Origin of the sequence: Marinobacter sp., from assembly GCF_052094685.1 — a bacterium.
Lineage (GTDB): Bacteria > Pseudomonadota > Gammaproteobacteria > Pseudomonadales > Oleiphilaceae > Marinobacter.
The window spans coordinates 1-80,784 of record NZ_JBQDKB010000005.1 but is presented as its reverse complement, the minus strand read 5'-3'; the positions used below and the strand labels follow the sequence as shown (position 1 = coordinate 80,784).

Annotated in this window: 74 protein-coding genes and 1 pseudogene; 22 read left to right on the top strand and 53 right to left on the bottom strand. The window is 53.5% G+C overall.

Annotated features, from left to right (window positions below; all coding sequences use genetic code 11):
• Nucleotides 1-148: 148 nt before the first annotated feature.
• Entirely contained in the window at nucleotides 149-616 is a 468-nt protein-coding gene (locus tag ACTH3S_RS02270) for a hypothetical protein (RefSeq protein ID WP_441807398.1), read from the top strand.
• Between the two features lie 60 nt (nucleotides 617-676).
• Here the strand turns inward: ACTH3S_RS02270 and ACTH3S_RS02265 are convergent, their stop codons facing one another.
• The 4 genes and pseudogenes from ACTH3S_RS02265 to ACTH3S_RS02250 all read right to left on the bottom strand — a co-directional run bounded on the left by ACTH3S_RS02265 (nucleotide 677) and on the right by ACTH3S_RS02250 (nucleotide 4,972).
• Complete coding sequence (locus tag ACTH3S_RS02265) at nucleotides 677-1,228, bottom strand: hemerythrin domain-containing protein (RefSeq protein ID WP_441807397.1); 552 nt, start codon at nucleotides 1,226-1,228, stop codon at nucleotides 677-679.
• A gap of 259 nt (nucleotides 1,229-1,487) precedes the next feature.
• Nucleotides 1,488-1,631: pseudogene (locus tag ACTH3S_RS02260) on the bottom strand (hotdog domain-containing protein); the annotation flags it as partial.
• 53 nt (nucleotides 1,632-1,684) lie between these two features.
• Nucleotides 1,685-2,566 carry a DMT family transporter gene (locus ACTH3S_RS02255; RefSeq protein ID WP_441807396.1) on the bottom strand — a complete coding sequence of 294 codons (882 nt, stop codon included), beginning with the start codon at nucleotides 2,564-2,566 and terminating at the stop codon, nucleotides 1,685-1,687.
• A 513-nt stretch (nucleotides 2,567-3,079) separates the two neighbouring features.
• On the bottom strand, nucleotides 3,080-4,972 hold the full coding sequence (locus tag ACTH3S_RS02250) for a sigma-54-dependent Fis family transcriptional regulator (protein WP_441807395.1): 1,893 nt from the start codon (nucleotides 4,970-4,972) through the stop codon (nucleotides 3,080-3,082).
• 208 nt (nucleotides 4,973-5,180) lie between these two features.
• Here ACTH3S_RS02250 and ACTH3S_RS02245 point away from each other — a divergent pair, with 208 nt between their 5' ends.
• From ACTH3S_RS02245 to ACTH3S_RS02210, 8 genes are all read left to right on the top strand, one after another.
• Nucleotides 5,181-6,104, top strand: a complete 924-nt coding sequence (locus tag ACTH3S_RS02245; RefSeq protein ID WP_441807394.1) for a transporter — start codon at nucleotides 5,181-5,183, stop codon at nucleotides 6,102-6,104.
• Nucleotides 6,105-6,144: 40 nt separating this feature from the next.
• Complete coding sequence (locus ACTH3S_RS02240) at nucleotides 6,145-8,265, top strand: PQQ-dependent dehydrogenase, methanol/ethanol family (RefSeq protein ID WP_441807393.1); 2,121 nt, start codon at nucleotides 6,145-6,147, stop codon at nucleotides 8,263-8,265.
• A 15-nt stretch (nucleotides 8,266-8,280) separates the two neighbouring features.
• Nucleotides 8,281-9,795 (top strand): aldehyde dehydrogenase family protein, encoded by a 1,515-nt coding sequence (locus tag ACTH3S_RS02235; protein ID WP_441807392.1) that lies wholly within the window; start codon nucleotides 8,281-8,283, stop codon nucleotides 9,793-9,795.
• A 625-nt stretch (nucleotides 9,796-10,420) separates the two neighbouring features.
• Nucleotides 10,421-11,491, top strand: coding sequence for a tRNA dihydrouridine(20/20a) synthase DusA (gene dusA / locus ACTH3S_RS02230; protein ID WP_441807391.1), 1,071 nt, complete (start codon nucleotides 10,421-10,423; stop codon nucleotides 11,489-11,491).
• 151 nt (nucleotides 11,492-11,642) lie between these two features.
• Nucleotides 11,643-12,611, top strand: coding sequence for a transaldolase (tal, locus tag ACTH3S_RS02225; protein ID WP_441807390.1), 969 nt, complete (start codon nucleotides 11,643-11,645; stop codon nucleotides 12,609-12,611).
• Nucleotides 12,612-12,676: 65 nt separating this feature from the next.
• Nucleotides 12,677-13,126, top strand: coding sequence for a TerB family tellurite resistance protein (locus ACTH3S_RS02220; RefSeq protein ID WP_441807389.1), 450 nt, complete (start codon nucleotides 12,677-12,679; stop codon nucleotides 13,124-13,126).
• A 24-nt stretch (nucleotides 13,127-13,150) separates the two neighbouring features.
• Nucleotides 13,151-14,278, top strand: a complete 1,128-nt coding sequence (locus ACTH3S_RS02215) for a 3-deoxy-7-phosphoheptulonate synthase (protein WP_441807388.1) — start codon at nucleotides 13,151-13,153, stop codon at nucleotides 14,276-14,278.
• Nucleotides 14,275-15,069, top strand: a complete 795-nt coding sequence (locus tag ACTH3S_RS02210; protein ID WP_441807387.1) for a glycerophosphodiester phosphodiesterase — start codon at nucleotides 14,275-14,277, stop codon at nucleotides 15,067-15,069. Before ACTH3S_RS02215 ends, ACTH3S_RS02210 begins: the two co-directional genes overlap by 4 nt.
• Before the next feature lie 31 nt (nucleotides 15,070-15,100).
• Here the strand turns inward: ACTH3S_RS02210 and sthA are convergent, their stop codons facing one another.
• The 10 genes from sthA to ACTH3S_RS02160 all read right to left on the bottom strand — a co-directional run bounded on the left by sthA (nucleotide 15,101) and on the right by ACTH3S_RS02160 (nucleotide 25,559).
• Nucleotides 15,101-16,492, bottom strand: coding sequence for a Si-specific NAD(P)(+) transhydrogenase (sthA, locus tag ACTH3S_RS02205; RefSeq protein WP_441807386.1), 1,392 nt, complete (start codon nucleotides 16,490-16,492; stop codon nucleotides 15,101-15,103).
• Nucleotides 16,493-16,558: 66 nt separating this feature from the next.
• A complete protein-coding gene (nqrM, locus tag ACTH3S_RS02200; RefSeq protein ID WP_441807385.1) occupies nucleotides 16,559-16,810 on the bottom strand; it encodes a (Na+)-NQR maturation NqrM in 252 nt (83 codons plus the stop codon).
• A 12-nt stretch (nucleotides 16,811-16,822) separates the two neighbouring features.
• Nucleotides 16,823-17,875 carry an FAD:protein FMN transferase gene (locus ACTH3S_RS02195; RefSeq protein WP_441807384.1) on the bottom strand — a complete coding sequence of 351 codons (1,053 nt, stop codon included), beginning with the start codon at nucleotides 17,873-17,875 and terminating at the stop codon, nucleotides 16,823-16,825.
• Between the two features lie 9 nt (nucleotides 17,876-17,884).
• Complete coding sequence (gene nqrF / locus ACTH3S_RS02190) at nucleotides 17,885-19,111, bottom strand: NADH:ubiquinone reductase (Na(+)-transporting) subunit F (RefSeq protein WP_441807383.1); 1,227 nt, start codon at nucleotides 19,109-19,111, stop codon at nucleotides 17,885-17,887.
• A 37-nt stretch (nucleotides 19,112-19,148) separates the two neighbouring features.
• Nucleotides 19,149-19,757 carry an NADH:ubiquinone reductase (Na(+)-transporting) subunit E gene (gene nqrE / locus ACTH3S_RS02185; RefSeq protein ID WP_072796844.1) on the bottom strand — a complete coding sequence of 203 codons (609 nt, stop codon included), beginning with the start codon at nucleotides 19,755-19,757 and terminating at the stop codon, nucleotides 19,149-19,151.
• Nucleotides 19,757-20,422 carry an NADH:ubiquinone reductase (Na(+)-transporting) subunit D gene (locus tag ACTH3S_RS02180; protein ID WP_441807382.1) on the bottom strand — a complete coding sequence of 222 codons (666 nt, stop codon included), beginning with the start codon at nucleotides 20,420-20,422 and terminating at the stop codon, nucleotides 19,757-19,759. Before ACTH3S_RS02180 ends, nqrE begins: the two co-directional genes overlap by 1 nt.
• Nucleotides 20,423-20,424: 2 nt before the next feature.
• Complete coding sequence (locus ACTH3S_RS02175) at nucleotides 20,425-21,228, bottom strand: Na(+)-translocating NADH-quinone reductase subunit C (RefSeq protein ID WP_441807381.1); 804 nt, start codon at nucleotides 21,226-21,228, stop codon at nucleotides 20,425-20,427.
• Entirely contained in the window at nucleotides 21,221-22,429 is a 1,209-nt protein-coding gene (locus ACTH3S_RS02170; RefSeq protein ID WP_441807380.1) for an NADH:ubiquinone reductase (Na(+)-transporting) subunit B, read from the bottom strand. Before ACTH3S_RS02170 ends, ACTH3S_RS02175 begins: the two co-directional genes overlap by 8 nt.
• 4 nt (nucleotides 22,430-22,433) lie before the next feature.
• A complete protein-coding gene (locus ACTH3S_RS02165) occupies nucleotides 22,434-23,780 on the bottom strand; it encodes a Na(+)-translocating NADH-quinone reductase subunit A (RefSeq protein WP_441807379.1) in 1,347 nt (448 codons plus the stop codon).
• 264 nt (nucleotides 23,781-24,044) lie between these two features.
• On the bottom strand, nucleotides 24,045-25,559 hold the full coding sequence (locus ACTH3S_RS02160) for a glyceraldehyde-3-phosphate dehydrogenase (protein ID WP_441807378.1): 1,515 nt from the start codon (nucleotides 25,557-25,559) through the stop codon (nucleotides 24,045-24,047).
• A 141-nt stretch (nucleotides 25,560-25,700) separates the two neighbouring features.
• On the opposite strand from ACTH3S_RS02160, the gene mfd reads away from it, so the two are divergent.
• Both mfd and ACTH3S_RS02150 read left to right on the top strand, forming a co-directional pair.
• Nucleotides 25,701-29,231: a transcription-repair coupling factor gene (gene mfd / locus ACTH3S_RS02155; protein WP_441807377.1), complete on the top strand. Its 3,531-nt coding sequence runs from the start codon at nucleotides 25,701-25,703 to the stop codon at nucleotides 29,229-29,231.
• A gap of 45 nt (nucleotides 29,232-29,276) precedes the next feature.
• On the top strand, nucleotides 29,277-30,026 hold the full coding sequence (locus ACTH3S_RS02150; protein WP_441807376.1) for a CsiV family protein: 750 nt from the start codon (nucleotides 29,277-29,279) through the stop codon (nucleotides 30,024-30,026).
• Here the strand turns inward: ACTH3S_RS02150 and ACTH3S_RS02145 are convergent.
• From ACTH3S_RS02145 to ACTH3S_RS02125, 5 genes are all read right to left on the bottom strand, one after another.
• On the bottom strand, nucleotides 30,001-30,786 hold the full coding sequence (locus tag ACTH3S_RS02145) for an S-methyl-5'-thioinosine phosphorylase (RefSeq protein WP_441807375.1): 786 nt from the start codon (nucleotides 30,784-30,786) through the stop codon (nucleotides 30,001-30,003). The two genes, ACTH3S_RS02150 and ACTH3S_RS02145, sit on opposite strands and share 26 nt — an antisense overlap.
• The gene (locus ACTH3S_RS02140) at nucleotides 30,783-32,087 is read right to left on the bottom strand and encodes a mechanosensitive ion channel family protein (protein ID WP_441807374.1); all 1,305 of its coding nucleotides are present in this window, start codon (nucleotides 32,085-32,087) and stop codon (nucleotides 30,783-30,785) included. Before ACTH3S_RS02140 ends, ACTH3S_RS02145 begins: the two co-directional genes overlap by 4 nt.
• 33 nt (nucleotides 32,088-32,120) lie before the next feature.
• Nucleotides 32,121-32,621, bottom strand: coding sequence for a L,D-transpeptidase family protein (locus tag ACTH3S_RS02135; RefSeq protein WP_441807373.1), 501 nt, complete (start codon nucleotides 32,619-32,621; stop codon nucleotides 32,121-32,123).
• Between the two features lie 77 nt (nucleotides 32,622-32,698).
• On the bottom strand, nucleotides 32,699-33,355 hold the full coding sequence (locus ACTH3S_RS02130; protein ID WP_441807372.1) for a TetR/AcrR family transcriptional regulator: 657 nt from the start codon (nucleotides 33,353-33,355) through the stop codon (nucleotides 32,699-32,701).
• Nucleotides 33,356-33,415: 60 nt separating this feature from the next.
• Nucleotides 33,416-34,285, bottom strand: coding sequence for a hypothetical protein (locus ACTH3S_RS02125; protein WP_441807371.1), 870 nt, complete (start codon nucleotides 34,283-34,285; stop codon nucleotides 33,416-33,418).
• A gap of 189 nt (nucleotides 34,286-34,474) precedes the next feature.
• Between ACTH3S_RS02125 and ACTH3S_RS02120 the strand changes: the two genes are divergently transcribed.
• Nucleotides 34,475-35,104 (top strand): riboflavin synthase subunit alpha, encoded by a 630-nt coding sequence (locus ACTH3S_RS02120; protein WP_441807370.1) that lies wholly within the window; start codon nucleotides 34,475-34,477, stop codon nucleotides 35,102-35,104.
• Between the two features lie 13 nt (nucleotides 35,105-35,117).
• Here the strand turns inward: ACTH3S_RS02120 and ACTH3S_RS02115 are convergent, their stop codons facing one another.
• From ACTH3S_RS02115 to ACTH3S_RS02100, 4 genes are all read right to left on the bottom strand, one after another.
• Entirely contained in the window at nucleotides 35,118-36,260 is a 1,143-nt protein-coding gene (locus ACTH3S_RS02115; protein WP_441807369.1) for a class I SAM-dependent methyltransferase, read from the bottom strand.
• Nucleotides 36,261-36,400: 140 nt separating this feature from the next.
• Nucleotides 36,401-37,480 carry a methyltransferase gene (locus ACTH3S_RS02110; RefSeq protein WP_441807368.1) on the bottom strand — a complete coding sequence of 360 codons (1,080 nt, stop codon included), beginning with the start codon at nucleotides 37,478-37,480 and terminating at the stop codon, nucleotides 36,401-36,403.
• Nucleotides 37,481-37,512: 32 nt separating this feature from the next.
• A complete protein-coding gene (can, locus tag ACTH3S_RS02105) occupies nucleotides 37,513-38,193 on the bottom strand; it encodes a carbonate dehydratase (RefSeq protein ID WP_441807367.1) in 681 nt (226 codons plus the stop codon).
• Between the two features lie 83 nt (nucleotides 38,194-38,276).
• On the bottom strand, nucleotides 38,277-43,166 hold the full coding sequence (locus ACTH3S_RS02100; protein ID WP_441807366.1) for an NAD-glutamate dehydrogenase: 4,890 nt from the start codon (nucleotides 43,164-43,166) through the stop codon (nucleotides 38,277-38,279).
• A gap of 130 nt (nucleotides 43,167-43,296) precedes the next feature.
• On the opposite strand from ACTH3S_RS02100, the gene ACTH3S_RS02095 reads away from it, so the two are divergent.
• Genes ACTH3S_RS02095 through ACTH3S_RS02070 form a run of 6 tightly spaced genes read left to right on the top strand, consistent with a single transcriptional unit; the run spans nucleotide 43,297 to nucleotide 50,277 of the window.
• Nucleotides 43,297-44,259 (top strand): AAA family ATPase, encoded by a 963-nt coding sequence (locus ACTH3S_RS02095; protein WP_441807365.1) that lies wholly within the window; start codon nucleotides 43,297-43,299, stop codon nucleotides 44,257-44,259.
• Between the two features lie 8 nt (nucleotides 44,260-44,267).
• Nucleotides 44,268-45,200: a DUF58 domain-containing protein gene (locus ACTH3S_RS02090; protein WP_441807364.1), complete on the top strand. Its 933-nt coding sequence runs from the start codon at nucleotides 44,268-44,270 to the stop codon at nucleotides 45,198-45,200.
• Nucleotides 45,197-45,667 carry a DUF4381 domain-containing protein gene (locus ACTH3S_RS02085; protein ID WP_441807363.1) on the top strand — a complete coding sequence of 157 codons (471 nt, stop codon included), beginning with the start codon at nucleotides 45,197-45,199 and terminating at the stop codon, nucleotides 45,665-45,667. The genes ACTH3S_RS02090 and ACTH3S_RS02085 overlap by 4 nt, the downstream gene beginning before the upstream one ends.
• The gene (locus ACTH3S_RS02080; protein ID WP_441807362.1) at nucleotides 45,661-46,689 is read left to right on the top strand and encodes a vWA domain-containing protein; all 1,029 of its coding nucleotides are present in this window, start codon (nucleotides 45,661-45,663) and stop codon (nucleotides 46,687-46,689) included. The genes ACTH3S_RS02085 and ACTH3S_RS02080 overlap by 7 nt, the downstream gene beginning before the upstream one ends.
• Nucleotides 46,682-48,511 (top strand): VWA domain-containing protein, encoded by a 1,830-nt coding sequence (locus ACTH3S_RS02075; RefSeq protein WP_441807361.1) that lies wholly within the window; start codon nucleotides 46,682-46,684, stop codon nucleotides 48,509-48,511. The genes ACTH3S_RS02080 and ACTH3S_RS02075 overlap by 8 nt, the downstream gene beginning before the upstream one ends.
• Nucleotides 48,505-50,277: a BatD family protein gene (locus tag ACTH3S_RS02070; protein ID WP_441807360.1), complete on the top strand. Its 1,773-nt coding sequence runs from the start codon at nucleotides 48,505-48,507 to the stop codon at nucleotides 50,275-50,277. Before ACTH3S_RS02075 ends, ACTH3S_RS02070 begins: the two co-directional genes overlap by 7 nt.
• A gap of 21 nt (nucleotides 50,278-50,298) precedes the next feature.
• Here the strand turns inward: ACTH3S_RS02070 and ccmI are convergent, their stop codons facing one another.
• From ccmI to ccmA, 9 genes are all read right to left on the bottom strand, one after another.
• On the bottom strand, nucleotides 50,299-51,573 hold the full coding sequence (ccmI, locus tag ACTH3S_RS02065) for a c-type cytochrome biogenesis protein CcmI (RefSeq protein ID WP_441807359.1): 1,275 nt from the start codon (nucleotides 51,571-51,573) through the stop codon (nucleotides 50,299-50,301).
• Nucleotides 51,574-51,650: 77 nt separating this feature from the next.
• On the bottom strand, nucleotides 51,651-52,130 hold the full coding sequence (locus ACTH3S_RS02060; RefSeq protein WP_441807358.1) for a cytochrome c-type biogenesis protein: 480 nt from the start codon (nucleotides 52,128-52,130) through the stop codon (nucleotides 51,651-51,653).
• The gene (locus tag ACTH3S_RS02055) at nucleotides 52,130-52,666 is read right to left on the bottom strand and encodes a DsbE family thiol:disulfide interchange protein (protein ID WP_441807357.1); all 537 of its coding nucleotides are present in this window, start codon (nucleotides 52,664-52,666) and stop codon (nucleotides 52,130-52,132) included. The genes ACTH3S_RS02060 and ACTH3S_RS02055 overlap by 1 nt, the downstream gene beginning before the upstream one ends.
• Complete coding sequence (locus ACTH3S_RS02050; RefSeq protein ID WP_441807356.1) at nucleotides 52,663-54,675, bottom strand: heme lyase CcmF/NrfE family subunit; 2,013 nt, start codon at nucleotides 54,673-54,675, stop codon at nucleotides 52,663-52,665. The genes ACTH3S_RS02055 and ACTH3S_RS02050 overlap by 4 nt, the downstream gene beginning before the upstream one ends.
• Before the next feature lie 39 nt (nucleotides 54,676-54,714).
• On the bottom strand, nucleotides 54,715-55,188 hold the full coding sequence (gene ccmE, locus ACTH3S_RS02045; protein WP_441807355.1) for a cytochrome c maturation protein CcmE: 474 nt from the start codon (nucleotides 55,186-55,188) through the stop codon (nucleotides 54,715-54,717).
• A gap of 15 nt (nucleotides 55,189-55,203) precedes the next feature.
• Entirely contained in the window at nucleotides 55,204-55,443 is a 240-nt protein-coding gene (gene ccmD / locus ACTH3S_RS02040) for a heme exporter protein CcmD (RefSeq protein WP_441807354.1), read from the bottom strand.
• A gap of 3 nt (nucleotides 55,444-55,446) precedes the next feature.
• Nucleotides 55,447-56,190 carry a heme ABC transporter permease CcmC gene (ccmC, locus tag ACTH3S_RS02035; RefSeq protein WP_441807353.1) on the bottom strand — a complete coding sequence of 248 codons (744 nt, stop codon included), beginning with the start codon at nucleotides 56,188-56,190 and terminating at the stop codon, nucleotides 55,447-55,449.
• A 31-nt stretch (nucleotides 56,191-56,221) separates the two neighbouring features.
• Nucleotides 56,222-56,947, bottom strand: coding sequence for a heme exporter protein CcmB (gene ccmB / locus ACTH3S_RS02030; RefSeq protein ID WP_441807352.1), 726 nt, complete (start codon nucleotides 56,945-56,947; stop codon nucleotides 56,222-56,224).
• Nucleotides 56,937-57,578, bottom strand: a complete 642-nt coding sequence (gene ccmA / locus ACTH3S_RS02025; RefSeq protein ID WP_441807400.1) for a cytochrome c biogenesis heme-transporting ATPase CcmA — start codon at nucleotides 57,576-57,578, stop codon at nucleotides 56,937-56,939. The genes ccmB and ccmA overlap by 11 nt, the downstream gene beginning before the upstream one ends.
• Before the next feature lie 146 nt (nucleotides 57,579-57,724).
• Here ccmA and fliK point away from each other — a divergent pair, with 146 nt between their 5' ends.
• Together fliK and ACTH3S_RS02015 are read left to right on the top strand one after the other, a co-directional pair.
• Nucleotides 57,725-59,083 carry a flagellar hook-length control protein FliK gene (gene fliK, locus ACTH3S_RS02020; protein ID WP_441807351.1) on the top strand — a complete coding sequence of 453 codons (1,359 nt, stop codon included), beginning with the start codon at nucleotides 57,725-57,727 and terminating at the stop codon, nucleotides 59,081-59,083.
• Nucleotides 59,080-59,385: an EscU/YscU/HrcU family type III secretion system export apparatus switch protein gene (locus ACTH3S_RS02015; protein WP_441807350.1), complete on the top strand. Its 306-nt coding sequence runs from the start codon at nucleotides 59,080-59,082 to the stop codon at nucleotides 59,383-59,385. The genes fliK and ACTH3S_RS02015 overlap by 4 nt, the downstream gene beginning before the upstream one ends.
• Nucleotides 59,386-59,401: 16 nt before the next feature.
• On the opposite strand, the gene ACTH3S_RS02010 is transcribed toward ACTH3S_RS02015, so the two are convergent.
• From ACTH3S_RS02010 to flhA, 14 genes are all read right to left on the bottom strand, one after another.
• A complete protein-coding gene (locus ACTH3S_RS02010) occupies nucleotides 59,402-59,794 on the bottom strand; it encodes a DUF2802 domain-containing protein (protein WP_441807349.1) in 393 nt (130 codons plus the stop codon).
• A 67-nt stretch (nucleotides 59,795-59,861) separates the two neighbouring features.
• The gene (locus ACTH3S_RS02005) at nucleotides 59,862-60,350 is read right to left on the bottom strand and encodes a chemotaxis protein CheW (RefSeq protein WP_096275348.1); all 489 of its coding nucleotides are present in this window, start codon (nucleotides 60,348-60,350) and stop codon (nucleotides 59,862-59,864) included.
• A 134-nt stretch (nucleotides 60,351-60,484) separates the two neighbouring features.
• Nucleotides 60,485-61,171 carry a chemotaxis protein CheW gene (locus tag ACTH3S_RS02000; RefSeq protein WP_441807348.1) on the bottom strand — a complete coding sequence of 229 codons (687 nt, stop codon included), beginning with the start codon at nucleotides 61,169-61,171 and terminating at the stop codon, nucleotides 60,485-60,487.
• A complete protein-coding gene (locus tag ACTH3S_RS01995; protein WP_441807347.1) occupies nucleotides 61,164-61,961 on the bottom strand; it encodes a ParA family protein in 798 nt (265 codons plus the stop codon). The genes ACTH3S_RS02000 and ACTH3S_RS01995 overlap by 8 nt, the downstream gene beginning before the upstream one ends.
• Before the next feature lie 182 nt (nucleotides 61,962-62,143).
• Nucleotides 62,144-62,926, bottom strand: a complete 783-nt coding sequence (gene motD / locus ACTH3S_RS01990; protein ID WP_441807346.1) for a flagellar motor protein MotD — start codon at nucleotides 62,924-62,926, stop codon at nucleotides 62,144-62,146.
• An 18-nt stretch (nucleotides 62,927-62,944) separates the two neighbouring features.
• Complete coding sequence (locus ACTH3S_RS01985) at nucleotides 62,945-63,685, bottom strand: flagellar motor protein (RefSeq protein WP_441807345.1); 741 nt, start codon at nucleotides 63,683-63,685, stop codon at nucleotides 62,945-62,947.
• Nucleotides 63,685-64,821 carry a protein-glutamate methylesterase/protein-glutamine glutaminase gene (locus tag ACTH3S_RS01980; RefSeq protein ID WP_441807344.1) on the bottom strand — a complete coding sequence of 379 codons (1,137 nt, stop codon included), beginning with the start codon at nucleotides 64,819-64,821 and terminating at the stop codon, nucleotides 63,685-63,687. Before ACTH3S_RS01980 ends, ACTH3S_RS01985 begins: the two co-directional genes overlap by 1 nt.
• Nucleotides 64,822-64,900: 79 nt before the next feature.
• Nucleotides 64,901-67,015 (bottom strand): chemotaxis protein CheW, encoded by a 2,115-nt coding sequence (locus tag ACTH3S_RS01975; protein WP_441807343.1) that lies wholly within the window; start codon nucleotides 67,013-67,015, stop codon nucleotides 64,901-64,903.
• Nucleotides 67,016-67,032: 17 nt separating this feature from the next.
• Entirely contained in the window at nucleotides 67,033-67,818 is a 786-nt protein-coding gene (locus ACTH3S_RS01970) for a protein phosphatase CheZ (protein ID WP_441807342.1), read from the bottom strand.
• A gap of 20 nt (nucleotides 67,819-67,838) precedes the next feature.
• On the bottom strand, nucleotides 67,839-68,222 hold the full coding sequence (cheY, locus tag ACTH3S_RS01965) for a chemotaxis response regulator CheY (protein ID WP_441807341.1): 384 nt from the start codon (nucleotides 68,220-68,222) through the stop codon (nucleotides 67,839-67,841).
• A 160-nt stretch (nucleotides 68,223-68,382) separates the two neighbouring features.
• Nucleotides 68,383-69,126, bottom strand: a complete 744-nt coding sequence (locus ACTH3S_RS01960) for an RNA polymerase sigma factor FliA (RefSeq protein ID WP_441807340.1) — start codon at nucleotides 69,124-69,126, stop codon at nucleotides 68,383-68,385.
• A gap of 32 nt (nucleotides 69,127-69,158) precedes the next feature.
• Nucleotides 69,159-69,971, bottom strand: a complete 813-nt coding sequence (locus tag ACTH3S_RS01955) for a MinD/ParA family protein (protein ID WP_441807339.1) — start codon at nucleotides 69,969-69,971, stop codon at nucleotides 69,159-69,161.
• 72 nt (nucleotides 69,972-70,043) lie between these two features.
• Nucleotides 70,044-71,366 (bottom strand): flagellar biosynthesis protein FlhF, encoded by a 1,323-nt coding sequence (flhF, locus tag ACTH3S_RS01950; RefSeq protein WP_441807338.1) that lies wholly within the window; start codon nucleotides 71,364-71,366, stop codon nucleotides 70,044-70,046.
• 60 nt (nucleotides 71,367-71,426) lie between these two features.
• Nucleotides 71,427-73,607 (bottom strand): flagellar biosynthesis protein FlhA, encoded by a 2,181-nt coding sequence (flhA, locus tag ACTH3S_RS01945; protein WP_441807337.1) that lies wholly within the window; start codon nucleotides 73,605-73,607, stop codon nucleotides 71,427-71,429.
• 231 nt (nucleotides 73,608-73,838) lie between these two features.
• On the opposite strand from flhA, the gene upp reads away from it, so the two are divergent.
• Both upp and ACTH3S_RS01935 read left to right on the top strand, forming a co-directional pair.
• Nucleotides 73,839-74,477, top strand: a complete 639-nt coding sequence (gene upp / locus ACTH3S_RS01940) for a uracil phosphoribosyltransferase (protein ID WP_441807336.1) — start codon at nucleotides 73,839-73,841, stop codon at nucleotides 74,475-74,477.
• Nucleotides 74,478-74,479: 2 nt separating this feature from the next.
• Nucleotides 74,480-75,736, top strand: coding sequence for a uracil-xanthine permease family protein (locus ACTH3S_RS01935; protein WP_441807335.1), 1,257 nt, complete (start codon nucleotides 74,480-74,482; stop codon nucleotides 75,734-75,736).
• A 59-nt stretch (nucleotides 75,737-75,795) separates the two neighbouring features.
• Here ACTH3S_RS01935 and flhB read toward each other — a convergent pair whose 3' ends face one another.
• The 7 genes from flhB to fliM all read right to left on the bottom strand — a co-directional run.
• Nucleotides 75,796-76,929 carry a flagellar biosynthesis protein FlhB gene (gene flhB, locus ACTH3S_RS01930; protein ID WP_441807334.1) on the bottom strand — a complete coding sequence of 378 codons (1,134 nt, stop codon included), beginning with the start codon at nucleotides 76,927-76,929 and terminating at the stop codon, nucleotides 75,796-75,798.
• Nucleotides 76,930-76,956: 27 nt separating this feature from the next.
• Nucleotides 76,957-77,742 carry a flagellar biosynthetic protein FliR gene (gene fliR, locus ACTH3S_RS01925; RefSeq protein ID WP_441807333.1) on the bottom strand — a complete coding sequence of 262 codons (786 nt, stop codon included), beginning with the start codon at nucleotides 77,740-77,742 and terminating at the stop codon, nucleotides 76,957-76,959.
• A 3-nt stretch (nucleotides 77,743-77,745) separates the two neighbouring features.
• Nucleotides 77,746-78,015 (bottom strand): flagellar biosynthesis protein FliQ, encoded by a 270-nt coding sequence (gene fliQ, locus ACTH3S_RS01920; protein ID WP_071267679.1) that lies wholly within the window; start codon nucleotides 78,013-78,015, stop codon nucleotides 77,746-77,748.
• A 45-nt stretch (nucleotides 78,016-78,060) separates the two neighbouring features.
• Nucleotides 78,061-78,825: a flagellar type III secretion system pore protein FliP gene (gene fliP / locus ACTH3S_RS01915; protein WP_441807399.1), complete on the bottom strand. Its 765-nt coding sequence runs from the start codon at nucleotides 78,823-78,825 to the stop codon at nucleotides 78,061-78,063.
• An 8-nt stretch (nucleotides 78,826-78,833) separates the two neighbouring features.
• The gene (gene fliO, locus ACTH3S_RS01910; RefSeq protein WP_441807332.1) at nucleotides 78,834-79,289 is read right to left on the bottom strand and encodes a flagellar biosynthetic protein FliO; all 456 of its coding nucleotides are present in this window, start codon (nucleotides 79,287-79,289) and stop codon (nucleotides 78,834-78,836) included.
• Between the two features lies 1 nt (nucleotide 79,290).
• Nucleotides 79,291-79,794: a flagellar motor switch protein FliN gene (gene fliN / locus ACTH3S_RS01905; RefSeq protein WP_441807331.1), complete on the bottom strand. Its 504-nt coding sequence runs from the start codon at nucleotides 79,792-79,794 to the stop codon at nucleotides 79,291-79,293.
• The coding region (fliM, locus tag ACTH3S_RS01900; RefSeq protein ID WP_441807330.1) for a flagellar motor switch protein FliM at nucleotides 79,787-80,784 on the bottom strand (998 nt) is incomplete at its 5' end. The genes fliM and fliN, both read right to left, overlap by 8 nt.

Sequence of the window (80,784 nt, the reverse complement as noted above, 5' to 3'; positions counted from 1 at the left end):
TTTTCAACCGGCGATATTCCCGATAAGTGGGTCACTTTTAAACCGGCGTTGACAGCGGTGTCCAAGAACTGGACTGAACACCTTCCCTCCAACTCAACAATAGTGGCGACAGCTCCGCACTGTCGTCACCCTTCTCCAGAGATAAAGCATGACGCAAACCAACACCGTTCCCGCCATGTCCCATGGGAAAATCATCCAAGGTGCCGCTTTAAACGGCGCTATAAACGCAGGCATTAACGGCGTAATTCAGATCTTTATGCTTTGGGGCCTTGCACCCATCCCGCTCTCAGTGGACGGGATCACCAATGACAGTCATACAGTGCTTGGCTCTGCGGTTCCCCTGGCCGTCACGCTGGCAATGATCCTTACCGTTGTTGCCTACAAAACATTGAAGGCTCCCAAGCGCCCGTTTATGCCATCTGTATTGTGGCTCACGTTCAAGCACGGCATGTTTGCCTTTGGTGTTTGTGTCACAGGGGCAGTGATATGGCAGCGGGTTGTGGGGACGGTTCCCGTGTCGCTCACAACTGCCGTGCTTGTTCTGGCGGTCATCGCCGGCCTTGTGGCAGGCGTGGTGAACTACATGACGATTCGTGCAAGCGTGTTGCCTGACTAACTATAGGTTAGCCAGCTGCCTCTGGGGCCAGGCTTATCCTGGCCCTCCATCACGAGGAACTCAGGCAAATGGCGAAGGCGCCGCTTTAAACTCCGCATACAGCTCTGGATGGTCTTCGCGTAGCCGAGCCATGTTGGCTTGTGCGCCGTCTGGCAACATCTTGAGCAAAGCTTTCTGCTGTTCCTCAGTCAGATATTCACGAAGGAATGGAAACAGCTGTTCTCGCTCGGCCTGCAAGTATGCGAGATGAGCATCAAGATAGGTTTTGAGGTCTGCGACAAAGCGCTCCATGGGCACTACGGCGTCCAACAGGATCATGTCGAGAGTCTCAGAAAGAAGGTCTAAGCGTTCACGCAAGGCTTTGTAATCCACGGCCAACCGCTGGCTCAACGCTTCAGCCTCAGGCTCCCTAGCTAGCAGATGCTCGCTGTAAAGGCGCTCCAGGGGCATGATGAAGCCGTCCATGTACTCAAGAATGTAGTCCACTATCTCACGTATCAGATGAAAGTCTGGACGCTCGCCCTGCTCCAAAGTGCTGTGCCTGAGCGAAAGTATGTGAAGCAGCCGCGCCATGTTGGCGTGATCCCGACGCAATTGGTTAAGAGTAGCCATGATAAAGCCTCCTTTTTTAGTGGACCGTGTTGTGGCTATGCCACCATGGCCGGTTTCTATTGAGGGGTAATCCCTCCACGCTCCATATTGGATTGTTCGTTATTGTAATACCAGACCCCCAGAGGGTGGCGTAATTCTAGACTGCTTCGGTTTGAATCGAAATTGGTATAATTTGTGGGTTGAACATGAATTACCACAAGCTTCCTGTGTAGTTTACACTGGCCAGAAATGTCACCAACTCCCCCACGTGGACAGGCTATCGAAAAGTTACCTGGTCAACGGATAGGGTAACCACATAGTTGCCCGCATAACGGCTGGCACAGGCATAGGCCACTTCATCAAGATATTTAAGCAGGGTGCTACCGTGCACATTGCCAGAAAAATTGGCTTTATCCGGTGTCATTAAAACCGTCAGGGTTAGTATTGTAGATCCGAGTCGTCATACGACTCTCTTAGTTAAGAAACCTCTGAATACGCCCAGCGTATACGCCGTTGTGACAACACTGCCTGAGTCACGCCCGATACAATGATCAAAGCGCTTCCAGACAGCTGCAAGGTGTTCAAACTTTGACTGAACAGAACCCACCCAAGTGCGACAACGACAATAGGCTCTAGATAAGCCAAGGTGCCAAAGGTAGCTGCTGGGAGCGCTTTTAGCGCCACCACGGCAAGCATAATCGCCAGGAACCCCGGAACAACACCTGCTGCAACCAGCCACCCCCATTGCTGCGCATTGATGCTGTCGTCTTGTTGTAGCATAAAAGGCAACATACACAGGGCGCCCGCCATCATTTGAAAGCCACTGCGAGTCAACACATGAACGCGTTCGTGAATGAGTCGATTGGTAAGAATAAATGCTGCATAACACAACATTCCACACAGTGCGTAAATAAGACCAACCGCCTCTTCCTTTCGCCCTGAGAGATTAAAGTTGAACTCCATCATCATAGCAAAGCCAAACAGCGCCATGCCTATCAAGACTGTGCTGGCCCCCGACAACCGCTCACCCATAAAAAAGTGTGCCACCGTGGCCGCTGTAACGGGAGCCAAATACAGCAACATGACAGCGTTCGCCATGCTGGTATAACTCATAGCCATTACATAAAAAACCACAAAGCCTGCGAGAAATGCGCCTGTTACCAAAACTTTAATGCCTGGCCAGGCGAACACTTTATCTTTTTGGCCTGTCACTAAAAGGAAACACCCCATTAAAACGGCGCCAATAAACAATCGGTAAAACGTAACGGTTTCGGCGCTCACACCAGCATAAATAGAAATCGCGCCAATTGTGCCCATGAAAACGGCAGAAAAAACGGCTGCCAGTATGTATGAGTTCATTCGCTCAGGAACCTTTTACGGTTTTGGAAGGGATCGGAATGGTCGCTAGTCTGCCTGGTGCAGCCTAAAGAAGTAAGTGCCTGGGCGTCAAAACCAACCGTTGTCACTATGGCTCAGGCACATGAAACTATGCACCAAGAGCCACTGACACTCTGGGTTCAAGTATCCAATGACATCAACTCTTGCGGGCATCATCGAAAGCAAACTTGTTATCATGATTGCCTCCAGCGTTCTGTTTGTTGTGCTCAAGTCCGGTCGTGTGTTACGAGATCAGGGTGAGCAGACTTGCCGGCAATGCAAAGAGGGTCACTTGGATGGGCCCTCGCACAAGGACGTTGCCTTTACGCGCGCACCCGTTTTCGGGTTTTCCGTATACTTTCACCTTTGCAAAAGTGGAAAGCCAAGCTCCAACTGGGGGACCAAGAGAGGTTCGATTCTACACGCTCCCCCCAGAAGCATGGCAACTACCCACTGACCACGCCACTGGAACACCCGAATAAGCCTTGGCGTTGCCTATGGCCAAAGGCCAAACCGTTTTATTTTTCGGTATAGCGTTGCTCGCGTAATGCCCAATTCCCGGGATGCAGCACTTACATTGTTATCGTGCTTTTCGAGCACCGCACACACCGCCTTACGCTCAGCATCAGCCAACAGCATTCCCGGTATTGCGCTTGGCGCTGAGGCTGAAGGCCGATTTACTTTGATTTCATCAGGCAAATGATCTACCTCTATAATACCCAAGTCAGAGAGTGCTTGCCCAAGATTCAACGCCTGTTTCAGCTCTCTAATATTACCTTTCCAATCGTGGCTGTTTAACAGTTTTCGGGCTTCAGGCGTTAATGTCGAGGCAGCACCGGGAAGTGCAACCAAGGCCAGTAAATGATCGATCATAGCATCCAGATCTTCGCGCTCCCGAAGAGCTGGCAGAGCTACTCTAAGGCCATTGACTCTATAATAGAGATCGTCGCGAAAACCTCCTTTCTCCATCAGCACCTCCAGATCCCGGTGCGTCGCGCAAATCAAAGAGAACGAAATGGGGCGGGGCTTTTCTTCCCCTAGCCGGGTCACTGTGCGCTCCTGCAGTACACGCAACAAGCGCGCCTGAAACTCCGTCGGCATATCGCCTATTTCATCCAGAAAAAGCGTCCCCTCACACGCCTCTTCAAACTTTCCTTTAGCGCCCCCGCGACGAGCGCCGGTGAATGCTCCATCGGCGTAGCCAAACAGCTCTGACTCAATTAGCCCCGCCGGGATAGCCGAGCAGTTAACAGCAACAAAAGCGCCCTTTGGAGAAGGCCCCTCAGCATGCAACCAACGAGCTAGCACCTCCTTTCCTGTCCCGGTTTCACCGTTAATCAGAACAGGCACTCCATGCTTGAAGGCACGCCGCGCCTTCTCGAAAAGGGGCTTCATTGAAGCGTCCACAAAGAAGGCCGGAAGCGGTGACGGCTGTTTCGCTTCGGGTACTACATTAGCCGAAAAAGGTGCTCTACGCTGGGTCTCTGCCTGCAAATACAGTCTTGATCCGTTATGACACTCCACCTCAATGGGGCTATGTTTCGATCGCCATATTTCGTCAGGGTGACATGAAAACAAGTCTCTAAAACACACATTACCCTGGCTCTGTTCAAGAAAATCAAGATCCAGCATTTGACGGGCTGAAGGATTTGCACCCAGTACCTCGCCATCCTCACAGAAGTGTACCAAGCCACGCATGGGTGAAGCTGTAAACTCAGGACGATAGTGCAGCGCCAAAACCAATGCACCAGACAAGTCTCCAACCATTCGGTTTTCCACGGCCCGAGTTGTCAGCGCAACCGACTCGAGAATCCCAACCGGTCGGCCATCGTAGGGTTTAGAGGCGTTCAAAGCCCCAATCAGCTTCCCTGCCGGATCAAAAATGGGAACTGCAACGCAAGAAAGATCACGCAATTCATGCAAAAAATGTTCGTTGCCACACACAACTGAGGGCCGGTGTTCTACCAATGCACATCCGGGGCCGTTAGTGCCCGCGACTCCCTCTGACAGATCAACACCCGAGTTCAGCGCGGCGCTCAGGACTTTGTAAGAGGGACTGTCATCGCCAAAATACTTAATGCTACGGCCTTCCCTTTCCAGACACGCCAACACCCAACCAGCGGAACCCAATGAACGGAATAGCCGGCGCATTTCCGGCTCAGCGTAGCTCAGGAGCTGTTGATGGCGGTCGCGAATATGAGGGAGCTCTTTGCAGGGCATTGCGTTGAGCAGAACCTGTTCAACAGGAGAAAGACCGTGCTCTCTGGAGCGCAACCAGGACCGCATAACCTCATCCCGCACCCACTGTGATGGCACTTCACGCCCTTCATCAAAGAGCTCTCGCGCCTGCTGAACCCGGACATCTGGATCGGAACGATGTGTCTGCATCACCATCTCCATCAAACTGTATTGTTATTATCCATCTGGCCGATTCGTGTGTATTGAAACGATCCAGTTAATTTCTAAAACGGTGGACAGCTTTTATTTAAGATCACAAGCTGTTGTTTTTATTATGTATTTAAAATTACAAATTCTGGCATGCACACTGCTTATGCATTAAGTGCGGTACCAACAAAACCAATAAGGAATCTGCACTATGTCACTTGTATCAACCTTTGAAAAAACAATACTGCCACTCTCCAAACAGCGGTATGCAAGCATTGCTTCAGCTGCCTTTGCCATACTCTTGTTATCTTCAGGCTCTGCGCAGGCTATTGATATTGATGCGGGAGATTACACAGCTCTCCCTCCCGGCACTAATCTGGCTATGGGCTACTACCAGTTTGCTACACGAGACGCCCTCTATTCCCACGGTAATAAAGCCCCTATCAATGCAGGGCTTGATTCACACATAGGAATTCTTCGTGGAGTTCATTTTACTGAAATCGGCGGTTTTACCGTAGACCCCCAATTCCTTCTACCAATAGGTAAGCTCGAAGGCAAGGACGACACGTCTAGTCTCGGCGACACCGCTGGCATAGGCGACCTGACACTGGCTGCCACAGTGTGGCTTCTAAACGAGCCTGAAAGTAACACCTATTTTGGTATTACTCCTTTCATCTACGCCCCTACGGGAAGCTATGATCGAAAGGACGCGCTGAACCTGGGGGAGAATCGCTGGAGGTACGCGCTCCAGGCAGGTTATATCACAGGACTTACGCCCAAGATGTCGCTGGATCTGGCTGGGGACGTCACGTTTTACGGAGAAAACGACAAGTTCGGAGCCGCCAACGCAACATTGAAACAGGATCCCTCGTATCAGTTCCAGGGATTTCTTCGTTACCACATGAGCCCTCAATGGGATCTTCGAGCTGGCCTTTCACATACTCTTGGTGGTGAAACATCGATTAACGGTGTAGACCAGGACAACCGGATGTCGTACACAAAAATGACACTGGGAACCGCCTGGTTCGCAACTCCGAGTTTGCAGTTGCTGGCAAATTATGGAAGAGACCTCTCTGTAAAACACGGATTCAAAGAAAAACATCGAATCAACCTTCGTGTTCTCAAAGCTTTCTAATACGGCTCAAAACAGTAATAAAAACGAAAAGGACATTGAGATGACACTAATAAAGAGCTATCCCGGATTTCGGTTAAAGCACCAGGCATTCCAGGTAGCACTGATTTCATGCCTGGGGCTTGCGGGCGGTGATGCGATCGCGGCCAATCGCATTGATCAGGTAAATGAAAATTATATAAAAGAAAACGCCAAAACGGGTAAAGACTGGCCAGCCCACGGCTTTGACTACGCAGAAACCCGTTTCAGCCCTCTCTCGCAGATTACAGATTCCAACGTCAATAAGCTGGGATTAGCCTGGTCCTATGATCTGAAATCAAGCCGTGGGATTGAGGCTACGCCTCTGATTGTAGACGGGGTGATGTATGTAACCGCATCGTGGAGTGTCGTACATGCACTTGACGCGACAACCGGCGAGAACCTTTGGACTTTCGACCCTGAAGTACCTCGCGAAAAGGGCTATGAAGCCTGCTGCGATGTGGTTAACCGTGGCGTTGCCCTGTATGAAGGCAATGTCTACGTTGCCGCACTTGATGGGCGGTTGGTGGCCATTGATGCAAAAACCGGGCAAAAAATGTGGGAAAAGAACACGCTGATTGACAACGAAATCGGCTATACATTAACCGGTGCCCCTCGCGTATTTAAAGGTAACGTGATCATCGGAAACGGCGGCGCAGAGCGTGGTGTAAGGGGTTATATCACTGCCTATGATGCAAAAACCGGAGAACAGAAATGGCGCTGGTACACCGTACCAGGAGATCCTGGCAAACCATTCGAAAACGAGGCCATGGTCAAAGCTGCCGAGACCTGGGACCCCAGCGGTAAATACTGGGAAAGCGGTGGCGGTGGCACCGTGTGGAACTCCATGGTTTTTGATCCGGACTTGAATCTCATGTATATCGGCACGGGCAATGGAGCCCCATGGTCCCACAAAAAGCGCAGCCCAACGGGCGGAGACAACCTGTACGTGGCCTCTATTGTTGCACTTAACCCGGATACCGGAGAGTACGTTTGGCACTACCAGGAAACGCCTGGGGATAACTGGGACTACACCTCCGCCCAGGACATGATTCTCAAGGATCTTATGATCGATGGGGAGCTGCGTAAAATTATTATGCACGCTCCGAAAAACGGTTTCTTTTTTGTTATTGACCGCACCAACGGAGAATTTATTTCCGCCGACAATTTTGTCGATGTGAACTGGGCTGAGGGGTACGACAACAACGGGCGCCCAATCGAAGTGCCTGCGGCACGCACAGCAGACAAGCCATTCGATGCAATTCCAGGCCCCTTCGGCGGTCATAACTGGCACTCGATGTCCTTTAACTCCCAAACAGGGCTCGCGTACTTTCCATCTCAAAACATCCCCATAACGCTATCCGAAGACCCTACCTGGAAAAACATAGAAAGTAATGAGCCAGGGCAACCCATGAGCGGGATTGGCTGGAATACCGCAATGAGAATCAACGAAGCCCCGCCCTCCAGTAAACCATTCGGGCGACTAACGGCCTGGGACCCAATCAAGCAACAGGAAGCCTGGCGTTACGAGCATGCCTCACCCTGGAACGGCGGTACGCTTTCTACTGCAGGCAACCTTGTTTTCCAGGGAACTGCAGATGCGCGGTTAATGGCGTTTAATGCGCAAACAGGCAAGCCGTTATGGGAATCGCCCATGGGCACCGGCGTTATTGCAGCTCCAGTCACCTATGAGGTTGATGGCACTCAATATGTTTCGATTGCCGCTGGCTGGGGCGGGGTATACGGGCAGGCCCAAAGAGCCTCTGACCTGAAGACCCCTGGCACGGTTTATACCTTTGCCCTGAACAGTCAGGCCGAAATGCCTGAGTTCACGAAATATCAGTTGGGATCATTAATTTCCGGCGTTAAGTACAACCCGGAATTCGTTGAGGAAGGCACTGGCCTTTACGTTAGCAACTGCGTGTTTTGCCACGGAGTCCCTGGGGTAGACAAAGGCGGCAATATTCCGAACCTGGGTTACGTCAATAGTTCAGTTATCGAACACCTGAGCACCTTTGTATTTAACGGCCCTTTTGTTGGTAAAGGCATGCCTGACTTTACCGGCAAGTTGAGTGAGACCGATGTCGAAAAAATAAAGGCCTTTATCCAGGGTACAGCTGATGCAATTCGCCCCAAGAGCCAGTAAATCAAGGAAAAAACAATGAACAAAATGACAAACGAAGCAGCGAATATAGAACAGAAGACCCAAGCGTTTCTCGACCGTCAAAACCATCGCATGCTCATTGGCGGGCAATGGGTTGATGCAGCGGGAAACGAGCGTATGCAGGTCGTAAACCCAGCCGAAGAAACGGTCATTGGAACGATACCTTCTGCTCATTCAAGCGATGTTAACCAAGCCGTTGATTGCGCAAAAAACGCTCTGAAACAGGGTACCTGGGGTCGAATGAGGCCCTCCGCTCGTCAGAACTTGCTCTTAAAACTTGCTGACCTGATTGAGCGGGATGCCCGGATAATCGCGGAATTGGAGGCTATCGACAATGGTAAATCTGCCGCCATTGCTCAGGCAGTCGATATAGGTTTGGGCTTGGAATTTTTCCGCTATATGGCAGGGTGGGCCACCAAAATTGAAGGCTCCACTCTGGATGTATCCATGCCATTCGCCCCGCCCGAAGCTGACTTTTTTGCTTACACTCGGCGTGAGCCAGTTGGTGTCGTCGCTGCAATCATTCCGTGGAACTTTCCATTCCTGATGGCTTGCTGGAAGCTGGCACCGGCGCTGGCGGCCGGTTGTACAGTTGTCTTAAAGCCAGCGGAGCAAACATCTCTATCTGCACTTTATTTAGGTGAGCTGATTAAGGAGGCCAACTTTCCCGACGGTGTTGTAAATATCATCACGGGTGAAGGTCAGAGTACGGGGTCCGCCTTGATCAAACATTCCGACATAAACAAAATCACCTTCACAGGCTCAACACAGGTGGGCCAGCTCATCGGCCGCGCAGCAATGGACAACATGGCCCGCGTAACACTGGAGCTGGGCGGCAAGTCACCAATGATAGTCTTGGCAGATTGTGACCCGGAGAAAGCCGCACAGGGCGCGGCAGCAGCGATCTTTTTCAATCATGGGCAGACTTGTAGCGCGGGCTCACGCTTGTACGTGCACCGGAGCATCTTTGATACCGTTGTTAATCGACTTGCGGAGCTGTCTGAAGCCATTCCCATGGGGCCAGGCCTTGACCCAGCTGCGCAAATGGGGCCTCTTGTATCTCAGGTGCAGCTAGACAGAGTCTGCCAGTACATTGAGACAGGCCGCCAAGAAGGTGCTCGCGTGGTAACTGGGGGCGAGAGGGCCGATCGTAAGGGGTATTACGTTAAGCCAACGATATTCGCCAGCGAAGATGACAGCCTGGTTATTGCCAGAGAGGAGATTTTTGGCCCAGTATTGGTAGCCATCCCCTTTGATGATGTGGATGATGTTGTGCAACGTGCCAACGACAGTCGCTATGGCTTGGCTGCCAGTATCTGGTCAAATGATCTCTCTCAGGTGCAGCGTATAATCCCGAGATTGAAAGCGGGCACTGTTTGGGTCAATGGGCACAACATGCTTGACGCAAACGTACCATTTGGGGGCTATAAGCTCTCGGGTGTTGGTCGTGATATGGGTAGGCAATCCCTTGACTCATATCTGGAAACCAAGTCGGTTTTCATGGCCCTCTAAGAAAGTGTGCCAAGCCCCCGGAAACCAAAAACCGGGGGCTTGGAGTTAATAGCCAGACGTTTCAACTAACACCGGTTTTAAGGGCAAGATCCGCTCATCAACTTCTGGCTACCGATGGATGATCGGCCAAGCGTATCCTTGTAATCTTATCCTGCCGACGAGCCTCGGTGCGCTTGCCATACTTCAGCAGCTATTCCAGCTGTGTGAGCGTTGGCCACTGATCCGGCTTGCACCAGCCTTTCTCGCCGGCAAGTTGCAGCGGCGTCGTTCAAGGCATCCAGCGCCTCGGGAATTCCTCAGGCACTGCGAATCCAGATTAGGTTATTAGAAGCAGTTTGTGGCGTACCCGTCCTCAGCCAACCCATGACGTGAGCGACGAACTCCTGGCTAGGCGCCCAATCTTTCGCCAAAGCCTTACGGTCAAAGGTGCGACTTTCAAGATATACTATCTCCACTTTACGCTTTAAGCGGATGGCAGCGCGATAAGATTTAGTACCAACGGCACGAGATCTCACCGTAATAGTAGCCACAGTACTCCATGCTCCCACAATGCGGTGCTCCAGATCGATTTCTGGAGCATTTTTGGAGCACCAATACTGAAAATTTAGGTATATACAGGCAATAAATGGTGTTAAATAGTACAGATTACAAGGCAGGAAATTGGGCGGGAAGCAGCGCAAACACTGGGCCGGAGCCCTCCAGGCGGTTTTGCGTAGCGCCGATGATGGATTGGACTACCCCGCAATATCGCTACCTAGCCCGCCTGTTGAGCCAGCACACCCTACTCTACACCGAGATGGTCACCACCGGTGCGCTGATCCACGGCGATACTGAGCGGTTTCTGCACCACAACGCTGCCGAATACCCCCTGGCACTTCAGCTTGGGGGCAGTGATGCGAGCGATCTTGCGCATTGTGCAAGGCTGGCTGAGCAGTTTGGTTTCAGTGAAGTAAACCTGAACGTTGGCTGCCCCAGCGACCGAGTGCAGAACAATATGATTGGCGCCTGTCTGATGGCGCACCCGGATAAGGTGGCTGAGGGCGTTCGTGCGATGATTGAAACCACCCGCCTTCCAGTTACGGTTAAGCACCGCATAGGTATTAACGGTCGCGAGTCTTGGGAAGATTTGTGCGAGTTTGTGGATAAAGTCAGCGAGGCCGGCTGCCGGACGTTTATTGTGCATGCTCGCATTGCTGTTCTTGAAGGCCTTAGCCCAAAAGAAAACCGTGATGTTCCGCCGTTAAAATACGATTGGGTGTACCGCCTTAAGCAAAAGTACCCGTACCTTGAGATCATTATTAACGGCGGAATCAAAACCTTTGCAGAGTGTCATGAGCACTTAGCGCACACAGATGGTGTAATGCTGGGCCGCGAGGCTTATCACAACCCTTGGCTACTGGCGGGTGTAGACCAGGAATTCTTTGGTGGGGAGGCAGCTCTTGCCTCACGTCATGAGGCGCTGGAGGCCATGTATCCCTTTATTCAAAGCGAACTGGACCGTGGCGTATACCTCGCCCACATATCCCGACACTTGCTAGGGCTGTTCCACGGCATGCCTGGCGGCAGGCTTTTTCGCCGCTATATCAGTGAAAATGCTCACAAATCGGGGGCTGGTCTGGAAGTCATTCAAACCGCCCTTGAGAAGGTACGTGAGCAGAAGCAGTCTGTACAAGCTCGCGTTGCCGCCGACGTCTAATCACCGTCTATCCGTAAGGTTAACGCTCTATTGCCAAAACCTTACTTTTTGCTGTCTTGTTCCTGCCTTAACAGCCCGTTATTGTAGAAGCATAACCAGCACCCGGGATTCGGGTGTGCTGATAATAATATCAACCGGGACGACAGTACGAATGACCAACAAGCTTGACCAACTCAAAACCATGACCACGGTAGTGGCAGATACCGGCGATATCGATGCCATCGCCCAGTGGCTACCCCAGGATGCAACAACTAACCCGTCGCTATTGCTGAAAGCTGCGGCTTCTGAAGCCTATCGGCCAATGCTTGAGAAGGCCGTTGCCCTGGCCCACAGACAGGGCGGCTCAAACGCTGAACAGTTAACCATGGCAACGGATATGTTGGCCGTTTTGGCGGGCCAGGAAATACTCAACCTGATACCAGGTGTGGTATCCACGGAAGTGGACGCGCGATTGTCATTTGATACTGAAGCCACGCTCAAGCGGGCACGGCGCTTGATAGCACTCTACGATCAGCAAGGCGTGGATACTAGCCGGGTTCTGATCAAAATCGCTTCTACCTGGGAGGGCATCCGCGCTGCTGAGATCCTTGAACAAGAAGGCATCCGCTGCAACCTCACTCTTTTGTTTTCATTCGTGCAGGCTGCCGCTTGCGCCCAGGCTGGCGCATTTCTGATCTCGCCGTTCGTGGGGCGCATTCTCGACTGGCATCTTGCCAGCAGTGGTCGCGAGAGCTTTCCGGCGGCAGAAGATCCCGGCGTACTCTCGGTCGCCCGCATCTATAACTACTATAAGGCCCACAGTTTCAATACGGTGGTAATGGGCGCCAGTTTCCGCAATATTGGCGAGATCGAGATGCTGGCAGGTTGCGACCGGCTCACCATAAGCCCATCGTTACTGCAGGAACTGAAAGACGATAACGGAATCTTGGAGCAGCAGCTTTCGGCAACCGGCGCCACGTCATCCGATGGCTTCGGAGCTTTGGATGAAAAACTGTTCCGCTGGGAATCGAACGAAGACCCCATGGCCACCGAGAAACTGGCAGATGGCATCCGCCGTTTCACCACAGACCAGATTGAACTAGAAAACCAGGTTCGGCAGTTGGCCAATAAAGCGGCCTAATTTTCATCGCGCTTTTATTGCCCTTTCTCCGCACTCTCAACACACTCAAATGACCGTATCTGATTATGATCGAAAGCCTGAAAAAACTGTTTAGTGCACCAGAAACGGAGCATCATAAACCCAATGAGCGTAACATCGCGATCGCTGCGACCGCTTTGATGGTGCAGCTTTCTCAAGTCGATAACGATGAGGATGAACGAGAGCTGCAGGCCATCATTGATTGCGCGGTGAAAGTTCATCAGTTAACTCGGGAAGAAGCCAAAGAGATACTCGACCAAGCACTGGCCCAAGCCCAGGATGCCACGTCGCTGTATGAGTTTACCGGGCAGATCAACGAGGTTTTGGACCAAGACGGCAAGCAGGCATTGCTGGAAAGCATCTGGCGTGTTGCCCTCTCAGACGACCGAATCGACAAGTACGAAGAACACCTTATTCGCCGCATTGCAGATCTGATGCATCTTAATCACCGGGAATTTATTCTGGCGCGACACAGGGCCGAAAGCCCGAGCTCTTAGCCCGTAGATAGAGAGGGAGCCTCCATGCTAGCCATTCTTCACCCCAATACCCCGCTGGACAGCGAAGCTTATCGCCAAACCATGCACTACCTGGAAAACCTACCGGGCGTGACGGTGCGGGTACACGAAATTCAAGGTGCCAGCCAACGGCTGACCGAGATCTACTTGCTGGGCGACACCAAACCTCTCCACAAAGATGAAATCGAAGCCCTGCCCGCCGTCGAGCGTGCTATCCGGATATCTGACGATTATCGGGTTCTGGGGCGCCACAGAGATGACAACCGGCAAACGGGCTTCAGCTATAACGGTGTGGATTTCAATCAGTCCAACCTCAACATTTTTGCCGGGCTTTGCGCTGTCGATGTGCCTGAGCATGTTGAAATGATGCTGAAAGCTCTGGAGGAGAATGGCCAGGTTTGCACGCGCATGGGTGCTTACAAGCCGCGCACTAATCCCTATTCGTTCCAAGGCCACGGCAAGGGCTGCCTGCCATGGGTATTTGAGAAAGCAGGCAAACACGGGATCAAAGTGGTTGCCATGGAAATCACCCATGAAAGCCACATTGAAGAAATCGATAATTGCCTGGAAAAACTCGGGCGGCCAACCGGCGTTATGCTTCAGGTGGGTACCCGGAATACCCAGAACTTCGAGCTTCTAAAAGCCATCGGTCGCCAAAGTACCTACCCGGTGCTACTAAAGCGCGGGTTCGGCATTACTTTGAACGAATCCCTGAATGCGGCGGAATATCTTGCCAGCGAAGGCAACGCAAATGTAATTTTCTGCCTGCGTGGTATGAAAACGGAAGCCGGCCAGCCACACCGAAACATGGTGGATTTTGCCCATGTGCCGGCGGTTAAACGGCTAACGCGCATGCCTGTGTGCATCGATCCTTCTCACTCGGTAGGTACCCGTGAAAAAGCGCCAGACGGCATTCTCGATGTAATGCATGCCACCGCGCAAGGCGTGGTCGCCGGGGCCAATATGGTTTTGGTGGACTTCCACCCGAAGCCCGAGAAAGCACTTGTAGATGGGCCCCAAGCGCTGCTTATGAACGAGCTGCCAGCCTACCTGGAAGATATACAACTGTGTCACGACACCTGGAATAAACGCCAGGCCATTTACCAACGTTTAAAAGGTGAAACACCGGAATGATCGTCTACGGACACCGAGGCGCCAAAGGAGAAGCCCCAGAAAATACCCTGCCCGGATTCAAGCATGCGTACCGCCAGGGTATTCGACATTTTGAACTGGATTTGGTGCTATCTAAAGATGGCAAACCCGTTCTGGTACACGATCTCACGACAGACCGCACAACAGGTCAGAAGGGCGAGGTGGGCCAGTACACGGCCGCCGAGCTTAACCAAATGGACGCCCGCCGAAACACGAGCCCATGGCCAGATAAAACAGGCATCCCGGAGCTGGAGCAGCTATTGGATCAGTTTGGTGAGATGGAGCATTTCCAACTCGAGGTGAAAAAAGATTCTCGCGCCAGGCTGAATATTCTTGGCAACCGGTTAACAGAAATCATCCAAAGCCGAAATCTGTATCAAACAGCAGCTATCACCTCGGCAGATACTTGGTTTCTGAAAGAAATGCACCGAAGAAACAAACGTATTCGCACAGGGCTGGTATCAGAGCGACGCTTTCCGCGGCCGCTAGGACTCGCAACGCGCTTGGGCTGCAAATACCTATGCATCAATTGGAAGATATGTTCGCCCGAACTGGTGGAGCATGCTCATCGCAGGGGGATGCATGTTTCCTGCTGGACCGTAAACAGCATTCAGGACATGCTTCAGCTTGAGGCCATGGGCGTAGACAGTATCATCACCGACTATCCCACCAGTACGCAGATGTTCTTTGACAACCGTGCACGCTCATCGTTATCGCTGCCTGATCGCCAGGACTGCATAGCGGCGGGCAATGAAGCATTACCCGCCAACTAAGTCGTTAACCAATCAAAAAAGCTTGAATCGGTCAGAAAATCCGGTTCAGGCCGTTCAACGCAGCTACCCGATAAGCTTCCGCCATGGTCGGGTAATTAAAGGTTGTGTTGATGAAATAGTTGAGCGAGTTGGCCTCACCCTCCTGGTTCATGATGGCCTGGCCAATGTGCACGATCTCAGCTGCCTGGTCTCCAAAGCAGTGGATGCCCAGAATTTGCCGGGTTTCACGGTGGAACAAAATTTTCAGCATGCCGACAGGCTCGCCGGTAATCTGCGCCCGCGCAAGATCCTTGAAAAAGGCTTGGCCGACTTCATAGGGCACTTTAGCTGCGGTTAGTTCTCGCTCGGTTTGCCCTACCGAACTGATTTCCGGAATCGTATAGATGCCCGTGGGAACATCCGATACGAATCGGAAGTAATCATCACTCACAATGTCTGATGAGGCAGAACGCCCCTGATCATAAGCGGCACTAGCCAGGCTCGGCCACCCGATCACGTCACCAGCGGCGTATATGTTTTCCACTTCGGTGCGGTACTGTTCATCAATCGATAACTGGCCTCGGCCATTGGGTTTCAGGCCAATGTTCTCGAGCCCCAGACTGTCGGTATTGCCACTGCGGCCGTTACACCACAGAAAGGCATCTGCGCGTATCTTTTTGCCAGACTGCAAGGAGAGCACAACACCGTGGTCGTCTCCATCCACCGACTCATACTGCTCGTTATGTCGTACCAGCACGCCGTTGTTGCGCAGGTGATAGCTGAGGGCATCCGAGATTTCATCATCCAGGAATGACAACAGGCGGCTACCCGGGTTGATCAGATCAACCTTCACACCAAGGCCCGCAAAGATAGATGCGTATTCCGAACCAATAACGCCGGCACCATAAATAATTAACGTGCGCGGTGTATGGGACAGGTTAAGTATGGTGTCTGAGTTATAGACCCGGTGATGACGGAAATCGACATCAGGCGGCAGGTACGGGCGTGAGCCAGTCGCAATAACTGCTTGCTTGAAATGCAGTGTCTCGACGGACTTGTTACCGTGAACTTCGAGCCGGTTCTCGTTTATGAACGAGGCGCGCCCATTGATCAGATCCACACGGTTACGTGAATAGAACTGAGTTCTCAGCTTGACCTGCTTACCAATAACTTTCTGTGCATTTTGCAGCACTCGGGGAAACGAGAACCAACGAGGCTCTCCGATATCCCGGAACATCTGATTGGTGTTGAAGGTAATGATCTGCTTTACCGAGTGACGCAAAGCCTTGGACGGGATTGTTCCCCAGTGAGTGCAATTGCCTCCCACCGTTGGCTTGTCTTCAACGATTGCAACACGCCTGCCGCTTTTCGTCGCATTCATTGCCGCACCTTCGCCAGAAGGTCCAGCACCGATAACGACGACGTCGTAATGATGTTCAGCCATGCGCGCAGTGACTCCTTAATCCACTTCGTGAAAAAGTAATTATGATTATTCTGGATATGCCAGCGTTTACTGTTTGCGACCAACTGTGCTCGCATCATAGGCCAGCTCCTCGGACGCTACGGCCTCCGAACCGATACGCTGGTTTTCCTCTTCGCACTTTTGGGTGTTGCCGCCACAAATATCACAGGATGAGCTGATACCCAGTGCACCTATGCCACCGCAGGTGCCACTGATCGGCTTGCCACCAAAGATGACACCAACAGACATGCCAGCGACCAGCAAAACCACAATCGCTAAAACCAGAAGAAAAGTACCCATATTGCCCTCCCCTTACTGAGTAACGTAGGACGAAAACGCCGGCGTTTGATGAGATTCAAACCCGTTTTCCGTCCGGATAATAAAATAAGCCGGAATATTCTTCCGCGTGGCGAGCGCCATCGCCCGCTCATAACCCATGGCTGTAAAACCAGTCGCCAGTGCGTCAGCACTCATGCTGTCATCGGTTATAACGGTTACCGAAGCCAAATTGTGCGCAATTGGCTTTCCAGTTTCTGGGTCTATTGTATGCGAGAAGCGACGCCCTTCCGATTCGTAATAGTTACGATAGTCGCCGGAGGTAGCCAGTGCTCGGGAAGGCAGAGTAACGATACGATTTACCGTATGCTCCCCGCCCTCTGCGGGTTGCTCAATGGCAAGCCTCCACACGCTGCCGTCGGGCTTCTTACCCTGAGAGCGCACTTCGCCGCCTATTTCTACCAGGTAAGCCTTCACGCCCTCGCTATCAAGGTACCTTGCCACTACATCGACACCATAGCCTTTGGCGATGGCAGAAAGATCAATGTACTGGGGTTGCGCCGCTTTCACCGCCGGCGGATCGGTTTGTAGCGATAGGTTTTCATAACCCGTTGAAGCCAAAGCGCGGGCAAGGGCTTCATCTGACGGCACCTTTTCCGGCCGTGCGTCTGGACCGAAGCCCCAAAGATTGACCACCGGCCCGATGGTGATATCGAACGCACCGTCGGTCAGCCGTGATATCTCATCCGATCTCGCAAGCACTTCAAAAAGCGGATCCGAGACGGGATACCAGCTCGACTGATCTTCCTGGCGGTTCAACTTCGACAATTCGGAATCTTCTCGCCAAGTCGACATAGACGCATCAACCCCATCAAGAGCGTGGTCGATACCTTCCGCCAGCGCCTCAAGCCTCTCTCGGTCTTCCGGTAACACAACACTGATGTGGTAACGGGTCCCGAACACAGGCCCGGAGATTTCCCATATTTCTTCATCTGGCTGAAACGAGCAACCCGCCAGGGCCACCAATGCCAGCGTCATTACGACGCCGGCAAAGACCACCCGGGCGGGCTGTAAGATACAAGATGTCATCTGAGCGGCTTAGCCTCCGAAGTCATCCAGCATAATATTTTCATCTTCAACACCCATATCCTTCAGCATCTTGATAACAGATGAGTTCATGATAGGGGGCCCGCACATATAGTATTCACAATCTTCCGGAGCAGGATGATCCTTCAGATACTTATCGTAGAGTACGTTATGGATAAAGCCTGTAGGGCCTTCCCAGTTGTCTTCAGGCTGCGCATCAGACAAAGCAACGTGCCATTCGAAGTTGTCATTCTCATTGGCCAGCATGTCGAAGTCTTCCACGTAGAACATCTCGCGGACACTTCGAGCACCGTACCAAAAGGTGATTTTGCGCTTCGAGTTCAATCGCTTCAGCTGATCAAAGATATGGGAACGCATAGGCGCCATGCCGGCTCCGCCGCCAATGAAAACCATTTCGGCTTCGGTCTTCTTGGCGAAGAACTCACCGAATGGTCCCATAACCGTAACCTTGTCACCCGGCTTCAGGCTGAACGTATAGCTGGACATAATGCCCGGCAGGTGGTCAGTGCCTGGAGGCGGAGTAGCGATGCGGATATTGAACTTAAGAACGCCCTTCTCCTCCGGATAGTTCGCCATGGAGTATGCGCGAATGGTCTCTTCCTTGTTGATCGCCTTGAAGCGCCAGATATCAAGCTTGTCCCAGTCACCGTGGAACTCATCTTCGATATCAAAATCCTTAAAGTTGATCTCGTAAGGATCACATTCCAGCTGCACATAACCACCAGCGCGGAAGTCTACTTCCTCGCCTTCTGGCAATTTCAGCACCAGCTCTTTGATAAAGGTGGCCACGTTATGATTGGAGGCAACTTCGCACTCCCACTTTTTAACGCCGAAGAACTCTTCGGGCACCTCAATCTTCATGTCCTGCTTAACCGGAACCTGACACGACAAGCGCCAGCCTTCCTTCTCTTCACGATTGGTGAAGTGAGTTTTTTCCGTGGCCAGCATCGCGCCGCCGCCATCAAACACCTTGCACTTGCACTGGGCGCAAGTACCGCCACCGCCACAAGCAGATGACAGGAAAATACCACTGCCTGCCAGGGTGCCAAGAAGTTTGCCGCCGGCTTCCGTTTTCACGGTATGTTCCGGGTCGTCATTGATTTCGATGGTCACATCACCGGTGCTTACCAGTTTGGATCTTGCCGCGAGGATGATCGCCACAAGCGCCAGAACGATAACGGTGAACATGACCACGCCAAGTGATATTTCTAAAAACATGGTCTCGCCTTTTCGTTATACCGAATCACCGGATGAATTACAGGGAAATTCCTGAGAACGACATAAAGCCAAGGGACATCAAACCAACGGTAATGAAGGTGATACCCAGGCCGCGCAGCCCTTCTGGAACATCGCTGTACTTCAGCTTTTCACGGATACCGGCCAAAGCAATAATAGCCAGAGCCCAGCCTACACCTGCACCAAAGCCATAAACCACACTTTCACTGAAGGTGTAGTCACGCTCCACCATAAACAGTGCGGCACCCATAATGGCGCAGTTCACCGTAATCAGTGGCAGGAATACACCCAGTGCGGAGTAAAGCGCAGGGATATATTTGTCCAGAATCATTTCCATAATCTGAACAATGGCTGCGATAACACCAATGTAGGTAATCAAGCCTAGGAAGCTCAGATCCACATCCGGCAATCCAGCCCACGACAGTGCACCCTCACGCAGGATGTTGTTGTAGATCAGGTTGTTGACCGGAACGGTCAGCGTTAGAACAACAACAACGGCAATGCCAAGACCCGTAGCAGCTTCTATCTTCTTGGATATCGCAAGAAACGTACACATACCCAAGAAGAACGCGAGCGCCATGTTCTCAATGAAAATTGCCTTGAGAAGCAGGCTGATATAATGCTCCATCAGAAGGCCTCCTTATGGGTGTGGCGAGACATTTTGTAGTCCTGCTCTTCCACTTGCTCAGGCATCCAGGTGCGCAAGCCCCAGATCGCCAGACCAATAATGAAGAAGGCACTCGGCGGCAGCAGAAGCAGGCCGTTAGTAATGTACCAGCCACCTTCGTTAACCGGCGTCAGCAGAGTGACTCCGAACAGTGAACCGGCCCCTAGCAACTCGCGGAAGAATGCCACAAACAACAGCATAATCGAGTAGCCCATGCCGTTACCGATGCCGTCCAGGAAACTCAGCCAAGGGCCGTTTTTCATGGCGAAGCCTTCTGCTCGCCCCATCACGATACAGTTGGTGATGATCAGGCCAACGAAGACCGACAGCTGCTTACTGATCTCATAGGCATACGCCTTGAGGATCTGATCAACCACAATGACCAAAGAAGCGATAATGGTCATCTGCACGATGATCCGGATGCTGCCCGGTATTTGAGTACGAACCAGAGAGACCGCCAGGTTGGCAAATGCAGTAACCGCAATCACCGACAGACACATAACGATGGTGACGTTCATGCTGGTGGTTACGGCAAGAGCGGAACAGATACCAAGGATCTGCAGCCCGATTGGGTTGTTACTGAATATCGGTTCGAATAGAACCTGCTTAGCAGTTACTTCAGACATGATCAGGCCTCCCCTTCGCGAAGTTTCTTGAGGAACGGTGCGTAACCCCGGTCACCCAGCCAGTAATTAACCAGATGCTGAACGCCACGACTGGTCAGTGTTGCACCAGAAAGCGCATCGACCTTGTGCTCTTTATCGGCAGCGTTAGCACCAACGCCACCCTTCATCAGGCGAATCTGCGGCTCAGATTTATCTTCACCGTAAAGTTCCTTGCCAACCCATTGGGATTTCCAACGTGGGTTATCCACTTCACCACCCAGACCAGGCGTTTCTGCGTGAGCGTAGAAACCCAGACCTTCGATGGTGTTCAAGTCGCCCTCGAGAGACACAAAACCATACAGCGTAGACCAGAGTCCGTAACCGCTAATCGGCAGCACTACCCGCTTGAGATCACCGTTTTCGTTCAAAACGAACACTCTGGCGATATTCGGGCGGCGCTTGATCCCGGCCTTGTCTTCAGACGAAGGTATGTTAGTCGACATTTCAGGATCTGAAGCGGCCTTGTACATGTCGTACTTCATGGGGTCTTTAACCTCCACGACGGACGGTTCCACGTATTCACCCGTGTCCAGATCAACCAAACGCACGTCAAACTGGGAAAATACATCTTCGATTTCCTCAGCGCCAGCACCTTCGGGCAGCATGCCTGCTGCCGCCAGGATATTGGTCTTGATATCCAGATTCTGGTTCTTGACCTGGGCCGGGCGAAGTACCACCGCAGCGGTTGATACCACTACGGAGAACACAATACTTAGTACCAGAGCAACAAGCAGCGTTCTAGAGACAGTTTCTTTACCCTTAGCCACGAGCGAGCCTCCGTTTAACGTTTGCCTGAACCACATAGTGGTCCATAAGCGGAGCAAAAAGGTTAGCGAACAGAATCGCCAGCATGATGCCTTCTGGGAATGCAGGGTTAACAACCCTTATCAGAATAGTCATCACACCCACCAGAATACCGAAGCACCAGCGACCTGTGTTGGTCATTGAGGCTGAAACCGGATCGGTTGCCATGAACATCATACCGAAGGCAAAGCCACCCATAACCAGATGCCAATGGGCCGGAACCGAAAACATTGGATTGGTTTCAGAACCCACAAGGTTCAGCAGAACCGCCGTGGCAATCATGCCAATCAGCACACCACCCACAATTCGGTAACTGGCTATTCCCATGGCGATCAGAGCCAGGCCACCTATCATGACAGCAAGCGTAGAGGTTTCGCCCATGGAACCCTGAATAGAACCCATGAATGCGTTCATCCAACCGATGCCCTCGTTCAGCGCATCAATGCCACCGCTGGCGGCCAGGCTCAGAGCAGTTGCGCCACTGAAGCCGTCAACCGCGGTCCAAACAGCGTCGCCAGAGATCTGTGCCGGATAAGCAAAGTACAAGAACGCACGGCCGGTCAGCGCTGGGTTCAGGAAGTTTTTGCCGGTACCGCCAAAGACTTCTTTGCCAATCACTACACCGAAGGTAATGCCCAAAGCCACCTGCCAAAGCGGAATGGTTGGCGGGCAAATGAGGGCAAACAGGATAGAGGTAACAAAGAAGCCTTCGTTCACTTCGTGACGGCGCACGGTTGCGAACATGACTTCCCAGAAACCACCCACTACGAAGGTAACGAAGTAAACGGGAATAAAGTACGCCATGCCGTATACAAAGTTATCCCAGATACCTGCTCCGGCCCCGGTAACGGCAAGCGCCTGAATGAACGCCGTACGCAGGCCACCGTCTGCAATCAACGCGTCCGGATTGGTCGCCAGAAAGCTGTTGGCCTGAAAGCCGATGTTCCACATACCGAAGAACATCGCCGGAAATGCACACAACCAAACAGAGATCATGATGCGCTTGAGATCAACGCCATCACGCACGTGCGAGGTTGTAGAGGTTACCGAGCTTGGCGTGTAGAACATGGTATCGGCGGCTTCGTACAGCGCATACCAACGCTCGAATTTGCCACCCTTTTCAAAATGATGCTCGATTCCATCGAGAAACTGCCTGATAGCCATCGTATTAGCCCTCGATCTCGATTCGGGTCAGATTCTCGCGAAGAATCGGACCGTATTCATATTTACCCGGGCACACGAACGTGCACAGCGCTAGATCTTCCTCGTCTAACTCCAAAGCGCCGAGCTTCTGAGCCATTTCGGTATCACCCACAATCAGCGCACGTAGCAACTGAGTTGGCAGGATGTCCAGAGGCATCACTTTCTCGTAAGCACCAACCGGCACCATGGCGCGTTCGCTACCATTAGTGGTGGTCGTGAAGTTGAACAATTTGCTACCGGTAAATTTGGACAGGTAGATGTTCAGCACGGAAAACTTATTCACACCCGGCGTCAGCCAGCCCAGGAAGTGCCGTTTGTTGCCTTCTTCGAGCACGGACACCTGATTAGCAAAACGGCCAAGGTAAGCACAGGGGCCCTCGCCCCGACGACCGCCGAATACAGAACCAGAAATCGCGCGAACGTCACAGTCTGTGGCCACCTCACCCTCAAGAAGCTCAGGCAGGCTGGCGCCCAAACGGGTACGAACCAAGCGAGGTTTTAGGGCCTTGGGGCCGCCAAGCGCAACAATGCGGTCAACGTTTAGCTCACCGGTGGTAAACAGCTGCCCAATATCGATCACATCCTGGTAGTTAACCGTCCAGACACTCTTGGTGGAGGAAACCGGATCAAGATGGTGGATGTGCGTTCCGACGTTTCCGGCCGGGTGCATGCCGTCAAACTGTTGAACGTCAATATTGTCGGCTTTAGGTACGGACACATTGGAACCGGGTCGACCGGTTACAAAGACCTTGCCTGAGGTGAGCCGACCTAGAATACTCAGGCCGTTCTCAAAGGCTGCTGCATTCTCAGCGATCACAATAGTAGGATCAGCTGCCAGCGGATTGGTGTCCATAACGGAGACAAATATGGAGTGCGGCGCTGTGTCGATGGCCGGCACTTTGCTATAGGGGCGGGTTTTGAAAGCCGTCCATAAACCGGACTCTACCAGGTTATCGACCACCTGCTGTCGCTCCAGACCAACAAGATCGGAGTCACTGTAGCGGGCGAAGGTCTCAGCATCGTTACCATCAATCTCGATGACAACTGACTGGAATACCCGACGATCACCGCGATTGATTTCTTTCACCACACCAGCGGCAGGTGATGTGTAACGAACGCCCTCGGTCTTCTTGTCCGTGAACAGCAGCGTACCGCGCTTAACACGATCTCCTTCTTTAACAGCCATCGTCGGCTTCATGCCGATGTAGTCGAAGCCAATTAGCGCCACGTGGCGAACTGGCTTGCCGTCTGTGATGGTCTGTTCAGGAGCGCCGCTGATGGGAAGATCCAGGCCTTTTTTGATCTTAATCATTAGCCTCATCCAATCATCAGAAACTATTCTATGGATTCGTATTGCCCGACCCCAGCGGCCCAGAATAAGTTGAGAAACGGGGAGCCAGACATACCCAAAATCGCGCCAATTATAGAGTTTAAGGCAAGCTATTTCCACCTGAAACGAGAACAGGTTTGTACCGGATCGTAATCCGATGATGACCTGCCATCGTTAACAAAAAAACCCGGCGACTTTCGGCGCCGGGTTTGTGGAACTAACAGCGCCAACTCTGGCGCACTTCCCTCAGTCGCGCATGCGCTTCGGGAAGATCGGGTAAGTAATACCCGCCATCTGACTTACAACGCGAACGACCTGAGCACTGTAGCCATATTCATTGTCGTACCACACGTACAAAATCAAGCGCTTACCACCAGCGATTGTTGCTTGAGCATCAACAATGCCGGCATGGCGTGAACCTACAAAGTCTGTAGATACAACCTCGGGAGACCTCACAAAATCGATCTGCTTCTGCAACTCAGAATGCAAAGCCATCTCACGCAGATAGTTATTTACACCTTCAACATCCACCTCTTTCTTCAGATTGAGGTTCAGGATTGCCATAGAAACGTTCGGCGTTGGCACCCGAATAGCGTTACCAGTCAGCTTACCCGTCAGTTCTGGCAGAGCTTTAGACACGGCTTTTGCCGCGCCTGTCTCGGTAATTACCATGTTTAGCGGAGCACTGCGGCCACGACGACTACCCTTGTGGTAGTTATCGATCAGATTTTGATCGTTAGTATAGGAGTGCACGGTTTCAACGTGACCGTCTTCAATGCCGTACTCGTCGTATATCGCTTTCAGAACCGGCGTGATGGCGTTGGTGGTACAAGAGGCCGCAGACAGAATTTTATCTTCGTCGGTAATCCAGTCGTTGTTAATACCGTAAACGATATTCTTGATATCGCCCTTGCCCGGCGCCGTTAGCATAACTCGGCTAACGCCTTTGGATTTCAGGTGCAGACCCAAGCCGTCTTCGTCACGCCAAATGCCGGTATTATCGATCACAATGGCGTTATTGATACCGTACTGGGTGTAATCCACTTGGTCTGGGCCGGATGAATAGATAACCTTGATGAAGTTACCGTTGGCAATCAGCGCAGATTCTTTCTCATCTACACGAATGGTGCCATCAAAGGGGCCATGCACGGAATCGCGGCGCAGCAGGCTGGCACGTTTTTCCAAATCGTTCTCTGCACCACCCTGGCGCACCACAATGGCTCGCAGGCGAAGATTATTACCACCACCGGCCTTTTCAATCAGAATGCGGGCAAGCAGGCGGCCAATGCGGCCAAAGCCATAAAGCACCACATCTTTGGTGCCGTTACTGGCGTCTTCCTCAGACTGTGAATGATACTGACCAACCACCGGGCCGATTTCTTTTTTCAGGAATTCGGCCAGATCGCCACCCTGATCCTTAAATTTTACCGCCAGCTTACCGATATCGACGTGCGCACGCCCGAGCTCCATGGTGTCCATGGCCTGCAGGATGGGCAGGGTGTCGTGTACGGACAGCTCACTGTCTTCAACCTGGCGCACAAACCTATGGGCACGGATGATATCGATAACCGACTGATTGATGATGGCGCGACCGTATACGGACGTAACAATGTTGTTTTTCCGGTAAAGACGGCCAATCAGCGGAATCATTGCCTCCGCCGTGGATTCTCTGTCCATCCAGTTAGAAAGACACTGGTTCATCTGTTCGTGGCTCACGGTAGGGACCCCTGTTTCGCACGTGGAATAATTTAGGTCGGGCATTATCCAACTTAAACCCGCTAACGGCAAATACGAACTGGCACGGACATCGTATGTTTACCGCCATGACACCGTCATCTGCCGGCGTTAGAATGACCGCCTTATTGGCTTCCCAACACCCACAGCAGGAGAACACGTCTGCCCATGAATCAAGGTGCCCCCACTTCCGCGTCTCTGCAAACAATGATTGCGCCGGCATTTCCTGAGAAATCGGCCGATCATCGCACCTGGGGGCAGCTACACGGCAGCAGTGACGCCCTGGCCATTTGTGAAAGCGCCCGGGCGCACAAGGGACTCACCCTGGTGATTACCCGCAGTACGGCTGAAGCCATCCGTTTGGAGCAATCCATGCGGTTCTTCCTGGGATTGCCGGCGGAGGAAGATGGAGCCACCGTGACAGAATGCGGCCTAGAGCTATTGTCACTGCCAGACTGGGAAACCCTACCCTACGATCTGTTTTCTCCGCACCAGGATATTACGTCGCGGCGAATTCGCACTTTGCATCGGCTGCCCAGTATTCAGCATGGCGTAATTGTGGTGCCGGCTCGCACGCTAATGCACCGGCTGCCTCCAGTTAGTTATCTTCAGGGCAACACCTTGCTATTGGAAACCGGCCAATCCTTAGATATGGACAACTGGCGCCTGCAACTGACAACCGCCGGCTACAGACACGCGGAAAACGTATACGAGCATGGTGAATACGCGGTTCGAGGCTCGATACTCGACATATTCCCCATGGGGTCAAACCTACCCTATCGAATTGACCTGTTTGATAATGAGGTAGAAACCCTTCGCACGTTCGACCCGGAAACCCAACGCTCCATCGACCGAATTGAAAGCATAGAACTTCTCCCCGCCTATGAATTCCCATGGCACAAAGAAGCCCGCTCAGGTTTCCGCAACCGCTGGTTCGAACAGTTTCCAAACGCAAACAAAGACGCGCCCATCTACCAAGATGTTAGCCACGGCATTACACCACCAGGCATCGAATATTATTTGCCAATGTTTTATGAAGAGACGGCAACCCTCTTCGACTACCTGCCTGGCACCACCCACGTTTTTACCGCCGAGGGTTTGAACGAAGCGATCAGCCACTTCGACGCAGACACCCGGAATCGTTACGAAGACCGGCGCCACGACCTCCACCGGCCCATACTTCCGCCTGCCAGCCTGTTTCTGCAGCAGGATGAGCTGTTCGGCCATCTCAAAGCGTTCCCTCGGGTGACCATGACACCTGAACCTGCTGAAGGGAGTGGTGCCGTTAACTGTCATAGCCAAGCCCTGGCCGATATTGCCATGAACGCACGGGCAGCCGACCCTGCTGGTCGCCTGAAACGCTTTGTTAAGGATTTTTCAGGGCGAGTGTTGATTTGCGCGGAGTCTTCCGGCCGCCGAGAAGCCCTAATTGAAAATTTAGGCGAACACCAACTGCGACTGCAAAGCTTCGAAACCTGGCAGAGTTTCCTGGCCGATAAAAACAGCGCACTGGGCATCACCATCGCGCCCATGGAACAAGGACTGGTACTGCCCGAGCACAACGTGGCCCTGATCACCGAAACGGCTCTATTCGGCGAACGTGTCTTGCAACGCCGTCGGCGTGACAAGCCTACCGAAGTTAATGACGACGGTTATCGCGACCTGTCTGAGCTACGAAACGGCTCCCCAGTTGTACACATAGATCACGGCGTTGGCCGCTACTTGGGCCTGGAAACCATAACGGTCGAAGGAGAAGCCAGTGAGTTTCTGATGCTCGAATATGCCGGCGGCTCAAAGCTGTATGTACCGGTATCTAGCCTGCACCTGATTTCCCGCTATGCCGGCGCAGACACAGAGCACGCCCCACTGCACAAGCTGGGCACCGAGCGCTGGAGCACCGCCAAGCAAAAAGCTTTGGAAAAGATCCGCGATACCGCAGCGGAGCTTCTGGACGTGTATGCTCGCCGGGAGGCACGTAAAGGTTTCGCGTTTGAAGACCCCAAAGAAGCTTATCGAGCGTTCGCCTCCGGGTTCCCATTTGAGGAAACACCTGATCAGCAAATTGCGATCGAAGCTGTGTTCGAGGACATGACCAACGAAAAGCCTATGGACAGGCTAGTGTGTGGCGATGTTGGCTTTGGCAAAACCGAAGTGGCGATGCGCGCCGCATTCCTCGCCACTTGGTCTGGAAAACAGGTGGCAGTGCTGGTACCTACAACTCTGCTGGCACAGCAACATTACGAATCCTTCCGGGATCGCTTCTCAGATACACCGGTTAATATCGAGCTACTAAGCCGTTTTCGCAGTACAGCCCAAACCAACAAAGCCATGGAAGCCACTGAGAACGGCAAGGCTGATATTGTTATCGGCACCCACAAGCTCCTGCAGGGCGATATTAAGTTTAAAAACCTGGGATTGGTGATTATCGATGAAGAGCACCGATTCGGCGTGGGGCAAAAGGAAAAACTGAAAGCTCTGCGGGCTGAAGTAGACATGCTGAACCTCACAGCAACGCCCATTCCCAGAACCCTCAACATGGCCATGGGGCATCTCAGAGACCTGTCCATCATAGCCACGCCACCCGCCCGGCGGCTTTCCGTAAAAACCTTTGTGCGCCAGCGGGATAATCCGATGGTTAAAGAAGCCATTCTGCGTGAGGTTTTGCGGGGCGGCCAGGTATACGTACTACACAACGACGTGGCGAGCATTGAAAAAACCGCTAGTGATTTACGGGAACTTGTTCCGGAAGCCCGAGTGGGCGTAGCCCACGGCCAAATGCGGGAGCGGCAACTTGAACAGATTATGTCGGATTTCTACCACAAACGCTTCAACGTGTTGGTGTGTACTACCATTATCGAAACAGGTATCGATATTCCCAGCGCCAACACTATTATTATCGAGCGGGCGGATAAGTTCGGACTGGCCCAGCTACACCAACTCCGTGGCCGGGTTGGTCGTTCACACCACCAGGCTTATGCCTACCTGCTAACACCGCCACCAAAAGCTATTTCCTCAGACGCCAAAAAGCGCCTAGAAGCCATTGCCGAGGCCCAAGACTTAGGTGCTGGCTTTATGCTCGCAACCCACGATTTAGAAATTCGTGGCGCTGGTGAACTGCTGGGCGATGAGCAGAGCGGCCAAATCGAGAGCATTGGCTTCACTTTGTACATGCAGCTGTTAGATGAAGCGGTAAAAGCCATTCGCGATGGCCGTACACCCAATGCAGAACTGCCCCTGAGCCACGGCACGGAAATGAACCTGCGCATACCAGCGCTCATTCCGGAAGACTATCTACCAGATGTTCATAACCGCTTAATGCTCTACAAGCGAATTGCCAGTGTGAGCGACCGTAATGCATTAAAAGAGCTTCAGGTTGAGATGATTGATCGCTTTGGATTATTACCAGAACCAGCCAAAAACCTTATACAACAAACCGAACTCCGGTTGCAGGCAGAAGCCCTGGGCATCGTAAAAGTAGACGCTGGCAAGGAGTGGGGCCGCCTTGAATTTGGTAATTCAACACCCGTGGATCCACTGGTACTGGTTAAAAAAATGCAATCCGCACCGGACACTTATCGGCTTGAGGGCGCCAACAGCTTCCGTTTTCGGCTGAAGGACACCTCAACCAATGGTAAACTCAACGGCATTTGTGGAATGCTGGGCGAACTCGTGCCCGCGCAGGGCGCCGTCTCTGCCTGACTATCGCCTGAAAAGTAAGGGCTTAAATAAAACTGGAGCAATCTCTTGCAGAATGATGGTAATCGCCTGTGCCGGCTATTGGCACACACACTACTGACCGCCCTTCTGGCAGCCACCTCAATGGTGAGCCATGCGCAGCAGGCATCAAACGACCTTTACCGGGCCGAATTCGTCATTCTGGAGCGCATTGTTGACTCAAGCGCAGTGAACGAGCGCATGGTTAACCGAAAGGTTGAACCCCCTGTAACCACAGGCAAAGCTCTTTACAGTGTCGCTCAGAGTGGTTCTGTGAACTCATCCCTAAAACTCGTAAACCGTAACCAGCTACACCTTGGAAACGCAGCCAACCGGCTTGAAAACAGCGGCAACTACCGAGTGCTTATGTCTGCAGGTTGGTACGAAGCCTTCCCGCCCAACTACAAAGGTGAGCCGCTGCGTATTGAGCTAGGGGATTGGCTGGCGCAAGCAGGCCAGAGAGAAATTGAAGGCAATATCACAATCGACAGACAGCGCTACCTGCATGTCGCCGTACACCTAAACCATTGGCAGGAAAGTAAGGTTGCAGCCGCACCTATAACCGAAGGCGACGCTGCTATAACTAACAGTGACTCGGTCGAGGCACCAAGCACCCCCTCTACAACAGGCGCTGAGCTAAACCTTCAGCCTGAGGTACCATTGGAGCTGCTGACCTGGATCCGAGAGACCCGCAGAATGCGGAGCGAGGAAATCCATTTCCTGGACTCCCCCACTATCGGGGTTCTCGTGTTTTTCAGGAAGATTGAGCCAAAGCCGTAAGCGCACCAAGATCGGCCATCGAAGCTTCGAGAATCTGTTTCACGCCAGACATTCCTTGCTCGATGGCCGCTTCTATCTCATCCATGGTGATAATGTGGTCGGACTTCCCGGCGGCCCAGTTTACCACCAATCCCAGGCAAACATACCGCATACCCAGCTCAGCCGCCAAAGCGGCTTCCGGCATACCGGTCATTCCCACCAAATCACATCCGTCGCGCTCCATACGCCGTATTTCGGCTGCAGTTTCCAGCCTAGGCCCCTGAGTTGCGCCATAAACACCAAACCCTGCATGTGCGACATTCCGGTCTTGAGCAGTTTGCAACAGAATTTCCCGGGCTGCGCTATCGTACGGCCAGGTGAAATCAATGTGAGTAACGGCGTCTAACTCACCCTCAAAGAAGGTACTGGCCCTTCCCCATGTGTAATCAATAATTTGATCAGGAATAACCACGCACGCAGGAGACATATCTGGATGGATTCCACCCACCGCGTTCACCCCAATCACCGTGCGCACGCCCGCATCATAAAGCGCCTTCAGATTCGCTTTGTAGTTCACTTCATGGGGCGGAATGTTGTGGGGGTTGCCGTGCCGGGAAAGAAACACAACAGGCTGGCCATCCAGACACCCTTCGATCAGTTCCGATGAGGGGGGACCCCAAGACGTTTCTACCGATCGTGTTTCGGTGATATCCAAGCCTGACAGCGTGGTCAGGCCGGTGCCACCAATAATACCAACAGCCCGGTTTGCGTCAGAAGTCACTCTCCGTCTCCCTCGCCATCTGCTCCGCCACCCAGGGATTGTTCACCTACGTCACCTTTTTGCGTGTCGTGGCGGCGACTGCGCTGGTGTATGCCATTGCCGCGACGGGAAGCCCGCTGCGGCTCTCGGCCCTGATCCTCATCTTGCTCTTGATCCTCTTCCCTACCCCGTTCAGTGAACTGTATGTTCTCGCTCTCGGGAAGTCGGGTATCTTCAGTAAGGTGCAATGTTTGCGTAGGCAGCGCCACTTGGCCACCATGCCCCGTAATAACATCGCTGATCTTCAGCAGAACATCCTGTTTCACTTCGTGATAACGCACCCACTGGGTTGTTTTGGTGAACGCATAAACCATGATATCGAGCGATGAAGGGCTAAACGCCAAAAAATTAACAATCAACGTTTGATCGCTGGCAATGTCCTCGTGGTTCTCAAGCATCGAGCGAATATCTGCAACAACTTTCGACACTTGGCTGACGTCCGCATAGCGGATACCAATGGTTTCGGAAATTCGCCGGTTGGTCATCCGTGAGGGGTTCTCTACCGCAATGGTTGTAAACGCCGCATTAGGGACATATAAGGGGCGCTTATCAAATGTTCGAATAGTGGTCAGGCGCCAGCCGATTTGCTCCACAGTGCCTTCAATACTGCGATCTGGTGAGCGAATCCAGTCACCGACCTTGAACGGCCTGTCCATGTGGATAATAAAGCCGCCGAAAAAGTTGGCTAGCAGATCTTTGGCGGCAAAACCCACTGCAATGCCACCAACGCCACCGAATGCCATCACCCCCGAAATGCTGTAGCCCAACGACTGCATGCTGATCAAAACAGCTGTAACAATCACCACTGCCCGGGAAACCTTACTCACCGCATTAACGCTGGTGTAGTCCATGGGCTTTTTCATTTTTACGGGAGAAACAAGAATACTCTCAATCTCCTTGATTATTCTCATCAACGCCCAGACGACAATAAAAATGAAGCCAATCTGCAACAGGGTTCCATTGGCCTCGAAAATCGCTGCATTGGAATAGTGGTGGGCAACTTCGGCAGCCCAGTACACACCCTGCAGCCAGACAAACGCCACCACAGGCGTACGAGCCGCATGAAGCGCAGAGTCATCCCAAACGTTATCGGTTTTGGCGAACTTTCGTTCCAGAGCGCCAATCACATGACTGGCAATGTACGCAACGGTGGCGGTTCCGAATACCAGCGCAAACACCACGATACCCACGCGCCAAGCCTCAGATAACACGCCAAAATTTGCGATCCAGCCATTTAAGGTGGACATCATTTCTCCGATCATGGGATTCCTTTAATCAGTCTTATCAATTAGGTTTCAGCGGATGGTAACCGGCATACCCGGCCGGGCACAGTCGAACAGCTCAATAACATCGTCATTGCGCATACGAACACAGCCATGGGATAACGCTTGCCCCATGGGCACCGTCTCGGGCGTACCATGTATGTATATAAACCGGCGGAAGGTATCAACGCTGGCACCACGATTTCTCCCCGGCTCCAGACCGCAAAGCCAAAGAATGCGGCTAAGAATCCAGTCTCGATCAGGGTATCTGGCAGCCAATTCGGGGCTATAGATCTCACCCGTGGGACGGCGGGCACGAAAAACTGTATTCGCAGGAAGCTTGGCACCTATCATGGCGCGAACGTAGTGTTCGCCCACTGGGGTACAGCCGCTGCCGTTTTGTTCACCTACACCGTTGAGCGCGGTGGAAACAGGATAGCTTGCAACCACACCACCGCTCTCATCGAGCAGAGCTAGAAGCTGTGCATCCAGGCTGATATCAATTGAATAGACAGTGCGGTTACGATGGCTCAAAACGGTTTGGGCTCCCCCAAGAGTTCAGGAGGAAGCCTAACCGAGAGGGTGCAGTTCAGGCAACCGGGATCTTGCTGTCAGCGGGGGGGAATCAGCAAGGCATCTTGGGCTTGCATGCCAGCGGCCAGGAACGGCACAAGGCGTGCGGCGATTTCCTGAACGGTGGTTTCCACGCCCAGCTTGTTACGCAGAATGTCCTGCAGTGCATCGCTGCTAGACATGGTGAACGCAGTCGCGCCCAGCATAAACTGAATACGCCAATAACGATCTACAGCTGAAAGCTGCGGTGTCGCCCCTTTTAACAGGCTCATAAAGCGGCCGAAAGGGTCGCTGTATTCCTGCTCAAGAAACTTACGCAAATGCCCTTGCGACTGGGTATACGCCAGCCCCAGAAGGCGCATAAAAATCGAAATACCTCGCTCATTTCGCTGCGGCATTCGAACAGCGCTTTCTGTAAGCGCCCAAAGCGTTTGATTCAGGGTAGGTGGTGTCCCTTCGCAACGGGCCTCAAGCTCATCAAATGCAGTTCCGAGAGTTGATGAAAACGGTGTCAGAAAACGACCAAAGACAGCTTGAATCAGCGCATTTTTGGAGCCAAAGTGATAATTGACAGCCGCCAGGTTTACTCGGGCCTTGCTGGTGATCATGCGCAGTGAAGTTTCTGAAAAGCCCCGGTCGGCGAACAGTTCTTCTGCGGCATCTAATATTCGGTCAACAGTATCAGACTGGGCCATGTTGTTTTCGGTGCCTCTAGCAAACGTCTGTTTGAAACATACGTTTGACGAACATCTATGTCAAGTTCTGTCCTCTGGCTCCGCTGCTACTGACTGCCAACCATGATCAATGGCATTCTGATTGCCTTCAAAAAAAGCCGTTTGAACCCGACCATAAGCTTTTTCTGCCTCAAGAAGATAAATCAGATAAAGCCTTATGTGCTCGCGCCGGGATAGGGTTTGAGACAGGGTTCTCTGTTCCGACAAACTTAAAAGACTGCTGAACCGAGTGTTTTTCAACGCGGGATTAAAGTCGCCCATGCGAGCGCACTGCCAAATCAATCCATCGCTTCCCTCAAGGTGCTCAGCGTGCTTTCGCGCGTCTCGCATCATTCGTTGACGCTTGATTATCAAGTCCAGATAAGAGGGTACTGAAGTATAGATGCCGCGAACAACGGGGATGCCAAGCAACAAAATAATCACAAAAGCGCCAAATCCACCTCCGGCAATCCAGGCGGGCACAAAACCTGTCAAGCCGCTGAGAAACACGGTTGCAGCCACTAACGCACTGAACAACCACAAATCCCGGCTGCGACGCGCCGCCGCAACACTGAAATTATCCGGCCAGTCGGTCATTGCCAACAGATCAAAATCCATCAACAGCACCCGATCGCACTGGCGCAACATCAGCCTAAGCTTCCGCTGACGAGATTCCGCCTGCACTTGGCCTGCCTCTTCAAGACTCTCGGTGTTTTCGTCGTTCTCTGGCTGCCCGCTGTGTTCTAACTGGGCTTCACCTGCATCACTATTCGCATTTTCCTGGCCATCTTGCCCCGCATCCTCCGCGCCCTTAACGGGCACCGGGATCGGGTCGGCTGCACGCCCTGGCCGCAACACCGGGCCCTGGGTTGTTCCTGCTAATGCCTGCGCGGCAGTTTGGTTCTGAGCCATGACGATCCATCCAATGCGTTAAAGAGCCTATGTCACTCAAAATACTCCTACCTGAGTATCGACAGCGCGTTCTAAACCTTGAGCCGAGCCTTTCAAACTTACTTGCCAGCACCCAAGCTTGGCAACTGCAACCTGGCTCGTTATGCTTTCTGCTTTGTGCCGCACTCCGCTCTCTAAAGAGGTTTGATTATGTTTACAGGTATTGTCCAAGGCATTGCTGTTGTTGAAGAGGTTATTGCTGCAACCGGGCTGAGCACCTTCGCAATCAGCCTGCCGGACAACAACGCAGAGGGCGTCAGTATTGGGGCGTCTGTGGCCATTAATGGCACCTGCCTGACTGTTACCCGTCAAGCGGGTAACACCCTGTTCTTTGACGCCATGCACGAAACCCTGAAGCTAACAACACTTGGCAGCCTGGAGCCGGGGCATACTGTCAACTTTGAACGGGCAGCGCGTATTGGCGATGAAATCGGCGGCCATTTGCTGTCGGGGCACATTCACGCAACCGCGAGTGTGGTTGAGATTCTGCGGCCGGAAAACAACGTGACCCTTTGGTTTGAAGTTCCGAACCAATGGGCCGGCTACATTTTTCCGAAAGGTTATATTGCGATCAACGGCGCCAGCCTGACCATTGGTGAGGTCGCAGGCAATCGATTCAATGTTCACCTTATTCCCGAAACTCTACGGGCCACAACTTTTGGCGCAATAAAAGAGGGTGTGTCGGTGAACATCGAGATCGACAGCCAAACACAAACGATTGTGGATACGCTGGCGCGCTTGGGTTACAGCAGCAACGACGGCCCCGCTCCATCGCTTTAAGATGACACAGCAATCACCCGAGCCAAGCTTCGAAGACAACAAATTTAGGGTTTGCATCTAGTTGACGAACTTGTGGAAAAAAGCGTCGCAAGCTCTTGTGATAACCAAGATGCCGGTTCCCCACCAGAAGCAGGCGGCCCGCCCCTGACAGGTTCTGGGACGCCTGCTCAAAAAGCCTCAGAGCGATATAATCCCCCACTACACCACCTTCGTGAAACGGTGGATTTAAAAGAATTTGCTCAAATGGCTCGTTGTCACCGGCCACGCCATCTGAATGCACAAACAAAGCCTTCGCATCTGGAAATGCGGCCTCTGTATTATGACGGGCACTCAAAACGGCTTGGCTGGACACATCACTGAAAGTTAGCTCGATATCTAATCGCTGAGCCAATGCACTCAGGCCGAGAACGCCATTGCCGCAAGCAAGGTCCAGAACCCGCGCGCCGGGTGCGCATAGCTTCAGCACCGAGGTAAGGTGAGGCAACATCAGCCGTGTGCCAATATCCAGTTTTTCCCGAGCGAATACTGCGGGCATGGCGTCAACGCCCACACTGCTATTCTCCAGCTGATAACCCTTCCAAGTGCCGGGCCAGTTGTCCAGTGTGGCCTGGCCGCGACCGCAGGTGATCACACGGGCTTTTTTTGTCGCGCGGCTCACGTTCTGAACCTCCACCGCGCCCGCAAACACGTCCACACTGCGATCGGGCAGGTGCTTGATCATTCCAGCAGCCAGCATAGCCCCGCCAGGTTTGAGCACACTATTGGCCCAACGCAACAGCCAGGCCAGATAGGCAGTTTCCCGGGGGATTTTCAACACGACCAGGTCATAAGTTCCGGCGGGAGGCTGCAACCAGCTATGTATCTGTGGTGGCACCGAACTACTGGGATTTTGGCTCGCATTCAGCGTCAACGCGGCCCCTAGCTGAGCATTGTCAGCCACCACATCCGGCGAAAATTGAGACAATCCCAGGGTCAATGCCCCGTATTGATCATCAACCACCAGAATCCGGGAATCAGATCCAGTTTCTAGGCGGTTAAAAGCTTCCTGCAAGAGGAGTTCGTCGGCGGCGCTCCATGCGCGATGGCTCGGATCATCAGTGCCAGGGCGACTCAAAGTCAGGCTACCACCGGGAAAGTCCAACACAGCGGTTGTCATATCAGGCATCCAGAAGCAAGTTCGTTTAAAAGATGCCATTTTAGGCTGATTACTCTAGAAAATAACCCTAACGTTAGCTTTGTTCACATTAAGGAATCTTTCCTTAATCTTTTTGCCCCTCACCCCAGGGGCTTTTTTCGTTATTGCCCTCGAAAAGCACGGTAAACCGTAAAGCGCCGATCTTCACGTAGCCGCTCAACACGGCCGATGTAGCGTTTTATCAGAGACTCGTAAGGCAGAAAACTGTTCGCTACCAAACGCAGCTCGCCACCTGGCTTTAAATGCCGCTTCACGTCCTGAAGGAATTTTTCGGTCATGGAGGTGTCGGTTTTTACACCTGTGTGAAAAGGCGGATTGCTGATAATGACGGGCCAGAGGCCGTCAATACTCGCGAGACCGTCTGAGGCGTAAATCGTGCCAGCAGCGCGACTACGTTGGTAGGTTTCCCTTGCACAGATAACGGCCTGCGACTGTACATCCACACCGTCGACACTGGCTACAACCTCTTCACGCCCAACCTGCCAAGCCTGAATCCAGGCACCGATAACGCCCGCACCGCAGGCGAAATCCAGCAGCCGGTCAGCCTGAACTGGCTGTTCCTCTAGCGTCTCCAGCAACATACGCGTGCCACTATCCAAGCCATCGTGGCTGAAAATTCCCGGCAACCCGGCAACCTCAACAGACACGCCTGCACTCTCAGCAGTGCCCCAAGTTACCCAGTCCCGAACCCGAAACCCGGGAGCCGACTCGATGTCTTCTGCACACCAAACCTGGCAGTGACGTGCACTGTCTACCTTGAAAGCCTGCGGGGCAACAGCTTTAAGCTGTTTGATGGCGCCGGCGATGCCTTCCTTTTTTTCGCCAACCAGTATTAACCGCGCCTTGTCTGTGGCAAGCGAGCGTGCCAGTGCCAGACGCATTTCCAGCTCGGCACGGGCTTTGGGCAAAAATACCACAAGGGTGTCGTAGCTATCTTGTACCAGCCCGGCGTCTTCATAGCCGAAACAAGCTTGCCAGGTTTCATGGCGCTCAAGGGCACGAAAAACACCGGCGTGCTCGCTCATGGCGAGGCCACTAATTGGAAGCTCTGGCAAGATGTGCGCGGATGCGACACCCAGCAGAGCCAATCGGCCAGACAGCAGGTGCTGGTTTTTAAGCAGCGCCTGATGGGAGTTGGGTAAACCTGTGCCAGGTAAATCAGAGTTAGATGAACTTTGCATGAATTGGAAACGGCCGTGTTGCGTATAGAGAGCTAGACTTTTTTCTGACGACCAGAGCGTACCGGACGCAAGATCAGCTCATCGAGACTGTTCTGCTTAATCTCCTCCCAGTCGTCAGCGCCGGAAACCCACAACCCCATGTCTCGAAGTAATCCGTCTGCCACATCGTATACAAAACCGTGAACGTTCAGCCGTTGGCCTCGTTTCCAAGCTTCCTGAACAATGGTGTTCTGGCACACATGCCCTACTTGTTCAATCACGTTCAGCTCACACAGTCGATCGATCTTATCCTGATCACTGCTACTGGAATCGAGAACACTCTGGTGGAGATCGCGTACATCCTGAACATGCCTCAACCAGTTACTGATCAGCCCAACACCTTCATTGTGCAGAGCGGCCTTAACGCCACCACAACCGTAATGACCGACCACAAGAATATGCTTAACCTTGAGCACATCTATAGCAAACTGCAGTACGGACAGACAGTTGAAATCTGTGTGCACCACTACGTTAGCAACGTTTCTATGCACAAACAGCTCGCCCGGTAGCAGGTCAACAATCTGATTGGCCGGTACTCGGCTGTCAGCACAGCCAATCCACAAATATTCCGGCGCCTGCTGGTTCGACAAACGATGAAAAAACTCCGGATCTTCAGCCTTGATGCCATCAGCCCAAGCCTGGTTTTTTTCAAGAAGGTGGTCCAGTTGACCCATGTACACTCTCCATTTCGTGATTCCCGTCCACAATTGAACGGGAATCATGGCTTCAACGCAATACTCTGTTGGTCTGGATCAAGTCATAATGTGCGTTTGGCCTGACTATCACCTTCTGGCTGGTGCAACGTACTTTGCGCCAAATCAAGCAGCTCACGCAGGGCAACAGAAAACATGGCGTATTCAGGCTCCCTTACACCTTTGAGCTCTACCAGCATGGATTTCCACCGATCGATCATATGGTCATGCCGCTGCATCCAGCTTTCAACGCACGCCGGCACATCTTTCGGCTTGTCCGCGTGGTTAAGCACCCCGGTGGTCAGCGCCCGCTGCTGCCAGCCCAAGTCTTCGCGGAAGCTTTCCCGCGCCAGTGCCTGCCAATGTGATGCGGGCTTGAGGCTGGCGATCGTGGCACCGAACCAGTTGAGATCAAGAAGATCACCCAGTTCGTAATAGAGATTGGCCACTGTTTTCAGCGGCATACCTGTCGCCTTCTGAGCTTCAATAATGCCAAGCGAAGAGTACAAATACCCTGTGCCGGCCATCACAGAAGCCAGATCCGCGGGCAACCCCACTTTCTCCAGTGCTTTATTGCGCTTCTCCCAATCGGTGCGAGCCTGCCCCGCCAAATAATCCGGGAGCCCTGAAGTCATAGCCCAGACGCTGTCGGCGAAGCGCTCCATGTGCCCATCAATGCTCAGTTCTGCCCGGCGGTTACGCAGTAGCCACTGCACGGATCTGCGCATCAAGCGCATAAGATCGCCCATCAGCTCTATCTGTAGTTGCGCTGGAACATGGAAATCCAGATCTTCGATCCTATCCCACCAACTGTCTATCCGGAACACATCTCGGGTGATCAGCCAGGCAAGAGCGATGGTTGGCGCATCGGCACCGGTGGACTGGTTCAGCCGCTCCACAAAGGTAATACCCATGTGGTTCACCATGTCATTGGCAATCTGCGTGGCAATAATCTCCCGTCGCAGTTGGTGCTCTCCCAGTTCTTTTGAGAAGTTCTGGGTCAGATCCCGGGGAAATATTTTATACATCTCCCGGGCAAGTATCGGGTCGTCTGGCAAATTGCTGTCTATCAGCGTCTGCTTCAGATCGCCTTTCACATAGGCAATCATAACCGCCAGCTCCGGGCGGGTGAGCCCTTGTTTGTTTAGCTTGCGCTCAGTCAGCGCCTCATCATCCGGCAGAAACTCCAGCGCCCGATTCAGCTTGCCTTCGCTTTCAAAGGTGTTCATCAGCCTGCGGTATTCTTCAAGGCGCGCAGCTGCATCTTCGTTGGCAATACTGATGGCCTGGGTTTGCCGATAATTGTTTTTCAGCACAAGCGCTGCCACATCGTCTGTCATATCTTCCAGCATGATGTTGCGCTTCTTGGCCGTGAGATCCCCCATAGCAACGCAGCGATTGAGCAGAATCTTCATGTTCACTTCGTGGTCTGAGCAGTCAACGCCGCCGGAGTTATCAATAAAGTCGGTATTTAACCGCCCGCCGTTCAAGGCGTAATCGATACGTCCAAGCTGAGTCATGCCCAGGTTGCCGCCCTCACCCACAATGGCACAACGCAAATCACCGCCGTTGATGCGTACGCCATCGTTGGCTTTATCACCCACATCACTGTGAGACTCGCCACTGCCTTTCACGTATGTGCCTATGCCACCTACCCACAGCAAATCAACCTGAGCTTTCAGGATCTGGGAGATCAGCATGTTTGGCGGCATTCGATCCGAATTGATGCCAAGCAGCTTTTTCATTTCAGGGCTGATCGGTATGGATTTGGCGTTTCGGTTAAACACGCCACCGCCTTTGGAGATCAGCTTCTCGTCATAGTCTGTCCACGCCGAACGCGGTTTCTCAAACAGCCGCTTACGTTCTTTGTAGCTCTTAGCGGAATCGGGAGACGGGTCCACAAAAATGTGTATGTGGTTAAACGCGGCCACCAGCTTGGTTTTCTCGGAGCTAAGCAAGCCGTTACCGAATACGTCACCGGCCATATCGCCAATGCCAATGGCGGTAAATTCGTCTTCGGCTGGGTTAATACCCACTTCACGGAAATGCCGCTCCACAGACACCCAGGCACCCGAAGCGGTAATGCCCATTTTCTTGTGGTCGTAGCCGTTACTGCCACCAGAGGCGAAGGCATCGCCCATCCAGAAGCCGTATTCCGCCGCCAAGCCATTGGCTATGTCGGAGAATGTGGCGGTGCCTTTATCGGCAGCGACAACCAGGTAGTGATCGTCTGAATCATGGCGAACCACACGCTCTGGCGGCTGAATGCCTGAATCCACCAGATTGTCGGTAATGTCGAGCAGGCCGCGAATAAACGTTTTATAGGCGGCAATGCCTTCTGCCTGAAATGCCTCGCGATCGGAGGAATCTGGCAGGCGCTTGGCCACAAAGCCGCCCTTGGCGCCCACAGGCACAATCACCGCGTTTTTCACCTGTTGGGCTTTTACCAAACCCAAAACCTCAGTTCGATAATCCTCAAAGCGATCAGACCAGCGCAGGCCACCACGAGCAACTTTGCCACCACGCAAGTGAACACCTTCCACGCGCGGCGAATACACGAAGATTTCGTATACCGGCAGGGGTAGCGGCATGTCTGGAATCCGGGAAGGATCGAATTTCACACTGATGTATGGTTTTGGCCCGCCCGCTTCATTGAGCTGATAGTAGTTTGTGCGCAGCGTGGCCTGCATCAGCTCCAGATAGAGCCGCAAAACACGGTCTTCACTAAGATTTGCCACTTCTTCCAGCCCAGCATTGAACTCAATTTCGAGTTTCTGCTGTGCTGCCTGGCACTTGCCCTCGCTTTGAAAGCGATCTGGGTTGAAGCGAACTTCAAAATACTCCAGCAAAAGCCGGGTGAGCCCTACATGGTTCACCAGCGTGTTGGAGATAAAGGTTTGGCTGTTGGAGAAGCGAATCTGGCGCATGTATCGGGCAAAGGTGCGCAACAGCGCAATTTCTCGCCAGCTCATGTATGAGGTAATGAGCATGCGGTTAAACGCGTCGTTCTCCGCCTCGCCATACCATACCCGGTGGAACAGCTCTTCAAATATGGGCCGAATCCGATGGATATCGACCACCGTTCCGCCGTGGGCGTGAAGCGTGAAATCGTGAATCCAAACGGTTTTATTGTTGCGATCGGTTACCTCAAACGGGTGTTCGCCCAACACCCGGAAGCCCAGATTGTCGAAAATGGGCATAACATCAGACAACGGCAGAGGCTGATCTGGGTAGAACAGTTTGAAGTGCAATGTGCTTTCATCTTCCTCCAGCGCCCGATAAAAGCTCATGGTCAGGTCGTTATCGGTCGACGCAGCGGAGATGTGCTCAAGATCAATCGCAGCACGGCGCGGCGAGAACATGTCTGTGTAACTGGCCGGAAAACCTCCCGCCCAGCACCGGTAAAGCTCATTCCCCTGCTCTTCACCACAAGCCTCGATTAGCGCGCCCGAAAGGCCATCGCGCCAAGACTGAGCCATCTCAATGACCGTTTCACGAATCGCGGCAATCGGCAGTGTGCGGTTTTCTACCTGGGGTACCCGAATGGTGAACTGAACCCGAGCCAGCACAGACTCCGAGAAGTGTGTAACAAACTCGATGTCTTCGGCCTCCAGGCGATCCATAAGCACCTGCTCAACTTTCAGCCGAAGTTCGGTGTTGTAGATATCCCGCGGGAAAAAGGCCAAGCAGGTAACAAACTGACCGTAAACATCTTCGCGCATGAACAACTCAATGCGCCGACGTTCCTGTATGTACAGGATATTCTTTGCCACTTTCAGCAATTCGCCTTCCCCAATCTGGAACAGCTCGTCTCGGGGGTATAGCGTAAGAATTTGCTCCAACTCTTTGCCAGCGTAGTCTTCGCGCAAAAACCCGGAGCGCTTTATGACATTTTCACACTTGCGCCTAAGCAGCGGAATCTCGTCGGGCCGCTCATTGTATGCGCGGGAGGTATACAGCCCAAGAAAACGGCGCTCGCCAACAACCTCACCTTTTTTATTGAATTTTTTAACCGCAATATAATCTGGGTACGCTGGGCGGTGAACTCTTGAGCGCTGTGCAGACTTGGCAAAAATCAGAATATTTTCTGCGCAGGTCATTTCATTGCGGGTACGCTTTGGGAGTTTATTAAGCTGAACGCGTTCAGGACGCTCGTTGTTTACCCGCAATATGCCCAATTCGGAATTTGCTACTCGGTTAACGGTCATGCCCGACTTGTCTTTAACGAAGTCGTATTCGTCATAGCCAAGAAAGGTAAAGTGGTCGCGCGCCAGCCACTTGAGGAACGCCTTTGCTTCGTCTTTCTGCGCACTGCTGATGCCCGCCGTCGTCGCATCCAGCTCTTCAATACTATCGTTTACTTTGTCGGTGACCCGCGGAAAATCAGCCACAGCAATTCGCACTTCGTGCAATACGGTTTGCAAGGTTTCCTCAAGTTTTCTGAGGTCTTCCGGATTGCTGTGCCGGTCTATTTCCAGAACAATAAACGCTTCATAGTCAGACGGCGGTTGGCCTTTTTTGGGCGGCGTCAGCTCTTTTAGTTTCCCGGTTTTATCGCGCTCCATCTTCAAAATGGAATGCTGTATCGAGTGGGTGCCAATTTCTTGCTGGTTAACCGCTATACGCAGCGAGTCAATCAGGAAGGGAATGTTTGGGTGCAGGATAAACACAACGGTATGGGTGGATTGCCAGCCATCACTCTCCAGCTCGGGATTGAATACCGACACAGGCGTTTCTTCGGCGCTGCGATTTTGCAGAAATTGCCAAGCTGCCAATGCGGCGCCGTAGGTATCGGAAAAACGCCGACTGAGCAGCTCCTCTAACGGAATGTGGGCGTAATGCTGTTTTACAAATTCGCTGATTTTACCGGCTTCGGCTTTAGCAATTTTTTTTGAAAACTCTTCAGCCAAACGCTCAAAAAACTGATCTTTGCTAGCCACTGTCAGCGCATTCATGGGCAACCTCAGATAGTGTGAAATAAACGTAATCGGGATATCGTGAGATAAGCATAGTCAAACCCTTGATTTTTGCCGCCTAGACACCAAAACTGCGGCAACTACTTACGCACGAGAGCAATCACTTCCAATGTCGTTACAGCATACGTTCGGTGAGTTACGTTCACAGTTAGCAAAAAGGATTATCGGACAGGCCAAACTGGTTGATCGTCTTCTCATTGCATTGCTTGCCGACGGGCACCTTCTGGTAGAAGGTGCACCTGGGCTGGCAAAGACCACAGCCATAAAAGCCTTGGCGGATCACCTCACAGGTGATTTTCACCGCATTCAGTTCACCCCAGATTTGCTGCCTTCAGACGTGACCGGCAGTGAGATCTACCGGGCTGAAACCGGGCTGTTCGAATTCCAGCGCGGGCCGATTTTTCACAACCTTGTGCTAGCGGATGAAATCAACCGCGCTCCGGCCAAAGTACAGTCTGCTTTGCTAGAGGCCATGGGCGAACGCCAGGTGAGCGTGGGCATGCGGACCTTCCCCCTTGATCGCCTGTTCATGGTGATGGCTACCCAGAACCCAATTGAGCAGGAAGGCACTTACCCTCTGCCCGAAGCCCAGCTAGACCGCTTCCTGATGCACGTTGTGATTGGCTACCCCTCGGCACAAGCCGAACAGGCCATTTTGCATCTGGCCAGGCGCGACTACCGCCAAGGCCAGCCCGACGCTGTTATACGCCTAACCGCCGATCAGGTTTTCGAAGCCCGGTCTGAGGCAGCCGATGTGTTCATGGCCGAATCGGTTGAGGAATATTTGTTGGCTCTGGTACTGGCAACAAGAGATCCGGGCACACTGGATCCGGAACTGGCACGCTGGACGGCATTTGGCGCCAGCCCTCGGGGCACGATTGCCCTCGACCGCTGTTCTCGTGCCATTGCGTGGCTAGACGGCAGAGATTACGTAACCCCGGATGATGTTCGGGCGGTGGCATTCGACGTGCTTCGGCACCGGATTTTGCTGACCTTTGAAGCCGAGGCTGAAGGCATAACGGCCGACACAGTGATACAGCGCCTGATTGACCGTGTGCCAGTGAGCGCCTGAGGCTGGACATGGATGTAACCGACAGCGATGCAATAACCCGCATCAGCCTGCAGGCACTTATTCGCCTGCAGGCTGATGCCAGGGCGCTGAAACTGCCATCAGCGCGCCCGGCGCGAGCACGGCAGGCCGGTCTACAGCACTCGTCCCAGCGCGGGCGAGGAATGGCGTTTGCTGAAGTACGGCTGTATCAGCCAGGCGACGATATCCGCAGCATTGACTGGCGTGTAACCGCCCGGCGCCAAGCCCCCCACACCAAGCTCTACGAAGAAGAACGAGAACGCCCAGTACTGCTGCTGTGCGACCTAGGTCCCACGCTTTTCTTTGCCAGTGCCGGTGCCTTCAAGCAAGTGCGCTGTGCTCAGCTTGCGGCCATTCTTGCGTGGCTCTCGCTGTCGGCAGGCGATCAGGTAGGCGGTATTGTCTTTAACGGCAACACTTTGTCAGTTCAACGCCCGGCAAGGCGCAAAAAATCCGTACTGCGGCTGTTGGATACTCTGGCCAGCCAGCAACGCGCATCGATCGATGGCTCGGCATCAGAAACTACCCTTGATATGGCTCTTGCGGAAGCACGAAGAGTTGCCCATACCGGCAGCCGTATCTTTGTAATCAGCGATTTCCTTAGCTTATCGAACAACACCACGTCGTTGCTGGGAGCGCTTGCCCGCCACAATAGCGTTAGCGCGCTAAGGGTTGTTGACCCGCTGGAACAAGAGCTTCCCCAAAGCGGTCGTTTCGCCATTGCCGGAGAAGAAGGCCCGGTGTGGTTTGATGCATCTAACAACCGCTTTCAAAAAGCGTGGCGCGAAAAGATCAGCCATCACGAAGCCGCGCTTGAAGAGTGCTTTCGTTTGTCTGGTGTCCACGCAACCGATGTTTCAACCCGAGAAGCACCGGCGGTGAGCCTTAAATCCATACTTGGGCCCGGAGGTCGAATCGGATGATGCCCGACGATCCTCTTAGCCAACTTCGAGATATTCACTTACCACAAGCTGGAGGCTTTTGGCCGCCGGCGCCTGGCTGGTGGATTCTGGCGTTTGTGCTCCTTGCTTGCGTCGCGGCACTGGTTTGGCTGGTGCATCGTCGCCACCACCGTAACCGTTGGCTGAGACTGGCAAAAGCTGAGCTGGCAGACCTCGAACGTACGGCCGCGAAAGAGCCACAATGGTTTACGCAACTGAATACGCTGCTCAAACGAGTAGCGCGGGAGCGCTACCCGAACGAACACCCTGAAGCACAATCGGGCGAACAATGGGCCGCCTACTTGTTACGCCATCTACCCGATGACCAAATGACACAGCAACCGGTTGTGGATGCGCTGGTAAACAGCGCTTGGCAGCCGGTGCCAAGCGCTGAACCTGCACAGGCTTTGGGTTTTGCTCGTACCTGGCTGGAGGCACAAAAATGCTGAGCCTAGCCTACCCTTGGGCCCTGCTGCTGATTTTGGTGCCCCTGCTGCTACAGTGGAAAAAGCCCACTGCACATACCGCGGATGCTCCGGTTTTCCCTGTTGGCCACTGGCTTTCAGATCTGCCCGGCGTTTCTCGCCAAGGCAATGCCGTGCCTCGCTGGCAAACTCTGCTGCTATTACTGGCCTGGGTGTTATTGGTGCTGGCACTGGCACGGCCGCAGCATGTGGGCGAGCAGGTTCAGATGCCCGTATCTGGGCGCGACCTCATGCTGGTTGTGGATATTTCGCCCAGCATGGAAGAGCGGGACATGGTTATTCATAGCCGCAGTATTAACCGCTTACAGGCCGTTAAAAGAGTCCTGAACGAATTCATTGCCCGCCGGGAGGGTGACCGGCTCGGCCTCATATTATTCGGCACAGAACCCTACGTTCAAGCGCCCCTGACATTCGATCTCGAAACCCTTGAGACACTTTTGCAAGAATCAGGCATCGGCATGGCCGGACGGGCAACCGCCATCGGCGATGCCGTTGGCCTAGCCACCAAGCGATTAAGAGACAGACCCCAGCAGCAGCGGGTGGTGGTACTACTCACAGACGGCGCCAACACTGCTGGCCAAATCACGCCAGACAAGGCAACTGAAATAGCAGCCGCTGCCGGTGTTCGCCTCTACACCATTGGCATAGGTGCCGATTCCATGATCCAGCGAGGGATGCTTGGTTCCCGCCGGGTAAACCCTTCCAGAGATCTCGATGAAAACCTGCTAACCCGAATGGCCCAACAAACCGGCGGCGAATATTTTCGCGCCCGCAGCTTACCGGAGCTGGAGCTGATTTATGAAACCATAAACAAACTTGAACCTATTGAGCTGGATGGCAAATTCTATCGGCCAGTTACCGATCTGTTTTTCTGGCCAACAGGCATGGCGGCGGCTCTCTGGTTGAGTCTTTTCCTTGTCCTGCGTCCCATGGGCAAGTTCATCCGGGCTCGCCAACACTCAGGTAGGAGCGTGAATCATGGCTGATTTTCACTTCCTGCGCCCGCTCTGGCTTCTGCTGTTATTGATGGTGCCGGTACTTTATCTAGTACTGAAGCGCAAAGGCTCTGGCGACAGCGGCTGGTCTAGCCTGATTCCTGAGCAGCTTTTATCTCCGGTAATCCGTCGCTACGGTGGCGCTTCAAAGAAATCAGGATCAAGACTTTTTCCAGCAATCAGCGCAGTTGTTATCCTAGCGGTAGCCCTTGCTGGGCCTGCTTGGCGTGAGGCACCTACGCCCCTGAAAAAGCCAGGAGACAGTCTGGTGATTGTGCTCGACCTGTCGTTATCCATGCTGGCAACGGATCTTGAGCCAGATCGCCTTACCCGGGCAAAGCGTAAGATCCGCGATATTCTCGCAATCCGTGAAGGTGGCCTCACCGGATTGGTGGTGTATTCGGGAGATGCCCACGTGGTGACCCCATTAACTGACGACAGCAGCACGCTCACGGGCATGCTTAATGTGCTCGACCCAGTCATCATGCCGGTTCAAGGCAATCGCTCTGACCTGGCTGTAGCAAAAGCCCGCACCCTTCTGGAACAGGGCGCTCCGGGCAAGGGTCGCATTCTGTTGATTACCGATGGCGTGTCAGATCGCTACACAGTGCCTATCAGCGAGGCGCTAACGAGTACCGGTTTTACCCTAAGCACTTTGGCGGCAGGCACCCGTGATGGCGGCCCTATTCCACTTGCCCGGCGTGGCTTTATTCGAGACGGCGGCAGTATTGTCATAGTGCGCACCGACCCCGACATGCTTGCAGAGCTTGCCCGAACCAATGGCGGGACAAGTCATGAACTAACACTGGATGACAGCGACATAACCAGCCTTAGCCTCAGCCCCGAGGAATCAGATGAATGGCAGGACGCAGACAGCGGGCTCACCATAAACCGCTGGAAGGACGACGGTTACTGGCTGTTATGGCTAGCACTGCCGCTTTTGCTTCTGGGCTGGCGCCGGGGGGCCTTTACCGCCATGGCGTTGATTCTGTTACCCGCGATACCTCAGCCGGCTGCAGCCATGGATTGGGGCAGCCTCTGGCAGCGCGAGGATCAAAGGGCTGCAGAACTGATTAAGCAAGATGCCAGCGCAGCCGCGGAGTTACTCAAGTCGCCAGAATGGCGGGGCTCCGCGCTCTACAAAGCTGAGCGTTATGAAGAAGCCGCCAATGTCTTCAGCGCAACGGAGTCGGCTCTGGCCGATTACAATCGAGGCAACGCCCTCGCCCGGGCCGATAAATTAGAAGAAGCGCTTAAAGCCTACGACAGCGCTCTAAATCGCAACCCGGAGTTGGAAGACGCCCGGGTAAACCGGCAACTGGTGGAAGACCTACTTAAAAAACAGGAAGAGAATTCCAGCCAGGATCAGGATGGTGACGATCAAGACGACGGTGATCAAGATGAGGGCGATCAAAGCGATTCGGATTCATCCGGGGGTAACGGTCAGCAGCAAAGTGACGATTCCGAATCCTCTGGGGAAAACCAGAGCCAGGATGGCTCACAAAGCCCTCAAAATTCTGACGGAGAACCTGAGCAGCCCCAAGAACAGGGGCAAAGCGGCGATCAGGAAGAATCCGGCCAAGAGTCATCCGAAGATGCATCTCAAAGCGGCGATTCGAACGCCACCGGAGCGGAACCTAGCAGCGAAAAGGCTCAAACACCAACCCCGGTATCCGAAACACCTTTGACCCAAAGCCAGGAACAATCACTGCGACGAATTCCTGATAATCCTGGCGGTCTTTTGCAAAGGAAATTCCTGCAACAATATCAGGAACGCCAGACACCATCCGATAAAGGCGATACACCATGGTAAAACCGCTGATCATTCCGACAATCCGGCTGGTGGTTTTGGCGGCGTTGATGATTCTCTGGCTACCTGCCCTTGCGGGTGAGCTCACCGCTGAGCCCGACAAAACCCAGCTGTACGAAGGCGATGTTTTGACACTCACCGTCAAAGGCAGCACAAAGATTGACATTAGCCTGAGCAATATTTTCGATTTTGATATTTCTAGCCTGCCTGCACCGGATATTGAAAAGGTGTCTCCCGACTTCGACATACTGGCCCGTAATCAGCGCTACAGCATTCACACCGTAAACGGCGAAATGGTGGGCGAAATAATCTGGACCTACCAGCTTTCACCCAAATCAACCGGGGAGCTCACTATCCCTGCCCTTACCTTTCAAGATTCCGCATCCAGCCCGGTAACCATAGAGGTAGTAGACGGCAACCCTCCAGGTGACGAGAACGCAAACCGGGACAGTTTTATAGAACTGACCGCCGACAAGGCGGAAGTCTATGTTCAGGAACAGCTCATTCTCACTGTGCGGCTGTTTTTTCGAGGCAACCTTATTCGCGGTGAACTGTCCGACCCTCAACACCCCAATGCCATCATAGAAACCCTGGGCAAGCAGCAGGAATCTTCGCGCCTTCGCGATGGTGTGCGGTACCGGGTGGTGGAACGACGTTATGCGTTGTTTCCACAAAAGCCTGGCACATTGAACCTGCCAGCCATCCGATTTGAAGGCCAAGCCAGGGCTGCAGACGGCTCACTTAAGTTTTTGCGGGACAGCGCACAGTTGTTTGAGGTGCAGGTGAATGATGTACCTGCACAGTTCAGCGGCTCAACCTGGCTCCCGGCAACCAGCCTGACGTTGGCTGAGACGGGCATGCCGCCAACATTGAACCTGGAAACCGGAGACAATCTCACTCGCACACTGAGCCTGCAGGCCACCGGATTGCCCTCAGAGGCCCTGCCGCCCTTACCTGAATCTGTGCCAGACGGGCTTCGCATTTATCCTGAGACACCTCAACGGGACACCAATGTCGGTCCCGATGGGCTCACGTCAACCCTTACCCAGACCAGAGCGCTGGTTCCAGTGGAAGCGGGTAAACTCACGTTGCCAGCGATTCGCATCCCCTGGTGGGATACGGAATCCAATAGCGAAAAAGTAGCCCTTATTCCCGCGCAAACTCTGAACGTGATCAGTGCAAGTGGTGAGAATAACGCGGCTGTGCCCGTGGCAAGTTCACCAGATAGCCAGAGCACTCCACCGGAAACCAGCCGTGACAAAAACATTGCCAGCGCCATGGATAAAACCGACAACGGACAGTTCTGGCAATGGGTCAGTCTTGCGCTGGCTGGCATCTGGATACTAACCATGTTGGCTTGGTGGCGAACCCGTAAAATGCCCTCCCCATCACCAGCCAACATCGAATCATCAGGAGCTGGGAACGAGCAAGCGGCATTCGAGCTACTACTTAATGCTGCAAAGGAAGGCCGTGCTTCCACGCCGGGGCTGTTTGTAAGCTGGGCCAATGCACGCCTTCCTGGCCACGGCTTTTGCTCAGCAAGGGACGTTTTCCGGACATTCCCGGAATCTAACCTGGAAACGGAACTCAGCAAACTGCAGGGGCACCTATTCAGCCGCGATCATGCAAGGGAAGAGAGCGGAAACGATGGGTGGAATGGCCGCGAATTGACCCAGGCGCTCAAACAAGCCCGGGGTAGAATGGAAAGCGCATCTTCAGAAGCGGGTTTGCCGCCGCTCTACCCCGGCAAACTCTCGGTGTCGGGGTAAGGGGGCAAGCCGATGGACAGCTCAGTCGATCAGCTGCTTGTCTATAACCAGTGCAGCAGGCGCATCTTGATCTTCGGAAACGGCAATGGGGGAATCTGTGCTGCCCTGCCAATCACCCGACTGAGCATTGATATTGCCTGAGCGTGTCAAGCGCGCTGTGACAACCACTTTCTCTACGCCAGATATCACTGCTTGCGGCGCCATAGCATGGCTATCGTCCAACCGGATCTCAACGGGCAGATCACCAGCGGTTAGTTTGACCACGGCCAAGGGCGGCCCGGTTTTTACATTGGCGGCACGGGCAAACAGGAATAGCGTGGTGTCTGCGGGGATGTCCTTCTGGAATGCCTCATCAAGAGTCACTCGAACGGTTACGCCCACACCGCCAGCCTGTGACGCCACAGCTTCATTCGCTGCTGGAGGCTGTTCCCCAAGGCGCGTGTACGCCTCATTTATACCGCCCTGAATCGAAGCCAACTGCGGGTGATCAGGCGCGACCGTCTGGACACGCTCCCAGTAGTCGATTGCCTCGCGGTAGTTGCCCTGACTGAACGAATGAATACCCAGCAACCCAAGCGAATTCACCTCATCAGGGTTCAACGCCCTCGCCTCTTCAATAGCAGATGTTACCTTCTCAGTCATGGCACCTTTACTTCGGAAAAACTGTGCTTGAGCAGCCAAGCCCAAAGCGACAGCACGGGATCCATCATCTGAGCTAACGGCATCAGCCAGTTTGCGAAATGCCCAGGCAGCGTCTTCGTGCCGCTCTAAGCGCATATAAGTCTGGCCAAGCATGGCCCAACCGTCTGGGTTATCGGGGCTGGCTTCAAGCCGCGTACGCAACTGCGCGGTAAGCTCGTTCATTTGAGCTTCACGGGCTCCATCGGAGGTGCCCAGCTCTTGCATGGCAATGAAGGACTCAACGCTTTCCATCGCGCCCCACTCTTCATAAAGCAAGACGGTGGCCGCAGGGATCAGCAGTATTGAAATCAGAGCCACTGCCATAGCAGACTTGCGGCCGGGTAAGGTTTTTTGGGGGGCTTCGTTTTCCGGCACATCGTCCAGCATGGCGCCAGCAAGTTCGTCCCGGAGTTGTTGGTAGGCTTCTTTATCAATAATGCCTGACTGGTGCTCTTTTTCCAGCTCGCTCATCCGGCTGCGATAGGCCATCAGGTTTTGGTTTCGAAGGTCGGTCTGCTGTCGGGCACCCCGACGATGGAACATCACAGGGTAGAGTACAAACCCCAAGGCAAAAATGATCAGTACCGTTGCGGCAATCCAAAAGGTTTCGGTCATGGAGATATCGTCACAGGTTCAAAATGAATAAAGCGGTGCATGTCGCTGCCAAGCCAGGCGTTTGCTCTGCGTGCAGATCAGCCTTTGCCGTGCTGATTCCGTTCCGCAAGCATTTTATCAATCCGGGCCCGCTCTTCAGCGCTCAGTTCCGGCGTGGCCGAGCCTGCCCTGCGGGAGCGAACAACCACGCCAACCACCAACAGAAAGCCGCCCAAAACTGCAATGGCAGGCGTTGCCCAAAGCATGAAGGTACGGCTGTCGAAATCAGGCTTATACTTCACAAACTCACCAAAGCGACTGACCAAAGAGTCGACTATTTCGTCGTTGCTATCGCCATCCAACATCATTTGGTAAACAGCATTTCTCATATCTTTGGAAATAGGCGAGTTTGAATCTGCAATGTTCTGGTTCTGACACTTGGGGCATCGCAATTCAGCGATAAGGTTCTGATAGCGCTGCTCTTCACTGCGACTTTCAAAATCGTAAACTGCCGCCACATCGGCAACGGACAATCCAGATGCCATCATCGCCATAAAGAAACATAGAATACGGAGCATCAACCGTTCTCCCGTGCTTCGTTAATCACTGGCAACAAAACTTGCTCCCACACCTGTGCATTCACAACGCCCACATGGCGATAACGCACCACACCCGCTGCATCAACTACGAAGGTTTCCGGTGCACCGTAAACGCCCAAATCAAACCCCAGAGTGCCTCTTGGGTCATAGATAACCGTGCGGTATGGGTCGCCTAGCCGGTCTAGCCAGACCAAAGCATCGTCGCGGTTATCTTTGTAGTTCAACCCAATGATCGTCACGTTTTTTTCTCGAGCAAGCCACATCAGGTCCTCATGTTCATCCCGACATGCAGGACACCAGGTGCCCCACACGTTCAGCAGGGTAATCTCACCCTGGAACAGGCTCTCATCCAGAGCCTTTTCAGGCGCATTCAAATCCTTGAGGCTGAATGCGGGAACCTGCTTGCCTACCAACGCAGAATCGAGCTTTGTCGGATCCTTACCAATACCCTTGAACAGAACAACCCCTACTATGACGGCCAGCAGCAAGGGCAAGAACAGCAGAAAGCGTTTCATGAAACAGCTCCAGCAGGGTCTTGAGCATCTTTTTGTGCCGGCGGCACGTGTGTTGAGGGCGTTGAGCGCTCAGTAGCCCGCTCACGAATCCGATAACGGCGATCTGATATGGCCAAGAAGCCACCGGCAGCCATAAACAAGGCCCCCAGCCAGAGCCAGCGGATCAGTGGTTTATATTGAAGCCTGATAGCCCAAGCGTTATCAGAGATTCTTTCGCCAACGGCAACAAAGATATCTCGGAACAGGCCGCCATCAATGTCTGCTTCGGTCATAACGCTCATTCCAACCGCATACTGGCGTTTTTCAGGGTGCAGATCGGCAACAAGCTTCCCGTCTCGCATGACATCAAAACTGCCGTACTGGGCCGTGAAGTTCTTGCCTTGGCGCTCACCGATACCCTTAAAGACGAATTGATAGTCGCCCACTTCTGCGATATCACCAGGCACCATGCGCACATCGCGCTCAATGCCATAATTGGATACAACGGTTGCGCCGGCGATGGTGAGGGCCAAACCAAGATGGCCAAGGACCATGCCGTAGTAACTGCGGGACTGGCGCCTGAGGCCATGCATACGCCCTTTTTTAGACGAGGACTTATCCCGCAGATCCCAGAACGTTGCCGTGGTTATCCAAACCGCCGCAAACACGCCAAGGAAGGCCCAGGGTGTGAACCCGCCATAACCAACCATGACGGCTGTGCTAATCAGCACGCTTATCGCAAGCGGCCACAAGAGCTTGCGCGCCAGCCAACCGGCGTCGGTTTTCTTCCAACGGGAAAAGGTGCCGACACCAAGCAAAAGAGCGGCCGCCACTGCAAGCGGGCTAAAGGTAAGATTGAAGAACGGTTCGCCGATAGAGATTTTTCCCAGTTCAAAGAAATCAAGAACCAACGGGTACAGGGTACCAACCGCTACCAGCAGCGTTGCGGAGACCAGCAATACGTTGTTCAGCAGCAAAAATATTTCCCGGGACAGCGAGCCGTAGCGTGAGCGTACATGAACAACCGGCGCTCTGAACGCGTAAAGTACCAGGCTTGCTATAACAGTGAATGCCATAAGTGCCAGCAGGAAGGTGCCGCGCTCAGGGTCAGATGCAAAAGCATGAACCGAGGTAAGCACACCGGAGCGAACCAAGAAGGTACCCAGGAGGCTGAGCGAGAAGGTGACAATTGCCAGCAGTACTGTCCAGCTTTTGAAGACACCACGTTTTTCTGTCACCGCCAATGAGTGCATCAGAGCCGTCCCAGACAGCCATGGCAATAAAGAAGCGTTCTCAACCGGATCCCAGAACCACCAGCCGCCCCAACCAAGCTCGTAGTACGCCCACCAGCTTCCGAGGGCAATGCCCACAGAGAGAAATGACCAAGCAACGGTTGTCCAAGGCCTTGACCATCTGGCCCACGCGGCATCCAGACGGCCGTTAATCAATGCTGCAATAGCAAAAGCAAAGGCCACTGCGAAGCCGACATAACCCATATAGAGCATAGGCGGGTGAACGATCAACCCAAAGTCCTGCAGAAGCGGGTTCAAGTCTGCACCGTCAGCCGGCACATTAGGCAACAAACGATCAAACGGATTAGACGTAACCACAATAAAGAGCATGAACCCGACACTAACCATGCCGAGAACCGACAGCACCTGTGAAATCATCACGGCCGGCAACCTCCGGCTGAAAACGGCCACGGCCATGGTCCACCCAGTCAGCATCAGTATCCAAAGCAGAAGGGAGCCTTCGTGGCCACCCCATACAGCGCTGAACTTGTAGTACCAAGGCAGCATGCTGTTGCTGTTGTTGGCAACGTAGGCAACTGAGAAATCGTCGGTTAAAAATGCGTGGGCAAGCAAGGCAAACGCCAATCCCACGAACACAAACATGCCCGCAGCCAGCGGCCGCGCAAACGCCTGAAGGTTGTCCCGGCCGGTGAGTGAGCCCACAAGGGGTACAACTGAAAGAAGCACTGCAAGCAGCAGTGCGAGTATCAGTGCAAGCTGTCCGAGTTCGGGATACATCAAAGCTCTCCAGGAATCAGGCTGTTGATTGTGATGGGTTTAATAGGTTACAGGCTCAGCGCTTTCACTGGCTGCCTTACTCTGATTTCTTGAGGCCTTTTCAAGGGCGTCGGAAACCTCTGGCGGCATGTAGTTTTCATCGTGTTTGGCCAGAACTTGGTCCGCAACAAAACGGCCTTCGTTGTTGAGTCGGCCCATGGCCACAATACCCTGCCCTTCGGCAAACAGATCCGGCAGGATACCCACGTACTCAACAGGAACCGAGGCATTGAAGTCGGTTACTCGGAACTCTACTTTCAGGCTGGCCGGATCTCGCATAACTGAGCCTTCTTCGACCATTCCGCCGGCCCGTATCCGCACTTCAACGGGTGCCTCGCCGGCCAAAATCTGGCTGGGATCGTAAAACAGATTAATGTTCTGGCGCAGCGCATAAGTTGTCAGTGCCACTGCAACGGAGAGCCCTACCAGTAGAAACAGAACAATGGTCAGCCGCTTTTTACGGATCGGGTGCATTTACATACCTGTTAGTCAGTCTTGGGAAACGTTTACGCGCGCGAATGAGGCAGAAGATGTCGGGGTCGACGCCACTTTACTCTTCTCAACCTGAAACTCATAACCGCGACGGCAAGATTCAATAGCGGCTTTTCTAGCCCGCACGGACCAGATCATCATCGCCACCAGCAATACGGAAAACACAGCGTAACAGGCCCAAACATAGGGCCCATGGCCTTCCATGACTATAAACGCCGAAAAGGAATCAAATGCCATAAATCAGACCCTTCCCTTCATTACGAGTTCTTTTACCCAGCGGGTGCGCTGCTCCCGGGATAGAATTTCTGTTTGCATGCGAACACAGGATAGCCAGCCAAAAATCAGGTACAGACCCAGCACGGACAGCAGCAAAGGCACCCACATTTCCGCCGGCATAGACGGTTTTTCTGTGAGTTTGAACGTCGCAGGCTGGTGCAGTGTATTCCACCATTCCACGGAGTATTTGATAATGGGGATATTCACTACCCCCACCAGCACCAGCACGGCAACCGCGCGGGCGGCAGACTTTTCGTCATTAATGGCGCGATCCAAAGCAATAACACCGCCATACAAAAACAGCAGGATCAGCATAGAGGTCAACCGGGCATCCCAGATCCACCAAGTGCCCCAGGTTGGCTTACCCCAAACTGCGCCGGTGAACAGCGCCAGAAACGTAAGAACCAACCCCACCGGCGCCACAGCCTTTACGAAAACGTCGGCCAGTTTCATTCGCCATACCAGTGTCACAACGGCCGCAGACGCCATCATGATGTATATGGACTGAGCCAAAAATGCCGCCGGAACATGAATAAAGATAATCCTATAGCTGTTACCCTGAAGGTAATCCTTAGGTGCAAACGCAAGCCCCCAGATAGCCCCCGCCAAAAGCAGCAGCACGCCTCCCGCCAGAAGCCAAGGCATGAACCGGGTGGAAATCCCGAAAAACCATTTGGGAGAACCCAGTTTGTGAAAAATTTGCCACATCAGTTGGTTACCGTCCTACCGTTTACTTTTTTTACCCGTTCGACAAGCTAATTCTTAACGCTGCTGCCGCTGCAAACGGTGCCAGTGTCAGTGCGAGCATCAAAAATGCGCCCATTAAAGCCAAGTAGGCCCCTACGGGTGCGCCCTCTGCTGCGGCCGCAACTGTGCCCGTGCCGAAAATCAGCACAGGAATGTACAGTGGAATGATAAGCAGGGACAAGAGCACACCTGCCGATCGTAACCCCAGGGTTAGCGCGGCGCCAATGGCGCCAATCAGACTCAGTACCGGCGTACCAATCAACAGAGTTAGACACAAAACAGCGATAGAGTTCCCGTCAAGATGCACCATTACGCCAAGAACCGGCGTAAGCACCACCAAAGGCAGCCCGGTTAGCATCCAGTGGGCCAGGGTTTTTGCCAGAATCAACAAAAACAGAGGCTGCGGCTGAAGCACGAGCTGCTCTAAAGTGCCGTCGTCAAAATCATGGCGAAACAGATGATCTAGCGACAGCAACACAGAAAGCAACGCCGCTACCCAAAGAATACCTGCCCCCGCCTCGCTCAGGAATGATACTTCCGGGCTGACCCCAAGAGGAAACAGGGTAACAACCATAATAAAAAACAGCAGCGGATTAAGCAGATCTTGCTTCTGCCGGAATGCAACTTTCATATCTCGCGCAAAAACGCCTTTCATGGCGGTCAGCGCCCCTACACCGCTGCTGGCTAGCCGAACGGCCGGGCGGGCTTCAGCGTTCATCAATTGAGCCTCCGGCGCCAAGAATCAGTTTATGCATGCCCGGCAATGCCAGGTCATGGTGAGTGGTAACCAATACTGCGCCACCTTCGGCAGCACGCTGTTGCAAGAGAGACTCGAGTGCTTGCACACCGTCTGCGTCAATAGCGGTAAATACTTCATCGAGCAACCAGAGGGGTTCATCAGCGATCAACAAACGGGCCAACGCAACTCTGCGTTGCTGGCCTGCAGACAGATTGCGACAGGGTACATTTTCAAACCCCGCCAGGCCCGTACCTTGCAGAGCTTGGCGGAAAACCGCATCAGACACAGGCCTGCGACCAGCCATCAAGGCCCGGAGATTTTCCATGGGGGTTAGCAGGGGTTTGATACCCGGGCGATGACCGATATAAAGCATGTTCCGAAGAAATGCTTCCCGTTGACTGGCTATCGGGGACCCGCACCACATAAGCTCGCCTGTCCACGCATCGTTCAGACCAGCCAACATTCTTAGCAGAGTCGTTTTGCCAGAGCCATTTGGCCCCTCGACACGGGTGACCGTACCGGGCAGTATGGAAAAGGATAACTCACGGAAAAGTATCCGCTTGTCCCGCTCACACTGCAGGTTAACAGCCTGTAGTAATGGCTCGGGAATCAAGGGTAACGGCTCGGACATCAGGGCCCCGTAATCAGGACGATGCGCAAATCGCATCGAGTGTATTCACGACAATAGTTGCCGGCGCGGCGTATTATAACGAAAGCGTCTACAGATTACTCTTGTCTGGTATCAAGTCAGCAACGATGAAACTACCCAGCGGCCAACAGTCTTCCACTCCACCGGCACCGATCACCTCTCAGCCGGGGAAAACTCATGAAGCCACGCAACCATCCCGTGAAACCGCAGCCTTGTCTGCGAGACAGCAGCTGAACCAACTGCAACTCGCTAACCGGGAAACCGCTCTGGCCCGAGTGGCAGAAGTCATTAACCGCCAAGGCAGTGGCAACGCAGAGATTTTGCTAGATGTGCGAGGCAAACCGCTTCAGGTAAACGCGGCCATCGGCGCGACGGAACTGACTCGAGGTGATTGGGTAAAAATAATGCGGGCTGGCAATGAACTGCACCTGATGGGCAAGCTGGCTGCCACGCCAGAAGCTGCCATCTCCCAGGCATTGGCCCAGCGCATGCCTTGGCAACAAAGCCTGGATAGCGGCTTGGCAAAGCTAATGACGGCATTGAACCGAGGCATGATTCCCGAATTGACCCCCGGACAGCTACCCGCAAGCCGAAGCCCGCAGCCATTGCCAGAGGCAGCGCGACAAGCTCTGCAATCGCTGCTTGCCAGGCTGCCGGCCAGCAATGTCTTAGCGCCCGGCGCTGGCACCCAGAGCAATACGGTCCAGCAAATCCGTCAATGGGTAGCGGAAAGCGGGCTGTTCGCGGAATCCCGTTTGGCTCAGACACCCTCTGCTACCCTGCCCGACCTCAAGCTTGCTATTGGCCGTATGATTACCAGCCTATTAACAGAACAAGGCGGCGACCCTGCAACCTTGTTCAACCGACTCACCCCCTTAGCGAGCCCCGGCCTGGTTCAGGCACCGCTGCAGTTCCCACAAGCCTTGGCATTATCGCCACCTGCCAGTAGCTCCGATCCCACCTCGGCAGGCCAAACATTGCGAATGTTAGCCGGCATGCTGAACCGAATTACGGTAAACCAGTTACACAGCCAAATATTGACCGCAAGAGCTGGGGGCGAGACACCTGCACCCGCCTCTACCATGCTCATGGACTTGCCTTGGGTGACGCCTCAAAATGAGCCGCGGGTGGCACAAGTTCGCATAGAGCAGCACAAAGAAGAATCCGCATCGAAAGACCGGAGCGACAAAAGAGCCGCCGTCAGCGAATGGCGCCTTAATCTTGCCATTGATCTGGAGTTAGCCGGTGCGCTGAATTTTGAAGTCTCCCTGCGCCACGAGGAAGTGAGCGCACGGGTGTGGGCAGAAAAACAAGATACGTTGAAGCAGGTTAACGAAGAGTTGCCGCTGCTAAGGCGTAGCCTTACGGACTTGGGTCTGGAAGTGACTGATCTCGAATGCCGCCGGGGCAGCCCCTCATACCCGACAACAAAGCTGGAGCACAGACTGGTGGATACCCGAGCATGAAAGGACAAAACGAAGGTGAGCCTTCAAGCGCCGCGGTCGCACTTAAATACGACGGTGAAAAGGCCCCAACCATTACGGCCACAGGCACTTACGAACTGGCAGATGAGATCATCAGGATCGCCAGAGAGCACAATGTGCCCCTGTATGAAAACGCAGAGCTGGCGGGCATTCTTGCACGCTTATCCCTGAACGATGAAATACCCGAAAACCTCTATCGGGTTATTGCTGAAATTCTAGCCTTCGCGTTTCACATCCGCGGCCGAACGCCCGAAGACGCCGGCAGCCACTCCGATGACACCTGAAAAGCGCCGAGCGGCTTTAGGCTGCTTGGCGCTTTTTCAGTGCCGATACCAGCTCGGCCTCGGGACGAGATATTCCGCACGTATTCATGAGATCGTCTATATCTGCACCTAGATCAACCAGCCGCGATGCTTCGTCGTAGGAGATGCGCAAAGGATCATTTTGGCGCATCTCATCCATGGTTGTGCGCAGTTCATGCAGTTGTCGTTCGCAAACCACAAGGCGCTGACCTACACCCATACTGCCGCTAGCCGTGGCATGCAACTCCCGGCCGAGGGTGTCACAACGCTCTTTGAGCATGCTCTTGAGTTGCTTGTTCTGGCGCCCGAGCATAAGGCACTGGGCGAAAACGAGCGAAATTGCTGCAGCGGTCAAGGCCCAAGGGATATAGGAAGGAATTTCAGCAAACATGATGAACGTCTCCGGTTATTAGCCACGGGAGGCATCCATCATCAGGCTCGGCCGGTATGGCTCCGGTTTATAGCCCTGCGATTTCAGCCCATTCGTGGTCTGTCAGCATTTTGTCGAACTCGACCAATATGATCAGTTCACCATCTTTGTTACACACACCCTGGATAAACTTGGCACTTTCCTCGTTACCCACATTCGGTGCAGTCTCAATTTCACTGGCTTTCAGGTACACAACCTCGGCCACGGAATCCACCAGAATACCCATCACTTGATCGGCAGATTCCATCACTACAATCCGGGTGGCGTCCGTAATATCTGCGTCCGCTAACCCGAAACGGCGACGAGTGTCGATAACCGTCACCACGTTGCCCCGCAAATTTATAATACCAAGCACATAATCCGGAGCGCCTGGCACTGGCGCAATTTCCGTGTATCTCAGTACTTCCTGGATCTGCATAACATTCAGACCATAGGTCTCGTTATCCAGCCGGAACGTCACATACTGCAGTACCTGATCGTCCTGGGCCTGATTTTGCTGTCCGCTCGGGGATGCCATAGCCTGTCTCTCCTATTCGGCCGCCCGGCGGGCAACCTGATCGTCAAAAAAACATCGTCAGTGCCCAATACTATAATTAAGGGCACAAACCGTGCCAGTACAGCACGGTTTCATTCCGTAACCGAACTGACCGGTCAGTTCAGATCCAGGTGTTGCTCTCGCTCGGCGCGCACCAGCAGGTCTGCCATGGTGCGTACATCCAACAGGGCACACATCTGCTCAATCACCGTTCCCGCCAACCACGGCCGCTTACTTCGGGCCGTGCGCCAGCGCACGTCCCCCGGGCTTAGGGTAAACGACTGAGCGACATCGTCGCAGGCCAGGCCCCATTCACTGTTATCCAAGCGAATAACAAACCGGTAGTTGTCACGGGCGCCGGCTGGCACTCTTCCAGCCATGATCCATTCGGCCGTATCCACCACTCTCAGATTCTGATGAACGGCCGGGCGAATGCCCATGTACCAGCGAGGGCTACCGGGAATAGGCCGAATACCATCTTCTATCCGGTGTATAGCACCCAGTAACACAAGAGGAACCGCTAACTGCAGACCGGCGACAGTAAAAATCAAACATTCAAACGGCCGCTCCGACCATTCTGGGCGCAATAGCGGTGTTTCCGGCGCCGGCTCTACTGTTGGTTCTGGCACCGAAGCCACAGTTTCTTGAGCTTGCAAAGCTTCAACCGGCGCCTCCAATGGGGGCGCCGGCTCTCGAATATCTTCACGCAAAGCTGTATCCGTTGCCGTATGAAGCAATTCGTCTAGGTAACTGGCAATGGCGGTTGCCGGATCTGCGAGCTTTGTCAATTTTTCGTCAGCCATGCTGACGCCCCTTCAATGCACCTGTTCGCTCCAACAACTCGTCCAGCAAATGTCGATACGCCCGAACACCATGAGTCTGCGCATCCAGCTTTGACGGAATAACCCCAGACTGACTGGCGTCGCGGAATTTGGTATCCACAGGCACAGCAAACTTCCACAGGTTGTCCTGATAGGTTTTGCGCAGCAGGTTTAGGCTCTTTACGGAAGCCTGAGTACGCCGATCAAACATTGTGGGCACGATGGTGTAAGGCAGTTGGTTCTTCTGGGAGCGCATGATCATCTGCAACGTATGCAACATGCGCTCAAGGCCTTTGATGGCGAGAAACTCGGTTTGTACCGGAATAACCAGATGCTGTGCGGCCGCCAGCGCATTGACCATCAACACGCCCAACGACGGAGTATTGTCGAGAATGACGTAGTCAAAATCATCCCATAACTGAGTAAGCGCCCGAGACACGATGAGCCCCATACCCTCCACGCCAACCATGCGACGTTCCAACGTAGCCAGAGCAGTACTCGCAGGCAGCAAAGACATTCCCGGGCAACTGGTTTCGGTAATAAGTTGAGCGGGCAAGCCCTCAGGCACTTTACCCTGGTGCTGAAACAGATCAAACACACTGTGCGCCAGCGTATCCGGATCATACCCAAACCAGGTGGTAAGAGAGCCGTGGGGATCAAGATCAACCACAAGAACACGTTTGCCACGCTCCGCCAGTAGGCCGCCCAAGGCGACCACCGAAGTTGTTTTACCAACACCACCTTTCTGATTGGCTACTGCCCAGATTCGCACGTGCTCACTCCGAAAAATACGTTATCGCGACCCACTAAAACCCGCTGCATCCCGGTTTATCGGCCAGTTCCAGCGCAACTTGAACGCAAATGAACCGTAAAACCGGCAGCCAGTTGCCGCCTGATTGAAACCTGGAGGAGTAATACAGAAACCGTGCCAGCCATTGCACTGACAGCATAACCTCAGCGCATCACACCCCGGACGCTGGCATCGCGGGAAATCAGAAGCACCACACGCCGGTTGCGTTTGCGCCCTTCTTTGGTGTCGTTGCGGGCCAAAGGCTGGTGCTGTCCGTACCCCACGGCAGCCATACGTTCAGGCTCAATGCCATCCATACCCAACATCCGCACAACCGCCGCTGCCCGTGCCGCTGACAACTCCCAATTTGAGGGGAAGCGGGAGGTACGAATGGGTTGGTTATCGGTGAAACCCTCAACCTTTAACGCGTTATCGCGATTTTTGAGGACTCTGGCTATTTTGTCGATCACATCAAACGCATCGTAGTGCGGCTCAGCGTCGCCACTGCCAAAAAGCAAGCTGTCCGGTAAGTTGAGCGCCAACCATTGATCGTTGGTTTCAAGGGTAACCACCCCACGGTTAATCAGGTCATCAAATTCCATGGCCAGTTGATCCGCCATGGTGCGTAGGGCCTCCGTACGTTCCCGAATATCCTGCTCCGGGTTTCTCGGGGCTTCGGTTACCGCTGGGGGAATGATGTCATCTGAGGGCCCAACCTCAGGGCGCGGAGTCTGATCGCCTACTTCAATAGGCTGAAAAGATCGCTGGGGAGCATTGAAAACACCCGTAAGCGTTTCTGAGAGCACTTTGTACTTGCCCTCGTTTACCGACGAGACTGAGTACATCACCACAAAAAAGGCGAATAACAGCGTTATGAAATCCGCATAGGAAATCAGCCAACGTTCTTTGTTGTGCAAATCGTCCTGAGGTGGCCTGCGACGCCGCATAATAGAATCCGGATGTGCTTACTGCAGGAAACCCCGCAGCCGCAATTCGATGGATTTAGGGTTCTCACCCTCCGCGATGGCGATAAGGCCATCGATCATCATGTCTTCGTATCTTGAACGCTCCTTAACCAGCCCCCGCATTTTATTGGCTACTGGGAAAAACAACAGGTTTGCCAGAGCTACGCCGTATATGGTCGCGACAAATGCCGTGGCGATGCCGCTGCCGAGTGACTGCGGGTCTTCCAGGTTGGTCATTACCTGGATTAGCCCCATAACCGCGCCGATAATACCAATGGTTGGTGAGTAGCCACCCATGGCTTCAAACACCCGGGCAGATTCAAGATCCCGCTCTTCTCTGCAATCCAGATCAACTTCCATAATGCTGCGGATGGTTTCTGTTTCTGCGCCATCCACCAGCAACTGCAGACCTTTACGGGCGAAGTTTTCTGGCTCTTTCTCTGCCAGCCCTTCTAGGCCGAGCAATCCTTGCTCGCGAGCCTTTACACTCCAATCGATCACCTTACCAATGCCGTCTTCAATGCTAATAAAAGGTGGAACAAACACCCATCGAGACTGTGCGCAGGCTCGCTTCAGCACCGGCCAGGAGGTCTGAAGAATGGTCGCCGCCAGAGTGCCACCAATGACTATTATTGCCGCAGGGCCATTAAAGAGTGAGCTCAACGCCCCGCCCTCAAGCAGATTGCCGCCAAGTATGGCTGCAAACGCTAGAACAACCCCAAGCAGACTGAGAACATCCATCAACAAACGCCCTCTATCAGGCGCGGGCCTATTTCGTCCAGCGAGAGAACTTCATCACTAAGGCCGGCCTTTGCAACCGCCATTGGCATACCGTAAATCACCGACGACTTTTCATCCTGAGACCAGATTGGCGAACCACTCTGTTTCATCATCCGGCAACCTTCCCGGCCATCGGATCCCATGCCGGTCAGAACGACACCCAGTGTTTTACCAGGGTATGCTCGGGCAAGAGAGCCAAAGGTAACATCCACGCAGGGCCGATAATTCAGCCGTTCATCGCCTGGCAGTATACGTATCCGGGGTTTGCCACTGCGATTTTCGACCATCATCTGTTTGCCGCCTGGCGCAAGCAACGCCAGCCCTGGGCGAAGGATGTCGCCGTCCTCTGCCTGCCTCACTTCTATATTGCAAAGCTTGTTAAGTCGCTCCGCAAAAGCTGGCGTAAAACTGGCCGGCATATGCTGAACCAACACTATCGGCGATGGAAAAGACGCAGGCAAAGCAGTCAGTACACGCTGGAGGGCGACTGGTCCACCGGTAGAAGTTCCGATACCCACAACGGCATAATGCCGCGCCGGGCCTTTTCGAGAAGCGCGTCTAGGAGGCGCCTCAGGCATCGGTTGCGCGGCCTGACGAGCAGACGCCGCAGGACGACTAGAAACAGGCACCTTGGTAGCAACCGGGCGCGATGGTGAAGGCGCTGCGGCTCGAGGAGGGGGAGGTGTACGACCGGCCGGCTTACTCCGCGCGACATCAAGCACGCGATCTATCAGGATTTTCTGCAGCTGGCTGCCATCTCGGGCGATTTCCTCGAAATTTTTGGGCAGAAAATCCACCGCCCCGGCTTCGAGTGCATCCAGTGTAATTCTGGCACCTTCGTAAGTGAGTGAAGAAAACATCAGCACAGGTACAGGGTGCTTCTTCATGATTTCGCGCACAGCCGAAATACCGTCCATAATCGGCATTTCATAATCCATGGTAATGACATCTGGGCGTAATGATTCCGCCAGCTCAACGCCTTCCCGGCCGTTGGCAGCCACACCCACCACACGGATTTGGCCCGACGAGGTTAATATCTCCGTCAGCCGTTTGCGAAAGAACCCTGAATCGTCAACGACCAGGACAGACACTGTCATCCGTTTCTCCTTCAGAAAGTCCTTTGTTCCACAGAGCCTTCAGCTCTAATCAAGAGCCCTCAGCTGCTATGGAAAACCCTCAACTGTAATGCTGTAACAAGCTGGGAACATCAATAATCAGCGCAATGCGACCGTCACCGGTAATCGTCGCACCAGCCATGCCCGGTGTTCCCTGCAGCCCGCGACCTAGCGGCTTAATAACAACTTCTTCCTGACCGACCAGCTGATCAACAACAAAGCCAACCTGGCGGGTACCCATGGCAACGATCACAACATGCCCGTTTTGAGTGTCACCCGCACCGGTAGAGCCTTTAACCAACCAGCGCTTCACATGGAACAGCGGAAACACCTTGTCGCGCACAACAATACACTCGCGACCATCCACAATGTTGGTGCGGGTCAGATCCAAGTGAAAAATCTCCACCACGTTAACCAGCGGCAACGCGAAAGACTGATCACCAAGCATAATCATCAGCGTTGGCATAATCGCCAGAGTCAGCGGCACCTTGATAATAATGCGCGAGCCTTTACCCAATGCTGAAACAACGCTGAGCTGGCCGTTAAGCTGGTTTATCTTGGTTTTCACCACATCCATGCCCACGCCTCGGCCTGAGACGTCTGAGATCTGCTCTTTGGTGGAGAAACCTGCTGCAAAAATGAGGTTAAAACACTCGGTATCCGTAAGGCGGTCAGCAGCGTCCTGATCGTACAGTCCTTTCTCTACTGCTTTACGGCGCAGTAGCTCAGGATCCATGCCTGCACCATCGTCATCGATGGACAGGAGAATATGATCCCCTTCCTGCTCGGCAGAGAGAGTCACAGTACCCTGTCGCGGCTTGCCGGCTTTTTCCCGTGCATCTGGCGATTCAATGCCGTGATCTACAGAGTTCCGAACCAAGTGAACAAGGGGGTCTGAAAGCGCTTCAACCAGGTTTTTGTCGAGGTCTGTATCCTCGCCATGCATCACCAGATTCACTTCTTTTTTCATGCCCCGGGCAAGATCACGAACAACCCGCGGGAATCGGCCGAATACCTTTTTGATTGGCTGCATTCGAGTTTGCATAACCGCAGCCTGAAGATCTGTGGTTACCACATCCAGGCTGGATACCGCCTTGTGCATGTGCTCGTCTTCACTATTGGAGCCCAAGCGCTGGAGTCGGTTACGGACCAGCACCAGTTCACCCACCATGTTCATGATGTCGTCCAGGCGCTTGGTATCAACGCGTACCGTTGTTTCTGCAGCAGGCGCCGAATCTCTGGCTGGCGCAGCAGGGGCCACCTTTTTGTCAGGCACCTTGGCTGCGGACTTCACCTCGACACTTTTTTCGGGCTCGGGCTTCGCGGCTTTAACTGGCTTTTGGGACGCAGGCGCAGGCTTGCTGCCAGCCCCCTCAGTTGTGGGGCTTCCGCCTTTGCCGTGAAGCTCGTCCAGCAGCTTTTCGAATTCGTCGTCAGTGATCAGCTGACCATCACTGCCCGCTGCTTGTGTCTCATTACCTGAATCATCGGCACTTTCTTCTGCGCCAGCTTGCGCCGCAAACTTGCCTTTGCCGTGCAACTCATCCAGCAGAGCTTCAAATTCATCGTCGGTGATGTCGTCACCGGAACCACTGCCGGCACCGTCGTTAATACCAACCGGTTGCTCGGCCGCCTGGCTCTTGCCTGGGCCAGAAACCGGCGCTTCCCCGTGCAAAGCATCCAGCAGTTTCTCAAATTCATCGTCGGTAATATCACCGCCGTCTTGTTCGTATTCGGCTGGCTTAGGGGCTTCTACCGGTTGGTTGCTCGACTGTTCCGCAGCAGTTTGGGGCTGGGCAAGCGCATCCAGTGCGGCAATCAGTTCGTCGGGCGCGGCCTGGGGCACTTCGCCATTACGCACCTGATCAAACATGGCGTTCACGTAGTCCAGAGCTTCCAGAACAACGTCCATCAGCTCCGAATCCACCGCACGTTTGTGGTTACGCAGAATGTCGAACACATTTTCAGCAGAATGGCAGCAGTTAACCAGCGCATCTAACTGCAAAAAGCCCGCGCCACCCTTTACGGTATGAAACCCGCGAAATATGGCGTTGAGCAGATCGCTGTCATCTGGATGTTGTTCAAGATCAACAAGCTGCTCAGACAGCTTCTCGAGAATCTCCCCGGCTTCTATAAGGAAGTCCTGCAGGATCTCATCATCGGCATCAAACGCCATGGGTTAACCTCATATGTTCAGAAACCGAGACTGGACAACAGATCGTCTACGTCGTTTTGTCCCGAGACTACATCTTCACGCTCTTCAGCATTTATCTGAGGCCCCACACCCAGCTCGGCGGAGACTTCCTGGCCTTCAAGTTGATGCACCGTACCGGTGAGCTGGTCAACATGGCTGGCCATCACCACCAGGCTGAGCATCTGCTCTTCCACCTCTTTTACCAGCGCAGTAACGCGCTGAATCACCTGGCCTGTCAGATCCTGGAAATCCTGCGCCAACAAGATCTCGGAGAGACTGTTGTAAATAGTGTCTGCGTCCTTAGTAACGCTCAGAAAAAAAGCGTCAATACGGCCATACAGTTCCCGAAATTCAGACGCTTGCATTTCGCGGCGGCCCAAACGTTGCCATTCTTCCCTTAACGAGCTCGCTTCATCGCGCACTGCGTGGGCAATTGGCATACTCTCTTCAACCAGGTCCATGGTGCGATTGGCAGCCTGACCTGTCATCTGAACAACGTATGCCAGCCTGTCTGAAGCGTCTGTCATCACCGACAGTACTTCTTTCTGCTCTTGGCTGCGGGGGTCTATCTGAAAGTTGCGGATTGCCTCATGTAGCGTTCGGGTCAGGCGGCCAACTTCTTGATAAAGGCTTTGATCCCTGACGTCGCTCAACTCATTGATCAGGGTCATGGAGCGGGCATAATCCCCGCCTTCAACACTTTCCATCAGCTCCGCAGCCTGCTGCCGGAGCTTTTCAGTCACCTCTGTCTCAAGACCTCGGTGATCTTTTTTGTCATCACTCATACGAGCCGTCCGATAGCTGTTTACTGGATTCGCTCAAAGATTTTCTCGATTTTATCTTTGAGAACGGCGGCCGTAAAAGGCTTCACAACATAACCATTCACGCCAGCCTGGGCAGCGGCCACAATCTGATCGCGCTTGGCTTCGGCGGTAACCATCAAAACAGGGAGGGTTTTCAGATTTTCATCAGCCCGTACCGCTTTGAGCAGATCAAAGCCGGACATTCCGGGCATGTTCCAATCGGTCACCAGGAAATCGTACTTACCACTTTTAAGCATGGGCAAGGCTGTGTTGCCATCATCTGCTTCATCGGTGTTGGTGAAGCCCAGATCACGGAGCAGGTTTTTGATAATCCGCCGCATTGTGGAGAAGTCATCCACAATGAGAATTTTCATGTTCTTGTCCAAAGGGACCTCCAGTTAATAAGACCCGGAATTCGTTTGACCTTTGCGCTCAACGTGTAGCAGGCCGCTGGTTTAACCACTTATTGTCTGATCTTTATCACGCTTGTAAAGCATCGGTTACCAAATACTACACACCGGCACGATCTTGAAACTTTGTTCTGACTTAGTTGTGTTCTTCAACGCGCCATTCAGAAAGCCTGCCTCGCAACCGCAGCGCAGCTTGGCTGTGTATCTGGCTGACTCGACTTTCGCTAACACCAAGCACGGCGCCAATTTCCTTGAGGTTTAGTTCTTCCTGGTAATACAGGCTCAACACAAGCTTTTCCCGCTCTGGAAGCTGCTCAATAGCGGCTGCCAAGCTGCTTCGAAACGCATCAGAAGCCAGTCCGTCCAATGGATTATCACTGGTCTGTGCTTCTTCTATCGGCAGCTCTCCGGATTCATTGAGCTCATCAAGGCTAAAAAGTCGCCCACTGTTGGTATCAGCGAGAGTGGAATGGTATTCAGAAAGCTCCATATCAAGTTCTTCAGCCACCTCAAGATCTTGAGCTTCTCGGCCCAAGCGATCTTCAACAGCCTTAATAGCGCGAGCAACCCGGCGAGCATTCCGATGAACAGAGCGTGGCACCCAGTCGCCCTTACGAATCTCGTCCACCATGGCGCCACGAATACGTATGCCCGCATAGGTTTCAAAGGTTGCGCCCTTGGTTGAGCTGTAGCGTTGCGCGGCTTCCAGCAAGCCGATCATGCCTGCTTGCATTAGGTCATCCAGCTGTACCGATGCCGGTAGCCGTGCCAAGAGATGAAGTGCAATTTTCTTAACCAGGGGCGCGTGCGTCTCAATAAGTTCTGAGGGGCTTTTCACGCCTGCCTGGTGGTAGATTCCCAGATTTTTCGCCAATGTCATGTGCATCCGGTGTTGTTTTGACGGGATCCGTTTCAGACTTCGACGAGCCGCTCCACAAAAAACTCCAAGTGTCCGCGAGGAGATGAAGGTAGCGGCCAGCTTTCCACCTTGTCAGCCAATGCTTTGATCGCAAGCGAGGCTTTAGCCCGAGGATAAGCATCCAGTACAGCTCTTTGGCGCTGAACCGCTTTCTTCACGGCTTCGTCATAAGGCACCATACCCACATATTGCAGCGCCACATCTAGGAAGCGCTCAGTGACTCGGGTCAGCTTTTCGAAGAGATGGCGGCCTTCCTGCTCGCTGTTCACCTGATTGGCAAGGATGCGGAAGCGGTTGGTGCCGTAGTCACGATTCATCAATTTAATGAGTGCGTAGGCGTCGGTAATGGATGTTGGCTCATCACAAACCACCAGTAACAGTTCCTGAGACGCTCGCAGGAAACTCACAACCGATTCTGAAATACCGGCCGCGGTGTCCACAATAAGCACGTCGATTTGATCACCCAGCTCGCTGAATGCGTTGATCAGGCCGGCATGTTCCATAGTACTGAGCTGAGTCATGCGCTGAGTGCCGGATGAGGCCGGGACAATCTTGACACCACCCGGGCCATCAACCAAAACATCTCTGAGGTCGCATTTACCAGCCAAAACATCCTGCAAGGTATTGTTGGCAGTGACGCCAAGCAGCACATCAAGGTTGCCAAGACCAAGGTCGGCATCGAGCAAAACAACACGTCGACCTTTTTGGGCTAGAGCTATACCAAGGTTGACCGAAATATTACTTTTACCAACCCCGCCTTTGCCGCCGGAGACCGCTATCACCTGTACCGGATGTGCTTTGCTCATACTATTTATTATCTCTCGCCACGTTTAGCCGGATTTCATTCATAGCCGGGGACAACTCAGATCTTCAAAACTTTATGCCATTTCGCGTGAACGCTCTATGCCAAGCATCTTTTTTTCTGTTGCTGTCTGCTGCTGAAGCTTTTTCAGACGTTCGACCGCCAAGCGTACAAGCGGGACAGCCTCAGCATGATGCAGATCTCCCGGGATTTTTTGCCCATCGGTGTAGTAGGCAACTGGCAACCCGGTTTCCATCACAAAGCCCAGAGATTCGCCCAGAGTCAGAGCCTCATCTATTTTAGTCATCACGCAGCCCGCAAGATTAGCCATCTTATAGCAATGCCAGACGGATTTCATAATACGCGGCTGGCTGGTTGCAGAAACCACTAAGTGCGTACGTACGTTATGATGACTGCGAGCCAACTCTGTCAGTTGCTCCTGATAACCTTTATCGGAACTGGTTAGCCCCGCCGTATCAATCAACACCAGATGACGATCCGACAACTCATCAAGAATGTCATCCAGCGTGTTGCTTTCATCCACCACCCGAACCGGAACGTTCAGAATACGGCCGAACACGAAAAGCTGCTCATGTGCAGCAACCCGGTAACGGTCTGTAGTGACCAGCGCCAAAGAATCGGCGCCGTACTTCAGTACATAACGGGCAGCCAACTTACCAATTGTGGTGGTTTTGCCAGAACCGGTGGGGCCGACCAATGCGTAAACCCCACCTTCATCCAACCACTCCTGACGGGACGTGCGCACGCCTGTAGCGAGCATTTTTAAAGACTGCTTCCAGCCATCATCCAGCTTTCCGCCCCTGTGTCGACGGGAAAGCGAGCCCGCCAGATCCGAGCCCAAACCAAACTCTTGCAACCGCTCTGCGAGCCGCTGCTGAACCGCGCTGATGCCGGTTTTCACCGGCTCATTACGCTGACCACTCATAAGATCTCGCAATGAGCTGATTTCTGCACGCATGCGTACCAGCTCATCGGAATAGTCTGTATGACTGCTGACGCCTGAGGAAACCGGCTTCTCAACGCCGTCACTCAACGTTTCACTCAAATCTGCGAATGACGTATCGGAATAGCCCTGGCTACGCTCAACCCGGTTTTCGCGCACTTCGCGAATGCGGGTACGGGAGCGGGTTAGCTCATCCTCCAATCGGCGGTGTCGCTCTGCCTGCATTTCAGCAAGGCGGGCGCCGTTGGTAGCTTCACTGGCCTGCTCGCCCAGACTCTGGCGCGCCATGTTTTCGTCGTAATCCAGCGCAGTGACGATTTCAACGCCACCCTCTACTCGCCGGTTGGAAAGGATGACAGCATCAGGCCCCATTTGTTCACTGACTTGCTTCAGTGCTTCGGCCATGCTCTTGGCAAAAAAACGTTTCACTTTCATGATATTGCATCCTCCGCCGGCAACGCGCTCACTGCGCTGTCCGTTCTTTCATCCGCGTGCTTACTGGCCCACGGACGCCACGATCGTAATTTGCTTGTTATCCGGTATTTCCTGGTAAGAGAGCACGTGCAGTCGCTCCACACCAAAACTGGCAAACTTTGCAAGCACCGGCCGCAAGGGGCCAGATACCAGCAAAATGGCGGGTTTACCCAGCATTTCTTGGCGCTGAACGCTGTCTTGCAACGAGCGCTGCAGCTTCTCCACCATATTTGGCTCCAGAACCATGCCTATATCTTCCTGGCCGCCAGATTGTTGACTCTGCTGAACAGACTTTAGCAATAACTGTTCCAGATCCGGATCCAAGGTAATTACAGGTATCTCCTGATCATTGCCGCAAATGCTCTGAACAATCATTCGACGCAGCGCCTGACGCGCCACAGTGGTCAAAAGCTTTGGATCTTGACTCCTGGGATGCACATTCACCATAGCTTCGGCAATGGAGCGCATATCCCGAATGGGCACTTCTTCTTTCAGCAGGTTCTGCAGTACTTTCAGCAACAGACTGATAGTAACTGTGGTTGGCACCAGCTCTTCCGCCAGCTTGGGCGAAACCTTTTCTAGCTGATCCAACCACTTTTGAACCTCCTCGTGGCCCAGCAGTTCGTGGGCATGTTTTTGCAGCACTTGGTTCAGGTGCGTGGCAACAACCGTACTGGCATCCACCACGGTGTAACCCAGCGTTTGCGCTTGGTCTTTCTTCTCTGGCTCAATCCAACTCGCATCCAATCCAAAGGCAGGGTCTTTGCCTTCTATGCCTTCTATTTTTCCGAACACCTGGCCTGGGTCAATTGCCAACTCCCGGTCTGGGTGAATGTCTGCTTCTGCAATGGTTACGCCCATCAAAGTAATGCGATACACATTGGGCATGAGATCCAGATTGTCGCGAATGTGCACAGAGGGCATCAAAAAGCCCATGTCTTGGGACAGTTTTTTACGCACACCCTTTATACGGCTTAGCAATTGCCCACCCTGAGATTTATCAACCAACGGGATCAGGCGGTAGCCGACCTCTAGCCCAACAATATCCACCGTTGCTACGTCGTCCCAGCCCAGCTCCCGGGTTTCTCCCGGCGCGGGTAACTGACGACCTGGGTCGCCACCGGCATCGCCAGCCAGCGGCGCATCGCGGCCCCCGGAGCCAGCCAACACACCGGCGCCACCACGGCCAGGGAACGTGCCACCCTCTTCCACGGTTTGCCGGTCTTTTTTCCAGATAAACCAGGCGGCCGCCGCGGCAAGGCCACCGAGCCCAAGAAAGGCCACATGGGGCATGCCAGGAATCAGACCCAGAAGAATGAGAATACCCGCCGCAATCGCCAACGCCTTGGGGGCAGTAAACATCTGTTGCAGAATCTGGCCGCCCATATCCTGGCTGGAAGTTACGCGGGTGACCATGATGGCGGCAGAGGTAGAAAGCAGCAGTGAGGGAATCTGAGCCACCAGGCCGTCACCAATGGTGAGCAGCGCGTATCGCTCCATGGCCAGCCCAAAGCCAAGACCGTGCTGGATCATACCAATGGCAACACCACCAATAATATTAATGGCCAGAATCAAAAGGCCAGCAACCGCATCCCCCTTCACAAACTTAGAGGCACCGTCCATGGAGCCGTAAAAATCCGCCTCTTGAGCTATCTCTTCGCGCCGGTGCTTGGCTTCATCTTGGTTAACCAGGCCCGCATTCAAGTCGGCATCAATTGCCATTTGTTTGCCTGGCATTGCGTCCAGGGTAAAACGCGCGCTTACTTCCGAAACCCGACCAGCACCTTTTGTGACAACCAAAAAGTTAATGATCATCAAAATGGCGAACACCACCAAACCCACGGCGTAGTTGCCGCCAATCAGCACCGCGCCGAAAGACTCGATAACCTTACCTGCAGCATCTCCGCCCTCATGCCCTTCCAGCAGAACAATCCGGGTTGAAGCCACGTTAAGCGCCAGCCGCAAAAGAGTTGCCACCAGCAACACAGTTGGGAAGGAGGCAAATTCCATGGGCCGCAGTGCGTAGACACACACCAACAAAATGACAATCGAGAGCGTAATATTGAACGTGAAGAATACGTCCAACAAAAAGGCTGGCATGGGGAGAATCATCATGCCCAGTAGCCCCATCAACATTACGGGTACGCCGAGGTTGCCCCGCGTCAGGGATTTGACGTTATTAAGGACTAAAGCTTTGTCCATGCCGGAAGCATCTCCGATTCACTGTTTCTGAAGGCGTTTTCAGGGCCGAATTTCTGACACATGTGCGTCTTTCACAGTCATACCGCAAGATCCATACCACCGTGTTCAGCTTTTCGATCGAGAGGTGGCTTTGCTTGCCTGACTCACCTTGTAAGATGCGGTATCCTTGCGCCACTTAAACGACACATTGAAACCCACAACCCATACTCCCAGACCCAAGCAGGTGACCCCATGCCGATCCACGAGGTAAGACACCCCCTGATCCAACACAAACTTGGCTTGATGCGCCGTGCCGACATCAGCACCAAGAACTTCCGTGAATTGGCACAGGAAGTCGGCGCTCTGCTCACCTACGAAGCGACGAAAGATTTCAACCTTCAAGAAAAGACTATTGAAGGCTGGGCTGGACCCGTGACCGTGGAACAGATCCACGGCAAGAAAATCACCATTGTCCCCATCCTACGGGCTGGCCTGGGCATGTTGGATGGGGTTCTGAGCCTGATCCCAGTGGCAAGGGTAAGCGTGGTGGGCCAGATTCGTAATGAAGAAACCCTGGAAGCCAGTACGTATCTGGAAAAGCTGGTTGGGGAACTGGACGAGCGCATGGCGCTGATCGTTGATCCAATGGTTGCTACGGGCGGCTCAATGATCTCCACCATTGATGTGCTAAAAAAAGCCGGAAGCACTGAAATCCGTGCCCTGGTTCTCGTGGCCGCGCCTGAAGGCATAAAGAACGTACTGGATAAGCACCCAGATGTGTCCATTTATACAGCGTCTGTAGATGATTGCCTGAATGACAAAGGCTATATCCTGCCTGGACTTGGTGATGCCGGCGACAAAATCTTCGGCACCAAGCAAAAGGATGTCTGATTATGGAAGACCATACTAACGGTTCAACCTGGAAACAGGCTCTTGCCGGCTCACAAATGCTGCTTGTAGCCTTTGGCGCACTCGTGCTCATGCCGCTTATTACAGGTATGGACACAAGCGTTGCGCTGTTTACGGCCGGTGTTGGCACCCTCATTTTCCAGATTGTAACCGGCGGGCAAATTCCCATCTTTCTGGCGTCATCGTTTGCCTTTATTGCCCCGGTCATTGCCTCCAAGGGCAAGTTTGGCATGGCAGAGACCATGGGCGGCCTGATGGCTGCGGGCATCCTTTATATCGTGCTTAGCGGCTTGGTGCGCCTGCGCGGTACGGCATTTATTCGTAGACTGCTGCCACCGGTGGTTATTGGCCCGGTGATTATGACCATCGGCTTGGGCATTGCCCCGGTTGCGGTAGAAATGGCCTCTGGCCGCACGGGAGACGGCGCCGTGCAGCTGGTTCCGGAAACTACGGCGTTGTGGATCGCCATGATTTCTCTGGCGGTAACGGTGATTATGTCGGTATGGGCCAAGGGGATTTTCCGGCTGGTTCCGATCATGTTCGGGGTCGTTGTTGGGTACATCTTGTCGGCGTTTGCGGGCATTGTGGATATCACCCCAATTAGAGAAGCCGCTTGGCTGGCCGTACCCAATTTCATAACTCCGGAGTTCAGCTGGGGCGCCATTCTGTTTATGGTGCCGGTGGCCATTGCTCCCGCCATTGAGCACATTGGCGACATTCTGGCCATTGGTAACGTAACCGGCAAAAACTACCTGAGAAAACCAGGCCTGCACCGCACCCTGCTGGGCGACGGCCTGGCAACCAGCGCAGCCGCGCTGCTCGGCGGGCCGCCAAACACCACTTACTCGGAAGTAACCGGCGCGGTGATGCTGACACGCAACTTCAACCCGAAAATCATGTGGTGGGCCGCGGGTACAGCCATCATTTTGGCATTCGTTGGCAAATTTGGCGCCGTGCTGCAAACCATTCCGGTACCGGTTATGGGGGGCATTCTATGCCTGCTGTTTGGTTCCATTGCGGTGGTGGGCCTAAACACACTGATCCGCCATCAGGTAGATCTGTCTGAGGCCCGTAACCTGGTGATTGTAGCTGTTACGCTGGTATTCGGAATTGGTGGCATGGTAATGGGCCATCTGGAAGGCATTGCGCTTTGCGCGGTGGCGGCCATTATTCTGAACCTGGTACTGCCTGGCAGCCATGAGGCGTGGGGCAAGGCGATTTACGAGCACAACGACGAGTGACAATGCCAGTGTGCCTGCGAGTAGCCTGTTAGTTCAGGTGTTCGCAGGCGGGTGCAGACTTAAACATCCCTACGCATATTCGAGGGAATCGGAAAATCAGGCATACCAGGCTTATCTCCACGCCCCTTGCGGAACTGTCGGAGCTGGAACACGTAAGCCAGCACCTGTGCGATGGCCATGTACAGGCCGTCTGGAATCTCTTCGCCAATGTCACTGTTGTGGTAAACGGCACGCGTTAACGGTGGCGTGCGCAAGATTTCAACTTTGTGCTCACGGGCAATTTCCATGATTTTAAAGGCGGTTTGATCGTTACCTTTGGCGACCACCATCGGGGCCCCCATGGAATCCGGGTCGTATTTCAATGCCACCGCATAGTGGGTCGGGTTAGTGATAACCACATCAGCCGTGGGCACGTCCTGCATCATCCGGCGTTGAGCCATTTCACGCTGAAGCTGACGGATTTTGCCTTTGACCTCAGGCTTGCCTTCGGAGTCTTTGTATTCGTCTTTTACTTCCTGCTTGGTCATCCGCAGCTTTTTCTGATGATCAAAAATCTGAAAAGGCACATCGATCAATGAAATGATAATCGTGGCGCAGGAGAGCACGAAAAAACTCCAACCAAGCGTCCAGAGTACGTGCTCCATGGCCGGTATCGCAGGTTCGTCTGCAATCGCAAGCAGGTCTTCGGTGCGAGCGTTCAGGATTAAAATAGCTATGGCCATAACCAGGCCGACTTTGGCGATGGCTTTGACCAATTCGATCAGGGACCGCGCGGAGAACATCCGGCCCAAGCCTTTGATGGGGTCCATGCGATTGAGCTTGGGGGCTATAGCTTTGCCGCTGAACAGCAAACCACCTATGCCGATAGAGCCGGCAATGGCGGCGATGAGCAGGAGCAAAAGAATTGGCGCAAGAGCCCAGGCGGCATCTTTGGCGGAAGCAATTAGCTGAACACTCATGTGCCGAGTGTCGAATATGGCAGAACGCTCCAGGGTGAAACTATCCCGCATGATGCCTTCCATGGAGGCGCCCAGCTGAGCCCCGAACATCAACATCCCGCCGGCGCCGGCAATCAGTACAGCCATGGTAGCCAGCTCTTTTGAACGGGCAGTCTGGCCATCCTCCTTGGCTTTTTCGAGCCTTCGGGGGGTGGCCTCTTCGGTTTTCTCCTGACTGTTGTCGTCTTCAGCCATATGTTAACTCTGGGGGTATCTGGTTCGCTAAGGTTGCCCCTGCAAGCCTCTCATAAACTCAAAGGTTTGCTCGGTGTATTCCTGAAAGTGCGGCAGGAAATTGGCGTGCAACACCCATATGGAGAACAATCCAAAAATCAGGCCAATTGGGAAACCCAATGCAAAAATGTTCATTTGGGGGGCGGCCCGGGTCATTACGCCGAAGGATATGCTGACAATGAGTACAGCCGTCACCGCCGGCAACGCCAACAACATGGCGGAGGTAAACATCCAGCTTATACGATGCGCCAACTCCCAAACACCTACCTGGCCCAGGCCTTCCATGCCAATGGGCATAGTGCGAAAACTTTCGATAAACACTTCGAACGCCACAAGATGGCCGTTCATAGCCAAGAACAACAGGGTAACGGTTATGGTGTAGATTTGCGCCAGCACAGGTACGTTAACACCGTTGGCCGGGTCGACCATGGAGGCGAAGCCCAGGCCCATTTGCATGGCGATCATCTGGCCGGCCACCACGAACAGTTGCCACAGAGCCGTCAAGGCAAACCCCATACCCACGCCAATCAGGATCTGTTGCAGGGTGATAACGACCGCATCAGCGCTCAGGGCCTCAACCTTAGGCACTTCTGGGATCATGGGCACGATCAGGATGGTCATTAACAGAGCTAGCCCCAAGCGCACCCTGGCGGGCACCAACTGGGTACCAAAAATGGGGATGACCATCAGAAAGCTGGCCATGCGAAACAGTGGCCAAAGATGCTGCCCCACCCATTGGCCGAGCATGTCTGCATTAATTTCCGCAGGGGTCATGAATCAGCCAATCAGGTAAGGAATACTGGAGATAAGCCGGTGCGCATGGTCCAGAAGCTTGGTCAGCAACCATGGTCCCAAAACAATGATCACGATGAGTGTTACCAGTAGCCGCGGCAAGAAACTGAGGGTTTGTTCGTTTATCTGTGTGGCCGCCTGAAAAGTACTGACCACCAAGCCAATCACCAAGCCAGGCCCAATAATTACGGAAGCGAAAAGGACAATCATCCATAGTGCTTCCCGGATGATGTCGATAACGGTTTCCGGAGTCATGGCGCTCTCCTTTCTTTAAGAACCGGCCTATTTTTAATCACCGGCCTATATCCCATAACTGGCGGCCAGCGTGCCCATAATCAGGGCCCAGCCATCCACCAGAACAAACAGCATGATCTTGAACGGCAGCGAGATAATAATGGGTGACAGCATCATCATACCCATAGCCATGAGTACGCTGGCCACGACCATGTCCAGAATCAGAAACGGTATAAACAGTATAAACCCGATTTGGAACGCCGTTTTGAGTTCGCTGGTGACAAAAGCGGGCATCAGTATCCAGAAAGAGACATCCTGTGCAGTGTCGTACTCAACGTCTGCAATACGCATGAATAGAGCGAGATCGTCTTCCCGGGTTTGCCCCAGCATGAACTCCTTGAACGGCGCACTGGCAAGCTCAACAGCCTCCAGAGACGTTACCTCTTCCTGTAAATACGGCTGCAGCCCCACCTCGTTGGCTTCTTCAAGTACCGGCTTCATGATAAAAATACTGAGAAACAATGCCAGGCCGAGCAATATCTGGTTTGAAGGCGTAGCCTGCAAGCCCAGTGCTTGGCGTAGAATCGCAAACACCACGATGATGCGGGTGAACGATGTCATCATCATCAGCATGGCTGGCAGAAAGGTCAGCGCGGTCATCAGCGCCAAGATCTGCAGGGTTACGGTATATTCTTCAACGCCTTCGCCCTCACCCGGCTGCATCGTAAACGCGGGAATGCCAGGCAAATCCGCGAACGCCAACGGCGCCCAGAACAGGCCTGCGAGCACAACAAAGAGCGGAATGAATCGTTTGAGTGTGGCCACCATCATAGGGCTAATCATTCCTTACTCGGAGCCGTCCAGGATTTACCAATCATGCCTTGCAGGCGCTTGGCAAAGTCTCCGGTATTCCCGCTGCTGGTATCCACAACCGGCTCGTCAAAGACCTGCAGTGTGCGTATGGAGGAAGGCGTAATACCCAAAAGGATCTGCTGGCCACCCACCTCAACCAAAGCGATACGCTCCCGGGCTCCGATGGCCATCACAGAGACAACCTTGATGGCATTGTTGTTCATGCCTGTCATGCCGTTCATTCTGCGGATGATCCAGGCACAGCCATAGATGATCGCGATCACCGCAAGCAAGCCAGCCCCAAGGCTAAGCAAAGTACCCATGGTATCTGGCGCACTGCCTGTGGTGTTAGCGGCCACGCTCTGCGGGGTTTTAGCCGTCTCTTCTGCAACTACAGGTGCCACCAATAAGAGCAGTGACACACCCGCTGTCTTTACCCACATACTATTTTTGCAGCCGCTTGATGCGTTCGCCTGGGCTGATCACGTCGGTTAGGCGAATGCCGAACTTTTCGTTAACCATAACCACTTCGCCGTGGGCAATGAGCGTGCCGTTAACCAGCACATCTAGCGGCTCGCCCGCCAGCCGATCCAGCTCAATCACCGAGCCTTGGTTCAGTTGCAGAAGATTGCGAATAGGTATCTGGGTGTTCCCTACTTCCATGGAAATGCTGACTGGGATATCCAGAATCACATCCAGGTCTGGCGGTGGTCCGCTGCCTTGATTTGCCAGGGTACCTTCGCCAAACTCTTCCATGGGCGCAGTAAAGACGTTGCTGTCGCCGGCTTCATCGCCTGTTTCTCCGGCTTCTTCCATAGCCTGGGCCCACTCATCACCCCGGGATTCTTCGGAGCCTTCATCGCCGGACTCTTCCATGGCCGCTTCCCACTCGGCTGCCAGCTTTTCGTCCTCGCTCAGTTCCTGACCGTCTTTGTTGTCGTCAGCCATTGCGTCCTACCTTCAGTTGTTTTTTTACCTTGGGGCGTGGTGCCCGCTCATGAATTCTCAGCGCCAGTTTTCCGTCTCGGGTGCCCATGGTTGCCTTGTATATGGGTATGCCATTGGCGGTAACGGTCAGGTGCTCAGGCACCTCTACGGGGATGATGTCGCCGGCTTTCAGTTTGGCGATGTCTCTTAAGGAAATCTTGCGCCGGCAGACCGTGGTATTGATCGGCACCTCGACTTCTTTGATATCTTCTTGCAGCGCACCCACCCAGCGTTCGTCAATATCATCAATGTCACTTTGCACGCCGGCGTCTAGCACGTCACGAATGGGCTCAATCATTGAATAGGGCAAGGCAAAGTGCAGCTCACCACCACCCCCATCCAATTCGATATGAAAAGTGCTGACCACCACCACTTCGCTGGGGCTGACAATGTTGGCCATGGCCGGGTTTACCTCGGAACTGAGGTAGTCAAAATCCACTTTGATGACTGCCTGCCAAGCTTCCTGCATGTCATTAAAAATCTGGTTAAGCACCATCTGTACGATGCGATTTTCCGTGGGCGTGAACTCTCGGCCCTCAATTTTTGCGTGCCGCCCTTCGCCGCCGAAAAAGTTATCAACCAGCTTGAACACCAGTTTGGCATCCAGAACAAACAGGGAGGTTCCCCGCAGCGGGCGAACTTTGCAGAGATTCAGACTGGTGGGCACGTACAGAGTATGTATGTATTCGCCAAACTTCATAATCTGAACGCCGCCAGTGGAGACATCCGCATTACGGCGCAGCAGGTTAAACAAGCTGATACGGGTATAGCGGGCGAAGCGCTCGTTGATCATTTCCAGCGTGGGCATTCGGCCCCGTACAATACGATCCTGACTGGCAAGATCGTAGGATTTTACCCCGGCTTCGTCGCTTTCTTCATAGGTATCAATGTCACCTTCATCTACGCCATGAAGGAGCGCATCAATTTCATCCTGTGACAGTAAATCCTGCA

Coding starts and splice junctions, on each gene's coding strand:
- ACTH3S_RS02270 (WP_441807398.1), top strand. CDS start 149: ATGACGCAAACCAACACCGTTCCCGCCATGTCCCATGGGAAAATCATC.
- ACTH3S_RS02265 (WP_441807397.1), bottom strand. CDS start 1,228: ATGGCTACTCTTAACCAATTGCGTCGGGATCACGCCAACATGGCGCGG.
- ACTH3S_RS02255 (WP_441807396.1), bottom strand. CDS start 2,566: ATGAACTCATACATACTGGCAGCCGTTTTTTCTGCCGTTTTCATGGGC.
- ACTH3S_RS02250 (WP_441807395.1), bottom strand. CDS start 4,972: ATGCAGACACATCGTTCCGATCCAGATGTCCGGGTTCAGCAGGCGCGA.
- ACTH3S_RS02245 (WP_441807394.1), top strand. CDS start 5,181: ATGTCACTTGTATCAACCTTTGAAAAAACAATACTGCCACTCTCCAAA.
- ACTH3S_RS02240 (WP_441807393.1), top strand. CDS start 6,145: ATGACACTAATAAAGAGCTATCCCGGATTTCGGTTAAAGCACCAGGCA.
- ACTH3S_RS02235 (WP_441807392.1), top strand. CDS start 8,281: ATGAACAAAATGACAAACGAAGCAGCGAATATAGAACAGAAGACCCAA.
- dusA (WP_441807391.1), top strand. CDS start 10,421: ATGGTGTTAAATAGTACAGATTACAAGGCAGGAAATTGGGCGGGAAGC.
- tal (WP_441807390.1), top strand. CDS start 11,643: ATGACCAACAAGCTTGACCAACTCAAAACCATGACCACGGTAGTGGCA.
- ACTH3S_RS02220 (WP_441807389.1), top strand. CDS start 12,677: ATGATCGAAAGCCTGAAAAAACTGTTTAGTGCACCAGAAACGGAGCAT.
- ACTH3S_RS02215 (WP_441807388.1), top strand. CDS start 13,151: ATGCTAGCCATTCTTCACCCCAATACCCCGCTGGACAGCGAAGCTTAT.
- ACTH3S_RS02210 (WP_441807387.1), top strand. CDS start 14,275: ATGATCGTCTACGGACACCGAGGCGCCAAAGGAGAAGCCCCAGAAAAT.
- sthA (WP_441807386.1), bottom strand. CDS start 16,492: ATGGCTGAACATCATTACGACGTCGTCGTTATCGGTGCTGGACCTTCT.
- nqrM (WP_441807385.1), bottom strand. CDS start 16,810: ATGGGTACTTTTCTTCTGGTTTTAGCGATTGTGGTTTTGCTGGTCGCT.
- ACTH3S_RS02195 (WP_441807384.1), bottom strand. CDS start 17,875: ATGACATCTTGTATCTTACAGCCCGCCCGGGTGGTCTTTGCCGGCGTC.
- nqrF (WP_441807383.1), bottom strand. CDS start 19,111: ATGTTTTTAGAAATATCACTTGGCGTGGTCATGTTCACCGTTATCGTT.
- nqrE (WP_072796844.1), bottom strand. CDS start 19,757: ATGGAGCATTATATCAGCCTGCTTCTCAAGGCAATTTTCATTGAGAAC.
- ACTH3S_RS02180 (WP_441807382.1), bottom strand. CDS start 20,422: ATGTCTGAAGTAACTGCTAAGCAGGTTCTATTCGAACCGATATTCAGT.
- ACTH3S_RS02170 (WP_441807380.1), bottom strand. CDS start 22,429: ATGGCTATCAGGCAGTTTCTCGATGGAATCGAGCATCATTTTGAAAAG.
- ACTH3S_RS02165 (WP_441807379.1), bottom strand. CDS start 23,780: ATGATTAAGATCAAAAAAGGCCTGGATCTTCCCATCAGCGGCGCTCCT.
- ACTH3S_RS02160 (WP_441807378.1), bottom strand. CDS start 25,559: ATGCCCGACCTAAATTATTCCACGTGCGAAACAGGGGTCCCTACCGTG.
- mfd (WP_441807377.1), top strand. CDS start 25,701: ATGAATCAAGGTGCCCCCACTTCCGCGTCTCTGCAAACAATGATTGCG.
- ACTH3S_RS02140 (WP_441807374.1), bottom strand. CDS start 32,087: ATGATCGGAGAAATGATGTCCACCTTAAATGGCTGGATCGCAAATTTT.
- ACTH3S_RS02130 (WP_441807372.1), bottom strand. CDS start 33,355: ATGGCCCAGTCTGATACTGTTGACCGAATATTAGATGCCGCAGAAGAA.
- ACTH3S_RS02125 (WP_441807371.1), bottom strand. CDS start 34,285: ATGGCTCAGAACCAAACTGCCGCGCAGGCATTAGCAGGAACAACCCAG.
- ACTH3S_RS02120 (WP_441807370.1), top strand. CDS start 34,475: ATGTTTACAGGTATTGTCCAAGGCATTGCTGTTGTTGAAGAGGTTATT.
- ACTH3S_RS02115 (WP_441807369.1), bottom strand. CDS start 36,260: ATGACAACCGCTGTGTTGGACTTTCCCGGTGGTAGCCTGACTTTGAGT.
- ACTH3S_RS02110 (WP_441807368.1), bottom strand. CDS start 37,480: ATGCAAAGTTCATCTAACTCTGATTTACCTGGCACAGGTTTACCCAAC.
- can (WP_441807367.1), bottom strand. CDS start 38,193: ATGGGTCAACTGGACCACCTTCTTGAAAAAAACCAGGCTTGGGCTGAT.
- ACTH3S_RS02100 (WP_441807366.1), bottom strand. CDS start 43,166: ATGAATGCGCTGACAGTGGCTAGCAAAGATCAGTTTTTTGAGCGTTTG.
- ACTH3S_RS02095 (WP_441807365.1), top strand. CDS start 43,297: ATGTCGTTACAGCATACGTTCGGTGAGTTACGTTCACAGTTAGCAAAA.
- ACTH3S_RS02090 (WP_441807364.1), top strand. CDS start 44,268: ATGGATGTAACCGACAGCGATGCAATAACCCGCATCAGCCTGCAGGCA.
- ACTH3S_RS02085 (WP_441807363.1), top strand. CDS start 45,197: ATGATGCCCGACGATCCTCTTAGCCAACTTCGAGATATTCACTTACCA.
- ACTH3S_RS02080 (WP_441807362.1), top strand. CDS start 45,661: ATGCTGAGCCTAGCCTACCCTTGGGCCCTGCTGCTGATTTTGGTGCCC.
- ACTH3S_RS02075 (WP_441807361.1), top strand. CDS start 46,682: ATGGCTGATTTTCACTTCCTGCGCCCGCTCTGGCTTCTGCTGTTATTG.
- ACTH3S_RS02070 (WP_441807360.1), top strand. CDS start 48,505: ATGGTAAAACCGCTGATCATTCCGACAATCCGGCTGGTGGTTTTGGCG.
- ccmI (WP_441807359.1), bottom strand. CDS start 51,573: ATGACCGAAACCTTTTGGATTGCCGCAACGGTACTGATCATTTTTGCC.
- ACTH3S_RS02060 (WP_441807358.1), bottom strand. CDS start 52,130: ATGCTCCGTATTCTATGTTTCTTTATGGCGATGATGGCATCTGGATTG.
- ACTH3S_RS02055 (WP_441807357.1), bottom strand. CDS start 52,666: ATGAAACGCTTTCTGCTGTTCTTGCCCTTGCTGCTGGCCGTCATAGTA.
- ACTH3S_RS02050 (WP_441807356.1), bottom strand. CDS start 54,675: ATGTATCCCGAACTCGGACAGCTTGCACTGATACTCGCACTGCTGCTT.
- ccmE (WP_441807355.1), bottom strand. CDS start 55,188: ATGCACCCGATCCGTAAAAAGCGGCTGACCATTGTTCTGTTTCTACTG.
- ccmD (WP_441807354.1), bottom strand. CDS start 55,443: ATGGCATTTGATTCCTTTTCGGCGTTTATAGTCATGGAAGGCCATGGG.
- ccmC (WP_441807353.1), bottom strand. CDS start 56,190: ATGTGGCAAATTTTTCACAAACTGGGTTCTCCCAAATGGTTTTTCGGG.
- ccmB (WP_441807352.1), bottom strand. CDS start 56,947: ATGAACGCTGAAGCCCGCCCGGCCGTTCGGCTAGCCAGCAGCGGTGTA.
- fliK (WP_441807351.1), top strand. CDS start 57,725: ATGAAACTACCCAGCGGCCAACAGTCTTCCACTCCACCGGCACCGATC.
- ACTH3S_RS02015 (WP_441807350.1), top strand. CDS start 59,080: ATGAAAGGACAAAACGAAGGTGAGCCTTCAAGCGCCGCGGTCGCACTT.
- ACTH3S_RS02010 (WP_441807349.1), bottom strand. CDS start 59,794: ATGTTTGCTGAAATTCCTTCCTATATCCCTTGGGCCTTGACCGCTGCA.
- ACTH3S_RS02005 (WP_096275348.1), bottom strand. CDS start 60,350: ATGGCATCCCCGAGCGGACAGCAAAATCAGGCCCAGGACGATCAGGTA.
- ACTH3S_RS02000 (WP_441807348.1), bottom strand. CDS start 61,171: ATGGCTGACGAAAAATTGACAAAGCTCGCAGATCCGGCAACCGCCATT.
- motD (WP_441807346.1), bottom strand. CDS start 62,926: ATGCGGCGTCGCAGGCCACCTCAGGACGATTTGCACAACAAAGAACGT.
- ACTH3S_RS01985 (WP_441807345.1), bottom strand. CDS start 63,685: ATGGATGTTCTCAGTCTGCTTGGGGTTGTTCTAGCGTTTGCAGCCATA.
- ACTH3S_RS01980 (WP_441807344.1), bottom strand. CDS start 64,821: ATGACAGTGTCTGTCCTGGTCGTTGACGATTCAGGGTTCTTTCGCAAA.
- ACTH3S_RS01975 (WP_441807343.1), bottom strand. CDS start 67,015: ATGGCGTTTGATGCCGATGATGAGATCCTGCAGGACTTCCTTATAGAA.
- ACTH3S_RS01970 (WP_441807342.1), bottom strand. CDS start 67,818: ATGAGTGATGACAAAAAAGATCACCGAGGTCTTGAGACAGAGGTGACT.
- ACTH3S_RS01960 (WP_441807340.1), bottom strand. CDS start 69,126: ATGACATTGGCGAAAAATCTGGGAATCTACCACCAGGCAGGCGTGAAA.
- ACTH3S_RS01955 (WP_441807339.1), bottom strand. CDS start 69,971: ATGAGCAAAGCACATCCGGTACAGGTGATAGCGGTCTCCGGCGGCAAA.
- flhF (WP_441807338.1), bottom strand. CDS start 71,366: ATGAAAGTGAAACGTTTTTTTGCCAAGAGCATGGCCGAAGCACTGAAG.
- flhA (WP_441807337.1), bottom strand. CDS start 73,607: ATGGACAAAGCTTTAGTCCTTAATAACGTCAAATCCCTGACGCGGGGC.
- upp (WP_441807336.1), top strand. CDS start 73,839: ATGCCGATCCACGAGGTAAGACACCCCCTGATCCAACACAAACTTGGC.
- ACTH3S_RS01935 (WP_441807335.1), top strand. CDS start 74,480: ATGGAAGACCATACTAACGGTTCAACCTGGAAACAGGCTCTTGCCGGC.
- flhB (WP_441807334.1), bottom strand. CDS start 76,929: ATGGCTGAAGACGACAACAGTCAGGAGAAAACCGAAGAGGCCACCCCC.
- fliR (WP_441807333.1), bottom strand. CDS start 77,742: ATGACCCCTGCGGAAATTAATGCAGACATGCTCGGCCAATGGGTGGGG.
- fliQ (WP_071267679.1), bottom strand. CDS start 78,015: ATGACTCCGGAAACCGTTATCGACATCATCCGGGAAGCACTATGGATG.
- fliP (WP_441807399.1), bottom strand. CDS start 78,825: ATGATGGTGGCCACACTCAAACGATTCATTCCGCTCTTTGTTGTGCTC.
- fliO (WP_441807332.1), bottom strand. CDS start 79,289: ATGTGGGTAAAGACAGCGGGTGTGTCACTGCTCTTATTGGTGGCACCT.
- fliN (WP_441807331.1), bottom strand. CDS start 79,794: ATGGCTGACGACAACAAAGACGGTCAGGAACTGAGCGAGGACGAAAAG.